The sequence below is a fragment of the candidate division KSB1 bacterium genome, from assembly GCA_034506395.1.
In the GTDB taxonomy this organism is placed as follows: domain Bacteria; phylum Zhuqueibacterota; class Zhuqueibacteria; order Thermofontimicrobiales; family Thermofontimicrobiaceae; genus Thermofontimicrobium.
The window spans coordinates 57,672-173,014 of sequence record JAPDPQ010000006.1 but is presented as its reverse complement, the minus strand read 5'-3'; the positions used below and the strand labels follow the sequence as shown (position 1 = coordinate 173,014).

General features: G+C 47.1%; 83 protein-coding genes and 1 tRNA gene (2 of these 84 cut by a window edge). 66 read left to right on the top strand and 18 right to left on the bottom strand.

The window, feature by feature from the left end; all coding sequences use genetic code 11:
• The 11 genes from ONB37_06185 to ONB37_06135 form a co-directional block, all read left to right on the top strand.
• Positions 1 to 11,665, top strand: partial view of a non-ribosomal peptide synthase/polyketide synthase gene (locus ONB37_06185; GenBank protein MDZ7399739.1) — the 3' portion only. Its footprint begins 1,988 nt before the window's first position; the window shows 11,665 of its 13,653 coding nt (coding positions 1,989–13,653); its start codon lies off the left edge, out of view; the stop codon is at positions 11,663 to 11,665.
• Positions 11,666 to 11,964: 299 nt separating this feature from the next.
• Entirely contained in the window at positions 11,965 to 13,272 is a 1,308-nt protein-coding gene (locus ONB37_06180; protein MDZ7399738.1) for an MFS transporter, read from the top strand.
• A 204-nt stretch (positions 13,273 to 13,476) separates the two neighbouring features.
• Positions 13,477 to 13,785: a hypothetical protein gene (locus tag ONB37_06175; protein MDZ7399737.1), complete on the top strand. Its 309-nt coding sequence runs from the start codon at positions 13,477 to 13,479 to the stop codon at positions 13,783 to 13,785.
• An 81-nt stretch (positions 13,786 to 13,866) separates the two neighbouring features.
• A complete protein-coding gene (locus ONB37_06170; protein MDZ7399736.1) occupies positions 13,867 to 14,106 on the top strand; it encodes an MbtH family protein in 240 nt (79 codons plus the stop codon).
• 255 nt (positions 14,107 to 14,361) lie between these two features.
• Complete coding sequence (locus ONB37_06165) at positions 14,362 to 16,188, top strand: choline/carnitine O-acyltransferase (GenBank protein ID MDZ7399735.1); 1,827 nt, start codon at positions 14,362 to 14,364, stop codon at positions 16,186 to 16,188.
• Complete coding sequence (locus ONB37_06160) at positions 16,175 to 17,959, top strand: choline/carnitine O-acyltransferase (GenBank protein ID MDZ7399734.1); 1,785 nt, start codon at positions 16,175 to 16,177, stop codon at positions 17,957 to 17,959. The genes ONB37_06165 and ONB37_06160 overlap by 14 nt, the downstream gene beginning before the upstream one ends.
• Before the next feature lie 10 nt (positions 17,960 to 17,969).
• Complete coding sequence (locus tag ONB37_06155) at positions 17,970 to 18,725, top strand: thioesterase II family protein (protein MDZ7399733.1); 756 nt, start codon at positions 17,970 to 17,972, stop codon at positions 18,723 to 18,725.
• Positions 18,726 to 18,734: 9 nt separating this feature from the next.
• Positions 18,735 to 19,484 carry a 4'-phosphopantetheinyl transferase superfamily protein gene (locus ONB37_06150; GenBank protein ID MDZ7399732.1) on the top strand — a complete coding sequence of 250 codons (750 nt, stop codon included), beginning with the start codon at positions 18,735 to 18,737 and terminating at the stop codon, positions 19,482 to 19,484.
• Positions 19,485 to 19,735: 251 nt separating this feature from the next.
• A complete protein-coding gene (locus ONB37_06145; GenBank protein ID MDZ7399731.1) occupies positions 19,736 to 20,821 on the top strand; it encodes a sulfotransferase in 1,086 nt (361 codons plus the stop codon).
• Between the two features lie 192 nt (positions 20,822 to 21,013).
• Positions 21,014 to 22,093, top strand: a complete 1,080-nt coding sequence (locus tag ONB37_06140; protein ID MDZ7399730.1) for a sulfotransferase — start codon at positions 21,014 to 21,016, stop codon at positions 22,091 to 22,093.
• A gap of 305 nt (positions 22,094 to 22,398) precedes the next feature.
• Positions 22,399 to 23,208, top strand: a complete 810-nt coding sequence (locus ONB37_06135) for a hypothetical protein (protein MDZ7399729.1) — start codon at positions 22,399 to 22,401, stop codon at positions 23,206 to 23,208.
• A 392-nt stretch (positions 23,209 to 23,600) separates the two neighbouring features.
• Here ONB37_06135 and ONB37_06130 read toward each other — a convergent pair whose 3' ends face one another.
• The 4 genes from ONB37_06130 to ONB37_06115 form a co-directional block, all read right to left on the bottom strand.
• A complete protein-coding gene (locus tag ONB37_06130; GenBank protein ID MDZ7399728.1) occupies positions 23,601 to 25,766 on the bottom strand; it encodes a TonB-dependent receptor in 2,166 nt (721 codons plus the stop codon).
• 148 nt (positions 25,767 to 25,914) lie between these two features.
• Positions 25,915 to 26,829 carry a hypothetical protein gene (locus ONB37_06125; protein ID MDZ7399727.1) on the bottom strand — a complete coding sequence of 305 codons (915 nt, stop codon included), beginning with the start codon at positions 26,827 to 26,829 and terminating at the stop codon, positions 25,915 to 25,917.
• Between the two features lie 25 nt (positions 26,830 to 26,854).
• Positions 26,855 to 28,513, bottom strand: a complete 1,659-nt coding sequence (locus tag ONB37_06120) for a T9SS type A sorting domain-containing protein (protein MDZ7399726.1) — start codon at positions 28,511 to 28,513, stop codon at positions 26,855 to 26,857.
• 163 nt (positions 28,514 to 28,676) lie between these two features.
• Positions 28,677 to 28,752 (bottom strand) — tRNA-Asn (locus tag ONB37_06115).
• Between the two features lie 221 nt (positions 28,753 to 28,973).
• Here ONB37_06115 and ONB37_06110 point away from each other — a divergent pair.
• Positions 28,974 to 30,563 (top strand): calcineurin-like phosphoesterase family protein, encoded by a 1,590-nt coding sequence (locus tag ONB37_06110; GenBank protein ID MDZ7399725.1) that lies wholly within the window; start codon positions 28,974 to 28,976, stop codon positions 30,561 to 30,563.
• A gap of 34 nt (positions 30,564 to 30,597) precedes the next feature.
• Entirely contained in the window at positions 30,598 to 32,760 is a 2,163-nt protein-coding gene (locus ONB37_06105; GenBank protein ID MDZ7399724.1) for a patatin-like phospholipase family protein, read from the top strand.
• 47 nt (positions 32,761 to 32,807) lie between these two features.
• Here the strand turns inward: ONB37_06105 and ONB37_06100 are convergent, their stop codons facing one another.
• Positions 32,808 to 33,767, bottom strand: a complete 960-nt coding sequence (locus ONB37_06100) for an L-lactate dehydrogenase (GenBank protein MDZ7399723.1) — start codon at positions 33,765 to 33,767, stop codon at positions 32,808 to 32,810.
• 295 nt (positions 33,768 to 34,062) lie between these two features.
• A complete protein-coding gene (locus ONB37_06095; GenBank protein MDZ7399722.1) occupies positions 34,063 to 34,485 on the bottom strand; it encodes a CoA-binding protein in 423 nt (140 codons plus the stop codon).
• A gap of 580 nt (positions 34,486 to 35,065) precedes the next feature.
• Between ONB37_06095 and ONB37_06090 the strand changes: the two genes are divergently transcribed.
• From ONB37_06090 to ONB37_06025, 14 genes are all read left to right on the top strand, one after another.
• Positions 35,066 to 35,893 carry a hypothetical protein gene (locus tag ONB37_06090; GenBank protein ID MDZ7399721.1) on the top strand — a complete coding sequence of 276 codons (828 nt, stop codon included), beginning with the start codon at positions 35,066 to 35,068 and terminating at the stop codon, positions 35,891 to 35,893.
• A gap of 134 nt (positions 35,894 to 36,027) precedes the next feature.
• Positions 36,028 to 36,900, top strand: a complete 873-nt coding sequence (locus ONB37_06085) for a DUF362 domain-containing protein (GenBank protein ID MDZ7399720.1) — start codon at positions 36,028 to 36,030, stop codon at positions 36,898 to 36,900.
• Positions 36,901 to 37,114: 214 nt separating this feature from the next.
• Positions 37,115 to 37,792 carry a response regulator transcription factor gene (locus ONB37_06080; GenBank protein MDZ7399719.1) on the top strand — a complete coding sequence of 226 codons (678 nt, stop codon included), beginning with the start codon at positions 37,115 to 37,117 and terminating at the stop codon, positions 37,790 to 37,792.
• A 153-nt stretch (positions 37,793 to 37,945) separates the two neighbouring features.
• Positions 37,946 to 39,043 carry a DUF2961 domain-containing protein gene (locus ONB37_06075; protein MDZ7399718.1) on the top strand — a complete coding sequence of 366 codons (1,098 nt, stop codon included), beginning with the start codon at positions 37,946 to 37,948 and terminating at the stop codon, positions 39,041 to 39,043.
• A 466-nt stretch (positions 39,044 to 39,509) separates the two neighbouring features.
• Positions 39,510 to 41,300 carry a long-chain fatty acid--CoA ligase gene (locus tag ONB37_06070; GenBank protein MDZ7399717.1) on the top strand — a complete coding sequence of 597 codons (1,791 nt, stop codon included), beginning with the start codon at positions 39,510 to 39,512 and terminating at the stop codon, positions 41,298 to 41,300.
• Between the two features lie 143 nt (positions 41,301 to 41,443).
• Positions 41,444 to 42,565, top strand: a complete 1,122-nt coding sequence (locus ONB37_06065; GenBank protein MDZ7399716.1) for a 2-hydroxyacyl-CoA dehydratase family protein — start codon at positions 41,444 to 41,446, stop codon at positions 42,563 to 42,565.
• 209 nt (positions 42,566 to 42,774) lie between these two features.
• A complete protein-coding gene (locus ONB37_06060) occupies positions 42,775 to 44,010 on the top strand; it encodes a 2-hydroxyacyl-CoA dehydratase family protein (GenBank protein MDZ7399715.1) in 1,236 nt (411 codons plus the stop codon).
• A 378-nt stretch (positions 44,011 to 44,388) separates the two neighbouring features.
• Positions 44,389 to 44,880 carry an N-acetyltransferase gene (locus tag ONB37_06055; GenBank protein ID MDZ7399714.1) on the top strand — a complete coding sequence of 164 codons (492 nt, stop codon included), beginning with the start codon at positions 44,389 to 44,391 and terminating at the stop codon, positions 44,878 to 44,880.
• Positions 44,877 to 45,995 carry a DegT/DnrJ/EryC1/StrS family aminotransferase gene (locus tag ONB37_06050; protein ID MDZ7399713.1) on the top strand — a complete coding sequence of 373 codons (1,119 nt, stop codon included), beginning with the start codon at positions 44,877 to 44,879 and terminating at the stop codon, positions 45,993 to 45,995. The genes ONB37_06055 and ONB37_06050 overlap by 4 nt, the downstream gene beginning before the upstream one ends.
• A 1,095-nt stretch (positions 45,996 to 47,090) precedes the next feature.
• On the top strand, positions 47,091 to 48,944 hold the full coding sequence (locus ONB37_06045) for a cohesin domain-containing protein (protein MDZ7399712.1): 1,854 nt from the start codon (positions 47,091 to 47,093) through the stop codon (positions 48,942 to 48,944).
• Positions 48,945 to 49,102: 158 nt separating this feature from the next.
• Positions 49,103 to 49,873: a hypothetical protein gene (locus ONB37_06040; GenBank protein MDZ7399711.1), complete on the top strand. Its 771-nt coding sequence runs from the start codon at positions 49,103 to 49,105 to the stop codon at positions 49,871 to 49,873.
• Between the two features lie 11 nt (positions 49,874 to 49,884).
• Positions 49,885 to 51,132 carry a 4Fe-4S dicluster domain-containing protein gene (locus tag ONB37_06035; GenBank protein ID MDZ7399710.1) on the top strand — a complete coding sequence of 416 codons (1,248 nt, stop codon included), beginning with the start codon at positions 49,885 to 49,887 and terminating at the stop codon, positions 51,130 to 51,132.
• 354 nt (positions 51,133 to 51,486) lie between these two features.
• Positions 51,487 to 53,319: an aldehyde ferredoxin oxidoreductase family protein gene (locus tag ONB37_06030; GenBank protein MDZ7399709.1), complete on the top strand. Its 1,833-nt coding sequence runs from the start codon at positions 51,487 to 51,489 to the stop codon at positions 53,317 to 53,319.
• A 139-nt stretch (positions 53,320 to 53,458) separates the two neighbouring features.
• Complete coding sequence (locus ONB37_06025; protein MDZ7399708.1) at positions 53,459 to 53,689, top strand: MoaD/ThiS family protein; 231 nt, start codon at positions 53,459 to 53,461, stop codon at positions 53,687 to 53,689.
• A gap of 108 nt (positions 53,690 to 53,797) precedes the next feature.
• Here the strand turns inward: ONB37_06025 and ONB37_06020 are convergent, their stop codons facing one another.
• Positions 53,798 to 54,520 (bottom strand): zinc-ribbon domain containing protein, encoded by a 723-nt coding sequence (locus ONB37_06020; GenBank protein MDZ7399707.1) that lies wholly within the window; start codon positions 54,518 to 54,520, stop codon positions 53,798 to 53,800.
• 592 nt (positions 54,521 to 55,112) lie between these two features.
• The gene (locus ONB37_06015) at positions 55,113 to 55,406 is read right to left on the bottom strand and encodes a hypothetical protein (protein MDZ7399706.1); all 294 of its coding nucleotides are present in this window, start codon (positions 55,404 to 55,406) and stop codon (positions 55,113 to 55,115) included.
• 803 nt (positions 55,407 to 56,209) lie between these two features.
• Here ONB37_06015 and ONB37_06010 point away from each other — a divergent pair.
• The 6 genes from ONB37_06010 to rmuC all read left to right on the top strand — a co-directional run bounded on the left by ONB37_06010 (position 56,210) and on the right by rmuC (position 65,210).
• The gene (locus tag ONB37_06010) at positions 56,210 to 58,027 is read left to right on the top strand and encodes a DUF2207 domain-containing protein (protein ID MDZ7399705.1); all 1,818 of its coding nucleotides are present in this window, start codon (positions 56,210 to 56,212) and stop codon (positions 58,025 to 58,027) included.
• Positions 58,028 to 58,164: 137 nt separating this feature from the next.
• On the top strand, positions 58,165 to 59,541 hold the full coding sequence (locus ONB37_06005) for an aldo/keto reductase (GenBank protein MDZ7399704.1): 1,377 nt from the start codon (positions 58,165 to 58,167) through the stop codon (positions 59,539 to 59,541).
• A 60-nt stretch (positions 59,542 to 59,601) separates the two neighbouring features.
• Entirely contained in the window at positions 59,602 to 60,435 is an 834-nt protein-coding gene (locus ONB37_06000) for a hypothetical protein (GenBank protein ID MDZ7399703.1), read from the top strand.
• Positions 60,436 to 60,572: 137 nt separating this feature from the next.
• Positions 60,573 to 61,475 carry an archaemetzincin gene (locus ONB37_05995; protein ID MDZ7399702.1) on the top strand — a complete coding sequence of 301 codons (903 nt, stop codon included), beginning with the start codon at positions 60,573 to 60,575 and terminating at the stop codon, positions 61,473 to 61,475.
• Between the two features lie 707 nt (positions 61,476 to 62,182).
• The gene (locus ONB37_05990; GenBank protein ID MDZ7399701.1) at positions 62,183 to 63,559 is read left to right on the top strand and encodes an 8-oxoguanine deaminase; all 1,377 of its coding nucleotides are present in this window, start codon (positions 62,183 to 62,185) and stop codon (positions 63,557 to 63,559) included.
• A gap of 460 nt (positions 63,560 to 64,019) precedes the next feature.
• Positions 64,020 to 65,210, top strand: a complete 1,191-nt coding sequence (gene rmuC / locus ONB37_05985; GenBank protein ID MDZ7399700.1) for a DNA recombination protein RmuC — start codon at positions 64,020 to 64,022, stop codon at positions 65,208 to 65,210.
• 199 nt (positions 65,211 to 65,409) lie between these two features.
• On the opposite strand, the gene ONB37_05980 is transcribed toward rmuC, so the two are convergent.
• The 4 genes from ONB37_05980 to ONB37_05965 all read right to left on the bottom strand — a co-directional run bounded on the left by ONB37_05980 (position 65,410) and on the right by ONB37_05965 (position 69,297).
• On the bottom strand, positions 65,410 to 66,045 hold the full coding sequence (locus ONB37_05980) for a hypothetical protein (protein ID MDZ7399699.1): 636 nt from the start codon (positions 66,043 to 66,045) through the stop codon (positions 65,410 to 65,412).
• A gap of 754 nt (positions 66,046 to 66,799) precedes the next feature.
• Positions 66,800 to 67,339 (bottom strand): Gx transporter family protein, encoded by a 540-nt coding sequence (locus ONB37_05975; protein ID MDZ7399698.1) that lies wholly within the window; start codon positions 67,337 to 67,339, stop codon positions 66,800 to 66,802.
• Positions 67,323 to 67,721 (bottom strand): NusG domain II-containing protein, encoded by a 399-nt coding sequence (locus ONB37_05970; GenBank protein MDZ7399697.1) that lies wholly within the window; start codon positions 67,719 to 67,721, stop codon positions 67,323 to 67,325. Before ONB37_05970 ends, ONB37_05975 begins: the two co-directional genes overlap by 17 nt.
• Before the next feature lie 4 nt (positions 67,722 to 67,725).
• The gene (locus tag ONB37_05965; protein MDZ7399696.1) at positions 67,726 to 69,297 is read right to left on the bottom strand and encodes a hypothetical protein; all 1,572 of its coding nucleotides are present in this window, start codon (positions 69,295 to 69,297) and stop codon (positions 67,726 to 67,728) included.
• 316 nt (positions 69,298 to 69,613) lie between these two features.
• Here ONB37_05965 and ONB37_05960 point away from each other — a divergent pair, with 316 nt between their 5' ends.
• From ONB37_05960 to ONB37_05800, 33 genes are all read left to right on the top strand, one after another.
• A complete protein-coding gene (locus ONB37_05960; GenBank protein MDZ7399695.1) occupies positions 69,614 to 69,919 on the top strand; it encodes a hypothetical protein in 306 nt (101 codons plus the stop codon).
• Between the two features lie 220 nt (positions 69,920 to 70,139).
• The gene (locus ONB37_05955) at positions 70,140 to 70,397 is read left to right on the top strand and encodes a hypothetical protein (protein ID MDZ7399694.1); all 258 of its coding nucleotides are present in this window, start codon (positions 70,140 to 70,142) and stop codon (positions 70,395 to 70,397) included.
• 132 nt (positions 70,398 to 70,529) lie between these two features.
• Positions 70,530 to 70,874, top strand: coding sequence for a CPBP family intramembrane metalloprotease (locus tag ONB37_05950; GenBank protein ID MDZ7399693.1), 345 nt, complete (start codon positions 70,530 to 70,532; stop codon positions 70,872 to 70,874).
• A 233-nt stretch (positions 70,875 to 71,107) separates the two neighbouring features.
• A complete protein-coding gene (locus ONB37_05945; GenBank protein ID MDZ7399692.1) occupies positions 71,108 to 71,983 on the top strand; it encodes a hypothetical protein in 876 nt (291 codons plus the stop codon).
• 115 nt (positions 71,984 to 72,098) lie between these two features.
• Positions 72,099 to 73,883: an AAA family ATPase gene (locus ONB37_05940; GenBank protein MDZ7399691.1), complete on the top strand. Its 1,785-nt coding sequence runs from the start codon at positions 72,099 to 72,101 to the stop codon at positions 73,881 to 73,883.
• A gap of 254 nt (positions 73,884 to 74,137) precedes the next feature.
• Positions 74,138 to 75,736: a hypothetical protein gene (locus tag ONB37_05935; GenBank protein MDZ7399690.1), complete on the top strand. Its 1,599-nt coding sequence runs from the start codon at positions 74,138 to 74,140 to the stop codon at positions 75,734 to 75,736.
• Complete coding sequence (locus ONB37_05930; GenBank protein MDZ7399689.1) at positions 75,723 to 76,265, top strand: hypothetical protein; 543 nt, start codon at positions 75,723 to 75,725, stop codon at positions 76,263 to 76,265. Before ONB37_05935 ends, ONB37_05930 begins: the two co-directional genes overlap by 14 nt.
• 1,303 nt (positions 76,266 to 77,568) lie before the next feature.
• Positions 77,569 to 77,946 (top strand): hypothetical protein, encoded by a 378-nt coding sequence (locus tag ONB37_05925; protein ID MDZ7399688.1) that lies wholly within the window; start codon positions 77,569 to 77,571, stop codon positions 77,944 to 77,946.
• 213 nt (positions 77,947 to 78,159) lie between these two features.
• Positions 78,160 to 79,437: an AAA family ATPase gene (locus ONB37_05920; protein ID MDZ7399687.1), complete on the top strand. Its 1,278-nt coding sequence runs from the start codon at positions 78,160 to 78,162 to the stop codon at positions 79,435 to 79,437.
• A gap of 3 nt (positions 79,438 to 79,440) precedes the next feature.
• A complete protein-coding gene (locus ONB37_05915; protein ID MDZ7399686.1) occupies positions 79,441 to 79,938 on the top strand; it encodes an HNH endonuclease in 498 nt (165 codons plus the stop codon).
• Positions 79,939 to 80,209: 271 nt separating this feature from the next.
• Positions 80,210 to 80,707, top strand: coding sequence for a hypothetical protein (locus ONB37_05910; protein ID MDZ7399685.1), 498 nt, complete (start codon positions 80,210 to 80,212; stop codon positions 80,705 to 80,707).
• 167 nt (positions 80,708 to 80,874) lie between these two features.
• Entirely contained in the window at positions 80,875 to 81,516 is a 642-nt protein-coding gene (locus ONB37_05905) for a hypothetical protein (GenBank protein MDZ7399684.1), read from the top strand.
• A gap of 93 nt (positions 81,517 to 81,609) precedes the next feature.
• A complete protein-coding gene (locus ONB37_05900) occupies positions 81,610 to 81,876 on the top strand; it encodes a hypothetical protein (GenBank protein ID MDZ7399683.1) in 267 nt (88 codons plus the stop codon).
• 130 nt (positions 81,877 to 82,006) lie between these two features.
• Positions 82,007 to 82,738, top strand: a complete 732-nt coding sequence (locus ONB37_05895) for a CPBP family intramembrane metalloprotease (GenBank protein MDZ7399682.1) — start codon at positions 82,007 to 82,009, stop codon at positions 82,736 to 82,738.
• Between the two features lie 373 nt (positions 82,739 to 83,111).
• Positions 83,112 to 83,432, top strand: coding sequence for a hypothetical protein (locus tag ONB37_05890; protein MDZ7399681.1), 321 nt, complete (start codon positions 83,112 to 83,114; stop codon positions 83,430 to 83,432).
• A 425-nt stretch (positions 83,433 to 83,857) separates the two neighbouring features.
• The gene (locus ONB37_05885; GenBank protein ID MDZ7399680.1) at positions 83,858 to 84,775 is read left to right on the top strand and encodes an HNH endonuclease; all 918 of its coding nucleotides are present in this window, start codon (positions 83,858 to 83,860) and stop codon (positions 84,773 to 84,775) included.
• Between the two features lie 373 nt (positions 84,776 to 85,148).
• Complete coding sequence (locus ONB37_05880) at positions 85,149 to 87,155, top strand: amidohydrolase family protein (protein MDZ7399679.1); 2,007 nt, start codon at positions 85,149 to 85,151, stop codon at positions 87,153 to 87,155.
• Between the two features lie 484 nt (positions 87,156 to 87,639).
• Complete coding sequence (locus ONB37_05875) at positions 87,640 to 88,263, top strand: hypothetical protein (protein ID MDZ7399678.1); 624 nt, start codon at positions 87,640 to 87,642, stop codon at positions 88,261 to 88,263.
• Between the two features lie 188 nt (positions 88,264 to 88,451).
• Positions 88,452 to 89,003, top strand: a complete 552-nt coding sequence (locus tag ONB37_05870) for an SgcJ/EcaC family oxidoreductase (protein ID MDZ7399677.1) — start codon at positions 88,452 to 88,454, stop codon at positions 89,001 to 89,003.
• A 444-nt stretch (positions 89,004 to 89,447) separates the two neighbouring features.
• On the top strand, positions 89,448 to 90,791 hold the full coding sequence (locus ONB37_05865) for a hypothetical protein (GenBank protein MDZ7399676.1): 1,344 nt from the start codon (positions 89,448 to 89,450) through the stop codon (positions 90,789 to 90,791).
• A gap of 481 nt (positions 90,792 to 91,272) precedes the next feature.
• Positions 91,273 to 92,046, top strand: a complete 774-nt coding sequence (locus ONB37_05860; GenBank protein ID MDZ7399675.1) for a hypothetical protein — start codon at positions 91,273 to 91,275, stop codon at positions 92,044 to 92,046.
• A 164-nt stretch (positions 92,047 to 92,210) separates the two neighbouring features.
• Complete coding sequence (locus ONB37_05855; protein ID MDZ7399674.1) at positions 92,211 to 93,050, top strand: S41 family peptidase; 840 nt, start codon at positions 92,211 to 92,213, stop codon at positions 93,048 to 93,050.
• A 91-nt stretch (positions 93,051 to 93,141) separates the two neighbouring features.
• A complete protein-coding gene (locus ONB37_05850) occupies positions 93,142 to 94,188 on the top strand; it encodes a hypothetical protein (GenBank protein ID MDZ7399673.1) in 1,047 nt (348 codons plus the stop codon).
• Between the two features lie 44 nt (positions 94,189 to 94,232).
• Positions 94,233 to 94,874 (top strand): hypothetical protein, encoded by a 642-nt coding sequence (locus ONB37_05845; GenBank protein ID MDZ7399672.1) that lies wholly within the window; start codon positions 94,233 to 94,235, stop codon positions 94,872 to 94,874.
• Positions 94,875 to 95,800: 926 nt separating this feature from the next.
• Positions 95,801 to 96,232 (top strand): VOC family protein, encoded by a 432-nt coding sequence (locus ONB37_05840; protein MDZ7399671.1) that lies wholly within the window; start codon positions 95,801 to 95,803, stop codon positions 96,230 to 96,232.
• 348 nt (positions 96,233 to 96,580) lie between these two features.
• Positions 96,581 to 97,450, top strand: coding sequence for a VOC family protein (locus ONB37_05835; protein MDZ7399670.1), 870 nt, complete (start codon positions 96,581 to 96,583; stop codon positions 97,448 to 97,450).
• A gap of 201 nt (positions 97,451 to 97,651) precedes the next feature.
• Complete coding sequence (locus ONB37_05830) at positions 97,652 to 97,783, top strand: hypothetical protein (protein MDZ7399669.1); 132 nt, start codon at positions 97,652 to 97,654, stop codon at positions 97,781 to 97,783.
• 3 nt (positions 97,784 to 97,786) lie between these two features.
• Positions 97,787 to 98,017 (top strand): nuclear transport factor 2 family protein, encoded by a 231-nt coding sequence (locus tag ONB37_05825; GenBank protein MDZ7399668.1) that lies wholly within the window; start codon positions 97,787 to 97,789, stop codon positions 98,015 to 98,017.
• 782 nt (positions 98,018 to 98,799) lie between these two features.
• Positions 98,800 to 99,360, top strand: a complete 561-nt coding sequence (locus tag ONB37_05820; GenBank protein ID MDZ7399667.1) for a dihydrofolate reductase family protein — start codon at positions 98,800 to 98,802, stop codon at positions 99,358 to 99,360.
• Between the two features lie 38 nt (positions 99,361 to 99,398).
• Entirely contained in the window at positions 99,399 to 100,178 is a 780-nt protein-coding gene (locus ONB37_05815) for a methyltransferase domain-containing protein (GenBank protein ID MDZ7399666.1), read from the top strand.
• A gap of 739 nt (positions 100,179 to 100,917) precedes the next feature.
• Positions 100,918 to 102,381: a glycosyl hydrolase gene (locus ONB37_05810; protein MDZ7399665.1), complete on the top strand. Its 1,464-nt coding sequence runs from the start codon at positions 100,918 to 100,920 to the stop codon at positions 102,379 to 102,381.
• Between the two features lie 130 nt (positions 102,382 to 102,511).
• Complete coding sequence (locus ONB37_05805; protein MDZ7399664.1) at positions 102,512 to 104,047, top strand: Gfo/Idh/MocA family oxidoreductase; 1,536 nt, start codon at positions 102,512 to 102,514, stop codon at positions 104,045 to 104,047.
• A 157-nt stretch (positions 104,048 to 104,204) separates the two neighbouring features.
• Complete coding sequence (locus ONB37_05800; protein ID MDZ7399663.1) at positions 104,205 to 105,101, top strand: sugar phosphate isomerase/epimerase; 897 nt, start codon at positions 104,205 to 104,207, stop codon at positions 105,099 to 105,101.
• Positions 105,102 to 105,551: 450 nt separating this feature from the next.
• Here ONB37_05800 and ONB37_05795 read toward each other — a convergent pair whose 3' ends face one another.
• The 6 genes from ONB37_05795 to ONB37_05770 form a co-directional block, all read right to left on the bottom strand.
• Positions 105,552 to 106,496: a bifunctional enoyl-CoA hydratase/phosphate acetyltransferase gene (locus ONB37_05795; GenBank protein MDZ7399662.1), complete on the bottom strand. Its 945-nt coding sequence runs from the start codon at positions 106,494 to 106,496 to the stop codon at positions 105,552 to 105,554.
• Between the two features lie 323 nt (positions 106,497 to 106,819).
• A complete protein-coding gene (locus ONB37_05790; GenBank protein MDZ7399661.1) occupies positions 106,820 to 107,431 on the bottom strand; it encodes an indolepyruvate oxidoreductase subunit beta in 612 nt (203 codons plus the stop codon).
• A gap of 98 nt (positions 107,432 to 107,529) precedes the next feature.
• Entirely contained in the window at positions 107,530 to 109,278 is a 1,749-nt protein-coding gene (gene iorA, locus ONB37_05785) for an indolepyruvate ferredoxin oxidoreductase subunit alpha (GenBank protein ID MDZ7399660.1), read from the bottom strand.
• 193 nt (positions 109,279 to 109,471) lie between these two features.
• Entirely contained in the window at positions 109,472 to 110,536 is a 1,065-nt protein-coding gene (gene buk / locus ONB37_05780) for a butyrate kinase (GenBank protein ID MDZ7399659.1), read from the bottom strand.
• A gap of 349 nt (positions 110,537 to 110,885) precedes the next feature.
• The gene (locus ONB37_05775) at positions 110,886 to 114,167 is read right to left on the bottom strand and encodes a S41 family peptidase (protein ID MDZ7399658.1); all 3,282 of its coding nucleotides are present in this window, start codon (positions 114,165 to 114,167) and stop codon (positions 110,886 to 110,888) included.
• Between the two features lie 167 nt (positions 114,168 to 114,334).
• Positions 114,335 to 115,343: the 3' portion of a hypothetical protein gene (locus tag ONB37_05770; protein MDZ7399657.1), read on the bottom strand. It continues 2 nt past the right edge of the window; only the last 1,009 of its 1,011 coding nucleotides appear in the window; the start codon is cut by the window's right edge — 1 of its three bases falls inside, at position 115,343; the stop codon is at positions 114,335 to 114,337.

Sequence of the window (115,343 nt, the reverse complement as noted above, 5' to 3'; positions counted from 1 at the left end):
GACCAGCCATTTGCAAATGGCCAGTTTCTCGTTCGATGTGTTTTCTGGAGACCTGGTCCGAGCACTTTGTTCTGGAGGCAAATTGGTGCTGGTGCCCAGAGATCTGCTTTTAGAGGCGGATAAATTGTATCAGCTAATGCTGAAAGAGCAGGTTGACATCGCTGAATTCGTTCCAGCAGTGTTGCGCAACCTGGTCCAATATTTGGACACCACTGGTCAAGACCTCAAATTCATGAAAGTCTTAATTGCGGGTTCCGATGTCTGGTATGTTGGCGAATACAAGAAATTTTTGAAATACTGCAGTCCCAGCACACGATTGCTCAACACATTTGGCCTAACCGAAGCAACCATCGATAGCTCCTATTTTGAGAGTAAAGATTTGAATCTATCGCTGGAGCGATTGGTCCCAATCGGTATTCCGTTCAATAATACCAAAATTTATATCGTCGACGAGCTTATCCAGCCATTGCCGATCGGCATTCCGGGCGAACTTTGTGTTGGAGGCGCAGGCCTGGCGCGGGGCTACCTCAATCGTCCTGACTTAACGGCAGAAAAGTTTATTCCGAATCCATTCAGCCAGGTTCCTGGCGATCGTTTATATCGAACTGGGGATCGCGCTCGCTTCTTGGCTGATGGGAACATTGAATTTTTGGGCCGGATCGACAATCAAGTCAAGATACGCGGTTATCGGATCGAATTGGGGGAGATCGAAAGTGCCTTAGAAAAACATCCGAGCGTCAAAGATGTGGTGGTATCCGCTCGGGAAGATGCCCCAGGCAGCAAGCGGCTGGTGGCTTACATCGTGACCAAAAATGGGGTACAACCCACCGTGGGCGAGTTCCATAGTTTTCTTAAGGAACAATTGCCCGAATATATGGTGCCATCCTATTTCATGTTTCTCGAAAAGATGCCGTTGACTCCAAATGGCAAGATCGACCGACGAGCTTTGCCTGCCCCAGATCAGCAATCTGCTGCGGTTTTGGCGACCGAATACGTTGCACCCCGAACACCAGTTGAGCAAAAGCTGGCTCAAATTTGGACTCAGCTTTTAGGAATTGAGAAGATCGGCGTCAATGACAATTTCTTCGAGTTAGGTGGTCATTCGCTATTGGCCACGCAACTGGTTTCGCGCATTCGGGCTGAGTTCCACATAGAATTGCCATTGCGCACTGTATTTGAAGTGCCCTTTATTGCTGAATTGGCCAAGAAGATCGACATTGCCTTGGTTTCGGAACGGGCATTTGAAGCGCCCCCCATTGTTCCCGTTCCTCGGGAGCAAGAATTGCCGCTATCTTTTGCTCAGCAGCGGTTGTGGTTCTTGGATCAATTAGAGCCCAATAGCCCATTCTACAACATTCCCGAAGCCGTTCGGCTCAGAGGTCATTTGGATGTCGAGGCCTTAGAGCAGAGCCTCAATGAAGTGGTCCGACGACACGAGTCGCTGAGAACAACTTTTCATTCCCATCGCGGCAAACCGTATCAGGTCATTCATCCCAATATGATCATCCCATTGCGAAAAGTCGATTTGCGCTCTGTACCGCTGGACGATCGTGAGCTGGAATTACAAGCTATTGCGAAACAGGAAGCTCAGCGCCCATTCGATCTCACCATTGGCCCGCTGTTGAGAGCAACTTTGGTCCAACTTGATGTCGATGATCATGTCGTGTTCTATACCATGCACCATATCATTGGGGATGATTGGTCCTCCGCAGTGCTGGTGCGGGAGATCACGCTTTGTTACGATGCTTTCACCCACAATCGTCCATCGCCATTGCCCGAGCTTCCGATCCAATACGCCGATTTCGCTTATTGGCAGCAACAATGGTTGCAAGGCGAGGTGTTAGAGGCGCAATTGAATTATTGGAAGCAACAATTGAGCGGCGCTCCAGCGCGATTAGAGCTTCCCACGGACCGGCCCAGACCTCCAGTGCAAACTTTCAATGGCGCCTACAAGACATTCGAATTTTCAGAGGAATTGAGCCAGGCCATTAAGGATCTCGGGAATAAAGAAGGGACCACGTTGTTCATGACGCTGTTGGCGGCGTTCCAGACCTTGCTTTATCGCTATTCTGGACAGCAGGATATTTTGGTAGGATCACCAATTGCCAACCGAACCAATGGGCAATTGGAGAACTTAATCGGCTTCTTTGTGAATACCCTGGTATTCCGCACTGACTTGTCGGGCAATCCAAACTTTAGGGAATTGTTGCACCGAGTACGAGAGGTCGCGCTTGGCGCTTATGCGCATCAAGATCTGCCATTTGAAAAATTAGTCGATGCGCTCCAGCCTCAGCGAGATCTGAGCCATTCGCCCCTGTTCCAGGTGATGTTCGTGATTCAGAACGTCCCACGACAGGCAAGCACCATTTCGGGACTGAGTGTGATCCCGATTGAAAACCACAGCGGCACCTCCAAATTCGACATGACGCTGTTCATGTTGGAGGAGGGAAATAAATTAGCTGGGGCGTTGGAATATAACACCGATCTCTTTGACGAAGCCACGATCGTGAGAATGCTCCAGCATTTTGAAAACTTGCTGAAGCAAATGGTCTCACAGCCTGAGCTCCGAATCGATGAGATTTCATTGCTGAGCCCCGAGGAACGCCATCGCGCGATCACGGTTTGGAACGACACCGATGTTGCTTATCCAGCGCATCGGTTTGTCCATCGGCTATTTGAGGCTCAAGTGGAGCGGACGCCCCACGCTCCAGCCGTGGTCTTTGGGACCGAACAAATGACCTATCTGGAGTTGAACCAGGCTGCGAATCAATTGGCTCACTTTCTCCAGAAAATGGGCATTGGACCTGAAAGGATGGTCGCCATCTTCATGGAGCGATCGTTGGAAGTCATGGTGGCCTTGCTGGGCGTATTGAAGGCAGGTGGCGCGTATTTGCCCATTGATCCTTCCTATCCCAAAGAGCGCGTCGCTTTTATGCTCGAAGATGCCAATGCCACCGTCGTGCTCACTCAGGAACGACTCGTTGCTAATTTGCCAGCGCAATCTACCAAGATGATGGAACCCCAGGCTGGTCGTCCACCTGTGATCATCTGTCTCGATTTCGAGTGGAGGAGAATTGCTTCCGAAAGCGACCAAAATCTTTCTGTCGAGTTGGATGACGATCATCTGGCTTATGTGATCTACACCTCAGGCTCGACCGGTAAGCCCAAAGGAACGCTCATTACGCATCGCGGATTCATGAATTATCTGTTTTGGTGTTTGGAGAACTATCCGCTCAAACAGGGGAGGGGATCGCTGGTCCATTCGTCTCTGGCGTTCGATGCCACTATCACTGGTCTTTATGCGCCACTGCTGGTGGGGCGTGCCGTTTATCTTGTCCCAGAAAGCAAGGATATCGAGATCGTAGCGCAATCCCTGCGCCAGTATCGAAATTTTAGCATCGTAAAAATTACTCCAGCGCATCTGCAATTGCTGGGCAATCAGTTGCCTGCCGAGGAAGCTGCAGATTTGGTCCATGCATTTATCATTGGCGGTGAAAATCTAACCAGCGATCATATCGCCTTCTGGTTGCAATACGCGCCAAATACGAAATTGATCAACGAATATGGTCCCACCGAGACCGTTGTGGGGTGCATGAACTACGACACTCCGCATGATTTTCGCAAGCGCGGATCGGTGCCAATCGGGTTTCCCATTGCCAATATGAAGGTCTACTTGCTGGATCAGAATCTTGAACCTGTTCCAATCGGCGTACCAGGCGAAATGTATATCGGCGGTGTCGCCGTAGCGCGCGGCTATTTGAATCGCCCAGATCTCACGGCAGAGAAATTTATTCCTGATCCATTTTCAGGAAAACCGGGCGCGCGACTGTATCGGACCGGCGATTTGGCCAAATATTTGCCCGATGGGAATATCGAATTCCTTGGTCGTATCGATCATCAAGTCAAAATCCGTGGCTTTCGCATCGAATTGGGAGAAATTCAAGCGACACTTGGCAAACATCCTGGCATCAAAGAGAATGTGGTGATCGATTGGAGGGTTGATGGCGATACCCGGCTGGTTGCCTATTATGTGCCGGGCCAGGAACCTGCACCTTCAATGGATGAATTGCGCGCGTTCCTCGAGGAGCAATTGCCCGAGTACATGATCCCAGCAGCGTTCATGAAGATCGACTCGATCCCATTGACTTCCAATGCCAAAGTTGATCGCAAGGCCTTACCTGCGCCACATCTGTCTCGATCAGATATCAAGAAGGAATTTGTAGCTCCACGGACTCGGACCGAATCTGAACTGGCGAAGCTGTGGACCGAGCTGATCAAAATCGATCGAGTCGGGATTTACGATAGCTTTTTTGAGTTGGGGGGGCATTCATTATTGGCGACCCAGTTACTGGCGCGGGTTCGAGAACAGTTCAAAGTTGATCTGCCTTTGATCACGATTTTCGAAGCCCCAACTTTATCTGCGATGGCAGAACGAATTGATCGGGCATTTGTCGAGCAAGGCTTTACAGACAGCACTCCAATTCAGCCAGTGCCGCGAGATGGATCAACAGATCTGGTCCTCTCTTTCTCCCAGCAGCGGTTGTGGTTTTTGGATCAATTGGATCCAGGTCAATCATTTTATAATATCCCCTCTTCGGTAAGGTTGCAAGGCAATTTGAATTTGCTGGCGCTCAAGAACGCCATCGCTGAAGTGATGCGGCGACACGAAATCTTGCGAACCAGCTTTGTTGAGAAGAAGGGCAAACCTATCATGGTGATCGACCAGCAGGCCCAAGTGCAATTGCCCATCGTCGATTTGACCGAATTGCCATTATGGCAACGAGAACAAGAGGTCAAACGTCTCGCTAATGAATCGGCCCGATTGCCATTCGATCTGGCGCATGGGCCATTGTTCCGAACCACCCTGCTGAAATTGAATGTTGAGGATCATGTGGTGTTATTCACCATGCATCACATCATCTCAGATGGTTGGTCGGTAAATATCTTAATGCGCGAGATGGCCGCGCTGTATGAAGCGTTCGTTCAAGGTCGGCCCTCGCCGCTCCCCGAATTGCCTATCCAGTTTGCCGATTATGCTCATTGGCAGCGAAGCTATTTGACTGGGGAGGTCTTGGAGAGACAATTGCTCTATTGGAAGAAGAAGCTCGCCAACGCCCCTGCTCTGTTGGAACTGCCCACAGATCGACCGCGGCCAGCGATGAAGACGTTCAATGGATCGTTGCGCGCGTTCGAAATTAATCGGGAACTCGCAGAGAGAATCGAACATCTCGGCCAGCAGCATGGCGCTACATTATTTATGACTCTGCTTGCAGCCTTCCAAACCTTGCTTTATCGCTACTCTGGGCAGAGCGACATTAGTATTGGTACACCCATCGCCAATCGCACGCGCAAGGAAGTGGAGGCACTCATTGGTTTCTTTGCTAACACGCTCGTATTGCGAACAGATCTTTCTGGGGATCCCAGCTTTGTGGAACTGTTTCGCCGCGTGAGAGGGGTTTGCCTGGGAGCTTATCAGAACCAGGACGTCCCATTCGAAAAATTGGTGGAACAGATCCAGCCAGAACGAAACTTGAGCCACACCCCACTATTTCAGGTGATGTTCATTTTGCAGAACAATCCTCGTTCGGCGATCCAGTCGTCTGGGCTCCAGATGATCCCAATCATGTCGGAGATTGGTACCACCCAATTCGACTTGACGTTGTCGCTCGAACCTGGACCAGATGGCATCGCTGGCGTTCTGGAATTTAATACGGATCTGTTCAATGGGGAGACCATCGACCAGATGGTGCGGCATTTCATGAATCTCTTAAACCAGATGGTGACAAATCCAGAGCAAAGTATCTCCAAAGTGCCGCTCCTATCACAACAAGAGTATGAACGTTATATTTATGATTGGAACGCGACCGCTGCGCCTTATCCAGATCGGCAGTGCGTTCATAAGCTATTTGAAGCTCAAGTGGAGCGAACGCCTGAGGCGATTGCGCTGGCGTTCGAAAATCAGCAATTGACATATCGTCAGTTGAACCAACGCGCCAATCAATTGGCCCACTTCTTACAGAAAATGGGTGTCGGGCCAGAGGTCGTAGTGGGCATTAGTGTCGATCGCTCGATCGAAATGGTGGTGGGTTTGCTCGGAATTATGAAAGCGGGCGGAGCATATCTGCCCATCGATCCAGCTTATCCATCGGAGCGGATCGTTTACATGTTAGCGGATGCGGAGCTCAAGGTGCTGCTCACCCAGCAGAAATTATTGCCGCGATTGCCGTTGAATGGCACCAAAGCGATCTGCCTGGATCGTGACTGGGATCTCATCGCCGCAGAGGATGATAGCAATCCAATCAGTGGCGCGACCATCGATAACTTGGCCTACATGATCTATACATCTGGTTCTACTGGCAAACCGAAAGGTGTAATGCTGCCGCATCGCGGCTTGTGCAATCTCACGCATTCGCAAATTCAGGACTTTTCGGTGACCTGCGATAGCCGCGTGCTGCAATTCGCTTCGTTCAGCTTCGACGCGTCGGTATCGGAGATTTTCATGGCGCTATTGACTGGTGCAACATTGTATTTAGCCAGCCGCGATACGCTATTGTCGACTCCGGACCTGATCGAATTATTCCAACGGGAGAGGATCACGACCGTAACCCTGCCACCGTCGCTGTTGAAGGTTCTGCCTACAGAGGGATTGGACCATCTCACGACCATCATTTCTGCCGGAGAAGCGTGCACAAAAGATATTGCGCTGCGGTGGTCCAAAGGACGGCGGTTGTTGAATGCCTATGGCCCCACAGAAACGACCATTGGTGTTACGAGCTATTTGGTCGAACAGATCCCAGACGAATGTACTACCATCCCCATTGGTCGACCGATTCAGAACATGCAGCTTTATATTCTTGATCAACATCTCAATCCAGTGCCTCGGGGTGTTAGAGGGGAACTGTTCATCGGAGGCATTGGCGTGGGACGTGGCTATCACCATCGTCCTGATCTGACGGCCGAAAAATTTATTCCAGATCCGTTCAGCAAAACGCCCGGTGCGCGATTGTACCGAACTGGCGATCTTGCTCGATTCTTGTCGGATGGTAATATCGAATTTCTGGGCCGTATCGATCACCAGGTGAAGGTCCGAGGATTTCGAATCGAATTAGGTGAAATTGAATCGGCATTGCTTGACCATCCGCTGATTTTGGATGCCGCAGTGGTAGCCAAGCCAATTCGGCCCAATAGTCCGGATCATCGATTAATCGCTTATTTCGTTCCGAAATCTCAAGAACCGCTGTCCACCAGCGATTTGATCGAATTCTTAAAGACAAAGCTGCCAGAATATAGCGTTCCTTCAGTATTCGTTAGGCTGGATTCGATGCCGCTGACGCCCAATGGCAAGGTCGATCGAAAGGCGCTCCCAGAACCAGATCTGATCAGCGGCGAACTGGGTGTTCCTTATGTCGCTCCCCAGACCGAAACCGAAAAACAATTGGCAGCGATCTGGCAGGAGTTGCTCGAAATCGATCAAATTGGAATTCGGCATAGTTTCTTCGAGCTCGGCGGCCACTCGTTGATCGCCACGCAATTGATGTCTCGAATCAGAGACCAGTTCCAGGTTGCATTGCCGATTCGCCGCTTGTTTGAATCACCGACAATTGAGGCATTGGCCCGAATCATCGACGAGACGACGCAAAACGCCCGACGGATCGATGAGCCGAAAATTACACCGGTGCCGAGGGATCGGGATCTGCCGCTTTCCTATGCCCAGAGGCGACTTTGGTTCTTAGATCAATTAGAACCAGACACGCCGTTCTACAATTTGCCAGCAGCATTCCGCGTAACCGGGCCACTGAATCTATCGGCATTGGAAGGAAGCTTGAATGAGATCATTCGTCGACACGAAATCTTGCGGACCAAATTTGCCAAAAAAGATGGCAGACCAATACAAATTATCACGCCAGAGCTGAAACTCTCTGTGCCGATAACCGACCTAACTCATTTACCACCAGCAGAGCAACAAAAAGAAGCGATGCATATTGCCGCTGAAGAGGCGCAGCAACCATTTGATCTGTCGGAATTGCCGCTAATTCGGATAAAGCTGTTGAAGCTGGGCCATCAAGATCATATCATTCTGTTGAATATGCATCATATCATTTCTGATGGCTGGTCAATGAATATATTCATTCGTGAGATGACCGCTCTGTACGAGGCTTTTACGCGCGGTCTGCCCTCGCCGTTGCCTGAACTTCCGATCCAATATGCGGATTTCGCATACTGGCAACAGCAATGGCTTTGCGAAGAAAGATTGCAAACGCAACTCGATTTTTGGAAGCAGCAATTAGCTGGCAGCCCGGCTTTATTGGAATTGCCAACCGATCGACCCCGACCACCGATCCAGACATTCGATGGAAATACGCTGGCATTTGAACTCCCTGAAGATCTATCCCAGCAAATCAGAATTTTCAGCCAGCAGCAGGGGACGACTTTGTTCACCACCCTTTTAGCGGCGTTCCAAGTCTTATTGCATCGCTATTCTGGACAGGATGACATCAATGTAGGCGTTCCGATCGCCAACCGCAATCGCGCTGAAATCGAAGGGCTGATCGGTTTCTTCGTCAACACGCTGGTGATGCGCGCGCGATTCGATGGCGTTCTGACTTTTAAAGCCCTGCTCGACCAGGTCAAACAAGTTACTTTAGAGGCCTATGCCAATCAGGACGTTCCGTTCGAACTAGTCGTCGATGCATTGCAACCTGTGCGGGACATGAGTTTTAGCCCGTTGTTCCAGGTGGTTTTCACTCTCCAAAATCACCGACCAGCCAGAGAACATTTGACTGATCTCGTTTTAACGCCAGTGGAGGCAGAAACTGGCATCGCCAAGTTCGATCTGACACTATCAATGATCGATGCTGGAGAGAAGATCACTGGCGCATTTGAATATAATACCAACTTATTCGATGCGTCCACCATTCAGCGGATGATTCGCCATTTTCGATTATTATTAACGGCGATGCTGGCCCAGCCAGAGCGCCCCATCAAAGATCTGCCAATTCTCACAGAATCAGAACGACAGATGATGGTGGTAGAATGGAACCAGACCTATTCGGCATTTCCATCTCAGCTTTGCGTGCATCAATGGTTTGAGATGGTGGCTCGCAAATTTCCATCTGCCATCGCGGTTTGTTTTGAGGACCAGAAGTTGAGCTATCGATCGCTAAATCGAAAGTCGAACCAATTGGCTCACCATTTGCGCCAACTTGGCGTTGGCCCAGAGACTTTGGTTGCGATTTGCCTCGAGCGATCGATCGAGATGATTATCGCACAATTGGCGGTGCTGAAAGCTGGTGGCGCATTCGTGCCATTAGATCCATCCTATCCGCCTGAACGGCTCGCTTTCATGTTGGCTGAGACCGAGACGCCCGTGTTGTTAACCCAGCGGATAATCGCCGATCGATTGCCATTGAACGGCATCCAGCCACTGATGTTGGATGAGCTATTGGTGGAACTCGACAGCGCCAGGGATGATAATCCGGATAATATCGTCATGCCAGAAAATTTGGCCTATATGATTTATACTTCCGGATCGACTGGCAAGCCAAAAGGTACACTCTTGCGACATCGAGGGCTATGCAATTTTATCAATTTCCACATTCAAAAAATGGGGATTCCTCCAGGCAATCGTGTGCTTCAGTTTGCGTCGTTCAGCTTCGATGCTTCACTGGCAGAAATTTATACGGCTCTCCTCTCAGGTTCAACGCTATACCTGGTACAGCGAGAAACATTGCTCTCAATCTCTAAATTGCATGGTTTGCTCCAACACCAGGAGATCTCTTTTGCAATTCTGCCGCCAGCCATTCTAAAAATCCTCTCGCCAGAGGGCCTGGATAACCTGAAGGTCTTGATCTCGGCGGGAGAAGCTTGTCCCAAAGAGCTGGCTCGAATTTGGGCGCAAGGCAGAAAATTCTACAACGGTTATGGGCCCACTGAGGCCACTATCGGTCCTGGCTGTTATCTGGTTCGAGAGGTCCCAGATAATGTCATCAACCTGCCGATTGGGAAACCGATCGACAATATCCAGATGTACATTTTAGATCGAAATCTCGAGCCAGTACCGATCGGTGTGATCGGCGAAGTTTATATCAGTGGAGTAGGGTTGGCGCGCGGCTATTATCGTCGTCCTGATCTGACGGCTGAGAAATTTATTCCAAATCCGTTCAGCGATGAACCTGGCGCGCGGATGTACCGAACCGGCGATTTGGGCCGATTTCTCGCGGATGGGAATATTGAGTTCTTAGGCCGTGCGGATCATCAGGTCAAAATCAGAAGTTTTCGGATCGAAACTGGAGAGATCGAGCAGGTGCTGCGCCAGTATCCTGGCATCCGCCAGGCAGTAGTGATTGCCCAGGAAATGGCGGACGGGGATAAGCGGCTTGTCGGCTATTTTGTGGCTGATCAGTCACTTGGGGAGATCGAAGTGAGTCAATTGCGGGCGTTTTTAAGCAAGCAATTGCCCGAATATATGATTCCCTCAGCATTAGTGAAGCTGGATGCGATTCCGATGACGCCCAATGGTAAGGTGGACCGCAAAGCGCTCCCAGCGCCGGAACTGAATGGCGTGGTTCGAACCAAAGAGCATGTGCCTGCCAGCGATCCGATTGAAGCAGATCTGGTCAAAATTTGGGAATCCGTGTTGAAGGTCAGTCCCATTGGGGTGACAGACAATTTCTTCGAATTGGGCGGTCATTCGCTGCTTGCGATCCATTTATTGGCAAAGATCCAAGCCCAATTTGAGATCGAGATCCCGCTGGTCTCGCTATTCAAACAGCCGACCATTCGTCATCTGGCTGAAATCATTCGTTCTCAGCGCGAACCAGAGCGAAAATTGGTCAGCCCTGAGGCGATGGGGGAGAGTGACGCTGCGGCTTCATTGGTAGTGTTTCAGGATAACCATTCTCGGCCACCGTTTTTTGTCGTGCATCCTTCTGGAGGGAGCGTCCATTGGTATGCTGACCTTGCTCGGCAATTGCCAGATCAACCGTTCTATGGGCTTCAAGCTCGCGGTGTCAATGGGGAGGCGGAGCCTCACTCCACGATAGAGGAGATGGCTGCTTATTATATTCGAGCCATCAAGACGCGTCAACCTCAAGGCCCGTATTTCATTGCAAGCTGGTCGATGGGCATGATTATTGCTTTTGAAATGGCTCAACAGCTTCATGCCCTGGGCGAAAAGGTGGCGTTATTGGCAATTTTCGATCAAGGTCCGTTCTTACCGAAAGCAGCACCGACTGATAATGCCGAATTCCTCCAGGGGATGTTCAATGGTCGAATCACTTTTCCAATGGAGCAGTTGAAGCAGCTCAGCGAAACAGAACAATACAAATTCGTCTTGAAGCGGCTGAAAAAGGAGAAGATGATCTCGCGCTTTGTACGGGTGAATCAATTCCGCAGCTATGTCAATATGCTGAAAAAGCAGATGGAAGCTTGGAATAATTATCAAGTGAAAAAATACCCAGGCAAAGTGACGCTATTCAAGGCTCTGGAGCGACATGGAGACGAGACCGAGGAGAGAGATCTGGGATGGAGCCGCGTCGCCATGGGAGGTGTGGAGCTGCATGAAGTCCCTGGAAATCATAACACCATGCTGCATGAACCGCACGTTAAAATCTTAGCAGAAAAACTGAGCCAATGCCTAGAAGCGGCATTGAAAGCAAATTTCTGATAAGATGGAACAAATGTCGAGAGGGTGATAATCGCGTGTTACAACACTCGGCTCTTAAATGAGTAGGTTTTTATTGGACTGAAATAGTTATCAGATTGAATCTGTGAAACTATTGCCAGTGCCTGGTGACCAAGTGGTTTTGATGACCTTTTAAATCGGTATTTCGCGCTTAAATGGATTCTGATTCTTCAATCAAACACTGATGAAGCAGCGAAAAAAGGGGGAGAGAGCTTGACCAAGAGCGATGGGCGTTTTAAAAGAACTTGGGTCCTTCGCCCCTGAAACATGAGGAGATATACTTGAATCAACCGACAAAGCTGTTCAATCAAAATTTCTTTCTATTATGGCAAGGGCAATTCATTAGCCGATTGGGGGTCAATATGTATGGGGTAGCGATGGCCCTGTTTTTGAAACACACCACTGGGTCAGCTACCTTAATGGGACTGATGTGGATGTTCTCGGGATTGCCGATCATTATTCTGGGACCGTTCGCTGGGATCGTGGCTGATCGATTTTCTCGGCGCAAAATTTTGATTATCAGCGATGTGATCAATGCGATTGCGGTGAGTAGCTTCAGCCTATATCTATTCAAGCTCGAACAAAAATCAGATTTTGCGATCATCGGCTTATTTGCCATCGGCATCATTCTGGGGATCACTGGTGCATTTTTTAATCCCGCTGTGACAGCGGCCATACCGGATATCGTGCCGCGCTCCAAGATCGCGGCAGCCAACTCGATGGGACAAATTTCGATGCAAGTGACCGCTTTTATGGGTCAAGCTTTGGGTTCGATGATGTACGCGATAACTGGCGCTCCGGCTGTCTGTTTGATCAATGGCCTTGGCTATGCCTATGGGGGGATTAGCAAAATGTTCATCCACATCCCCCAGGCTCTTCCATCACGAAAGAGCAATTTAAAAGAGAATCTGGTCGAATTTAAAAATGATTTGATTGAGGGGCTAAAATTTGTCTGGCATAACCGCGGGTTACGGACAATGATTTATATATCAGCCATCACCAATTTATTTACCACGCCAATCCTGCCCTTACTGCCGTTTTACGTGGAGGATTATCTGAAGATAGGGGCGCAGTGGTATGGATTCTTTTTAGGAATGACTGGCATTGGTGCTCTTTTTGGATTTGCTTTCGCGGGGCTGATTAAAATTCAGCCAAAGGCCAAGGGAAATATGATGATCCTATTCATTATTCTCATGTCATTGGGATATGGCCTTCTCGGCCTGGTGAGAGTCCCAACAATAGCGCTGGGTTTAGCATTTTTCGGTGGATTTATGGGCGGCTACGTTGCGGTCAACATCTCTGTGGTGCTGCAGCTCACCACACCAACTGAAATCCGGGGCCGCGTGATGGCGCTGCTCACCACGTTAATGGGGAGCCTTATGCCCATCGGTATGGGCCTCGGTGGTTATATCGGTGATCTGTTGAATAAGAATATACCCCTTATTTATGCCTCGTGTGGCGCCATCATGGCAAGTTTAACTATGCTTGTCGCTCTAAACAAACAATTTAGGGACTTTCTCGCTCACGAACAGGAAATCAAACCTATTTTGAACACTCAGAAAAACATCGCCACAGCCGATCTGGCTTAAGAACGATGATCGAGGAGGATGTGAATAGTGATGTGAGGAGCTTGTTCATCGGATTAATTAATTTTGAACCAGCACCCGCGATGGTGAAAGGCAATTTCCGAAGTTGTTTTAACCAATCGATTTGATCAAGGTGGCAAACTGATAATTGCTTTGAGAAGAGTAGATCAGAATCGAAATAAAATAATATGAATAGGAGCATCGCTGATGTCTTATTATTGCAAGGCCTATTGTCTCGCTAAATTTCGTCAGTATCCAAAATGGAAGGAGAAAAGCGAGAACGCGAGAAAAGAGGCAAAAACTGAAAATGGCAAGGTTGAGCAAGTGCCTCGTCAATTAACTGATAAAGATTATCTTTATCTTCACGATAATCTGGTGGTCACTGATGGCATTTGCGATGATCAAAACATCATTTTTGATGAGATTACTCCAGAATGGGAAGCGTTCTGCCGCGATGTTCTGAAATTCGAGGTGCCGAGCGCTTGCAAATCAACTGTTGAACCGAACCGTTCATAACAATGAAAATGAATGAATCTGTTGATGATGAACTCAATACTAATTGAACGAGATCATTTAATTTGAACGAAAGGAGTAACTATGGGTTGGGAAGACAAAGAAGATACCACGATCTACAAGGTGGTTGTAAATCATGAAGAACAATATTCGATTTGGCCAGCAGACCGCGAGAATCCATTGGGCTGGCGGGATGTTGGAAAAGTCGGCAAAAAAGCCGAGTGTCTGGAGTACATCAAAGAAGTATGGACCGATATGCGGCCGCTGAGCCTGAGAAAAAAAATGGAAGAAATGGCTCAGAAAACCAAGGCGCAGCAGAATTGAGCCTGCCGCAATAAACGCGGTTGTAGCTGCATCAATGTTAATGATTGCTGTCTATAGGATGGAGGATAGTGCTTATTAAGCTCGAAAGTCAGTTCCCCGTGGATGGCAAGATGGGCGAAGGATGGAGTCTTGTCATCTGCGGCAGAACCTGAGGAAAAGAATTTGGGAGTTGGGGCTGTTGAACTTTCGCCTTGCTCAATTGGGCTAAGGGAGATGTTTTAATGGTTAAAAAATGATACAAGAATAAGGGGATCAATGGGAACGACAAGTCAAGATCAAGAACGGACGCGAGAGGTTTATGAGCAGGTGGGAGGCTATCAAAAGCCACCACTCATTTCGCTTCCTCCAATAGAGGAGCTGCATCTGCCTGGATTAAACACCGATGCTTTGGCGCGGAAAGTGCTCAATATTGCGCTTTCTGTGTCTGGATTTCGTCGATTCTACCAGCAGTTACCCCAGCAATTTGAAAATATCTATCGCCATACAAATTTGCGGCTCCCAGGCTTGTATACGCCGCTGATCTCGGCCACCTTGGCGATGACCGATGATCCTCGCATCACGGATCCGTTACAACGAGCTGCAACGCTGCTATTAGGCACCCGCAGCCTATATCATGACCTCGTGAATGGCAAATTGCAGCCAGATACGGTTCAAGGACAGGTTTTGGAGATGGGACAATATCCCAATTTATTTTCAACCTGTTTGACGATTGAGGGCAAGGCTGCGCGGGTTTTCAAGAGCACTAATATCAGCCGCATTATCGTGATAGTCGCTCGCCGCTTCTACGAATTAGAGATCGGCAACTCAGAACAAATGCCAGAATTAGGGCAGCTCGTTTTGGCACTGACCGACATCGTGCAGCGAGCGAGGCAAAAGCGACTTCCGATTGATCAGCCGAGTCCTGCGCTGCTTACGGCAACATCGAACTCTCGACAAATTCGAACGTTTTATCGGCTGCAAAAAATTAAAGTCAATGCAGAGTCACTGGAGAAAATCAAACACAGTTTTGTCACGCTGTGTCTGGAACTGGACAGCAAACCTGAGTCTTACGCCGAAGCTGCATATTTGACGCACTGCACCAACTATGAGAATCGCTGGTTTCATTCCAGTCTTCAACTGGTGGTTTATGGCAATGCCCGCGCGTGTGCAATCTGCAATTTCACCACTTATCTGGACGGGAATACCATGATGCGGGCAGCAGCTGAGATCCAACGCCGAGCGGGCAATTGGCCAGTGAGTAATCATTTGTCCATCCAGAGCGTAGAAATCAAACCAGCTCGAGAGTTAAAATGGCAGGTGCCGCCAATGGCTCTGATGCAAGCGCAACGAGATCTGCGACCGATCATGGATCAGCAGCAGGCAACCTTTGAGATCGATACTATTGGTCGGAATTTTTTCAAAACATACAATGTATCGGCTGTGCCAGCCTTTATCCTGGCGCTGCAACTGACTGCCCGGCATTTTATCGGTCATCATGCCAAGATCACCCAATTTCTTTCCATGTCAAAATATCGTTGCATGGATTTGGTGACCACGGTGGTGACAACGCCACTTGTGGAACGATTTGTCGATTACGTAATGCAACCCCAATTTGATCCGCAGCAAGCAATGGCGTTTTTGCAACAGGCGATTGACTCTCAATCACAAGTGTGTCGGCTGGCACGGCGCTATAATTCACTCGATGATCTGTTGGCGCTATATATTCGAAGAAGCCGTGGGCTGAAGCGTGGATTGGTTATCTTTGTCGTGATCCTGATGAATTTTATTTTGAAACGTTTGGGACGATTAAAATCAGAAGGTCGAGAGATTTTGGTCTCTCACCCGGAGATCTACCCAGAAATTCCAGTGGTCGGTCGGCCGGGCATTCGATTGCCTTACGTTAAATATTTTGGTCTGCACTATCAGATCTATGATCAAAAAATCGTAATCACCATGATGCCATCGCTCACCTGGCGGGTTCCCAACGCCGAGTTGATCGCCGTGCTTGCCGACAGTCTGGAGCGGATCAAACAAATCATTATTGAAGCGAATTGGGGCAAAACAATTACCGGTGATGGGAAAAACACCCATGGAAGCAAATGAACGAACGCGAGCGATTTATGAACAATTGCCCGCATATCCAAAACCACCACTTGTGCCATTGCCTGGCGATGACGATATTGAGGCTTTTCTGGATGAGCTGGGATCCGAGGCGGGACCCATAGCAAAATGGGTCATGAAACACTCCATGGCTCTCATTAGATTTAGGCAGTTCTTGCGCGAACTTCCAGAGCAACTGGAAACCCTGCTGCGCTACGCTGACCTTCGAGGCGGCGGATTGTTTAGTCCGGTCATTTCGGCATCTTTAGCATTGAAGGATGATCCCAGACCGATCAGTCCCATCCAGCGGGCCGCTACATTGATCTTTGCTGCTCGGAGTCTTTATCGCGATCTAATGACGGGGGAGCTTCCCCCGGATCGATTCAAAGATCAAATCTTGGAGATGGGACAATATCCCAATTTGTTCTCCACTTGTCTCATTGTCGAGGGCAAGCGCGCTCGAATTTTTAAGAGCAAGCAGCGTTCGTACATCATCGTGATCCTTGCTGGGAGGTTTTATCGGTTTGATATCGGAGACCCCAGCGAGCCTTTAACATTTCAGCAGCTCGTTTCGGCGCTGGAGGAACTCTGTTTACGAGCCAAAGGAGAGCAAGCAAAGAATCCAATTTCCTCGCCGGGCATATTGACCGTGGCTTCTCATGGGACTCAGCTTCGAATTTTTCAACAGCTTCAGCAGCGACCAACTAACCATGAATCACTGGAGATCATGCGGCATAGCTTTTTCACGCTATGTCTGGATCTGGATCACAGCCCACGGGATGATGCCGAGTCTGCCCGGATCGCTCATGTGGGCAACAATGCCAATCGTTGGTTCCATGCAAGTTTGCAGATTGTGGTTTTCGGTAATTCGAGGGCTGCGGTGATCTGCAATTTTAGTACCTACTTAGATGGAAATCCAATGATGCGCGCTGCAGCCGAGCTGCAACGTCGGGCCAGTAATTGTCCTATTACACAATCCAATAGCCAAATGGCCCATCCCTTACCAGCTGCAGTCTCGTTGCGATGGGACCTCGAACCGCAATGGCTAAACCAAGCGGAGCGGGAGTTCAATCAAATTCTCGATGGTCAGCAAGCGACCTATGAAATCCATGGCTTCGGCAAACGCACTTTAGAACAACTTGGCTATCAACCTATTCCTTTATTTGTGGTGGCGCTATTGATGGCTCTGAAAAAGTTGGTGGGGAGGACCGTTCGGATCACGCAGTTTATGACCATGTCCCGATATCGGTGCATGGATCTGGTAACACCCAATGTCACTACGGCTGCTATGGCGCGCTTTGTGGACTACATGGAGCGGTCATCTGCCGATCAAAAGGAGGCGCTGAACTTATTGCATGACGCCATTCAATCGCAGCTCCAAGCAATGCGCCAGGCGCGAAAATGCTTGCCGATTCCTGATGCGCTGCGGTTACAGCTAATGTCAGCAAAAGGAAGACGCCGATTGTGGCTGATCCTCATGTTTTTTCTCCGAGTAATGATTTTCCGCCTCTTACAGGTGCAAAAACGGATGGGGAGAGAGGTATTGATTTCTCACCCTGAAATCTATCCCGAAGTACCAGTGGTCGGCCGTCCCGGCATTCGCTTTCCAAACGTCAAGTTATTGGGATTGCATTATCAAATCTGGGATGATAAAATTGTGATTACATTTATGCCTGGATTGAAATGGAACATATCTAATCAGGATTTCATTAAAGCACTTGACCAAAGTCTAAATTGTATTAAAGGAATATTTCAATCCGAACTGAAGCCGTGAGAGATAGCAGTTGAATCAAAATTGGTTTGCATATCGAAAATCAAATCCTGGGGCGGTGTTGCGATTGTTTTGCCTGCCATACGCTGGTGGTAGCGCGATGGTCTATCGCAATTGGTCCGATCTGTTGCCTCAAACAATCGAGGTTTGTCCGATCGAACTACCCGGGAGAGGGGCTCGCTTACAGCAGCCGGCGTTCCGAGAGATGATGCCATTGGTCGAAGCCTTAGGAGATGCGCTCATGCCTTATTTGGACAAGCCGTATGCCTTTTTCGGCCATAGCATGGGTGCGCTGATCGCTTTTGAACTGGCTCGGTGGTTTCGCCGCTTGAAGTTGCCTGCCGCGCAGGCGCTGTTCGCCTCTGGTCACACAGCTCCCCACCTTGGTTGCAGCCACGATCCGATTTACAATCTTCCAGACGAGGCGTTCAAGACTAAACTGCGCCAACTAAACGGTACGCCTGAGGCTGTAATCAAAAATGACGAGCTGATGACGCTGCTAATCCCAATGTTGCGAGCCGATTTCCAGGTTAATGAGACCTACCATTATGATACTGAGCCCCCTCTGGCTATTCCAATTATTGCATTTGGGGGGAACGAAGATCATGATGTATCGATTTCAAGTTTACAAGCCTGGCAACACCAAACATCCGCTGGGTTTTCTTTGCACATTTTCGAAGGGGGACACTTTTTCTTGCAATCCGCTCAAAGCCAGGTGCTTCAAACCCTGACCGAGCATTTGAAAAAAATATTGATGAAATTGATTTGAACTCAAGCCATGAATGAAAGCCGTGGTTTAAAAACTGTCGCGGAACCGCTGGCCATTCATCCAGATGAAGTTCATATTTGGAGTGCGCGATTGGAAGTCCCCCCAGCGCAACAGAAAATTTGGGAACTTTATTTGTCGCGGGATGAATTGCAGCGAGCGGCCCGATACCATTTCGATCGGGACAAAAACCATTTTATCGTTGCCCGAGGCGTGCTTCGCAAAATCCTGAGCTATTACACTCAGAGAAAACCGTATGAAATTCGGTTTGATTACAATAAATACGGCAAGCCATTACTGCCCCCGGAGTTGGGTGGCAGAGAATTGCATTTCAATCTCTCGCACTCGGGTGGCATCTGTGTTTATGCTGTGGCCTTCCAGCGCGAAGTAGGGATCGATATCGAATATATTCGACCAGATTTCTCGGCATTGGACATCGCCGATCAATTTTTCTCTCCAGACGAGGTGAAGATTCTGCGCAGTCTGCCCATCGCCGAGCAAAAAAATGCATTCTTTTTATGCTGGACCCGAAAGGAGGCGTTCATCAAAGCCAAGGGCCAAGGGCTTTCCATTCCCCTAGACCAATTCGATGTTTCCTTGATTCCTGGGCATCCAGCAAAGCTGCTGAAAACCCGATACGATCATTATGACGTGAATCGCTGGACCCTATTTGATATTGCCAGCTTCCCCAGTTACGCTGGAGCTGTTGCCGTCGAAGGACGCAATTGCCAATTGAAATTTCAGTATTCATCAGAGTTTTGAAACATGCTTATTTGGGGGTTTATGCATCTCTGGGAAATGGCAGTCTGATTTTAGCGCTTACCAACTTATTAAAGGCAAGAAGCGGGTATTCGACTCATCCTTTCGAGCACAGCGTGGATAAGCTTCAAACCAAGGGCAGACCTCATTATTATGGGCAATACATAAAAACGATTATGATGCCCCCTGGTTATCTTCGTTGACCAATAAGAATTCGGATTTGATTTATTATTAAAAATGATTGTGAGCAAACTATGGATAGCTTGATTGGGATTACCGCTAAAAATTGGTGGAAGTTGCTCGTCCAAAATAAATTTGCGATTGACCCAGTTCCATTGTATTGGCTCAAGGCGATTGTCATCACTTATAAAAGCCTTCGAAACTCAAAACGCTTCAAAGAGGAGCAACGCGTATATGAGAATGAGATCGCAAAGGTGAATATTGAGCATCCCCCCATATTTATTTTAGGCCATTGGCGCAGTGGCACAACCCTATTGCAAAATTTGATGTTGCTCGATCATCAATTTAGTTTTCCCGCGGTGTTTCAATGCAATTACCCTTATACATTTTTATCAATCGAACCTAAAATCAGGAAACTCTATGCCAATTCCGATTCACATGCGCGTCCCATGGACGATGTGAAAGTGACACCGTTCAGTCCTGGAGAGGAAGAGTTCGCTTTAGCGGTATTGACCCTGAAATCTCCGCTATTAGCATGGGTTTTTCCCCGTCGAGAGCTATTTTATGATCGCTACCTAAATTTTGATCAAGTGGATCAATCAGAAATCGATGAGTGGAAGTCCGCGTTCATGCTATTCATGCGAAAGCTCAGCTATCGCTACGGCCGGCAATTGCTCCTGAAATCTCCTCCCAATACTGGACGGATAAAAATATTATTAGAAATGTTTCCCGATGCAAAATTTATCCATATTCACCGCAATCCTTATGTGGTGTTTCAATCCACTCAGCGACTTTATCAGAAAGCGTTAGCCAATGCCATGCTGCAACGTTCTAACAATTCTAATTTGATCCCCGGCATTCTCAGGCGGTATCAGCAAATGTACCACGCTTATTTCGAGCAACGTGAGCTCATCCCGCCAAATAATTTCATGGAAGTCCAATTTGAAACGCTAGAGGCTGATAAAATCGGAACCATTGAGAGGATTTATTCCCAATTGAACATCCCCGGCTTTTTGAATATAAAACCGCTTTTAGAACAATATTTGAAATCGATTGCCGATTATCAAAAGAACAAGCATCCTGATTTGCCAGAATCGATTAGAAGTCAGATTGCTAATGCCTGGCGAACCAGTTTCGAAACCTGGGGATATGCGATTTAGCCGAATTTGATGCCAACGAGAAGAGACCGAGAAAACTTCTTACCCCCCCTTGGTTTCATCAATAAAATTTGAAGGCGCGGCCTCTACTTAGTATTGTGATATCTGGTCCAGTGCCAAAGCGCAAAAAAGCAGAGCTATTTCAGCTTCGCCCTGCCAATGACTGAACTATTTCTATAAAAAAATGGAGATTTTATGGAAAGCATCATTGGGATTACAGCGGGAGATTGGTTAAGGTTATTGAAAGAGAACAACTTTCGGATCGACTTGCCCTATTTGCACAAAGCTGCAATGCTCACGGTCAGAAGCTTGTTCAATTCGCTTCATCGTCGCAGAGAACTCACACTATTTGGTGCAGCGCTTCAACAGGCTAAACTGGATGCACCACCGTTGTTTATTTTGGGCCATTGGCGAAGTGGAACGACGCTCCTTCATAATTTAATGTGTCAAGACCCCCAATTTTGCTATCCTAATTTGTTCGAGGTCTACAATCCGCACGCCTTTTTGTACTTAGAACCCCTTATTGCGCCTAAAATGGCGGCTGTCCCAGCGATAAAGCGTCCCATGGACAATATGGAGGTCAAATTTGATAGTCCAGCCGAAGATGAATTTGCCCTGGCTATCCTCAGCTTGCGCTCGCCACTTTTAGCATGGCCCTTTCCTCGTCGCGAACAATACTATGATCGAGACTTAACTTTTCAGGACTCATCCCAGGATACAATCAAAAAATGGAAATCCTCGTTGCTTTTTTTATGTAAAAAGCTCACAATAAAATATCATCGGCCGATCATTTTCAAGTCCCCATCCCATACCGGGCGCATTAAGCTGCTTTTGGAACTCTTCCCCGATGCGAAATTTATTCATATTCACCGCAATCCTTATACAGTCTTTTTGTCCACTCGCAAGCTCTACGATACTGCTGTGCCCGGGTCTTATCTGCAACGGCCAAACCTGAATAGCATCAATGACGGGATAATAAGGCGCTACAAAATGATGTATCAGGCATTCTTCGATCAGCTCCACCTCATCCCACAGAACAATTATGCGGAAGTTTGCTTTGAAGAGTTTGAATCCAATATTGTCGCAACGATCGCCACCATTTATCAGCGACTTAATTTGCCAGGGTTTGATGCGCTCAAACCTAAGCTGCAAGCTTACGTCGATTCGATATGCGGGTATAAGAAAAATGTCCATCCTTCGCTCAACAGCCATCTGCGCGAAAAAATCATCCATGACTGGCGATTCTGTTTCGATGCTTGGGGATATGAAATTTGATGCCTCCCTTAATCATCCTTTTCGGTGTTTGATGTCCAAGCTTGGTCGATTTCTATTTAATATTTGAACGAAAAATCATCTTTTTGCCATTTCCATTGCAGGAAAAAATCCGGGCTCAAACAAGCTGAAACGTAACCAGATTCCGCACTTCGTTTGGAATGATCTTTTTAATTCAAATTTAAAGGTCTTCGTTCAGGTGCAATTGAAAACACCGAAATCTTCCTTGTTTTTTTCAATTTTTATCATTATATTTTTTCGATAATTTTTCTCATTGAACGGATTGAAACAATTGCATGGAGGATTTCATGCGAAGACTGGCAAGCGTTGTTCACTTGCTTTTGCTGGCTATCATCTCGATTCCGCTTTTGGCCCAGGATCAATCAGAAAAGAAGATCGAGCTATCTCGAAAGAATTTCGGCTTCCAGATCGGCAGTGGTTTATTTCAAAAAGTAACCCTCAGTTTGACCAATTTCGATCAGCAGGTGATAGCAAGCTCACCCGATTTATTGCCGTTGGATATTAAAGCCAATTTCTATTATTTTTTCACCCCAAATCTTGCCATTCGATTTACCTCGGGTTATGGCTTCAATCAGGAGATTACCAAAGATCAGATAGATTACAGCAAAGTCCATTTGAATCAGAAGCATTATGAATCAGAAACCCAATTTTCAGTAGCGGGCTTTCCTAATGAAATCACTCTAATTTTCCAGACGCCGATTGATGTTCGTGCCAACTCATTTCTGCATTTTGGATTTGGCCTGGGATATTATGTATATAATTATCAGGCCAAAGGAATGATCCAAGAATTGGATGCCAAGACGATGGTTTTATTGCGACAGGAGAAATATCGAAGTCCTGAGCTGACCCTTTCTGGGGCGGCACAATTTTTTGTTTTCGGTTTCGAAATCAAAGTAACTTCACGGATGGCGGCCATGCTCGAGCTGTCTAAACTTGGTTGGAGCGAAATGAAATTAACTCAAGATCATTTGAGCCAACAAGTCGAAAACGGAAAAATTATCTTTGAATCCCAATATGGCTTTTGGCAAAAAAATTATCGCACAAAGAATGGCTTCGATGATATCGCGATGTCTTTGGGCGTTCTATGGCAGCTTTAGGGTGTGAATATTCATGAAGGGATCAGCGAGAGCAGAAAAAGTCCCCTCCCAACACAGATCGTGAGGACGGCAAATTTTGAGCAAAGTGATGTAAATTTCACTGAGAACTGGATTTCAATTTTTATACTAAATGTCTCCCTCGATCAAACGGGGCTTTGTATTGCTTTGTAGTAACGACAGCTCAGAGATCACTATTGCTTGATCCTATGCCAAATAGAGTTCAGCCAGTTTATGGAATGAATCTAAATTGATCTTCGAAGACCAAATTTCGTTTTTGTGCCCTTCCTCTCTTTTGCACCACTTGAAATAAATCCCACTAAGAATTCATTTGTTGGTCGAATCTCAAAAGTCTGCCGCACGGCTGATGATCTAACATGCTCTTATCTCTGAGCTCACAGCTCATACATAAAGGTCAAAGAGATATTTCTGGGCTCTCGCAGATTGCGCTCGAGTTGAACATAAGCATAATTTGTTGCATTATTAATGGCGAGAATGGCAGTAAAAGGATTCAGCCGAAGGTAGGCACGAAACGTCCAGACCTTCTGAGCCACGCGCTGGTCATAACTATAAAGCATGACTGTATCGATCCTGCTGGCGTATCGATATTCTGCCTGAAATTCAAAGGGATCGATCTTGATCGATGGGACAGCGAAAGCCAGTACTTTGGGTCGATAGGTCAGTGGTTTGTGGGTCCTCAAATCCTGAGCATCCATATAGGTGAAATTTGCCTGAAAACCCAGGTGATTATGAAGCCAATTTCCCTTGGTGGAAATTTCAAAACCTCGGATTCTCGCCCGAACGACATTTTGGAATTGAACCTGCAAGCTGAAATCGTCCAAGATTTCTTCCACCGGCTCGATATAATTGTAGTAGTTGTTATTGAACACGGCGGCGTCGAACCACCAATTATTGGTGATCTCCTGATGGACCCCCAATTCCGATGACCATACTGTCTCAGCCTTGAGTTTCTCATTCGGGACGGCGGTGAACAGCTTGTATTTGAAATTGATGAACCTTTCGGTGATAGATGCGGCTCGAAATCCGCTACCCAGTGACAAGCGAATTTTAGTTCCTTCGAACGGATTATAATTCATGCCGAATTTCGGGTTCAAATGGCTCTCCCGATAGCTGGAGTTGATAACCCGATAGTCGTCGTACCGCAACCCCAATGTGGCGGTGATAGTCCTATGAATTTGCCACTGATCCTGAATAAAAGGAGCAATTGAAAAACCGCGATGATTGCCGATAAACTTGGTATGTCCCCCATCCAGTTTGTACTCTGCCCCAAACGTGAGGCTATGGCTTCGGTGGGGCAACCAATCCATTTTCAGTTCAGCGCCAATCCCTTCGGCTGGGAAATAGTCTGTGCCTCGATTGTACTGATCGCCCATTAGTGAACTTAAGAAAGAGGCCCGAAATTTCATTCCGAATTTGGAGCCAAACTGCTTTTGATAGAGGGCGTAAGTGTCGTAGAAGTTCATGCGCACTTTGGCACCATTATAGAACGGGGAGGAGATGAGCGAATTATGCTGATCTTGCCATTCGATGAATTCGCTGCGATTTTCATAGCTATAGCCGCCATAACAGGTCAGCTTTGAGGCATCGGGGAATTGGTAAATGATTTTTGCACTGGCATTGACGCGGTAGAAATCACCGTCCGTGCGATAGCCAGTCGATCGATGATAACCAAGCCCGAGATGAAACCCAAGGTCACCGAAACTTTTGCTATAGCTTAGGTCGTTCCGCGAAAAATTCAGCGTCCGATCGGTCCATTTCCATTGCGGGTATGGCGGATCCGTGTAATAGCCATTTACAGTTCGCAGTTTCAATCGGCCCTCGCGGGTTGGGGACTTTGTGATCACATTTACCACTCCGCCCAGCGCGTTGGAACCATACAGCGCCGATCCAGCCCCTTTGATGACCTCGATCTGTTCTGCATCTAATATGGGCAAGATATTCCAGTTGATTTCATTATTATCGCTGTGCATCATGGGGACTTCATCGATCACCAGGAGCACGCGCGATCCAACGCCTCGGGTATAACCAGATGATCCCCGAATGTTGATATGATTTTCGATGAAATGCACCCCAGGTACGCTCTCGAGCGCGTTGTCCAGCCGCAGCGGGACTCGATCGACTAATTCGATCTTTGGAACGACGGAAACGCTGTGAGGCACAACAGATAAATCTTGTTGTTGCTTGCTGGCAGTAACTACTATTGGATTCAGCCCCAAAACGGTCGGCTCTAACTCCACTGTAGGGACTTTGACCGTGGTTCCGAGCTCGAGCACAATCTCGGAAGACTGAAAAATCTTATAGCCGATCATTGAAAATCGAAGCGTGCAACTGGTGAGGGGGATCTTCTTCAGCACAAAGCTTCCATCTGGATTGGTGCTGGTGCCCAGATAGGTTCCCACCACCATCACATTCACTCCCGCCAGCGGCTGACGCGTCTCTTTATCGATCACTTTGCCCGTGATGGTAGCAAAAATATCTTGAGAATATGCCAAGCTAAGGGAAAATAGTGATAGCGTAACAGCGAGTAACAAGGTCTTCATATCGCACAATTTCCAATGTTAATATTCTCGAACACTCTCTTTATGGCGTTTAGGATTCGAGCTCTGATCTCCGATTCCTTTGATAAAAGAATGATTCATCGCGATCGAGCGTTATCCTCTGGAAAGCCAAGTTTATGATCGTGGTAGCTCATGGATAGGTCTTTGAAAAATCGGCTACAAGATGAATCCAGGTTGTGTCCCCAGTGGCTTTGTCGATCCAATATTCGAAGGTCTGACCTTTGTTGATCCGTTTCCCCTCGTATCGCAGCGTACCAATCTGAATGACAGGATCAATATTGGGAATTTCCAGGTCCGCAATCTTGCGGAAATCATAAGGATCGCCCTTTTCACCCTTCCAGAACAGGGCGATATATTTATGGTTGCCCGGTGATACATCCAGATTAAATTCATAATATGGCTTATAAGGGTTATTTTGAGGCGTTACCCGAGTTGGAAGGGTCAAATCCCAGCCCAATGCGAACAGATAATCGGACACCTTGCTCGGACGATTGGGGAAGGACGCCAAAATCATCATGGCAGTATTGGGATTGAATTCCCCAATATAGGAGATCTTGCCCTTGATGAACGCGCCAGATCGGACAAAGCCGAAATCAGCATAGATATCGATATTGGGAACAAATTGACTGCCGCGGGGAATGGTAACGGATTTAGGCTTGAACAGGTTCGGCTCTGTGTAAACACCCAGAATATTGGAGATCGTTTCAAAGGACCACTCTTCACCCTTTGGCTTCCAAAGCACGGCCACAACATCATAAGTGTTATAAGCCAATGGCATCATGTACTCGATCGTATCCGTTGCCACGTCCCTTCTGAAATACAGCGGTGGCGTTTTGATGATATCGGTCCATTTCTGAGGCGGGAAATCTGGAGCAACCACTACTACCATATCACCGCTTTTGGCTTCTTCCACTTTATCGATGGATTGAATGATGATCTTCCCCTGGATCCATGGCCCCGGTTCTAAGCCATGGTCCTTCTGGCATCTAAGAAAAACGATCGTTAGCACCAGGATCGTGCATAATTGGGCTGAACGTTTCCACATAAGGGATCGGCTCCAGTTTGTCATATCACTTGATCAAAGCAATTTTTTGAGAAGCAGTATTTCGGCTGCTTTTTGCCTTACATATAAAAATACCCGAGCTGACTGGTTGATCCATCTCATCGCGACCGTTCCAGGTCAAACGATGGACCCCAGGCTGATAGGATTCATTTGTCAGCGTGATCAACTTTCTGCCATGGACATCGTAGATTTCGACTTTTACCCAATCCGCTCGGTCCAGCTCGAATGCGATTGTGGTCTCTACGTTAAACGGGTTCGGATAATTCGGCAATAACTTGAAATGAATCGGGAGAAAATCCTCATCTCGATCTAGTACTTTTGCTGCATATTGCTGGGCCTCGGTATAAAGGATCACCGGTGAGTTAAAATTATAGAACATGTTCTCAGCCACAACTGTTGCTTGATTCGCTGGCAAAAAATAAGTCGCGCTATTGTATGTGATGACACCAGCTAAATTGTAACTCTCGAAAAACATACCATGATCACCATAAGAAAGGCTGTCTCCGGTATCATAGTCGCGGCTCATTGGCAAAGGATTATTGGATTTGTCATCCCAATAATACAGTGATTGGGAATATGGATCAGCCACGCTCGGATCTCTCTCAAAAATGACGGAATTGATGGTCAATAGCGTGCCGAAATTGCCAGTTACCATGGTCCAATTTGGCGAGTTTCCCTTGAGCAAGAGATTCATCTTGCTTGCATCGCTCGTCCCATCTACAACAATGTCTTGATTCTTTATCCCGCTGCTATCCCCGCTATAAAATTTTGCTCCGCTGATGCGAGGATCCAAATCATAAGACATGCGCAAAGCTTTGAACAGCCATTGCGCCTGCAACTCGACCTTGCCACTAAAGTTGCTAAAGTAGGGGAAGTATTTTCTAGTGAATGTTGCGGAGTATTCAAAATTTGGGATATCGAATTTAAGGGAGTCACGACGTTGAATTCTAATGGGACCGGCTTTGATATAAGCTGCTGATTTGATCAAAACCTTTGTTTCATCAAAGAACAAGTCTGCTCCTGGAAACGGGATCGCACGGATTCGCAGCTTGGTTCGATCATAAAAATCCTTACCATCTCCTTTTCCATCGCTGGTGATCAGTATTGTTTGCGGAAACCAATTGCGCCGATTGCCCATCACATAGTACTTGCCGATGACGCTATCCACATCAGCATCGTAATTCAGATATCTAATTGGGCTTTTGTTTTGCTCGGTCAAAGTTGCAGATCGATAAAGATAGCACCAGCCGCGCTTGGTTTTATCCCGACTGTCAACGACTTCGATCTCATACCTTTTATAGGATTTCGAGTCCGCATCGTCGATCCAATTGCCCGGGCTGACTTTATCGCCCAGATCCTGGGCTAAAAAAAGCAGTTCATCATTATCGTCAAACAATTGATCTGGAACATCTGCGATCGTTGGATCGAGCTCATCGATCTGAAAGGGGATCGGCTTCCATGCGGATTCATTCTGTGAATAGGCATAGAGGTAAAGTTGGTTGATTTGGGTATTATTAAAAATTGGGAAGAAACTGCCTTTGATGATTACAGTTTCATAGCCGCGTTCGGGTGGCAGATTCTTGGTTTGTAGCACCTGGCCGGTGGACGCAACAACGGCCAACAACAAAACAGTGCAGAGGATGATCAATCGGTAGTAGGTTTTCATGATGGTGTCCTCCTTGTAAATTGAAGAAGAAATATTGTCTGATTATCGGAGTGAAAGCTGCTAATGAAACGAACGGCATAAAAAAAGGGTTCCTTTTTACTTCTGCCCATGTATACATTTTGCAGATCCAATAGGAACCCTGATTTGTTAATTTGCTTTTGCCTGGCTCCGGCGGTAGGACTCGAACCTACAGCCTAGTGGTTAACAGCCACCCGCTCTGCCGATTGAGCTACGCCGGAATTTTTTGGCAAACTGCCAATAAAGATGGGTTAAAAATAAAAACCGCCTCTCATTCGAATAACTATGTCCAAAAAAATCGCCGCCAATATACAAATTTTTTTGCTCAATGTCAACAGTTTTTTTAGGTTAATTTTCGGCAGTATTGGGAACAAAACGAATTGGCTTGAATTCAATATCCGAAGCCAAATTCAATTTTTAAATGTATAACTCGGAGGGGAAAATGAGCTTGAGAATAAAATTATTGCTGATCGCCGCGACGATTCTGAGCGTTTCGATACTCCCAAACCTCAATTTGAGGGGGAAAGAAATTTCTGGAACCGTGTTCGAAGATGCAAACAAAAATCTCAAATATGATAAGGGAGAAAGAGGCCTTCCAGGGGTGAGGGTATCCAATCAGCAGGATGTGGTAGTAACCGATGCCCAAGGCCGCTATAGACTTCCGATAGATGATGAGACAATTATTTTCATCATTAAACCGATTGGATATACAATTCCTACCAATGAAAAGCAACTGCCCCAATTTTATTATATCCACCAACCCAAGGGCTCACCCGATGCTAATTTCAAGCACAAAGGTTTAGCTCCAACGGGTAAGCTTCCTGCGTCGCTCGATTTCCCGCTGTTCAAGACAGATGAACCGGATCGCTTTGAAGTGATCGTATTCTCTGATCCGCAACCGCGCAATCATCAAGAAATTGATTATATCCGAGATGATGTGGTCGCTGAGCTAATTGGGACGAATGCTCTATTCGGTATCACGCTCGGCGATATCACATTTGACGATCTCTCTCTTTATGATCGCTACAATCAAATTGTCGCTCAGATTGGAATTCCGTTCTACAATGTGCCTGGCAACCACGACATGAACTATGATGCCGCAGATGATCGTTATTCGTTAGAGACATTCAAGCGGCATTTCGGCCCCTCCTATTATTCATTTGATGTTGGAAAGGTCCATTTCATTGTTCTGGACGTCGTGGAATATTTAGGGAAAGATGCGGAAGGTCGCTCGCGCTACCAGGGCAAAATTGGGGACCGGCAGCTTCGATGGCTGAGCAATGACCTTAAATTCGTGCCGAAGGATCATCTCATCGTGTTGAACATGCACATTCCGATCTATACTTCCTATGGAGATGATGCTTCGATCAATGTAGTGGATCGCACTGCGCTATTTGAATTGTTAAAGGATCGAGATCGGGTGCTGGCGTTGGCTGGACACATGCACAATTTGGAACACAATTTCATCGGCGAACGATTGGGTTGGCAGGGAAAGCAACCAATGCATCAGGTGATTTGCGCCGCTGTATCTGGCACATGGTGGACCGGCCCTAAGGATGAGCGAGGTATTCCCATTGCAGATCAACGGGATGGGACGCCCAATGGCTATCACATCATCTGTTTCGAAGGAAATCGTTATTACGAGACTTTCAAGGCAGCCAAATTTGGCATCGATTTTCAATTGCGAATTTCCGATCCCGTTGGAAAAATCGGCGTACAAGAGCTCCAGCAGCGGAAAGTGGTGGTCAATGTATTTGATGGCAGTGAAAAATCAACTGTCGAATGGCAATTGGACGGTGGGATATTTCAGAAGATGGAGCAAACGGCCATAAAAGATCCTTATTACGAGCGCATCTATCATCAGGTTAAAGCTGACTTGCCGACATGGGTTGCGCCAGAGATCTCGACTCATATATGGACCGCGCCATTGCCACCGGATCTAAGTCGCGGCGTTCATAAAATTGTTGTCAAAACCGTGGATCAATTTGGAAGAGAATTTGAGGCAGCATCAATTTTTGAGGTAGCTGAATAGCTTTCGGACATGGCAATCACAAGGGGAGCAGGCGATGGCGAGGCACGCAGTTTGGGTTGCGATATTTACAACCTTGCTGATGGGAGGGACGATCGGAATGAGCCATGGTCAGGAACCGAAAGATCGTCCCAAAATTGGACTAGCGCTGAGCGGAGGGGGCGCTAAAGGTCTAGCGCATATCGGCGTCTTGAAGGTATTAGAGCAAGCTGGTTTTCCGATCGATTACATTGCTGGCACCAGCATGGGCAGCGTTGTCGGGGCGCTTTATGCCATCGGCTATCGCGCTGATGAACTGAAGCGGATCGCGCTCAGCACCAATTGGGAAGACCTGTTAACCGATGAAGTCTCCAGACGCTATGTAGCGATGGAGGAGAAGATCTGGGATGGTCGCTATATTGGATCGTTTCCGATCAGCAACCGCGGGCTCCAATTGCCATCGGGATTGATTGCTGGGCAAAAGATCTCCAAATATTTTGCTCGGCTTACTTGGTCGGCTCATCATATCAATGATTTCAGACAATTGCCCATCCCTTTCATCTGTGTTGCTACTGATATTGCAACGGGCGAAGCGGTTCCGATCGATAGCGGCTTTTTGCCAGATGCCATTCGTGCGAGTATGGCGATCCCTACTGTTTTCACACCTGTGAAATTGCATGATCGCCTCTTGGTAGACGGTGGATTAGTGCGAAACTTGCCAGCCGAGGACGTAAAACGATTGGGGGCGGACATCATTATAGGCGTTGATGTCAGTTTTACTTTGATCCCGGAAGATCAGATCAAATCGTTTTTGGATATTATCACCCAGTCATTGAGTTTCGTCGAGGCACAATCTCGGGAGCGACAGCGGGCACTATGTCACATTCTTATCCAGCCAGATATTTCAGAACTCTCGATGTTCAGCTTCAATAAAGCGGAAGAGATCATTCGCCGAGGAGAAGTGGCTGCCGAAGCAATGCTCCCTATAATTCGGGCATTGATGGACTCACTGAATATCCCCCCAAACCCACCGATTACGTTTCTGCCCCCTCAGGTGGATTCGATTTACATCAAAACCTTAAAGATCACTGGCCTGAAAGATGTCTCGCGGCGATTGGTTTTAGCCGAACTGAACTTCCAACCCCCCGGCTGGATTACAGCCCAAGGGCTGGATGAAGCGATCGACCGCTTGTATAGCTCCCGTTTTTTTGAGCGGGTCACATATAAACTGATCCCCAGCGACCAGGGGAACGATTTGGTGATCCGGGTGACCGAAAAAAGCACGCATCTATTTCGATTCGGACTGAGATACGATAGCTATTTCAAGGCCGCTTTGATATTAAACACCACTTTCCGCAACCTGGCTGAGCATGGATCAAATCTGATCCTTGACCTCAAGTTAGGCGATCAATCCATGATCGACATCCAATATTTTATCCACACTGGGCTACGACAACGCTTCGGCCTTCATGCGAACGCCAACCATTCCATTGAGGATTTTGACATCTATGAACAAAAGCAGCGGACGTCAAACATTCGGGCGACGACCGTTAAAGGCGAATTGGTCTTGGGAAGCATATTTTCAACTATTGCAATCGTAGGGTTCGGGATGAGAGGAGAGTATATTCATTTGACACCGCGAATCGGCAGCGAGGGTCTCGACTCAAGAGATTTTCGCCTGCTTTCGCTATATAGCCTCATCTGGATGGACACATTCAACCATGCGGTGTTTCCAACGCGCGGTCAATCGCTCAAACTTACAGGGTTGCTGGCCGATCGAAGGGCCGGTAGCAATGTCGACATGAACCGTTTGCACTTTGATTATAAATTAGTTCATCCTGTTCACCGTCGCGCTTCGCTGCTATTGAGATGCCAACTCGGAGCAGTGTTTGGAGAAAATATCCCATTGAACTACAAATTCTATCTCGGCGGCGCCGATTCCTTCGATGGACTCAAATATCAAGAACGCAGTGGGGATTATCTGCAAGCTATCCAGGCTGGTGTTCAATTCGAATTCATGCCAAAACGATTTCTCCAGCTTCGAGCAAGTCTTGGGAATACCTCAGACCGATGGAACAATCTACTTATTAACCGTTCCGCTATTGCTGGATTTGGAACCAGCATTGGAGCGATTACTCCCATCGGACCAATCGAATTGACGGTGATGGGCGGAAGCTGGCATCGATTGCTGGTCTATTTCAACCTTGGTTATAAATTTTAATCGATAATTTGGATATCGAATTCGTTCCTCAGATCTTCATTGTTCCCTCACCCTGATTTTAACGCGACTTGCCGCAATACTGAATTGATCACTTGAGCAGAGCGATGCAATCCATCCAGCTCTTCGCTGGACAATGGCAATTCGATCTGAGACACAACACCCTGGCGGCTGACGATTGTTGGCACACTGAGGCAAACGTCGGAGAGGCCAAGATAATTCTCCAAATAACTTGAGATGGTCAGGATACTTTTTTGATCTCTTACGATGCTTTCGACCATGGTTAGCGTCGCCAGCCCAATGGCGTGGTAGGTAGCTCCTTTTTTCTCGATCAGGTGATAGGCAGCCGTTCGAACTTCCTCAAAAATCCGCTGTTTCATCTCCATCGAACAACCGCGCGTACATTTCTTGCAGAACTGATCCAGTTGAACGCCGCTGATGTGTACGAGGCTCCAGACTGGTACCTCGCTATCGCCATGCTCCCCAATGATATAAGCATGAACATTGCGCGGGTCCACACCGCAGTGCTGGCTCAATAGAAATCGAAATCGCGCGCTGTCTAATGTGGTTCCCGTTCCGATAACACGGTTGGGCGCAAAGCCAGAAAATTTGATCGTCGCGTAGGTGAGCACATCGACTGGATTAGAGACAATGATAAAAATGGCGTGGCGGTTGTATTGTGCGATTTCAGGGATCATGCCTCGAAAAATTTCAACGTTCCGGTGGGTCAAATCCAGTCGGGATTCGCCTGGTTTCTGAGCCGCACCTGCGGTGATAACTACAATATCGGCATCAGCGCAATCTGCATAAGTGCCAGCATAAATCCGAGTCGGATGAACATACGGGAGACCATGACTTAAATCCTGTGCCTGTCCTTCAGCCAGATCCCGATTGATATCAATTAATACGATCTCCGATGCCAATCCCCTGATTAAAAGCGCGTACGCAAAAGTTGATCCTACCTGTCCCGCGCCAACGATACAAATCTTTAATGTTAATTTTTGCTCCATTATCAACCTCGCCAGTACATTAGACCAATCACTGCTCGGTATGCCTGCTCAAATTGAAATGCATTGCAAAAGAAAAATTATGACCGATATTTAAGGCGACCCGTAGCATCATTAACTAAATGTCACGATCAACATTCAGCAGAACGCTCAGCAAGACTTCCGAGGAAGATCAAAGCGCCGTAATAACTCTGCTTAAAACTCGTGCTCATCTCAAATTTCAGCTAATCGATCTGGGTCAATTTCATCACCTCCAACTGATAAAAGCTTGAGCGTTTCCGAGAGAAAGAATCAAACACTATGTAGCGCGCTGAATGGAGCTGGCGCTCCTCAACAGGTGCGGATTCATCAGAATACAGTTGTAAAAATAACTGAGCCCATTTTTATTCAAATATTCTCTGACCGCATCGTCCATGGTGTTTAATTGAAACCAGAATTCTTTTATGCCTCGTTGATGGCATTGCTTGACCACTTCGAGGGAAATAGTGGGATTAGTGATAATGATCGCTCCTTCCAACTCTTGGTGGATCTCATCCAACGAGCGATAGCATTTGATGGAGTCGATCTGATTAGCATTCGGATTGATGGGATAGATATGGTATCCGTTACTGATCAGCAAGTCATAGACTTGACGGCTCACACGGGCTGGATTTCGAGAAAAGCCAAACAGCGCCAAATGCCTTTTTTTCCAGAATTGCATCATTTTTTCGAGATCAGTCATAACTGTTCCCTTATCGGTTTAGAATCTAATTTGAAATGAGATAGATCCCTGCCAGATTAGAAAACCGCTCACTCCGACCCGCTGAAGGATGCCAATATAAAGGATCGGCGAGGACGAATTATAAACTAATTGGGTTGATGTGAAATTGTTAAAATCCCAAAAGGACCAAAAGTTTCATCAAGGCATTAAGAACATCGATCGACTGGGAATGATATTTATGGGCTGTAATTGTCAAAACAAACTCAAGTTGCTTCTCATGATTGCGATCACTAAGAGGCCTTGGCCGATCGATTTGGACAAATTTTAGCTTGCTTCTTACATTTTTTTTGATTATAATTTTCAGCAAAATTGGTTTATCAGTGCAACAAAAGATTTCGGTCAAATTAATCCAGCACAATTACCCAATTGAGTATCGGATCAAATGATAGTCGCGCTGCTTTATGATTGTTTGATTTGTAAAACTGACAAGAGGGGGTAAGAAGAGATCATTTTTTCGATAGCGGGTCCAAAGGAAATGCAAATGACAAACTCAGCGATACTTTTTTTCGCTTTTATGATGGCGGGAGCGAAAGGAATCCCAATGGATATGATCGAATCCCTCCCAAAGGAGATCCTCGGCTGGCAGGCGGTGCAGCCAGATGAAGCGTATGATCGAGAAACGCTGTATGATTACATTGATGGCGGTGCCGAGTTGTATTTAACATATGATTTTCGGGAGGCGATAGTGCGACGATTTAGCAAATCCGGGGCTCCCGACATCGAGTTGGGAATATATAACATGGGTTCAGCCCAGGATGCTTTCGGCATCTTTTCAGCAGAGCGTCAAGATGAGGATGTCGGAATTGGGCAGGATTCAGAGTACGGCGGAGGTCTTTTGCGCTTTTGGAAAGGCCAATATTTTGTATCGATCTTGGCGATCGGCGATGAGCAGGAAGCTCGGCCGGCAGTTCTGGCGCTTGCACAGAGCGTCGCAAATGCTATTCCCCAGATTGGCGAGCCACCGCCAATGTTAAAATTTTTGCCAAGAGAGAACTTAATCAAGAATCGAATCCGCTTCTTTCACAGCCATCAGGTGCTCAATCGGCAATATTTTCTCTCCACCGAAAATATTTTAAAACTGGATCAGAAGACCGATGCCATATTAGCTCCCTATCAGATCAATGCCACCAGAAGCCTTCTGCTTCTCATCCGCTACCCTGATCGTTCAAAAGCGAAGAAAGCTCATACCGCGTTTTTGACCGAATATCTCCCAGAAGCAATTTCCAATCCAGCCGCCCAGACAGAAGAGGGCAAATGGACATTGACCAAGGTCTGGGACAGATATGTGATGATCGTTTTTGATGCGCCAGATCAGATCTGGGCTGATGAGCTCTTGGAGCGGGTGATAACCTCTTTACGAGGGCAATAGTGGCGTGATCAAGACGAAAGGAAGTGCTCGGACGCCAGAAAGACAATCGCAATTCAATTTCTATGTCGTGTGACGAATCTGATCAACGTGCGGTGGGATTGTACATTGAAATTAAGGTCAGAAGGAGAACCGAGATGAGCGAGAAAATGACGCGCAGAGATTTCATGCGAGGGACAGCCGCGGCGGCGATGGGAATAGCGCTGGGAATTCCATTGAACCAGGCGAAAAAAGCCAGGGTTGTCCTAGTGCGCCACCAATTAGCTGTTGATGAAAATTCCCAGGTCAATAAAGAAATAATTGCCAAGATGCTGGATGATGCAGTCATGGCATTAACACAGCAAACCGACCCACTGGCCGGCTGGAAGAAACTGATCGATCCGAGCGATGTCGTCGGCATAAAGACCAATGTGTGGCGCTTTCTGCCCACGCCGGCGGAACTGGAAGCTGCCATCAAGCAAAGGTTGCAGGATGTGGGCGTGGCAGCGGAGAACATCGCATTTAATGATCGCGGGGTGAGAAACGATCCTGTATTTCAGCGGGCGACTGCCTTGATCAACACTCGGCCATTGCGAACCCATTATTGGGCGGGTATTGGTGGTTGCATTAAAAATCTGATCACTTTTGGGGAACGCTGGCCTGACTATCACCCTGATAGTTGCGCCGATCTCGGATTGCTGTTGAAATTGCCCCAGGTTCAGGGCAAAATCCGATTGAACATCTTATGCGCCCTCACCCCTCAGTTCCACGGTCGCGGCCCGCATCATTTCGATCAGAGGTACGTATGGCGCTACAATGGCCTAATCGTCAGCACCGATGCCGTTGCGGCCGATGCTGTTGGATTGAAATTGATCCAAGCGAAAAGATTGGAGCATTTCGGCCAAGAAATCGAGCTGGAAACCACTCCGAAGCACATCCGTCTCGCTGGCGAAAAGCATAAAGTTGGGGTGAGCGATTGGAACCAGATTGAGCTCATCAAGCTTGGCTGGAATGATGGGATCTTAATTTAGTCTTGTTACAAAAATCAGAATGATAGCATTATTGTCATTCCTGCAATGCAGGAATCTTTTTCCATGACGGTATCTAATTCAATTCAGGCTTTTCCCAATTTTTCAAGGCATCGAAGCAATGGTCCTTACGAGGAACTTCCCGCCAGTCTTTTGATGCAGCGGCAATAGATAAGCTCAAGAGGTCGACGAAAGTTAATTTATGGATTGCATAAGTATGAGTGCAAAAATATTTATCATCGAAGATGATTCAGATATCTGCGAGATCCTGAGTTACAATTTGAAGCAAGAGGACTTTGATGTTCAGGTTTTTAACGATGGCAAAAAAGGGGTGGAGGCCATTCTTGCTTCGCCGCCAGATTTGGTGTTGCTTGATTTAATGTTGCCAGGAAAAAGTGGCATGGAAGTGATGCGATCGATTCGCAATGAGGAGGCCACTGCCAATCTGCCGATCATTATGATCACCGCACGGTCTGAGGAGATGGACATCCTGCATGGCCTGGAACAAGGCGCTGATGATTATATCACCAAGCCATTTCGGATCAAAGAGGTCATCGCCCGGGTAAAAGCGCTATTGCGCCGGCATCTTCGCGATGAAGATAAAGTCTATCAATATGGCGATCTCGTGGTGAATTTTTCCAAGCATCAAGTGACAATTAACGATCAACTTGTCGACTTAACGCCCAAGGAGTTCCTCATGCTGAAGGCGCTCATCCAGGCCAATGGCCGGGTGCTGTCGCGAGATAAACTATTGGATCAGGTATGGGGATTCGACTATTACGGAGATCCCCGCACCGTGGATGTCCACGTGCGCCGGCTGCGCCAAAAATTGGGTCAATGGGCTGATTTTGTGGAGACTGTGAAGGGATTCGGATATCGGATCAAGGTGGATTAAATTAACTTAAAAAGCTCGCAAAGCATGAGTCGAGAAAATTGTTCGGGATTAGGAGAGGAGGGGGCGCGGAATTGTGGATTATTGGAATAAAGAAAGGCCAGAACAATCTGTTTTTGATTCAAGATATAGGATAAATAATTCGGAGGAGATATAATGCAATTCAATGGATTAAATTTGCATCTGGGTAATTTATCACGACTCTCGCACGCGCAGACGCGGTCTATCAGTGCAGAAAATTTTACTGGTGCGAAGGGAAAAGGCGGGATGGCGACCGTTGGTGCCCTAGCTCATGCGGCTCGCGATCTGGGACAGGGCTGGAAAGTTTCGCCTTGTATTAATCTGGAGCCCAATAGCACGGTTACGCTGGCGGACATCAAAGGTCCCGGTGCAATCCAACATATTTGGATGACGGTAAGCCCAAAAGAATGGCGGCGAATCGTGCTTCGATTTTACTGGGATGACGAGCCAACTCCTTCCATCGAGGTCCCGATTGGGGATTTCTTCTGCAACGGTTGGTGCTTGCCCTGTTTGGTCAATTCGTTGGCTGTCGCTGCGAATCCTGTGGGGGGATTTAATTGCTATTGGGAAATGCCGTTCCGAAAATCTGCCAAAATCACAGTTGAAAGCCTCAGCGAAGAAAAAATTGAAGGTTTCTTCTACCAAATTACATATACATTGACCGATGTCCCTGAAGATGTCGGCTATTTTCACGCCCAATGGCGGAGAAACAATCCACTGCCTTATAAGCAAGTGCATACATTGCTGGACGGCGTGAATGGTCAGGGTCATTATGTTGGCACCTATATGGCCTGGGGCGTTAATAATAATGGCTGGTGGGGCGAAGGAGAGATCAAATTCTATCTCGATGGGGATAAAGATTTCCCGACGATCTGCGGCACTGGCACAGAAGACTATTTTGGCGGGGCCTGGGGATTTGTCTTCCCTGAGGGACAATACTGTGAGTTTTCTGCTGCATATTCTGGCATGCCCCAGGTGATTCGTCCTGATGGCTTTACCCGTGCCAATACCCGTTTCGGTCTTTATCGCTGGCATATCATGGATCCCATCCGCTTTGAACAAGACCTTCGCGTAACAATCCAAGCTTTGGGTTGGCGGACTCAGATGGGTAAACAACCCGCGCGGTATCTCCCGCTGCAAGATGATATCTCCTCTGTCGCCTTCTGGTATCAAGCTGAACCTCATGCTCCATTTCCCAAGCTTCCAGATCGGGATTATTTGGAAGTCATCTAAAGCTCAAGGGTCTCACGCCTGTATTGGGTGGGCAGTGATCAGTGGGCAGTAATCAGTCATCAGTGATCAGTAATCAGTAATCAGTAATCGGTGATTCAGTGATGAGCATAATATCTCGTTGATCACTGAATCACCATTCAGAAATTTTGCTTGATTTTTTCAATGTGATTTTTATATTGAAAAGTAATTTAATTTTTCATCTTTGCGGTTGCCTACAATTGTTTTATCATGTCGATGTCCTTAAATCTTATCAAGCGGCTTTCAGAAGTGGATCGATGGTCTAAAGGATCTGTGCGTCGCAAAAAAGGCCTTGATCCGTTTCATCTCATGCAATTGGGCTTATGCGGTTTCGCCCGAATTTCATGCGAGCATTTCATCCGATCTAACAAAGTTAGAAGCGATCGAACGTGGCAATTTCTTACATTCAAAACAATTGTTCGTTATTCATCTTATTTTGGGAGGAGCAATGGAAGCAAAAAATTTGGTTGAGATGTTATGGGAGGTGGTGGCGAAACACGGGGCAAAAACTTCGTTGATGTATAAAGTGGCAGGAAAATATGAGGGCTTTTCCTACCAGGAACTCGGGGAGCGCGTAAAAAATTTTGCATTGGGATTAGCTTCTCTTGGGGTAACGGCAGGGGATCGGATCGCCGTCATGTCTGAAAACCGTCCCGAATGGGCAATCGCTGATTTTGGCATCTTATCCCTGGGCGCAACCAATGTCCCCATCTATCCTACCATTACACCGCAACAGGTGGAATATATCCTCAAGGATTCTGGTTCAAGAATGATCATAGTATCCACGGCAGAGCTGCAGCAAAAAGTCCTCACCATAGTTCACAATTTGCCAGCGCTGCAAAAGATCATTTACATGGACCAAAATAGCGCTCAGCATGAAATGATGATCCCGTTTCAGCAACTTTATCAACTGGGAAAGGAGTTTGAGGCAAAGCAACCTGGCTACTATGAAGCAGCGATCAAAAAAATTACCCCAGATGATCTTTGTGGCATTATTTATACATCAGGAACAACCGGGGCGCCTAAGGGTGTGATGTTGAGCCACAATAATTTGCTTTCTAATGTGAAAGCCGCTCTCGAAGTCATTAAGGCGGATGAGACCGATACTTTCCTGTCGTTCTTGCCGCTATGTCACTCCTTCGAACGAATGGCGGGCCATTTTACAGCGATCGGCGCTGGCGCTACAATCGCTTATGCCGAGAGTGTCGATACCGTCGCGCAAAATCTGATGGAGGTCAAGCCGACCCTGATGACCAGCGTGCCGAGGTTGTTCGAGAAGATTTATGCCCGCGTAATTGAAAATGCCGAAGCCGGCTCACCACTCAAAAAGAAGATCTTTTGGTGGGCGATCAAAACAGGTGAAAAGTTTGTCGAGGCCAAAGCCAAAGGCAAAGTATCTGGCTTGCTCCAATTCAAACATAATCTGGCCAATAAGCTGGTTTTCAGCAAATTGAAGGAGCGAGTAGGAGGGAGGCTGCGTTTCTTCGTTTCCGGAGGAGCCCCGCTTCCAAAAGAGATTGCAGAATTCTTTTATAAAGCTGGCATTCTGATCTTGGAAGGCTATGGTCTAACAGAAACCTCACCAGTCATTGCGGTCAACCGTGAGGACAATTTTAAATTTGGCTCCGTGGGTCCTGCAATCCCTGGAGTCGAAGTCAAGATCGCCGAGGATGGTGAGGTGCTTACCCGTGGTCCCCATGTCATGAAAGGCTATTATAAAAATCCCGAGGCCACGGCCGAAACCATCGATCCCGATGGCTGGCTCCACACCGGCGATATCGGCCTATTGGATGAAGACGGCTTCCTTTACATCACCGACCGCAAGAAGAACATCATCGTGACCTCGGGCGGCAAGAATATTACCCCTGCCACGATCGAAAATCTATTGGTCACCAGCCCTTATATCGAACAAGTGATGGTAGTGGGAGACCGACGCAATTACCTCACGGCGCTTATTGTTCCCAAATTCGAGGCGATCAAAAAGTACGCCGAGGTCAATGGGATCAGCTATTCGGACATCGAAGACTTGGTCAAGCATCCCAAAATTTATGCTCTGGTTGAGGCGGATGTTCAAAATCTCACTAAAGACCTGGCGCGGTTCGAACAGATCAAGAAGTTCACCCTTATGCCGAAAGAGTTCACCATCGCCGATGATGAATTGACACCGACATTGAAGATCAAGCGCAAGGTCGTGGCTCAGAAATACGCGGATATCATCGATAAAATGTATCAGGATTAGTCCTGCTGACGATCTTCGCGGGAATAAAGACAAATTTAGCTCAGGTATTTTAGCTTTTGAGCGAAGATCCACAGAACAATCATCAGTTTCAGGCTTCCTGGGGCAGCCCCCCAGGAAGCTTTTTATTCCAGAAGGAAAATTGGATGAAGCAACTCCAAATTTTTGAGCAGGTGATCGATAGACCTTCCGAATATTGTTGGCTACTGAAAACTCAAACCCACCGAAAAATCATCGGATATCTGTGCTCCTATACTCCAGAAGAGATCATTCACGCTTCAGGCGCATTGCCTTTCCGAATTTTCGGTCATGCTGATTCTACCATTCGCGCTGACGCCCACTTGCAAGCCTATTGTTGTTCATTGGCTCGCATGGCACTGGAACAAGTTCTATCCAGAGGATTGGATTTTCTTGATGGAACCGTATTTTCCCACACCTGCGATACCATGCAGCGGCTATCTGATATTTGGCGGCTCAATTCGGGATTGGCGCTGCATTTCGATGTCGTCCTGCCGTCGAAGTTGAATTCCGAGAGCGCGTTTCGCTACCTGGTCGATGTCTGTTATCAGTTTAAGAAAGATCTGGAAGCGGCATTCCGCCTCAAAATCACCGATGAACAGCTTAGCGAGAGTATCCATCTTTATAATTTGATTCGCCAAGGCCTGCAAGAACTGTATCACGTGAGAAGCCAGCATCCAGGGGCGATCAGTGGCAAGGAGATGGACCTAATCATGCGGGCTGCAATGCGCATGGATCGAGAGGAATTCTATCAGCGGATTATGGACGTTATGGATCATTTAAAGCGCGAAGCCTCGATGAAATGTGCTCAAAATTTTAAAAGGCTGATACTGGTTGGAGGTGTTTGCGATCAACCGAATCTTTATGGAGCTGTGGAGCAAGCTGGAGCTGCCGTCGTTTGGGATGATCTTTGCGTTGGCAGCCGATATTTTCAAGGCCTGATCGATGAGAATGCCGATCCTATTGAGGCGATCGCTAAACGATATTTCGAACGGGTCATTTGTCCCGCCAAATATCGCGACCCCAATTTTCGGGGGGAATATCTGGCGAGGATTGCCAGAGAAAAAAATATCCACGGGGCGATATTTGTTATGCTTAAATTCTGTGATCCTCACGCGTTCGATTATCCGTTTCTGAAGGATCATTTGGACCAGGTTGGTATACCCAGTTTGCGCCTTGAGATCGAAGACCCGCAGCTTGCGATTGGGCAGCTACAGACCAGGATAGAGGCATTCGTCGAGATGTTGTGATTCGAGAGATTTTAGTAAACTTCTGCAGAATTAGGCTTTCTCAGAATAAGCCCATCATGGTCATAAATGAAAACGCACCATGACATAATTTCTAAAACAGCATAGGATTCGTGGATTCATAGGCGCGATAAACTCAACAGTTCAGGGCAACGCCGATTGGCGTAGCAGCAGCGATTATTATTGAAATCTTCAACCAAATGGGATGATATATGGCAAATCAGAGAGCAGAAGACCATGCAGCACAGGAGCGGCTCAAGATCAAATCCACTGGTTTGATGAAAAAGATCATGAAGCGCTATTATTTCCAAGCCAAGATGGCGCACTGGCTAAGAAAGAAGGTCGCATGGATCACTAGCGGGGGACCGGTGGAGCCGTTGCTCGCGATGAATGTAATTCCAATATACCCTGAGAATCATGGCGCAATGATCGGTGCCACGAAGATGGGAGGAGCCCTGTGCGAAACATCCGAAGCCATGGGGTATTCGCGCGATCTATGTTCGTATGCGCGCGCAGACATCGCTTGCTCAATTGTAAAAGGTGGACCGATTGGTGGTCTGCCGCGACCAGACTTTCTGGTTTGCTGCAACAATATTTGCGGCACTGTGATCAAGTGGTATGAAATTCAAGCGCGCTTTTACCAAGTGCCGCTTTTCATTTTTGATACGCCATTCAATCATGCAGAGATGTCGCCAGCAGCAAAACGATATGTCCAGCGACAAATGCAAGAATATATCGAATTCTTGGAACGGGTATGTCGCAAGAAATTCAACGAGGCCAAGTTCCAGGAAGTGGGATTGCGATCCATCCAGGCGCAACGGCTTTGGCAGCAGGTTCTGGATTGTTGCGCCCACCAACCAGCGCCTATGAGCGCATTTGATGCCTTCTTTCATCTCGCCCTCATCGTCACCCTCAGGGGCACCAAAGTCGTTATCGACTATTATTCTCAACTCCTCGACGAGATGAGGCAACGGATCGAGCAAAACATCAGCGCGGTCCCTAATGAGAAGGTACGGCTGCTATGGGACAATATCCCCATCTGGTATCGGACGCGTTGGTTATCAGATAAATTTTCCCAGCATAATGCCTGTTTAGTGGCTGACACCTATACCTCGGCCTGGAGCGGCGTGGTTCATCTCATTGATGAAAATCATCTGCTGGATTCCATGGCCGTGGCCTATTCTAGCATTCACCTTAATGTTTCCATCGATCAAATGTTCCAAAAGATTGCCGCTTTAGCTCAGAAATACCATGTCGATGGAGTCGTAATGCACTCCAATCGAAGCTGCAAACCTTACTCCTTCGGACAATATGACCTCCAAAATATGATCACCCAGCGATTGAACTTGCCTGTACTCATCATTGAAGCAGATATGGCGGATGAACGGAATTTTAGCGAGAGTCAAATCGAAACCCGAATCGATGCCTTTATGGAGATTTTTGAATAGCTGATATTGGATTATAGCCTACTTGGCAGCCTATCGGCAGCAAACCAGCGATCCGTGTTCCGCAATATCCCTGCTTATCCAGTATTATATAGACAAAAAATCAGGGTCGTTAGCTACTGGCATTTTCAATTCAAGTCGCTGCGCCTCATCGGCCATCAATTTTAAATGTTGAGAGCAGATGAAGATGTCATCCCCGCGCGGGGAGGAATAACCTTTTTCAAATCCAATTTTTGCATGCGAGATAATTTAATCCACATAACCGAAGTTGGGATTCGCTATCGGCGCATATATAATTGCGCTGACGTCGATCCATGAATGAAGACAGTGTGATCAAATGGCTTCGGTTGCAACTTGTGAACTGGGATAGAGGAGGAGTTGATGGTGAAATTTCAGAATATCGCACCAGATGTGAAGCTGGGAACCAACGTTCGGATTTTTGATTTTACCAATTTGTATGGCTGCGAAATTGGCGACAATACCAAGATCGGTGCGTTCGTAGAAATTCAAAAGGGCGTCAAGATCGGTAAGAATTGCAAAATTTCCAGCCATACGTTTATTTGTGAAGGTGTGACCATTGAGGACAATGTTTTTATAGGCCACAATGTAACGTTCATCAACGACCTTTACCCGAGGGCGACCAATCGGGACGGGAGTATGCAGACTGAGAAGGATTGGGTTTGTATTCCGACCACGATTAAAAAGGGCGCATCGGTCGGATCCAGCACGACGCTTTTAGCTGGGATCACCGTAGGGGAGAACGCCATGATCGGGGCGGGCAGCGTGGTCACAAAGGATGTCCCACCTAATACCATTGTGGCAGGCAATCCTGCAAGAGTCATTCGAACCATTGTGGAGGAACCAACCCAATGAAAGTACCTTTCCTTGATCTCAAAGCACAATACATGTCGATCAGAGAAGAGATTCATCTTGCGCTCCAGAGCGTATTGAATGACACGGCGTTTGCTGGTGGCAAATATGTGGCGCAGTTCGAGGCAAAATTTGCCGATTATTGTAAAGCAGATTTTGCAATCGGCGTGAATAGTGGTACATCCGCGCTGTGGTTGGCTTTACTTGGGCTGGGAGTTGGACCTGGAGATGAAGTCATCACGGTTCCATCCACATTTATCGCTACTGCCGAGGCGATCAGCTATTGCGGCGCCAAGCCAGTGTTTGTTGACATTGATGAACAGACCTATAACTTGAATGCAGAGCTATTGGAAGCAGCGATTACGGAACGGACCCGGGCGATTATACCAGTGCATTTGTTCGGCCAAAGTGCCGATCTGGATCCGATTCTGACAATCGCCAGACGCCATGGTCTCTGGGTGATCGAAGACGCTTGCCAAGCCCATGGCGCTGAGTATAAAGGCCAGCGCGTCGGTGCCATCGGCGATGCCGGCTGTTTCAGCTTTTATCCCGGAAAAAACCTCGGCGCTTACGGCGAAGCTGGAGCCGTGGTGACCAATAACGCCAAATTGGCCGAAAAAATCCGGATGCTACGCGACCATGGCCAATCCAAAAAGTATTATCACCAAATGATCGGTTGGAACGCCCGCATGGAGGGATTCCAAGGCGCGATTCTGGAGGTGAAATTAAAATATCTCAATGCGTGGAACAATGCACGGCGACAGCACGCTCAGCTCTACCGCCAGCTTTTGGCTGAGATTCCAGGTGTGATTCCTCCAGTGGAAGCCGATTATGCTCGGCATATCTATCATGTCTATGCCATTCGCGTGTCACATCGCGACGAGCTAATTAAATTTTTGGCTGAAAAGGATGTGCAGACTGGTATCCACTACCCAGTGCCGGTCCACCTGCAACAGGCCTATGATTCTCTCGGACTCAGACCCGGCAGTTATCCAGTGGCGGAACGATGCGCTCGGGAATTCCTTTCATTGCCAATGTATCCAGAACTGACCGATGCCCAGATCGAATACACAGTTCAGCAAATTCGGCAGTTCATGGAGCAAAGGACGAATGGATGACACAATTCGAGTCGATGATTTCAATCTGCTCTGAGTTAGACTCCAATCTTTCGGTCGGTTCGAGCTAGCTATTTGTAAAATAATTCGACCAGAGAAGCTGGCTCGAATGAAAAAAATGAAATCTCATACTCCCATTCACATGCGCTGTCTGGTTTATCTATCCCCCTTGCCTGGCAGCGCAATTGCTAATTTTTGACTTGCATTTTGTTCACCGACCAATTCCTCCGCGACCTTCTCATGTTAGGGTACATCCCTGCTTATTTTCCACTCGGCCAATTTTTAGCTTGCTTTTTTAAAAATATTTTCTAATTTAAAAGTAGCTTCATCATGATTCTATCGGACTTCTTTTCAATGACAAATGGCCAATTTCTGCAAAATGAACAGAAATCGAACAAAGGCTGTCATCTCTGAGCATGCAGGACTCTGCTAATAGAACCAATCAATTCGTAAGGAGATGCCCGCCTTCTCAGACATGAAATGGGCATGGAAATTTCTTGAATTTTGCAGAATTCTAAAACAGACAGGATAACAATGCAGCAGATTCTTTGGGAGACGGATTTCAACCGGGAATTGGAGCAAATTTTGATTTCGCATGGCATCGATCCACATGATTCGGAAATAAGAGCAAAGCTATGTGAGCTTCTAAACCTGACACGCCGCGCCAGTTGCCGGTTAATGGTTGAGATTGATGAACATTGGAAGCAGAAGGTGAACCAGTTTTTGGAGGAAGGAAGTCGATGTTGTGAATAACCCGTTATCTTCAATAAACAGGGAAGCGCGAAATAGAGAAATTTGTCGTTTCGATCAACCTGCCTTTGGAGCTTAGCCTTCACCCAGGGCATCTTTTATTAAGCGCTAAATAGGATCCTGTTCAAGTTCTCGCGTTTCTCAGAAATCGATCTGTGCTCATTAAGATATTTGCTTCGAGGCTTAAGCAATGCGCTGGGAGCAATAGTAATTCGATCGCCTCGATGGCCTGAAAATGCAATGATCAGTTTCATTTGGCGCGAACAGTTCGATGAATGGGCAGCATTTCGTGACGACGCCTTTTTCTATTTCGAACGGCCCTGAAAACTTTATAAGGGAGGGAGAGCGATGAGACAGGAAAAGGCGAATTGGTTTGCAGGCTGTCGGCAAATGGCCGCCATATTGATGGTTTTGTTTGCCACGCCAGTGCTGCCACAAACAATAACTTTGAGTGTCCCAGATACAGCAGCCCCATCACGATCGTTGGTGAAGCTTCCCATCTGGGTGAGCGATGTCTCTGGGCTCGGCATCGTTTCTTTGAGCCTCAAATTAGTCTTCGATCCGAATGTTTTAGACGCTCTTGGCGCTAATTCAAAAGGGACGATCTCTCAGGCCTGGGGCAATCCCACCACTTCGGATAGCACTGGACAACTTACTCTGGTCATGGTTGGAGCGACACCGCTCTCAGGTCACGGAATTTTGACCTACATTTTTTTCGATGTGATTGGAGCAAAGAACGACACCACGAGCATCAAGTTTAAAATGGTGAGCGTGAATGACGGACAGATTTCCGCCGTTGTTTCTTCGAGCAAGTTTACGACATTGGAAGCAGAACCTTCGCCAAATGCCAGGTTCTCTATACCCGATACTTCGGGCGACAGCGGCAGTCTCATCGAACTTCCGATTCGCGTATCGGATCTTAGTAAATTTCATATCGACTCTCTGAGGATCGGGATCAGCTACAATAAATATGTGATGCAGGCACTCGAAGTGACGACCAACAAGACATTGGCGCAGAATTGGCAGGTTCGAATCGAAATGCAATTGCCAGGGAACTTAGCATTTGTGCTCAAAGGGAGCACTTCTTTCCCGGACTCAGGGGTGTTGTGCCGCATCCGCTGCGAGCTGAAGGGCAATCCCGGCATGGCCACTCCAGTCCATTTTCAGAACATCGCCTGTTATAACGACACAATGCGGATCGCCACTCACGATGGAAAGGTGAGCATCGCTGGCGGAAGTGCGGCACAAGCGTTGGTCTCCATCCCAGATATCTCGGCCGATTCTGCCAATACGGTGACCGTTCCAATTTTCGTATCCCCGCTCTCCCAGCAGGATGCGGTCAGCGCTGTTTCTATCGCCTTGACGTTTGACCCGCAGGTCATCGCATATAAAAGCTACTCGGTGACCAATACCTTGCTGGACGGCTGGTTCTGTTCCGCCAATGTACCCAGTCCCGGCTTGTTGAGGTTCGGGGCGTTTAGCGCCTCATATGCCATGGGACAGGGCGTATTAGTGGAATTCGTCTTCCAAGTGGTTGGCCGACCAGCCATGCAAACGCCACTCGCTTTTTCAGAGATGGTGTTCAATGAAGGCTCTCCCTCTGTTACGGCATTCAACGGCGTGTTCACTGTAAACTATGTCATCCCAGTCGAGCTCATCGGATTCAAAGCGGAACAGGTTGGCAACGCAGTTTTGCTCATCTGGTCTACGGCTACGGAATCCAATAATTATGGCTTTGAGATCGAACGCTCGGTCGATGGTTCGCCGTGGAGGGTGATCGGGTTTGTGCCCGGTCATGGCTCCACTGCCATGCCCCATCACTACGAATTTCGGGACCCAGCAATAGTCGTGGGAATTCATCAGTATCAACTCAAGCAGATCGATTATGATGGTCATTTTGTGCGCACAGCTCCGATTCAGATTTTGATTGCGCCGCCGAAACGATATTCATTAGGGCAAAATTATCCGAATCCGTTCAATTCATCAACGTCAATTCCATTCGATTTGCCCGAACCAGCCCAGATCAAATTGACGCTTTACGATCTGCTCGGCAAACAAGTGGGACTGATCGCGACCGAACGATTGGATGCTGGACACCATTACATTAACTTTCAATCTGATCGACTTGCTGCTGGGCTGTATTTCTATGAGTTGCGAGCGAACGACTTCGTCGCTGCGAAAAAGCTTTTGATCGTTAAATAAATTTGTCGACCATCGCTACATTTTTATAGCGCTTGACCTATCAGTCATTCGAGAATAAATTGAATTTCCTTTCGAAACCTACTTCAGGAAAGGACCGCTCATTAACCAGGTCGCTCTGAGAGACCTGGTTTGTTTATGCACAAAAATCAGGAAAGAATATGCAGACCAACATCGGGAAATCCATTCGCATCAACGACATTCTTGACTCAAAATCATTCTTGCTGGACACGACAATTGCTTCTTGCCTTGGCGCCACGCCCCAATTAGAGGACCTCAAAAGCGTCCTGCAAACCAGTGTCAGAATCTTCGATGGGATCATCCTCAATCCTGGACAGATGGAGCATCTGGCTTTGGAAGTAGCTGGCAAAAATCGAGCGGCACCTTTGATTCGGGTCGATTGGACCAATGCCTATCGGGATCAGGATTTCTGCCTGCCAGTGCAACAGGTGCAACGCGTGGAAATTTCTTCGGCAGAAGATGTGATGATTCTGGGAGGATCAGCCGCAGTAGCAACGCTGTTGATGGGCTTTGGCGATGAATTCGAAGCCGAGAACATCCGCTCCATCTCCCGATTGCTCCGCGACGCCTATGAGCTCTCGCTGCCAGTCTTTGTCGATATCCGTCCCATTGGCTCTGGGGTGAGCACGTTCAATTTCGAAGACGTCATCAAACTCGGGGTCTCGTTCATGATGGAGGCTGGCGCCGATGCGCTGATCATTCCTGACGGCGCTCAAGAAACGTTGAAGCTGATTGCAAATTGGGCCACCGTTCCAGTCATTATACGATCCGAGCGACTGTTGAAACAGGACGAAGCGATGGCAATCTTTGAATTGGGAGTAAAAGGCATTTTATTTAACGAGAAAATATTGGAAGATCCAAAAGGGCTGATTCCATCGCTCAAAACGATGGAATCAGTTCTTCCAAAATAAGGAAACAACGCATGTATTCAAGCCCTGGCAAAACTGCGCGATTGAATCGACTGTTTAATCCCAAAGATGGCAAAGCCGTGTGCGTAGCTGCGGACCACGGCTGGATGTCCGATCCCACTGAAAATGTGATTCAGTTAAAAAGAATCTTAGAGCAAGTTGTGGCAGGCGGTGCCGATGGCGTGCTGATGTCGTTCGGCACTGCGCTGCGTCTGGGTTATTTGTTTCAAGGCAAGGACAAACCCGCCATCCTGATTCGTGCTGATTGGATGAATCTGCCCCGATTGGGCGGGGCCAATGTGAGCAATGTCCTGCCGGTCATCAAATTTCGGAAGATGGCCACCTCTCGCGCCAAAGATGCACTGCAAATGGGCGCGTCGGCCATCACCATCTACTATTTCATCGGCTATAGTGATGAATTTGAAGCGATCAATATCGAGCAGGCGGCGATCTTTGCCCAGGAATGCCGCAAAGTCGGCCTCCCGTTAATCATCGAACCCATGGCCGTTGGCGGCATGGTGACTGGCGTTAACATCGCCGAGATTTTAATCGCCTCGGCCCGGATTGCGGTCGAGATCGGCGCAGATGCGCTGAAAATTCCGTATACCGGGGATGTGATGACCTTCAAACAATTGGTCGATCAAGCGAAGGTGCCGGTGCTGGTTTTGGGCGGCGCCAAATCTGATGTGCCTCGCGATGCGCTGGAGCTGGTGGACGAGGCATTGCGCGCTGGGGCCAGCGGTACGGTATTTGGTCGTAACGTGACCAAAGCTAAGGACCCCAAAAAAATGGTCGAGGATCTGGTCGCGCTGGTGCATGGTTTCAAAACCATCGACGAGATCTTCGAGCCGCAGCGCGACAAGAAGATCAGATTGCGTGCGGTCTCTCAAAATTGTGTCGGCTGCCTGATCTGTGAGACAGTCTGCACCCAATGGCATCATCAGATCTTTGGCACTGCACGAGCGCGACTCTGGATCGAGTCCAAACCGGTTGAGCAGATGCCGCCATTGAACAAAGTTCATATTTGCACGTTGTGCGAAGCCTGTATTCGGGCATGTGAACCAGGCGCGCTATCGCTCACCGATCGCGGGATCATCCAGTTGAACAAGCAATTATGCACTCATTGTGGCGCCTGCGCCGAGGCCTGCCCTTCAGAAGTCATCTGGTTCGACGAGGAAAATTATCCTGTCATCTGTGATCTGTGCGGTGGTAATCCACAATGCGCCCGCTGGTGCAAGTACGATGCGATTGTTATAAAATAGGGCCAAAATGGAAGAATCCTTTTTCAACGAATTGGTCGATTTTAGCAGATAAGCGATCGGTCAGCTTTTTCACTTTTCAGATAGGCTTTGAATTCGAGCGGTTATGGCTATTTCGCTATCAAACGAATTCCCCCCCAATCTTTCGAACGAACAGCCGCTTTGCATTAAGAATTTGACTATGAGCGCCTGCAAGGGAGAAAGTCATTGCTGAAAAAGCCGGCAGAGGGAGATAGGGAGGACCATTTTGTACATTCTGACCATGAAACCGAATATCAAATAATAGATTTCATTACTCCGATAATCCACAGTTCTCTCATTCTTTGTAAAACCTATGACGACCCAAGGAGAATCAAAATGTCCCTTCTCGAACGCGGGTATATGAATAAAATTCTGAGAGTGGATCTGACAACTGGAAAATTTCAGACAGAGAAATTGGATGAAAAAATTATGCCGTTGGTTCTGGGCGGAAAGGGTCTTGCCAGTTTGATGCTGTACAATGAAGTTGCTCCGCACATCAATGCCTTGGCTCCAGAGGTGCCATTAATATTTGCTGTTGGCCCTCTGACAGGAACAACCGCACCAACCGCTGGAAGATTAGGCGTGTTCACCAAAAGCCCAGCGACTGGCACGATCCTCGATTCCTATGCAGGAGGGTTCTTCGGCCAGACCATGAAATGGGCGGGATACGATGCCATCATTATGACCGGCAAGGCTGATCGGCCCAAAGTTCTGGTTATCGACAACGATCAAGTGCGGCTGGAAGATGCAGATGGCATCTGGGGCCTGGGGACCATGGCTGCCACTGATAAGCTCAGGGCAAAATACGGCACGGATTTCAAAACCGCGGTGATTGGACCGGCTGGAGAACGTCTGGCGCCCATTGCCGGCATTTTCTGCGATCTGCGAACTGCTGGAAGAGGCGGCGCTGGTGCGGTCATGGGATCGAAAAATTTGAAAGGCGTAGCGGTCCGCGGAACCGGCTCTGTGGCTGTGCATGATCCAGCTCTGTTCCAGGAGATGGTCTGGGTCGCCAATCGCATGTTGCGCATGAGCTCCCAGATCAAACGGATGCGCGATCACGGCACCGCCAACATCGTGGAACTAATCAATGCAGCCGGAGGGCTGCCCACGCGGAATTTTCAAAGCGGTCAATTTGAGGGGCATAAAGAACTTTGGGGCGAGACCTGGAGCCAGGAATATTGGAATGAATCGGCTGCCTGTTTCGGCTGCGGCATCGGCTGCACCAAGATCGCCCAGCACAAAAAATATGGCTTCCGCATCGATGGCCCAGAGTACGAGACCATCTTCGCCGTGGGTAGCAATTGCGGCGTGGCGGATCGCGAGGCCATCATCGAAGTCAATTACCTGTGTGATGATTACGGCATCGATACCATCAGCACCGGGGTGATCATCAGCTTTGTGATGGAGCTGTATCAACGCGGCATGGTGGGCGCATCCGATCTGGATGGCATTGAGGCTAACTTTGGCAGCGGCGAGGCGCTGGTGGCATTGACCAAAAAAATCTGCACTGGGGAGGGCATCGGCCAGAAATTGCAGCGCGGCGTTCGCGAGTTCAGCAGAAATTTCCCCGGCAGTGAGGCGTTCGCCATGCACGTCAAGGGATTAGAGATGCCAGGCTACCTGCCGCGGGGCGCCAAGGGCGTGGGATTGAGCTACGCCATTTCTGAGCGCGGCGCCTGCCATTTGCACGGTTCGCCATTGAGCGAACTAATGGGCGGCGCCGATCCGTTGACCATCGCCGGAAAAGCCGCCCTGTTCAAAATGAACCAGTTGGACATCGCTGTGATCGATTCCGCCATCCTCTGCTATTTTACCAAATTTGGCTTCACTCTGAAAGAGGTCTGGCAGATGGTTACTGCCTGCACCGGGTTCGGCTATCGTAACCCCCGCGAGCTGGAAAAGGTCGGCGAGCGCGCCACCACGCTGGCGCGGCTGTTCAATGTCCGAGAGGGCTTTACGAAAAAGGACGATACCCTGCCGAGCCGCTGCTTGAACGAGCCGCTGCCCTCAGGACCGGCCAAAGGCCATGTGGTGGAATTAGACGCCATGCGTTCCGAATACTACCAGTTAATGGGATGGGATGAAAATGGCGTGCCAACCCCGGAGCGGATCAAGGAATTGGGGTTGAGTGAGATTTGTCAGGGAGCAGGGGGTAGTAATCAGTGATCAGTGGTCAGTAATCAGTAATCAGTGGTCATTGGTCAGTAAGGAGTAAGAGGAATGTCATTCCTGCGCATGCAGGAATTATTGTCATTCCTGCGCATGCAGGAATCCTTTTGTTGTTAGCATTTGAGAATTTGAATTGATGAAGGCAAAACTGATATTCCACGCTGGATTGAAAAAATATAATAACGATCTCCCAGAGGCGATGATAGTGGTGCCAGAGGGCAGCACGGTTGGCGACCTCATGAGACGGCTGAAGGTCCCAATGGATCAAGTCGCTTTTGTGGCCGTGAACGGCTCCCGCGCGCCCTTCTCTCAGCCGCTTGCAGATGGGGATGAGGTGAAACTATTTCAACCAGTCGGTGGCGGATAGCTGTGGGAAATTGGAAGTTAAGGTGTCAACCTTTTATTTTAGCAGTTGTGGGACAGGTTACCAACCTGGGCTACAAAGCCAGGTTACCAACCTGGGCTATAAGTCAACTTAAGGAGTTTCAAATCGGGCCGTTTCATCGTAGTCATATAGGCCGATCTCGAGCATCTTTTTCCGCTCGCGGCACGGTTCACAGCGTTTGGGTTGCTCCAGACCATGCTGCTTGAAAAATTTTTGTTCTCCAGCGCTAAAGGTGAACAAAGTCCCGCATTCCATGCACTCCAAGACGACATCCTCAAATTGCTCGAAACTGCGATCTTCTTCGATACCGAATTGCTCCCGCTGCTGGACGAACTGGCTGAATGGATGGCGATTGAACAGGGTTTCGAACGGGGAGGAATAGAAATTTTCTGGAATGAATTTGAAGCCGCGGATGTGCTGGATGAAGGGGATGTCCCCGCAGCCAATGCACTTGACCAATCCAGAGGGGCATTCGCGGCGATGGCAAAGTCGCCCCACATAGTTGAGGTGAGAGTCGAACACGAGTACGTCCCAATTATGAAAGTGGGAACTCATTTTGCGCGCGGCACGGGCCAGCGCAGGGATCTGATCCAATTTGGTGAGGATGACGGCCAGATCAAGGTCCCTGGGAAAGGGATCGCCTTTGGCTATTGAGCCGAATAGCGCCACCTCAGCGACGGGTTCGATATCCTTGACGCGTTGGGCAAATTCGGTGGCTGCTTGTCTCAGGCGACGAATTTTGTCCATGGCAGCTCCTGAAATTGATGGCTGGCGACTGGCTTTTCCTCCCACCCTGCTTGTTCTCTGTCGCATCAGACACATCCGCCAGCCGATCTGTTGTCATGATTAAATTCTTTTTTGTTTATTTTGATGGATCAAGTTTGCCTATGGCCCTCTGGCAATATAGCACGAACTGCGACAAAAAGCAACTGGTTTTTTGTTAGAGACTGCTGCGATTGGTGTTGAACTTTTTTCCTGATTGGGAGCGATTTAAGCTTTTTGGTTATGGAATAGGAATTTCTATGGGAAAAAAACTAATCAAATAAGTGAGATAGCAAATTGAGAAACCATAACAATCCCTTGCACGGTTTTAAAGCGGTGCAATGACAATTTTGAAAGCTATAGACGTCCTCGCCTTTAAAACTGGGGACGATAGATTTGAAATCTATTAACATCGCCCCTGATGCGCTGCCCTGGGGCTTTCCTCGGTTGATTCGGATGGGGGATGCGATCATAAGTAAAAGGACTGCCTTGCGAAGGGATTTGAAATGATCCTTTCATAATAATAACTGGTGATGATGGCTTCTGAAAAACACAACGCCCGAGAGAAATCCCGGGCGTTGGTCGACCGACAAGGAGTTGTTTAGAAGAACAACAAGGAAAGAGAAAGCATAACGCAAGGGTCCTAATTCAGACGATCTGCTCCAATGAGCAACAAATTTTCTCGGATCAAGCTCCAAATAATTTGCATCACATTTTGGCGATCGGCGGGCGATAGCCGTGATTTGCGATGATGTTGATGGTAGGAATCTTTATAGCTGCTGCCAGCAGGAGAGGGAATAAACCGATGCTTTGCAGCTAATTTTTCCACTTGCTTGATCGCTTTTTTCACCGGCGTATAAGGGTCCTCTGAAAAAACTTCGAGCACTAACCTTTTCAAAATTCCATAATCGATCATGGTCGCAACCTCGCTGTCCATAATTCACATTCAGAGTTTGGGGGAACTATCGTTTGGGTCAAAGTCAATCAGACTGTTCACATTCACTTGTCCATTTTTCTATCAAAAACTCGGCTGGCAGTTACGAATCGCGATGGAGGTTTCAATTCCGACTGCCTGCTTTTTCTCTGTGCAAAGCTTATGCCAGGGAGTGCTCTCCCATTGGAACATATCTGATAAGGTTACTAAGGGGCTATTTCTATTGGAGTGATTTAGAGCGATCGACGAGCCAAAATCCATGTCCTTGCTTTCTGAACGATTGGGAAGTTACAATTTTTGCTTCGCAATGACGATTTCGATATACGAATTTCGCTCAGGGAAGACGCTAATGGTGCAAAATGCACAATATGTGTGCAAAGCTTGCTCAATGGGGCAGCCTTACCAACTTCAAATTTTTGCTTGCATTCGATAGTTATTTTGACTATCTTGTGTTGCAAGCCAAAACAAGCAATTCAATTTTTAGGGACAAATATTCCGCCAAGAAACACCAAGAAGTCCGTGAAAATGAAAAAACTGACTGGTCGCTTACTTACTAAAAAGGTCATGCCTGCGAAAGCAGGCATCCTATGAGTAATGGGGCTCAATGCAGGGGTTCCTGCATGCGCAGGAATGACAGTGGGGGAAGGGTTCCTGCATACGCAGGAACGACAGTGGGGGAAGGGTTCTTGCATGCGCAGGAATGACAGTGGGGGAAGGTTGCCTGCATGCGCAGGAACGACAATTGGCGGGTGGTTATGAATAACCGATTTCATTTGACCATTTTCAGACAAAGGAGGCAATTTACCATGAAAGCCTTTTTCAGATTTATCGCACTGTTCCTGATTGGAACAGTCGCAATAGGAGTAGCTGAGATTTCAGCTAAAGGGAAACGGTATTCGATCGATCAGATCCGCATTCAGGCTGAGGTGTTAGCTGATGGCAGCCTCCGGATCGTTGAAGACCGCAGCTATCGGTTCTGGGGGAGCTTTCGGTGGGCGGATTATTCGTTGCCGCTGAAAAAATTGGGACGAGTCACGGATTTCGAGCTGAGCGAAAACCAGGAACGCTATCTTCCAGCCGCGGATCAATCACCAGGGAGCTACCAGATCTCGCAGGATAACGAGCGATTCTATGTAAAATGGTTTTATCGGGCTAAAGATGAAAAACGGACGTTTCGGCTTAGCTATCGGGTGACGGATGCAGTGACGGTATATGATGATGTGGCGGAGTTCTACTATAAATTTGTTTCGGAACGAAATGAGCAAAGCATCGGTGCAGTGGAAGTGACCGCGAAATTACCAGAGCCAGCGGATACCAGTCAAGTCCGTGCATGGGCCCATGGGCCGCTGCATGGGCAATTGGTCTTTGAAAATGGGGAGATACGTCTTTGGGCAATGCCACTGCCAGCGGGGACCTATTGGGAGGTTCGATGCATATTTCCGCGCGAGTGGGTGCCAGCAGCGGAGAAGCGCACCGAAGCACGAGCGCGCGAGCGGATCATGGCAGAAGAACGATTGCTGGCCGAGCAAGCGAATGCCTTGCGAGCGAAACAGCAGCAGCGAGCGGCATTTCGAGCCAAATATCAAGGCCAGGCGATGGAGCTCAGTATCATCCTGGCGCTGGCGGGCGTGTTGGCGCTGGTGGCGATCTATCATCGCTCTGGAAGGCCGTATGCGGTTCGGCGTTCAGGCAGGTATTCATCCGAAATTCCCAGAGATCTTCCACCAGCGGTTGCCAGCTACGTTTACTACAGCGGCCAGATCAACTCTGGCGCCATGGTTGCCACCTTATTGGACCTGGCGCGTCGCGGTTTCTTGAGCTTGGAGGAGTTCGTCCAGCCAAAGCAATCGCTATTTGGCAAGGCTCAGCGGATCAATTATCGGGTGCATTTGAACCAGGAATTTTTCGATCAGCATCGGGACGAGCTTGCAGCGCATGAACGAGACATGGTGGAATTCCTGTTCGAGGAGCTGGCTGGCGGGGCCCATCAGATCGATTTCGCTGCGATTCGGGATGCTCGGGGCAAGGTCATGCGCTGGTTCGCCCCCTGGAAAGGGGTGATCAAACAGGCATGGGGTGATTGGCCGCTGTACGACCGCGCCAGCGTCAAGGCCACAGTTTTGGCGGCGCTGATCGCGCTGGGCATTCTTGCAGCCGGAATTGTCATTGCGGCTCTGTTCGGCGTCCCTGGTGCTATCGCGACAATCACTGGGATTTTGCTAATACCGCTTTCGTTTGCGGTGCTTCGCTACACCCCAGAGGTGAAACAGCTCAGGACAAAATTGGATGAGTTGAAGAGTTATTTATCGCGCTATCATTTCAAGATGGACTTGGCGCAGATGCTGGGTTCTCTGGAGCAATATGTGGTATATGGCATTGCCCTGGGAATAGGGAAGAAGGCATTGCAAGAGATGCTCTCGGCGGTTCCTTCTGGGCAAAGCGGCGGCTATTTCGCCTGGTATGCGGCAGCAGCGAGTCATGGTTCTCCTGGGAGTTTTGCCACAGCAGTAAGCACGATGATTTCGGCCATGAGCGCTACCATGAGCAGTGCCGCGGGCGTCGGTGGCGGTGCTGCTGCTGGTGGGGGAGCTGGAGCTGGAGGCGCCTCGGGCGGAGCTGGTTAATCCACCTCAAGTTCCGAACCAATTCGTAAGCTATCTGTCTGGTATAGTAACTAACACGCGATGAGGACGCTGAGATTATTTGAGTCTATGGATGCGTTCAAAGATGAAATGAAAATTCTAAAATGCAGGAGTGGGCTATGGCGAAAACTCGATCGAGACAAAATTTTCATCAAAAGATTTCGCGAAGACATTTCTTCAAATTTGGCGGGGCGATCGTTGCTGGTACGGGCTTGGGATTGCATCCGTCGAGCCCATGGGTTTCTGGCCAACAAGAAGAGTCCAAGAAGATCGTCCAATATCGTATATTGGGGAGAACTGGGTTCAAAGTCTCCGATATTGCCATGGGGGGCACGAGATCGACCGAGGCCAATGTGGTTCGCTATGCGTACGAGAAGGGTATTAATTATTTCGATACCGGTGAGACATACACGCGTGGGGCTTCGGAGCGAGCGATTGGCGATGCGCAACAGTTCATGGATCGCAAAAAAATCTTCATCACCACGAAATTGCATTTGAATCCCAATGAGAGCGCAGAATCGATCATCGGGCGATTGCGCCAGTGTTTGGAACGGCTGAAAACCGATTATGTCGATGCATTATATATGCACGGTGTAAATCGGGTCGCGGAACTAAACCATCCCGGCTATCATGCTGCAATTCAGCAATTGAAGGCTGATGGTCGGGTTCGATTCACTGGGCTATCGTGTCACGGGCCGCGATGGGGAAGCGAAGGGGATAGCATGGAACAGGTCTGTCTTGCCGCGGCTGAAGATGGTCGCTTCGATGTGATGCTGTTCATCTACAATTTTATGAACCGAGAATCTGGAGATAGGATTTTAAAGGCATGTTCGGAGAGGAAAATCGGTACCACTGCCATGAAGACCGCGCCTGGGGTATTGAAGGTCGATCCGTTTGATCCAGATCATCTCACCGAGCCACAGGAGGAAAATCTGAAGCGAATGATGAGCAGAGGCATGACGCGGGAACAGGCGATCCAGCGGATGCAGGAGCAATTCAAATCGCAACAGGAGAGCTATGAGAAGACGCGGCCGTTCATCGAAAAATATGGCCTCGCTACCGAAGAACAATTGCGATTATTCAGCATTCAGTGGGTGCTGCAAAATCCCCTGATGCACACGGTATGCGTGTCATTCGCTGATTATGAATTGATTGATAAAGTGGTCCCGCTCTCTGGCACCAAATTGTCCGATGCGGGAAAGCAGTTTCTCAAGGATTTTCAGATGGCTTATTATAGCCAATATTGTCGCCATGGCTGCATGCGCTGTGCGGATGTCTGTCCGCATCATTTGCCAGTGAGCTCGATCATGCGCTATGCGTATTACTATGCATGCCAGGGCCGCGAGAAGGAGGCGATGCTCAAATATGCCAGCCTCGCGGGCAACACCGCAGAGCATTGTTTGGGATGCGAAGCACCTTGTATCAAAGCATGTCCTTATGGCGTTTCAGTAGCCGCCAATTTGATCCAGGCGCATGCTTTATTAAGTTTCGCATAAAAAATTCTGATTTAGGGTTTGAGTTGATCTGATGGAATTCAAATTGATCGAGGAAAGAATATGCGAATAGTGGTCGTATTGCCATGGATGTTTTTGCTTGCCGTTAGCTCGCTCCAAGCGTTCGATTTTCCGGACATCTCAGGCTGGCAACCGATCAGCGACGTGATGAGCTACACCCCGGAAAATCTCTATGAGTACATCGATGGTGCAGCCGATCAGTTCATCGCTTACGGTTTTGTGGAATTGTTATCGCGTGATTTGGCGAGCGATAGTTTACAGGTGACAGTGGACATCTACGATATGGGTGAGCTGTTGAACGCCTACGGGATTTATAGAAATGAGCGGCCGAGAAATGTGGCCACGATGGCCATCGGAACTGAGGCGTATATCGCACCGCCCTATCAGGCGCTGATGTTCAAAGCGAATTATTATGTGAAGATCAATGCGTTCGAGGGCGAGATCAACTCGGAGAATGTGCTGGGGCTGCTGAAAGCGCTCGCCGCAGCTTTGCCTGGGGAAACGAAATTTCCCGAGCAACTGAGTCAACTTCCAGCGACTGGCAGAATCCAAGATTCCGAAGGCTACACGCGGCAGGCATTTATCGGATTACCCGAGCTGAACCGTTGCCTTTACGCTTTCTATCAAGCCGATAGCAAGCAATTTCGACATTTTGTTCTCCTGCCCGATGAGAACATCAATCAAACTGAGATCTGGCAGGAATTGAGTCAAAAATGGCGACGAATTCAGCATAACAATCGTTTTGTGCTGTTCCGTAGTGTCCCATATGTGGGTTTGATCGGGGTCATTCAAGTTGGGCAGAAAATTGTCGGAGTGACCGATTGTGAGGACCAAGCGGAGCTGCTTGCTCGCCTTTCAGCGGTGGAAAAACCATAATTACGATCCACCTCTAATGAAATAAATAATAGTCGGTCCCCAGGATTAACCTTTGCGAAGGTTTGGCACTTCCACTTGGATTATTTCGATCACATAAAAATGATTTGGATTTCCAAGGTCCTAAAAAGATGCGATGCATGATTTTCATCCTCATGTTGATTGGGATCATGGTGTGGCATCCCATGGCTGAGCAATTGCGGGGTCAGAGCGCAATGAATAGTTTGGATGAAAAAATCGAGAAATTGAGACCACTGCATCGACCCAAACGTCCACCAGAACCAGGCGATTGGCTGGCGGTTCATAAAGAGCCGGAACAAACATTCGAGCAATATATCGCCAGTCATCCGCTCAGGCCTTCGGCAAAACTGAACACGATATATGTCCAGCCTATTGGAAATCTAACACCCGGTCAACAAAACGTGGTCAATTTGGCCGTGGAATATATTGGCAGCTACTTTAATCTTCCTGTCCAACTTTTGCCGCCATTACCATTGGAGAAAATCCCAACACGCGCCCGGCGTCGTCATCCAGAATGGGGTATGGAGCAGTTGCTGACCACTTATATTTTGGATGAGGTGCTGGTCCCTCACCGGCCCAAAAACGCGCTGGCGCTGCTGGGTCTCACTGCTGTGGATCTCTGGCCTGGAATGGGATGGAATTTCGTGTTTGGACAGGCGTCTCTGAGCGATCGCGTGGGCGTTTGGTCGATCTATCGCAACGGCGATCCAGATGCTTCGGAGCAAGAATTTACCATTTGTCTGGAGCGGACCATCAAAACAGCAGTCCATGAAATCGGGCATATCTTGGGCATGATGCACTGCATCGCTTATGAATGCGTCATGAACGGCAGCAACCATCGGGAGGAGTCGGATCGTCGGCCGCTCTATTTATGTCCTGAATGCCTTAAAAAATTGTGCTGGAATTTACAGGTCGATCCACTGGCCCGATATGAGAAATTAGTGGTGTTCTGTCAGCAACATCATCTGAACAATTACGCTAAATTTTTCCACGATTCCATTCAGCGGTTGAGAGATCAATAGCTCTATTTCGGTAATCCGAAGAAATGGGTTGAAGCCATTTCTATCCAGTAGCTGATGGGCGGGGATCTTTCTCGGAATTGAAAGAACCAGTGTCATTCCTGCGAATGCAGGAATCTCATCGTCCACCAAGTTTTGTGTGAAAAAAATAAAGAGATGCCTGCCTGCGCAGGCATGACAGTTTGGCCTGTTTTGAGGATCTTGAGACAGATGCGAGGCTGTTTCTATCACAAAATTCGGAATTGAAAGGAACAGTGTCATTCCTGCGAATGCAGGAATCTCATCGTCCACCAAGTTTTGTGTGAAAAAAATAAAGAGATGCCTGCCTGCGCAGGCATGACAATTTTGCCTGTTTTGAGAAATTGACAATAGAAACTGACTAAACAGAGCAACGAGTACCAAAGAAAAAGTTCAGTTCCTCCTTTCAGCCTGAAGTTTCGCCTCCCATATAGCTATTTGCTGCAAAAATGAAAGAGGACGAACGAGGTGTTTGGGGATCAAAATATCAGACGAATGATGGGTCAGTTTCTCTGCAAAAATATCAAAAGAATCCAATTGATAAAGCTTTCCAATATCATGCAAAAAGATACCATCGAGCATGCATCTGCTGATCAGTCTATAAACTGTTCCGAATTTCCCAGGAATGACATCGGTTCGATCCGATTTAGAGTTTTTAATCAAAAGGAAGCAGAAGGGCAGCGGTGATTGCTATGTCAAAAATTTTGTTGAAAAATTGTTTTCATCTGGTGACCATGAACGCCGAGCGTCAGCGCTTTTCGGGCTATGACCTGCTCATTGTGGAAAATCGGATTGAGCAGATCGCGAAAGGTATCTCGGCGAAGGAGGCTGAGGTAATCGATTGTTCCACCAAGTTGGTGATTCCGGGTCTGGTGAATTCGCATCATCATTTGTGTCAAACCCTCACGCGTAATCTGCCGCAGGTGCAGAACAAGCCGCTGTTCGATTGGCTGGTGACGCTTTATGAGATCTGGAAATATCTCGATGAGGATTGTATTTATTATTCAACGCTGATGGGATGTGGTGAATTGCTAAAGACTGGGTGTACCACTACCACGGATCATCATTACCTCTACCCGAGGCATTTACAAATGGACATTCCCGCGATTCAGTTCGAGGCGGCTGAAAGAGTTGGCATCCGTTTTTGTCCCACGCGTGGTTCTATGTCGCGGAGTCGAAAGGACGGGGGCTTGCCGCCCGAAAGCGTGGTGCAGGACGAAGACGAGATTTTGAGGCATAGCGAAGAAGTGGTACAAAAATATCATGACCCGCGGCCATTAGCGATGCGGCAGATTCATCTTGGGCCCTGCGCGCCGTTCAACGTCACTCCTCACCTGATGCGAGAGACGGCTGCCTTGGCACGCCAACACGGTGTGCGATTGCATACCCATCTGGCTGAGACCCGCGATGAGGATGCCTATTGCCAGCAGGTCTATGGCAAACGACCACTTCAATTAATGGAAGAGCTGGATTGGCTGGGTCCAGATGTGTGGTATGCCCATGGGATCCATTTCACCGATGCCGAGCTCAAATTATTGGCTGAAACCGGAACTGGCGTTGCCCATTGCCCGGCATCTAACATGCGATTGGGTTCTGGGATCGCTCGGATTCCTGAGATGCTGAAATTGGGCATTCCAGTAGGGTTGGCGGTAGATGGCTCTGCCTCCAACGATAGCTCAGATATGGTAGGGGAGATGCGCCAAGCGCTGTTGCTGCACCGCGTCCATGCCGGTCCTAATGCAATGACTGCCGAGCAGGTGCTGGAAATGGCCACCTTAGGCTCTGCCAGATTATTGGGGCGATCCGATATCGGCTCATTGGAGGCGGGCAAAGCCGCTGATATCGCCGTTTTTGAATTGAATAAACTGGAATACACTGGCTCCTTGGCCGATCCGTTGGCAGCTCTGATCTTCTCTGGCATCAATCATGAAGCCGATTTCACCATCGTCAATGGCAAAATTGTGGTCGAACATGGCAGGCTCGTGGGGGTCGATGAAAAGGAGATCATCGCCAATGGCAATCGATTGGCTTTTGGGCTATTGCAACGTGCAGCCCAGGAAAGCAAATAGCGAGCATTAATCTCAGTGCCTTTCTCCTGTCGATAAGTTCATTCATTATCAAGTTTGAAATTTGATCTCTAAAATTTCTCAAAGGTCAAAATTTGTAAATCATTTTGGAAGGATTCGTCCGGCAGTCGCAAATGCGCATCAGCTTAAGAATGAAGGGTTTTTTGAGCGCATAAACCTATTGGTCCAGGGAAGGAGAACGAAGGGTTTCTTGCTTGGTATTTGGGATGGTTGAAAGCATCCCTGTCCGTCAACTGATTGCGCCATAAAGTGTGTCGTATAGCAAAAATCTCGGTGGATCACAATAACTTCGTTTCGCGATCTATTCGTTTGAAGTTGATGGGCGTGCTCAACAGTGGGCAAAAATGGCAAGCAAGCCCTTCTTTTTCCTGAAATCGAATTCGATCCAAAAGAAGGGTCGGCTACTTAACAGAGACGAGATGCATTTATGAATTGGGCCTGGATGATAATTTCTTTTGTCGCTGGATTTTTTCTGGCGCTGGTGGCTGCATTAGTTTTAAGAATAATTCAGGGGCGCACGGCTCAAGAATTGGCGGCAGAATTGTTCCGCGAAAGCGAGATGCAACGACGCGCAAATATCGAGCTGATCATTGAGAATTTGAAAGCCAATTTCGGAAACCTATCGCTGGAGGCACTGTCCCGCTCCACCGAAGAATTCCTGAAACTGGCCAGAGCCAGGTTGGAATCTGAGCGGGAAGTGAGCATCAAAGAGCTCGATAAGAAGAGAGCGCTCATCGATCTGCAATTGAGCCGCATGACGACCGAGCTGGATAATGTGGCGAAATTGATCAAGGAATTGGAGCAGGATCGCATCGAGAAATTCGGTCAATTGAGCGTCCAGTTGAAAAACACCAGCGAGCAAACTGCGGCGCTGATCCAAACGACCAACCAATTGCGTCAGGCATTGGCCAGTTCTCGAGCACGAGGTCAATGGGGCGAACGCATGGCTGAGGACGTGCTCCGATTGGCTGGCTTTATTGAAAATGTGAATTATCTCAAACAGAAATCTATCGAGGGTTCTCGTTCCCGTCCAGATTTCACTTTTCTCTTGCCCAAAAACCTCAGGCTCAACATGGACGTCAAATTTCCCATGGACAATTACATGAAGTTTCTCTCGGCGGAGAACGAGCTCGAAAAGGCTCGATATCGGAATGATTTCTTGCGAGATGTCCGGGCGAAAATCTCGGAACTCACCAGCCGCGATTATATCGATCCAAGTCAAAATACTGTGGATTATGTGCTCCTATTCATCCCCAACGAGCAGATCTATGCCTTCATTCATGAACAAGATAGCTCGATTCTGGACGAGGGGCTCAAGCATCGGGTGGTTTTCTGTTCGCCGCTGACGTTGTATGCGATCCTCGCGGTGATCCGGCAAGCGGTCGATAATTTTGCGCTGGAGCGGACCTCCAATGAAATTCTATCTTTATTCGGCGCCTTCAAAAAACAATGGAACGAGTTTATCTCGCGATTGGAGATCCTTGGCAAGAAAATTTCGGAAGCCCAGAAAGAATATGAGCAATTGGTTGCTACGCGCCGCCGACAGTTGGAAAAGCCGCTCAACCAAATCGATGCCTTGAGAGCACAACGGGGTTTGCCACCAGCGGACGATCAGGGGGCAATTGGCGTATAAGAACGCTTTACCATAAAAGACTTGAGAAGGAATTGAACTGTCAGGATCTCTCTTTTTGCCAGGCAAATAGGTTGCCGACTTAGTTCCCTGGCTAAACCGGCACTCGCGGTCCAACCATTGCGCCAGTCCTGAGACTCCAAAGTTGTAGCATGATGCGCGTAATGGAAGACTCACTTTTAAATGGTATATAGAGATCTGCCTAAATCCATCTCAATAGAGCGCCAAATACAACAAGGCTCACAATATTGATGGCGTAAATAATTCCCACCACGATGGCTTTTTTATTCAGCCCTTTCATATCGTAAATCCAGAATGAGACGACGAAAAAGTAGAAATATCCGATCAAAAAGATGAGCCAAGGCGCGCCGGCATTCCACCAAGAATATTCCCAGGTGAGCACGCCGATGGAATTCAGCAACACCTCTACGAGCACCATGAAGACTGAACCAGAAATGGCGATAAACAATCGATTGGGGATGCCAAACACTTTGATCTGTCTGTCCCGCGGAAGCAGTTTGGCAAAAACGATCCCGGCCACGGCAAACATCAGGCAGATCTCGATGTTCAAGCCGATCAGGATCGTATAGGCCGATCTTCCTGGCGTTCCCCACACTGGTGCGTACTGCGTAAAATGAAATACCAAGGCGTTCCAGATCTCATTGAACCAGTCTAGTCCCCAATAGGCAAGTCCAGCAAACACCATGCTCCAGTTCTTCTTCTCGATCTCTGATGCATACACATAGACCACAAAGGCCAAGAGTGGGATGACATACCATTGAAAAGTGCTCCCATCCCGAAGATGGTTCAATGCTGCTTGGGCTGATTCAGTTGGCATGGGCATTCTTCCCTTGTTGGTTTATCATTGGTAGGCCAATTTGAGAACGGCAATTATAAGCATTTCTTTACAAATTTTCAAGCAAAATTTTTATGATCGACATTCCTTCTGCAAAAGGAACGTTTGGAGGCGCTGGAAAACGCGGCTGTAAATGAACATGAATTGAATTATTGATTCAAAGAAAAGATGCTCGAATCGAACAAGGGGGGCAGAGCTCTGCAGATTTGAAAAATTATAGAAATTTTGCTCATAGAATAAATGTGTCATTTCGAGCTTAATGAGAAATCTTTTTTGGTATTATCAATATTTATCGGAAAAGATTCCTCCTCGCCGATTGGCTATTGGCGTCAACTTAAGAATTCAATATTATTCTGAGGAATCTTCCCATTGGTTATTAGCGTCCATGTAGGATATTTGCTTTCAGAGACCGCCGAAACGGTCCGCAAGATTTGCTAATTTGTCATTAATGCCCGAATTAATTCGGTCGCTAATCACAAACTCGTATCGCAATCAAAAACCGTTTTGGTGGTTTTAACATTTTCTGATGGATTGGGCGGTTAAATTCTGGCAAGAGATTATGTATCGATTTTGTCATTCATGGGTTACAGGAATCCTTTTTGCCCCGTTAATCAAAAAATTCAAGATGCCCGCATTCTCAGGCATGACATCGGTTCACTATCACCAAGTTTGTATTTCGCGGACGGCTAAGTTGCAGCAAAAGAAGGAAAATGTTCATGGAAATCGAGCAGCGATTTTATCGGGTTGGGAAAATCATCGCAGCTTGCTGAATCAGCAGATGTGCCAACAATGCCACGACGAATCCAGTGAACAGCGAGGATAAAATCATCATCGGCGCCAGATAAAAAATTTCGGCTTGCTTGACGATTAAAATTTGAACCAACCATAATTGGGCGAAATTGTGAACCGCTGCACCCAAAATGCTAATCCCGAAGATGCTGAAAACTTTCGGACCAAAGCGAGAGGCCAATCCCATCGCCAAAGTGGCAGCAATTCCTCCTCCCAGAGATAGGATAAATGCTGGATTGAGGAGGCTTCCTAATAACAGCGAACCCATGATGACGCGCAGAACAACGACGACCAGGGCTTCTGGGATCCCCATCAGATAAAGTGCTATCAGCGTGGCGACGTGGGCCAAGCCTGGCTTGAGCCAAGGCAATGGGCGCGGGATCAACGATTCGAAAAGAAACAGAACCAACCCCATAGCGGTGAGCAATGCCAGTCGGGTCAACCGAGCGTTGCGCATCGCAAGATTTTTGTTATTGAGTGATGACATCGAACGGATTTTTCTGAATTCCTTCAATTTTCACGACGACTTTATTGGGAACGCAGATGATCATTTCGCCAGCGCGGCGAATTGGGCCCGTTTTCACACAAATTTTCTCTGGGCAATCCGAATGGATGACGCGCGCCGAGCCCTGGTGAATATGCACGATCGTCTTTCCGATCGGCCCAGTGAGCACGATCTCCTGAGTCGCCCCCAAATCCTTTTGGGCCACAACCCTGCCGCTCACTTCGATGATCACCCGACCACCAGGCGATCGCAGATGCTGCAATGCGACCAAGCTCAGCATTCCCACAGCGATCAACACGACCACCAAGATCTTATCCCCAAGGGTGATCATTTTTAATATGGCTAAATTCGAATTGGTTTTCATCTCGCTACGGTTTCAAAGTTATGTCGAAGAATCGGTATTGCTCATAGACCGTTGCCCAGGAATTGCTGATCTCTGGATCGGGCGAGGTGAAATAGATGCGCCAACCGATCTTTTTGCCCGGCTCCAGTTTAAACGGGATCCGCTCGTTATTGGGAATTTTGATCCGAATTTGGTAGCGGTCCTCGCTGATCCTGGTTCTGAGCGCAACAGAAGATTCTAACAAGATGCGGCCGAAATGGGCGATATAGGATGGTTCATCATCCCACATCTCGTGATCCCCTTTGCCCAGTGTATCGCGATACCCGCGGACCGAAGGGGAGGTATCCATTACTCGAATTTCCTCGAACCGATGCGAAAATGGATCAACCACCAGCCGATAATTGTCCTTGCCATGCCACCAACCATCATTGAGCAGATCGATATCCAAATGCAGCTTGGCCGGGGCATTCATCTCGCAGCCGAAATAAAGGTAATTTTCATCCCAGTTCAGATAAATTTTGGCATTCAGTGGCTGACTCATGAGAAATTTAGTCGATGAGAAATCCAACTCTTTCGTCAGCAGATACCAGGTGTTCCAATCGTCCTCCCATTGCGGAGTGAAGAGCGGGATCTCATGGCTCATGCGATGCAGCGGAAAGGGATCGACCTTGTCCGGAATCCCATCATCGTCGGAATCGGCTTTGTTCGGATCGCTACCGCGATAAATACCAACCATGAACTCAGCCAGATCATCGAGGCCATCGCCATCGCTATCCGCGCGAGTCGTATCGCTGCCGAACCGAACCTCGTCCAGCGGCAGACGGGGATCGTTATCCGGAAAATGATCGCCATCGGCATCTGCGGCCTGTTCTAATCGGCCCCAAGGGGATTTGATCTTCAGATATCCCTTGAAATGCCGCAAAATCTCAGCCTGATAACTGAACTCCTCACCAGCTTGAATGGCGAAATCCAATGGCTTATCGCCGTGCCACATCTCAGCGGCTCCGCTCTTGTCATAACAAACCAGATCGATGGAATGCTGCAGTTCGTGGGTGAACAGCCAGGTGGCCAGGTAATCCACGTTCGGGTCTTCGCCGGGATAACGCACCGATGATCGGCACGGATAGCGGAAAAAGGAATAGCCACTTTTGCCGAGGATCTGCATCCCGCCGTAATTGCCGCCGCCCCGAGGCGGACCATAAATCGCTACCACTGCCCCGTATTGATTGTCCTGAATCCCATGCTGACGGAGTTCCGGTTCGACATATTTCGACCAGAGCAATCCGTCATCTGGGAAAAATTTTTTAGGCTTGAAATCGGGAATTTCCAAATAAGAAATATTGAGATGAAGCTGACAACCCGAATTGCGCCAGTAGAACAGTCGTGCCAGTTCGATCCCATTTTTCAGCCTGAGAATTTCATCTGGCGAGATTTGAGCGCCAGCCGTGTTGGTATAAACAACCACCAGCACATCGATGGCAGCGAATTGCATAACCGACGGCAACTGCCCTGGTTCAGTCGCTCTCGCTTGATAGAATAAGCTAATGAAACACAGGATAAAGATCAAATATGATTTGAGCAGAATTTTATTCAGCATGAGACATCTCCGTAGTTCAACGATTGACACCCGATTGATGCATGTCTTGGCATTGAGTGAGGCTAATATAGCCAATCGATCATTAAAAATCAAGCGAAATACCTTGAGATGCATGAAATGGACTGGGATCAATTGAGCGGCAGAAAATAGATGAACAAATTGATAACTGAAATTTTAACCATTAAAACTTTTTCTTGACAGGTTCGCAAGAATATATTATATTTGAACTGGTTGATTGGGACTCCCGCCGATATTTTTTGAAAACTTCAGCCCAAGATCCAACGCCTTTCATCATGAACGATTTGATGGAGCGAACATGTCTCAAGACCGCTACAATCCTGCTATTGACACGAGACTAAAATTATTGGATCAGGTAAAGAATGCCCTCAATACCAAGCATTACAGCATGAAGACGGAAGAAGCCTACGCTCATTGGATGAAGCTAATTATTTTATTACTTGATAAAATAATCAGGCTAAGGATAATATATCGTGAGCTTCATTTCGGTGAGTTCTTTCGAGCAGCATGTGGAAAATGGAATCCCAATACTAAGCTCTGGGAATTGCTTTATAAAGAATCGGTAGTTTTGGTATTGGAGAATATAATTGCAAAGGAAAAATAAAAATGTATAGTAAATAGGAAAATAAATAACAAGGATCCCTCCTAAAAAAATGGCTAGAAATAGGAAAATATATTTCCTATTGGTAGGAAAATTTGAGATTTTTGGATAAATATAGACATTTTTCCCTGAATATAGCCATATCAAATTAAAAGATATTGGCAGCTAATCATTATTTTGGGCGGCTACGCCAAGTAGTCCGCTGACAGAAGGAAGGCACATTATGGCTAACAGCATGTCAACTTGGTCGAAACGACATTCGCTTGTTGCGTATTTCATTCTCGCCTATGCGATTTCATGGGCAGTGCAGATTCCTTTGGCATTCAAAGCAGAGGGCTTGAGCCAAGCACCCATTCCATTTTCCATCAACTATCTGGCTGGCTATGGGCCAATATTGTCAGCAGTCATCATGACTTGGCTTACAGGCGGTGTCGGTGGACTAAGGGAACTCTTTGGACGAATATTGAAGTGGCGTGTGTAACCAATGTGGTGGCTTGTGGCTATCTCGCCGCTTGCGCTGTACGTGATTGTTGCCCTTGTGCTTCGTCTCATACAAGGACAGTTGCTGGACTTAAGCCTACTAGGTCAGGTTGATTTTCTTCCCAACCTCGGTTTGGGCTCTTCGTTCTTATGGCTATTGACCTATGGTATTGGCGAAGAGACTGGTTGGCGTGGGTATGCGCTCCCCAGGTTGCAGAAGAATCACAGTGCACTTTCCGCCACTGTTATTCTGTGGGTGTTTTGGGCACTCTGGCATCTGTCTGCCTTTTTCTACCTCTACGACCCCACAATTGTCATCGGATTCTTGCTGGGGGTTCTTGCAGGAGCCATTGTATTTACTTGGCTGTACAATAGCACTGGCGGCAGTATTTTGATGGTGACTTTACTTCATGGTGTATTCAATTTCCACCACTGGGTGCACGGCGTGCAAAGTAGGGATGGTTTCGGCTATCATTAGCACGCTGATCATGGTGTGGGCAGTCGTAGTGGTAATTCTGTTCAAGCCGACCAATCTATCCCGTGCAGAAAAGCACGTTATTTGACCTAAACAGGATGTAAGTTGTATTCGCACGCTGGGAGAGCCGCCCAACAACGGGTTGCAGCCGACGTTGCTCCGATGCGCTCCGCGACGTGGCTGAGCCCTGGCCGTTAGGCGGTAGGCTATAGAAAGCTATGCAGAGATCAGTAGCTATGACAAAGCCAAATACATCTAAAACAAAGTCCATCGAAGAATATGTATTTTATGTAGCGGCGGGTTTGAGTGGGCTCGTCTCACTTCTGGACTTGTTAGGATTCCTAGACGCTATTCCTTGGCTTGCGGCACATATACCCACTTTAACTCTCCTTTTGGTGAGTATCTTGTTAGGATATATGACTTCTGGCATTGTAAATAAACTTGGAGTCTTGGAATCGGCTGTGCTTGATTTACGCTCTTATGTCCACCAAGAGACAACAGAAAAGATTGCAAGTTTGAGAAGTCAACTTGATCCGAACCTTGATGTGATTTTTGGCGAACATATTTCAGATCTACTCACCAGCGTTGAACGCGCTATAACAAGGCGAACTTTCGAGTTTCATGACATAGATCTGTTTCGTTATTTCTACAAGAGAACACTTGAAGCGTATCCGCGCGCAACGTTTCTAGCTACCAGCCTTCCTTATCAAAGGTATTTCTGGAAAAACCAGCCAATGGAGCAAGCAATGGCAAGGTTCATCGCTGGTGGTGGCAAGATAAAAAGAGTGTTTTTTATTAGTCGTCCAGAAGAATTAGATAATGACGAAGTCAAAGAGATACTTTCAACACAAGTTAAATTGGGCGTTGAGACATATGTTGCTGACGCACGAGTAACACCTGCTCACCTGAGAAGATTTTTTGTAGTTGAAACCAAAGGTAGAATAGCATGGGAAGTTTTTATTGGACCTGACAATCGCATAGTGAGTGTCGTAGCAACATCTGAGCCTACAGAAACAGAGAAGTACGCACGGATGTACAAAGAATTGCTAGAACTAGATGGTACACGTCGTTATTTTATCGAGAGTGCGCCTGTTAAAGGAAAAGCCGCCTAACCACTCGCTCCAGCCGACCGTGCTCCGCTCGCTTCGCTCGCTCGAGGCGGCTGAAGCGCGAGCCGTTAGCCCGCGATCTTGCTAAACTGTGGGACATTGGAGATTTGTACTTACTATGATGAAGCTATCGAGTTTTCGAGTTGAGGGGTTTCGCTCTCTAGCCAACATCGAGATACCGCTCTACGATTACACCATCTTGATTGGTAGGAACAATTCAGGAAAATCTGCTGTGCTACTGGCTCTAAAATTGCTGCTCGAGGGAACTGCACGCGATTTGTCTGACAGTGATTTTTACACGCACGAAACACAAAAGGCCGAACAGATTGTTCTTGAAGCGGTTTTCGAGGGTGTAGGCGAATATTTGCCTTTGTGCGATGAAAGACATCGAACCAAGATAGCTAACTGTGTTATTGATGATAGATTGCGAATTAGACGCTTGGCTTCTCGTTCGCCATTGGGTCTTGGGAAGTTGGAGCTATGGCAACCGGCTGGAAATGCTTTTGGTTTACCTACTGGCATTGAAAACGCCCTCAAACAGCTTTTGCCTGAACCTATCTTTATTGAGGCATTCAAAGATCCGAATGAGGAAGCTCAGGCCAAAAGTTCAGCTACATTAGGGAAGCTTCTAAAGCAAATCGTAGAGCAGGTATCAGCACAGTTGGAATCGGAGGTAAAAAACACCCTTGATAAGGCAGCGCGGCGGTTCAATGTTATTGAAACGGAAGGCAAAATTGTTGATGAAAGACCCGAAGAGCTTAGGCGCATTGAGCAGAGAATAAGACAGCATATGCAAGCAGTCTTTGAAGATGCAGATGTTCGTCTGAGATTCCGTCTGCCTGAGATAGACGATCTTATGGCATCGGCTACAGTTGAACTTAGAGACAGGGGTCCTTGGACACCGCTTGAGGGAAAAGGGCAAGGTTTTCAGCGTGCGCTTTACTTGGCTCTTCTGCGAGCGCTTGCCGAGGAACTTCGTGCAACAGGTGGCGACATCCATAGACCATTTCTCCTGCTCTTCGAGGAACCAGAAGCATTCCTTCACCCGGCTCTACAACGAGAGATGGGAAATATATTGGAGAGCATATCAGAGAGTAACCAGGTGATAGTTGCTACACATTCGCCGCTTCTTGTGACATCTCAGCGCATTCAGAACGTCTTGATTCTTCGACAAACAGTGTCGCCTGATACAAAACTGCAAGCTACGTGTTGTCTTGTCCCGGACCCTAATTTGCTTCCCGACCCCGAAGACAAGCAACTGGTTAATCTCCTTAGGTTCTCGAGTAGTGCCGAGTTTCTTTTTGCTGACTGCGTACTTGTTGTTGAGGGACCATCTGATCGAGCATTGTTGGAGGCTAGTTGGCATTTTGGGGGAAAGTCTTGGCATCCTGAAGGACAGCCATTAGCTCTTGCCGTTGTGGAAGCGGGTAGTAAAGTAGTTGTTCCCGTTTGGGCCAATTACCTGCGAGCTATAGGGCTTTCTGCTTGTGGAGTGGTTGACCTGGATTTCCTATGGGATGGAGCAGGTAAATGCCTAGGGGCTGACCCCTGTCTTAGCCAGTTTGCCGCCGATTTCTGGCGGCTTGCGGACCAGAGAGGGATTTCCGAGATAGTTGACGGGAAACACCATATATCGCCTAATAAGAAAGCGGATGCCTTTGCCCTGATTTTGCAGGAGTTGAACCAACAAGCCCAACCGTTGCGTGAGCGACTCCAGAGTGAGGCCAAGATTTGGGTGCTTGCTGAAGGGGAAATAGAGAATTACTTCGGTTTGTCATCCAGTTCCAAGGGACAATATGCGGCTGTAAGTCAAAAAGTCCGCAATGGTGAAGTGCAAATACACTCAGAAATCGAGACGATATTAAAATGGGCAACAAGCCCTCAAAAGAGCGGCGCGGGCTAACTCGCCGCTGTAACTGACGCCGCTTCTGCGGCGAGGCTGAGCGGCATGATGTTGGAAATGAATATTTCAGCTAACACTGCTTGCACCCGACGCGAAGGCGGTTCAGCATAAATTCAAATGTTTGCTGCGACGGCAAATGTTTCGTGCAAATCCAACGTGCTGTGGTTCTAAGCCCTCGCGCAGGTGAAGCTTGCGTTATGCCTTTTTAAAGAATAAAATTGGAGAAAATTCTTCTCCGAGGAGGTGTTGCAATCATGACTGCCTTGAAAAACTCGAAGTTTACGATAAACCCGTCATATCGTATTATTATGATAATGGCACTGTCGCTTATTGTAATCTTGCTTGGATGCTCAGCCTTCAAGAAAATTAATCGTAAGATTACAGAACCTGAGTCATTTAAGAAATTTAGTGAAGGTCGTCTAAAGCTGATGCGAGACTCTTCCCCGTTTTTGAAGGTACACATGAAAAATGGCAACGTTTATGTCTTGCAAAATTGGTCATTGGATGAGCAGCGGCACCATGTGCTCGGAGACGGTATGCTGTACAATGCCGTTCGTGAAATATTGCAGCAGGGGCAATTTAAAATCGGTCTGGATTCCGTGGCCATTTTTGAAACCAATGTTCTCGAAGCCTCAGATGCGGTAGCAGGATTGATGGTGTTCACAGGAATCACGGCGGCGATAACGATTTATTGTATAACAAATTCGAAGGCCTGCTTTGGATCCTGCCCGACCTTCTATACGTCAGATGGAGATAGCTTCCGTCTGGAAGCCGAGGGTTTCTCGGCGAGCATTGCACCTTCTTTAGAAGCAACGGATGTTGATGCTTTATTTCACGCTTCAGCAAGCGGTGAAGAGTTCGCTCTCCAGATGAGAAACGAAGCGCTGGAGACCCACGTGGTCCGTCGTGTCAATCTTCTTGCTGTTCCCAGGACAAGCGGTCACCGTATTTTTGCAGATCTTAATGGACAGTTTTGGGAATGCACCTCCGTCATTCCTCCCATTTCTGCAACAGCCCCAGAAGGCAATTGTCTCAAGTTTCTTTTAGATGCCGATGGCAATGAACGTTATAGCAGAGCAGATTCGACATATTTGGGTGCTAAAGAAGTCATTGAACTAGAATTTGAAAATATCCCCCAGCAAACCTGTGGTTTAATTATTGGATGCAGACAGACTCTTTTAACTACCTATCTTTTGTATCAAACTTACGCCTACATGGGAAACAACGTTGGCTATTGGATTGCGCAGATCGAGCGCAAGAAAATTAAACAAAATCAAAATTCTATTCAAAAAATCTTGAGCGGTATTGAGGTTTTAATACAAGATGATGTAGGAAATTGGAAAATATTAAACCAGGTCAATGAATACGGCCCTCTGGCGACTGATTTTCATCTCGTGCCATTGGGTCAACTTGTTGGGCGATCCGCAAAAATCCGCTTAAGGATGACCAAAGGAAATTGGCGGATCGACTACGTTGGTCTGGCTGTAATATCTCAAGCAGTTCAAGCGATTCGCTTACAGCCTCTCAAGGTTCTTAAAGATGGCCTTGAAGATGATCAAGCACTTGCCACACTCTGTGATTCTACAAAAGTATTAATATCCCTTCCAGGAGATACCTACACGCTGAAATATCACATGCCAAATGCTACTGGTAATTACGAATTCTTTCTCGAAAGCCAGGGATATTATCTTGAATGGATTCGTAAGGAGTGGATCGAAGAGGAAAATCCATTCTTTCTTGCGCAGATGCTCTTCGATCCTCAGACCGCTTTAAAACGTTTAGCTCCTGAATTCAAGCGAGTGGAAAAAGAAATAGAATATTGTTTTTGGAGGAGCCGCTATGCGAGACCTTAATAAAACCCACAGCGTTTTTGTGCTGTTTTTATCTTTTCTTGTTAGCAGTTGTGCTGTCACCCATGCGCCTCGAATTTGGCTTGCAACTCCCCTCAATATGCAAATTGAAAGCTATGGTGGATGGTTAGAAGTGAAATATTATTCCAACTCAAAAGCGAAGGCACAGCTTTCTGGCGAGCTCATTGCAATTGGTGCAGACTCTATTTTCATTGCAAACGTAACATTTCATGCGATCGCTGTATCCAGTATCAAGTCGGCACGACTGGTGACTTACAAATCAGATGCGGAACGAATGGGAGTTTTGGTTGTTTGCGGTACGCTGTCAACATTTTCGAATGGTTTCCTTTTGTTGATCACGGCACCTATTTGGATAATCGGCGGCAGCATAGCTGTTAGTACTCGATCATTTGAACCGATTTTAGATTATCCAAAACAGCCTTTGAGTCGTTTTGCGCCATTTGCGCGCTACCCTCAAGGATTGCCTCCAGGCATAAATCGAAATCAAATTAAAATGAAGGCTATTACTTAGCGATGGCCTAACAATAGGTAGAGCGGACGGTGGGGTCAATGGTATTAATTTCATATGGTTGTAGTTCGAATGCCTCGATTTTTATCAAATATTTTCTCTGATCCGCTGCCGCTTACGTCAGCGTAAGCCCATTCGGTCGCATACTACGGTAAAAAAGAATTGACACAGAGAAAATTAAATCAATGAAACCTGTTCTTTTTTGAATACTTGCCCAAATTTGAGGTGCGAAAATTTTCCTTGGTCTTCCATTATTGGACTGGGGAATTATTGAAATTCCGATTTTTTTGATAATTCTGCTCGATTAACTTATGCAAACGTGATTTTGTTACTGCAAGTTTTTGGTGTATCTTACAATCCCCAAACGGGGTAAAATGAATGATCGTAAAATCGAAGTTGAGCAACACAAAGTTGATTTTATTTTAATTGAGATTCTCAGCTTCTCACTTGTTTTTTTTGCTCCATTTTCAGATAGCTGCTCAATTGCCATGCTCAACTTCAGAGATGCAGTTGTATTCTTGGGATTTTTTTATTGTCCCAGGTTTTATCTATATGCAACTTGCAGAAAAATATCTTGGCAAGCAACTTAGCATTGAAGTAACGATCCGAAAAAATTCACAAGATTATAAGTTGATATTTCACATATTCTACTTCGGTATTCTTGAGTTCTTTGCAGATATTTCAATCGTTTTTTGGTCGTTACATTCGATTTTCTTCATCATTGCTTTTTCAGGCATTTTAATATGGCGATTTTATACCGAGGAATTCCTGATGCACCTAGAATTTGGTGAGCAATAGTAAGACTATTGCAAGAAAACATGGCTAATAATTCCATTCGTGTTTTAAAAAGCGAGCTAACAAAGCCTGAACCTGAAGCGTGCGATTCCGCGGCATTTACAGGCATTTCTCTGGCTTCGGGTTTTTCTGCTCTCGAACAGAAACCACGCCCGGCCATACGCAGGTAACGTTTACCTTTAGACAACTGAAGAGAACTTCAGGCCTTTAGAATAATGCGCGATTCGTCCTATTGAAGCCGAGCTCGCAGACCTTTTCTTAGAATTCAATAAGCAAGGAGGTGATGCTTGACAAAACGATTTACGTTTCTCGTTCTAATAACCATTTTAGTTCATTTTCAATAGCCTTCTGCAAAATTACGATTTTAATGTCATTCCGAACGGAGCGCAGTGGAGTGAGGAATCTGAATTTCTCATGCAATCAATTGATTAACAAGATTCCTCGCTTCGGTCGGAATGTTGAGTTTGCATATTTTGTAGAAGTCTACATTTTCAAATGAAGGGAGAAAGATATGAAGATCAAAGGCTGGTTCATCTATTGTGCCATAGTACTGGCTGTTTTTGGCGTTCCCTTTCTGTTGATTCCAAAACCTGCACTATCGTTGTTTGCCGTCACGCTGACAGAAGCTGAGGCTATCATGATGGTCAGGGTTTTTGGCGCAGCGCTGATAGGTCTGGCACTGATTGCCTGGATGACGAGAAACGAGCCTTCTTCCAAAGCACGCCAGGCGATCGTTTTGGGACAATGTGTTGAATCAGCCATAGCTTTCGTAGTGCTTCTGGCAGGAAAACTCAGCGGCATAGGGAGCGCTCTTGGGTGGCTACCGGTATTAATCCATCTATCCATGGCCTTGGGTTTTGGCTATTTCTTGCTGAAAAAGAGCAACTAAGATCAGAAGGAAAATCATTTCCTCTCTGGGACAAGTTCCAGGATTCGAGAAGATTTCCTAATATGCTCGTATAGTGGGCTAGCACTGCTCTCACCAAGGCTAAGTCCTAGGGCGTGCCAATCTGTTCTTGCCCAATATGCGCTTGCAGTCGATGTCTCGTTCCACTGCGCGGCGCAGATGAAGAGCATATAGTCGCAAGTATGGAGGATAGATATGCCGAAGATTGACGACATCACGGGCAAGGGACACGATGTTATCGAGCTGGTTTCCTTGTCCTGGCTTGAAAAGGCGATCACGCCAGGATTCATTCGGGGTGGCGTTTACCTTGTTGCCGGAGAACCTGGAATCGGAAAGACCACGCTCGCGATCCAGGTACTTGGTGAACTGGCAATGCAGGGAGTAAAGGTTCTGTACCTTACCACCGAACAAGGGCTCGGAGATCTTAAACGCGCCGTTATTCGCATTCACGGTGATAGCGCGGGCCAACTCCCAAAGCCCATTCGTGATAACTTCTATCTCGATGACACTATTGAAGACATCGATGCGTTGCCACGTTTTCTTGCGAGACGAATTCTCACGGAAGGAGAGGAATACCATGGTATTCAGGCTCTCGTTGTAGACTCCGTTCAGGGCCGAGGGCTATCGTCATCTGCTACTCAGAAGTATCGTGCATTGTATGAGTTCGCAGAAAACGCCAAGGCACAAGGCCTCGTTTTGATCCTCATCGGCCACGTCACCAAGAAAGGACAGATTGCTGGCCCAAAAGATCTTGAGCACAACGTAGATTGTGTCATGTATATTCGACGGGCGTTCCGTCTGCGACCTTTTTTTGTTCCCAAAAATCGCTTTGGTCCTGCTATGCTCGACCCGCTAGTTCTCATGATGGACGACAGAGGACGGCTAAAAAAATCGCCCCACATGGCAGCGAAGAGTAGTGCCGTGCTTGGTTATGCTGGAATTGGAGAAGAGCTTGCGGAAGGACAAGCTTCCGTCACCCTACCTCGCTATGGGTCTCGGCCCGAACTGAACGCCCCCTTCTTACCTGCTAAGAAGATAAAGCAGCTTCTAAGCATCTTGAGCGCGATCAAGGAGGTGGATCTGACAGATCTTTCCTACGAAATTAACTGTTACGTGCCACGCCAGCAACGCTATCGAGAGGAACTGGATCTGCCTATTGCTATTGCGCTTTTGAGTTCCTATCTCCAGCGCCCAGTCCCCGATAGAGCACTTTTCGTAGGAGAGTTAGATTTGACTCGTCGTATCCGCAGTCCCGAAGATACATACCTAGCGGCGTTGGCCTCGCTTCTCACCGGAGCTCAGAGGGGAAAAATTAAACGTCTCTATATCTCCGATGAATGTGCAAATTCCTTGGGCAGAATGCGTCCCGAGAGCCATGGGCAATCTGTCAAGGAAGTTGTTGAGATCATCGGTGCGAGCGAGCTTGAGCATCTTCTGAAGCAGCTTTGGCCTGACTTATATTTGGAGGTTTAAATCATGCCATCAAAAGCAGTGCCTAGAACAGTGGGCGATTTTATCCTGTATTATTATGCCAAATTGGTGATTGCTCCGTCAGCAGGCGAGACTGGAAATTACCGCTTCATTATGGATCGCTACAAGCGGCTCAAAAGCGGAGAGATTCAAATATCAAGCTACGACCGTGAAATCGAGAAACTCGCTCAACAACCAGGTGTTTGCGTGTTCTGCGGAAAGCAAGGTAAGACTGTTCTTACAGAAGTTGTCCCACGAAAGCTTGGCGGTCCCGTGGGCATCCACAACCTTGTCCATGCATGCCAACGATGCGCTGACTCAAAGGGCGATAAGAACCTTTTAGATTGGTGGTGCAACATTTTAGGGCGCGATATAGAGGACCTGCCGCGCATTCCTGCTGGCCTGTTTCTAAAACTTGCTTATGAAAAGCACTGTGTCGGTTTCGGACTGAGAAGACGCTGTGAGGATATTTGTCATATTTGGCATGGAGACCAGGGAAGTTAGCAGTACCATATCATGATGCCTAATACCAGCAAGCAGGTGAGGGCGCTAAGCGTCGCTACCTATGGAGAGCTTTAGGCCGCTCTCAGAGGTAAATCCGGAGAATGTTGTCAGTTATCGAAATTTATTAGTGTCTCTCTCTCGGATGCAACAGAAATGAAAGAACTTTTGCTTGATCGGCTTAAAGAAATCAAGTCATTGCGCAGCGAAGCCCTTCCCTGACATTCCTTGAAACTTTTGCTATTTTTCAAAAAAAGGATAGATCGATGCCGAAATGAAAAAATATGACAAATCAGAGCAAAAGCAATTTGCAATTTGGGCAGCAGAATGTGCCGAAAGAGTGCTTCCACTATTTGAACGGGCGTACCCCAGAGACGATCGGCCCCGCATTGCCATTGAGGTATGCCGAACTTGGGTTTGCACGGGAATATTCAAGATGGATGAGATACGCACGGCCTCGCTTGCGGCTCACGCCGCTGCCCGCCAAGCTCAGCATGACGGTAACCATGCTGCTTGTTTTGCTGCACGCGCGGCGGGTCAAGCGGTGGCTACATCACACGTCGCTCAACACGCCTTTGGTGCCGCTCTTTACGCTCTTAAGGCGATTGCAGCGGCTCACCCTGATCGAGCTAAGACCAAAGTCGTTGAGGAACATGATTGGCAGGCCAAGAACATCGCTCCAAGTTTAAAGCCAGAGTTTTTAAAAAGGATTATTATCCAAGAACGCAAGAATGGTATTTTTGTTCAGATACTAAAAGATGCTTATTTTTAGAAAATGATTATAGAAAAACGTCAGAAGAATCCGCTCTTGTTAATTTGCCGTTCTACCCGCTTTCGTACTTGACTTGCTCCGCTGCGCTACGGCGAATTAGGTGAAGCACATCTCGCTAGCATGCCTTTGCCGAATAGCACCATGCCAACCAATTTAGGAGATCAAAAATGTCCATACTTAACAAACTCTCTTCACAGGTCGGGGATCGTTCGGAGTACTCTAATCGTAAGGTCGTCATTCAATGCTTGGATGACCCAGATCTACTCGCTGAGGTTGCTGAGGGTCTCAAAAGTAAAGATGCCGCTCTTGTCGGTGATTGCGCTGAAGTGTTGACCCAAGTTGCAGAGCAACATCCCGAGTGGGTAGCACCTTACGCTGAGGCGTTGGCAGCCCTGTTGAACCATAGAGCGACCCGCGTACGCTGGGAGGCCATGCATGCGCTGGCGTTTGTTGCAGCATGTGTTCCCACGCGAATCGCCTCGTTGCTCCCGACACTGGCTGAAAAGGTTCGCGGAGATTCAAGCGTCATCGTCCGCGATTACGCCACAGATGCTATTGCGAACTTTGCAGCAACAGGCAAATCAGCGGCAGAGACAGCCTATCCCTTGCTGAAAGAAGCGCTAACCGTGTGGAATGGCAAACATGCTGGGCATGCCCTGAAAGGATTACTCAATGTAGCCAGACAAATACCTGCGTTGCGCGCTGAACTCATTGCAATAGGCGAAGAGTATTCTCACAGTGTTAAAGGTGTTGTGCGGAAAGCTGCCAAAGATTTGCTCAGGGCTACCGGGCCAGAGATTTTAGGCTAGTAAGATAACCGCTTGCAATCAATATCGCTCAGGTCGCATCCATGGCACCAATGAACGGCAAGTGGCTTGAACTCTTAGACCAAGGAGGAAATTATGAACAAAAGATTCCCAATTCTATCGATGGTTTCGATTTTGCTGAAGGTCTTCGGATGGGTGGTCGTAGTTGCTGGAATTCTCTATGCGGTTTATGAAGGAGTTATCGAGCCGATTCAACCAGGCCATCGTTTCTTTAATGAAGACGCCCTCCAATTAATTTCGGGAGTGATTCTTAGTCTCATTGGACTTTTGACAGTGGCATTTTCAGAAGTGATTGGCGTACTGATTGCGATTGAGGAGAATACGCGGACCACTCGTCAATGACATTTGTCCAACTGTAGTTAACGCTCTCCAATAGCAGTAGCCAGGGGATATCGCTGGGCGTCATCGCTGAATCGCAGCGTTAGCCAAACAATCCGTCTTGTAAATTCATCGCAGATGCAGATAATGATCTATGATAAAACGAATCTTGGTCATCTGGGCAATCGCCAATTTTGCCATCGTGGCTATAGTGTCATGGCTGGTCGGAGGGTGGTATTTGGGCTGGCACATGTCACCTGTGAGTCGGATGGTGGCAGAATTGGTGCTGATTATGGTGCCTAACCTGCTTTTGCCCGGCCTTGTATTGCGGTATTGGTGGCCTGAGCCAGTCAGGAATATCAGGGAATCCTTAGGATGGCGGTGCAATGGTTGGCGTAGCCTGGTAGCAGGTGTTATTGGATTTACGTTTTTCTTTGTGTTGCTAAAAGTGATCGTTCGGTTGGTTGGGGATAGCATTCCATATCACCCGCCTGGATCTACTGGAGAAGGGATTTCCATAATCGAGCCTTCGGATCTTCTAAGAGTCTTGGGCATGCTGCTGGTGCTGCTGGCTTTTCTGATAATCACCGTGGCGGGAGAAGAAACGATGTTTCGGGGCTGGATCCAAACTCAGCTTGCGGGACGCTATGGAGCTTGGATAGGATTGTCGGTGAGCGCTGTGTTATTTGGATTGCGCCACTTACCAGCCGACATATTCTACGCGCAAATATGGCAGGCCACGCCGAATATGTGGTTATCGCGTCAGCTTCAGCTATATATTGGGGCGATTTGTTTAGGATTGGCTCGCCTTTATGGCAAAAGCACTTATGCTTCAGCGATGATGCACGCATTGATTTTTCTTGTGGCACTTTTGGGATTGGGATAGCGAGACCCCTATCGCAACTGAAATGCTGCCAATTCAGTCAGGCTTAGAAGCGAGTGTGGTGGATTGGTGGGTGGTCTCATTGTGGTATAGGTCTAATGAGGGCCGTAGGATTGCTAATCTGGCTTGTTTGTTGTGAGAAGAAATTTGCAATCGAAGTTTCGGAATCAAATTCAACGAATGAGAAAGTCCCAAAATTGGACACAAGGACTGGCTGATTAGGAAAGGTTGCTCTGTTATGACATTCCTTCTCGAATTTTATCGTCACCTCTGCAAGGCCTTAGAATGTTTGCCCTATGAGTATAAATCACAAAAAAAATTCTTGGGCATACCGTTGCTATCTATCAATCTGGGTTTTGATAATCCCGAGGGAGTCATGCGTCATGCGCGAGGGATTGTTTCGATCGGGAATAAAGCCACGGGTGTCTTTGCGCTTGGTATTTTTGTCGCTCGCGGGGTTGTGATACTCGCTCCCCTCGCATTAGGGATTGCATCCGTTAGCATGGTCAGTTTCGCTCTGATTTCAGTGAGCGTTATCGGAATTGGCCTCGTATCGGTATCCGTTTTTGCATTCGGATATTTGGCAGTTGGAATTATAGCAATAGGATACAAGAGCATCGGCATTCTTGCTTTTGGGAAGGATGCGGTCGGAATTATTGCAATAGGGCAGAAGGTTCGATCATTTTTTTCAATTTAAGGTCTAATGGAACGGAAGGGCACTTTCATGATGGGCGCTATTGCTCCTAAAATCGCAATTTTTGCACAGCCAAGCTTCGTATTTTCTGTTCAGACCAAGTGTAGATATTCAGAATTTCACGGGAGATTTTTACGCTGTCCGTTCGATCAAGAGAAGATTATACTCAAGCCTTCTTTGCAGCTTTCATTAATTTTGACAATTATGCCCGATCGCTTAGAACGCATAGTGTTTGTTTGAGCTGTCCACCCATAATCAGTAGTTTTTTGGCAGAATGGATCACCAGAATGAAAATGATGGAAAAACCAGCTTCATCGCAAGCAATGATAAAGTAAGGTCTACGAGGTATACCACTGCTTTGATTCAGCACCAAATCATCTCTATTGCGTTAACTCGAAAAATTGAGGACAACCAGATGAGGGGGACGTTTGGCTATTCAATCAACTAAAAGCAAACAAGGAGGGAAAATAATGACTTGCCATTGCTGGTGGTTCGGCATTAATAATGCGGACAAACCAAAACGCAATGCTCATATTATTTTTAAAGACATCCAAAAGTTGTTTACTGGTGAGATCGATGAGTTTGAATGGCCTTATCATAAAAATGCAAAGAAATGTTATGAATTGATGCGAATGAATGACAAGGTTCTGTTTTGGATGGGAGACGGTGGCCCGTACAAAGAATGGGGTATATTAGGAACTGGATTCATAAGCGAAATTAGAGGCGGAGACACGTCTTGCCGCAGTTATATTCTTAAAATGAGTTTCGTTCCTGAACAGCCGCTGAGACCCTATCCGAGCAAAGAATGTCAAGAAACTGAGGAAACTAACTTTCTAAAAGAAGTTTTTGGCGTATCGTTTCCTCCTCTGGGGAAGACATTTAATAATTTAGGGTATAATACAACCCGCCAGGTAATCACTATTGCGGAAATTAGCATTGAACAATATGAACAGGTATTAAAACGGCTTCAGGGATTTTCTACCCAGAACCCTGAGCCCTTATTACCAGAGGAAATACCAGAAAGTGACTCGGCAATTTATGAAGGAGCAAAGCAGAAGATCACGGTGAATGGTTATGAGCGCGATCCTAAAGCACGTCGGATTTGCATTGCTCATTATGGCGATTCTTGTACAGTGTGTGGCTTTAGTTTTTACAAAAATTATGGCGAGGTCGGACGTGGTTTTATCGAAGTTCATCATGTAACACCATTATCAAAAATCGGGCAGAATTACCAAATTGATCCCATTCAAGATCTGCGTCCAGTATGTCCAAATTGTCACGCGATGTTGCATCGCCGCAACCCACCTTTTAGCATAGAAGAAATCAGGCAATTTTTAAACAAGTGAAATTATCAGACATTCTTCAATTTTATCTTTTGTTCCGATCTAATGATGTTGTTGTTCACGGCAATAGATGGTAAGCAAAAATGTTATGGTTTTGAGATGCTCCACTATAAAAATAGCATGGAGGCTCGAAAGAAGATCTTTGTCATTCATGACATTCATCTCCCTTCTAACCTCAATTGCTGATGCTTGCTGCGATTTGATCTGAAGAAAAAATCATCCCGAGCTGTAATTCGTTTAGGGGATCCCAAAATAAGAGGATATCGATGCCAGTTCGGCTCAATGCTACGCAGGATCCGGACTCACAAACCTGATAACTCCACTTCCCTAAGTCATAAGGAAGCTGAATACGAACACAATTTGAAGGGAGAGAACGATGAAAACAAAAGCAATGTGGCTCATGGGATTGATTCTCCTGGCCGCCGCGATACTATCATCTGCCCAGGACAAAGCCGATTTGATCCTGTTCAATGGCAAAGTCATTACCGTCGATGCTCAGGATAATATTTTCCAGGCGGTGGCGATTAAAGGCGATAAAATTCTGGCTGTGGGGACTGATCTTGAGATCAAGCCACTGGCCGGATCGCCATGCAAAATGATCGATCTAAAAGGCAAAACCGTAACGCCAGGGTTGATCGATTCGCATTATCATTTGATGTATTATGGCGCGCAGTTCTGGCCCGGTTTTCTGAATATCCGTCATCCAGTAGTCACCTGCAAGGCGGATTTGCTGCGGGTTGTGGGCGATTATGCCCGGCAATTAAATCCGGGGGATTGGATTTCCGCCAATCAGGGATTTACGTTGAAAGCATTTGAAACGATCGATCGCTGGGATATTGATTCCGTGGCTCCACTCAATCCCGCCTACCTTCGCCATAGCAGTGGACAGTATGCGGTGGTGAACTCTTTGGCGCTGCAGATTGCCGGGATCGATAGCAGCACCGCGAACCCGCCCTGCAGTCGAATCGTGAAGGATGAGAACGGTCAACCCACCGGGATTTTGTCTCACTACCCAGCAGAAAATTTGGTTGCCGAGCATGCCCCGGGCTATGGCGATCGCAGCGAAACGCAAAAGTTTGAAGATATCGAACTGGCGCAACAGCTTTGCTTTCAAGCTGGATATACAGCTATTCAAGATGTCATCGTTGGTAGCATTAAGGATATCATGGCTTACAAGCACTTTGCCGAGGATGGTCGGCTCAAAGCTCGCGTTTATGCGCTGTTGTACGTGGACTACGAACAGGAAGCCGATACGCTGGCCAAATCGCTCCAACCCATTCGGTCAGGTCGCTTTCGGTTCGGCGGCTGGAAACTGGCCATGGATGGCGGGGTTGCGGCACGTTCGACGTTGTTCTATGACAAAACCCTATATGCTGCGACCAACTCCTATCCGTATCACCCGCAAGATGAGCTGAATCGAATGGTAAAGCGATTGCACGACACCGGATTGCAGGTAGCGGTTCATGTGCTGGGGGATGAGGGCATTGACATGACGCTCACCGCATTTGAACAGGCCATGCAAGCCAATCCCAGATCCGATCCGCGCCATCGGATCGAGCATGGCTTGTTCCCAACAACCGCAGCACTCCAGCGCATTAGCAACGATGGCATCATCATCTCGACACAGCCGCAATGGATCACCTGGTATGCTGATGGCTGGACGCAGGCCACCAACCAGACGATCATGAATCAAATGTTGCCGTTCAAGACGATGCTCGATATGGGGATTCATCTGGCCTTTGGCTGCGATGTGCCCGCTTCGCCCTATCAAGAGCCCAAATGGGCTTTCAAAGGCGCGGTATTGCGACGCACCAATACAGGTGTTACGTTGAGCCAGAGCGAGCGACTGACAACCAGGGAGGCGTTGCGCGCTCACACCATGGGATCAGCTTATGCCAGTTTCTCTGAAGATTCCACCGGCTCCCTGGAAGTGGGCAAATATGCTGACCTAGTGATCTGGTCCCATGATCTATACACCATGACCGGCGAGCAAACCAACGACCTGGCCGCGGAAATGACCATTGTCGGCGGCGAGATTGTCTGGGATGATGGCAAAAATCCGGTCATTGTTGTCTCAGTTGATGATCATGACAATCGCATCCCGATGGATTTGCAGCTCGCCCAGAATTATCCCAATCCATTCAATCCAGGGACGACCATTCAATTCCAGATACCAGCAGCCGCAGAGGTTGAATTGAGGATTTACAACATGCTGGGTGAAAACGTCAGGATTTTGCTGAAGGAAAGCTGTGGTGCTGGTCTCCATTCGATCCAGTGGGATGGTTGTGACGATGCTGGCAAGCCGCTTGCGAGCGGGGTTTATTGGTACTTGATTAAATATCAGGATCATGTCCAGGCCAAGAAGCTTCTCTTGCTTAAATAATACCTGATGATCTCGCTTTGCCATATAATGTACCAATGCATGGTGCTGGCTCGGCGGGTGGAATATGAATTTTTGGATGCTATTTCTTGTCGAAAAATTTTATTTTTACCTGCCGAGCCGAATAGGCTATGGGTAGGCTGTTGCAGAACATCGAATTTTAGGGCAATTTTATGAATTCATGAATATTTTGCCATTGGGCAATAAGCAGGAAACATTGTGGCAAATAACTAAACTGGGAAACAAATTCTCATCTCAATCGTTAAAGCCGAAAAGCATTTGTTTTTAAAATTGCAACATTAGCTTGAAGTAGGGCCAAAGAAGCGCTGCCTCTAAAAATATAAGCACCCAATCTGCCCAAGAATAGTTATTCAACTTGGGTTTTATGGCCTGGGTTGTATTAAGCTCGGATGAGTTCGCTGGCCCGCAAGCAGATGATACGCGGCCATAAGCCAGATAGAAAAAAATAAGCAATCGAGGTCCACGGATGCAGCGATATTTGAGCAAAATCAATCACAAAAAAATATTTGACTACCTCATTCAATTGCTGATCGTTTTCGCAGGCGTATATGCTGCATTTTTGTTGGATGATGTAAAAACTCAACAACGGAATCAACGAAAGAGGATTCAAATTTATCAAAGCCTGCTGAAGCAGGCAGAGCAAGATTCGATAGAAATGTCCGAAGCCTTTTCGATGCTGGATAGTGTCGTTATTACACCATATTTGACCGCGCATGAGAAAGGCTTGATGCCTACGTTGAAGCCAATATTCCTTGGGAGTGCTTCGTATAGTACCAGAACCTGGGAAGCTATTTTGGCAACTGGGGGATTGGATGTATTGGATTTGAAATTAATTGAGGATATGGAAGCCTATTATCTTCAGGTTCATAATTTGATTGATCGAATGAAGAAGATGGAAATGTTATGTATTCAACAATTGCTTCCAAATTTCAATAAGGAAAAAATCGAGTTCTATGATTTGAAAACCAAAAAATTGAATGAAAAATACAAGTGGTACATGCAATCGCTAGAGTTAATACAGGAAATATCCAAAGCCCTTTTGGAGGAAAATGATAAATTATTGAGAAGTTTAAGATCCCAATTAAAATAGGAAAGTTATTAAGAGTCATGGCAGACCAACCACAGGCTGCGCCAGGTGGCGAATATGCCATGCAAATTTAAAATAAGAATACTGCCTGAGGCAGTTCGGTTCAGCGATGTTCTATGCTTCAAATCGTGGTTCCAAAATGGTAGGAACTTTGGACCGACATAACATTTCTAATCTATTGGAGGAATCGAATGATGACTGCTTTAATAAAATTACCATCCCTGCGGGCCTTTGCTGCCCACGTTGCTGTGACCTGCTCCATTTTGGGGCTTATGCTATTGACCACCACTGTTAAAAGTTACGCCGGTGTGCCGACGTCTGCGATGAGCGACTCATCCGATGAAGCTAGTATTCGTTCTATCATCGCCAGTCAGGTTGTCGCGTGGAATGCTGGCGATGCTAAAGCCTTTTCTGCAAGCTTTGCCGAGGACGGCAGCTTTACGAATATCCGTGGCACCGTCGCCTATGGACGCCGTGCGTTCGAAAACCGACATGCCGAGATCTTCCAGACGATCTTCAAAGGAAGCAAACTCACGATGTCACCGACCAGGATCCGCTTCGTGCGGCCAGATGTTGCCATCGTCGATATCGACACTGAACTGAGAGACATCGCTGGTGTCCCGCCAGGCGTTAAGGTTATGGCTGATGGTCGCATCCGCACCCGGCTGCAGGAGGTCTTAGTCAAAAACAATGGCACGTGGCTAATTGAGTCTTATCACAATGTCGATGTCAAGGAACCTTAAGCACAAATTGCCGGCGCATTTTTCAGGAGACGACCCAACGCTGCTTCGGGCTTGTTGGGTTCGGCTTCATTTCGACATGGAGAGCGCAGAAGACGAGTGCCCAGCCAAAAAACTCTTGCTCCATTGTTGATCTAATTGTTGTCGTTATAGCAATGGTGCTGTTTCTATTCGACAGCGGGAACTACTTTGCGGTCAGTAGGATTGGTGTTCCTGGGCTGGTGAGCTTCTCGATTTCAATATGAAAATCGCTGACCCACTCTGCTCTGCCTGATCACCGGTTGCCGTCGAGAAGCTAACGATGTTTTTTGCCGATAAATTTAACGGTTAGGGCCATCATTAATTGAGGCTTGCATGGTGACAATTAATTCTAAATCTATTCTGTCGCTGCCCGCATTTTTTGAAGACCGAAATATGCTGCTTTGAATTTTGTCATAGGAGCTATTGATGAACCTGAAAAATCAGATCAACAAAGCAGGTGATAATGCAGCAGCGCTGGAGCAGATTTATCGGCAAGCTCTTGCGGCTGGGAACGAGGCCAGCTTCAAAGAAGCGATCGGGCAATGTGCCACTGAACATCCGGAGAACGTGCTATTCCAGGCTTTGGCTTATCGACTGGATATTCTGCCACTGCCGCCTCTGGTGAGTGGAGTGGAGTCACAACATGCAAGCCACGGTCCTGCGCAACGCTGGTGGATCGCCGTTGCCACGAGTATGATTTTGGGCGTCCTTTTTGCAATATTTGCCGGCAATCGGCCACCAGTTCCAATTCCAGGTCAGGCAAATCCGCTGTTCTGGATTGGTTGGAGCCCATTGACCGCACTGGGCATCCTTTTTTATCTGGCTTTGGTCGATCGAATAAAATGGCGGCCCTATGGATATGCAGCTCTGGTAATCATTCCGCTCGCACTTTACATTGCAGCGACGGTCTGGGGCAGAACGGACGACATCGCAAGTTTAAATGCACTCCATCTTCCATTTGTGGTATGGGCAATCGTAGGATTTGCCCTGGCCCTGCGCTATCCTGATCCCGCCAGGCAATACTACGCCTATTTGGTAAAATCCGTGGAGACCGTTCTGGTCGGCGGCATCTATTTCGGTACTGGCGCCATCTTTTTGGTCTTGACCTATGGCATCTTTGCTGCGTTGGGAATTCATCTTGCTGAAGATAAGCTTCAAGTCGTTGCGGCTTGGGGCATTGGGGCCATTCCGATGCTGGCGTTAGCTAGCGTCTATGACCCGAAGGTTGCGCCAGTAGCGCAAGATTGGGCCTCAGGTCTCACCCGGATCCTCAGAATTGTCACGCACTTTATCCTACCGCTGGCGATTGCCGTTCTATCCATTTATGTCTTCTGGTTTGTTCCCGCTTACTTCTGGAGACCGTTTCAGGAGCGAGAGGTCTTGATCGTTTATAACGCAACCATCCTAGCCATTCTGGTTCTCTTGACCATCGTCGTATCAGCCCCAATGGATGAACGATCTCCGCGCCAGAATATCATCTTGCGCTATGGCCTGCTTGCATTGCTGGGATTAAGTTTGCTTCTCAATGTCTATGCGCTGGCGGCGATGGTGAGCCGTACCTTTCAGTTCGGTCTAACGCCGAACCGTTACGCGGTCCTCGGCTGGAACCTAGTGACTTTGCTCATGCTAACAGTGATCGGGATCCGGCAGTGGCGATGTCGATCGCAGCAATGGATTTTCATCATCCGCGAATCCATTGCCGGTGTCTCCATCATGGCGGTTCTTTGGGCAGTGTGGGTGCTAATTGGGCTGCCGCTATCGTTCAAATAACGGCGATCGAATTGTTGTAATAGCCGCCAGTTGAGAGCTATATTGAACTATGCGGATGCGTAAATCGAATGCAGGCAGGAATTGCAGCTTGTTTTCATTTTATAATTTGGTTAATTGAGTGTCTTAATAGCTTAGTGCTAAATGACGGCGGTCATATTTAGTTTCCGCTGCAAAAAAGGAAATCAAAAGAAACGATGTCATTCCTGCGAATGCAGGGATCTTTTTAACTGATGCTTAAGTCAACCAAAAAATGAGATGCCTGCATTCGCAGGCATGACAATTTATCCTGTTTTAAAAATTTTGCAATACAAACTAGTTATAGCGTACCAGATAGCGCTATTAAGAGCGACCTCGATTTAGGGGAGGCGCTTGGAAGCCTTTTACGGATCACCAGAAGCGGTAAGATGCCCAGTTATCTGTGCATTTGGCACTATAAGATTTTTATGTTTTGAGCATTTTCGGTAGTTATTATGAAATGATAATGTGGAAGAAAGTCGACATATTCTTGCTAATCCTATTGCTCAGCAACATTGCCAAAGCACAAAATAATCCCGGACTCGATTATTTCAGTCAGGGCATATCAGTGAAATTCGGCTATGGTTATCATGCGGTTCAGGATGAATTCATTTCTAAAGAAAAATATTCAGGAAATTCATCCTGGCTCAGCATTGACTGGTCTAAAATCCATGGCGCAACAGGATTTCATTTATGGCTCGACGTTGTGAACTCTGCCAACATTACCAATTATAGCATCTCGGCCCAATTGACTACGTTTGAAATGAGCGTGGCGTATCTTTATCAGATTGGCAAGGTGACTTTATTCGATAAGCCATTCAATATCTTAGCAGGTCCGGCACCAGAATTCTTTTGTTATTATCGAGCACAAAATATCGCGCGCGGAGGGGCCGCAATTCTAGATGCGTTTTCGCTGGCTGGCTTGCTTTCCTTATCGCTTCGTCTCAATTTCATCTATCCTATTCAAAACCGTCTTCGCTTGGAATCTTCCATACAATCCAATGTGATTTCATTAGCAGGAAAGTTTATCGATCCCAGGGACAAGGACGATTCATTTTTGAAGGTTTTAACTTTGTTGAAAGCATTGAATGTGGCAAACGATATATCTGTTAGTTATTGCTTATCCCATCGACTGGCGTTTGAAGGCGGCTACAAATTTACTTTATTGAGAATTAAAGCATGGGATGATTTGCTTGCTGCAAGCGATATCGTCTATTTTGGCGTCATGCTTCGACTATGAACACAAAAGGTGAGACATTTTTTGCTTTATTGATAATTGCTTTGTTTGTTATGGGCTGCAGTGACCTCGTAGTAAACGAGCCAAATGTTGCTCAGAATGTGAGGGAGTTCGAGTCAGCCTGGATAATTGCCAAAAAGTACTATCCATTTTTCGAATTTAAAAGAATGAATTGGGATAGCCTTTATTTTGTTTTTCAGCCAGCCGCATCCCAGGCGAGAGGTGATGAGATCTACTTCGTTTTATATGATCTATTTGCAATGTTAAAAGATGGTCACGTAGAGATTCATACCGAAGGGGGATTTCCTATTCCAACTTATCTTCCTCCAAGATTTCGTGATCAGGAAAGCTATAGTCCCGAAGTGGTGAGACGATATTTTCATCATCCATTGAAAATTGTCGGCGAAAACAAGATCGAGTATGAATTGATCGATCATACAATTGGCTATATTCGTATCACGACCTTTGTCGAGGGCGATTGGATAAGGGATGTCGATCGAGTGTTGCGGTATTTCGAGCATACCACTGGCCTGATTATCGATATCAGAAACAATAATGGAGGCAGCAGCTTAACGTATGAGTACGTACTCGCCCGCTTGATCACAGAACCAGTCTTGGAGACCTGGTATTTTCAAAATGGGACCAAGCAGTCATGGTCGATTCAACCAGCCAGAGATTTCAATTATCGAGAAAGAATAATGATTTTGATCAATGGGGCCAGCTTTAGTGCTGCAGAGATATTCGTTGAATTGATACGGCAATCGCCCAATGTGACCGTTGTTGGGGATACCTCTGGCGGCGGCGGAGGAAGCAGTGAGGTTTTTCATTTGCCAAGTGGAAAAAGATTGAAGCTTCCCATCAAATATTTCAAAAGAGTGGACGGTGAAATGGTGGAATGGAACGGTGTCATTCCCGACATAGTTGTAGAGCAAACTGAAACAGAAAGAGAGCAGAATCGCGACAAACAATTGGAACGCGCAATCCAATTGCTTAAAAATAATCCCTAAGATCGATGAATTGAGAGGCAACGATTCGAAATCGATATCATCTTTCACCTTGCGATTGTTCATATGAGTAGAAATCCCCTGGGGCAAAAGCATGGAACACCAAAAGATCCATGGCAGCCTGATTTTGCTCTTGGTCATGTACATTTTGGGCATTGGAATATGTGATGGCCCGAGTGTACCAGAACCATTTAGTCCAATAGATGCTCTCCCAGTACCAGAAAGAGGATTTTATATGGGATTGCTGCCAACCCCCGCTCAGGATCAATCTTTTGACCAGGCATATTCCCAGGCAGCATTGTATTCGGAGTTTGTTCCTGTTTGGGGACGGCCTACGCCATTTTATGATTTGGCGAAAGATTTAAAAGGAGATTGGGGACAAATGTTCGTCAAGCAGCTCATTCGCGATAAGAATATGTTCCCCATCATTCATCTTTCATTTATTGGACCTGGATTGACGCTCGTAAGACCCCCAGGCATGGAAAGTGCAACTTTAAATGATCCAGTTTGGAGAGCATCTTACAAGCAGGCAGCCATAGATATTGTTAAAGCTTCACGCCCACTCTATCTTTCGCTTGGGAATGAAGTGAACAAGTGGTATGAGCGATATGGTACGGATGAGAATAACCCTAACGGATTTCAGCATTATGTGACTCTCTATGAAGAAGTATACGCGGAGGTAAAACGACTCTCACCAAAGATCATTGTGTTCTGCACTTTTGCCCGCGAGATCGTCGCCGAAAATAGAGAGGCGAAACTGGATGTACTTACGATGTTCAATCCTGATAAACTCGACATACTCGTTTTTACAAGCTATCCTTATGTCGTGCGTGGCATCAATAACCCTTCAAACATTCCCGACGATTACTATTCTAAAATTTTCCAATATGTGCCCACTAAGGTTTTAGCATTCAGTGAGATCGGATGGCCATCGTTGGATGCCTTTGGAGGTGAACAAGCCCAAGCCGATTTTTTGGAACATGCAATTGGTCGACTTACCCGACATCGCGGTATAGAGCTGCTCTTGTTCGGTTGGCCCTGGCTTCATGATCTAAATCAAAATGATGCGATAGGGCTGATTAAAATTGATGGCACTGAGAAAATCGGATACAAAAAATGGATAGAGATCTCCGGAAGATAGCAGCATACAGGCTAATTTAACAAATCAAAAATTGGGAGAGACAAATGAAAACATTCGTCCCATATATAATCGCAAATCTGGTCTTTATTGCATTTGCGATTTGGGTAGGCTGCGTTCCTTCGGGCTATCAGTCCCCGCGCGTACTTCGGCCTGGCCAGGCCTCGGTCGGGGCGGGAGTTGCGGTGCCAATCACCTATGGAGATTTCTCGCTCTGCCTGCGGTGCGGTGTGATAAAGAATTTAGATGTGGGGATCAAATATGGAGGCTCGAAAGACGGTTATGGCGTTTTTTCCGATATCAAATATTGTTTTCTCAAACAGCCCCTTTTGGTCGCCGCAGATGTGGGATTTATATATTATAAAGGTGAATTCATGAACGAGTATGAGCCGCGAACGCAGGGCGTGCATCCCACGATTCTGTTAGGTAGTGATCGCTTCTATGGGGGGATTGGCTGGAATTATTTAATTAAACGAGAAACACATGATTCTATGAGTCCTCCTTATACTTGGGATATTACCACCCGCTCTTCAGGGCCAAGAATTATGCTCGGTTCTTCCTGGGGGCAACGCTGGAAATTCAATCCCGAAATCATTTTCAACTTTGATCCTTTATTGCGGCAGCATGCTGCTGGGGTAATGATCGGCTGTGGGATTTATCGTATCTTTGGTAAGAAATTTAAGAAATAACACCATTAAAAAATAGCCTCAATTTTTCTGTTTTTGGGAAATTTTCCTTTAAATTTTCGAATAGTATAAAAAAATATTTATTGAAGAATTTCATATTTTGCCGAATTTCCTCTTATAAAATTTATTTAATTTTGTATATTCCTGAGGCAAAGCAAATTTAAAGGATTCGCTCTCAGTGGGAAAATTTTTCAAGCTGTACTAATATGTGGCTTGGTTACTCATTTGAGGAGCTGACAGATAGAAAAGCCAGCATTTAACTCTGATATGAAAAAAATTAAAATTTCATAGCGATCACCATTCGTGAAAAGACATCAATGGGCTTGGGTTTTACCAGAAATACAGATTGGCAAATCAACCAATTTGGAATAACGAAAATGGCATTCAAATAAAAACCGTGCGGAGTGGGATTAATGGATGAGCGGGCTTTTTGGATTGCAACAAATAAATGATAGAAGGCGAAAAAGGGCGTCTTAGAGGTTGCCTCTTTAATTTTTATCATTGGATATGAGAATATAAATCCAAAGTTGTAATAATTTAAGCAGCTATCGATACACCTGATGAAAAAGTCTAGCAGTCTCACTTTGCATAATGTACATCACACCATTGAACGATGCTTCCGATATCTGGCATACACCGAGAGCAGAAAGCGATTTAAAGATGTGGGATAAATATCTTGACTATTTGCGAGCAGAGGAGCGGTGGTTTCGGATGTGCCTTCTGGGAAGCTTATGAGAAAATGATAATTAACCGATTGATTGTTTCAATCTCTGTGACTTCAAAAAAGTGATGGTTATTATTTTTGAAAAGAAGAATGAAACGACTTTGCAATCAAGTTTAAGACAGAGAGCGGGCATTTCATTGAAATGAAGCACAGTAAATGAGAAACAATTTAGATAATTTTAAAATGCATGTAAAGGAAAAACACAATGACAAAATTAAACCCTTACCTCAATTTTCCAGGCAACACGGAAGAAGCATTCAATTTTTATAAATCCGTCTTTGGGGGCGAGTTTGCCTCGGTGGTCCGATTCAAGGATCTGCCGATGGAGGGGGTGAACATTCCCGAAGAGGACGCTAATAAAATCATGCACATCGCTCTGCCCATTGGCAAAGATCAAATGTTGATGGCAACTGATGCGCTGGAGTCGCTGGGGTACAAATTGATTCAGGGCAATAACGTCCATATTTCAATTCACCCCGATAGCAAGGAGGAGGCCGACCGACTGTTCACGGCGCTTTCAGATGGCGGAACGATCGAGATGCCGATCTCCGACCAGCCATGGGGCGATTATTATGGCAGCTTTAAAGATAAATTTGGCGTGCACTGGATGATCAATTATAGACTTCAGCAAAATTAAGATGTTGGTGTCATTTTGAACGGAACGGAGTGGAGTGAGAAATCTGTATATCTCATAAGTTCAATTCGTTAAACAGATTTCTCCCCGCCAAATGGCAATTGGCGTCAACTTAAGAGTACGAAGTCATTCTGAACGATCCGCCAACTGGCGGAGAGCGAAGAATCTCTTAATTTAACGAAATTAGGTAAGTTTATTGAAGAGATTCTTCGTCGCTTCGCTCCTCAGAATGACAGCGTCTCACCATGTATTCGCTTAAGTTGACGCTTATGGCCAAATTGCGGGTCGAAATGAGATTTTTTCCTATTTTGCAGAATTCTATAATCAATTATCACAAGGAGCAATAACCCCATGCAAAAAATCATCCCCCATTTATGGTTCGATAAAGAAGCCAGAGCGGCGGCGGAGTTTTATACTTCCGTATTTGAAAATTCAAAAATCAACTTTATAAATCTCATCCCTGATACCCCGTCTGGCGATGCCGAACTGGTTGGCTTTCAGATTATGGATTATGAATTCATGGCCATCAGCGCTGGGCCGTTGTTCAAGATCAATCCTTCCATTTCATTCCACGCCCGATGCAGGACGGTTGCAGAAGTGAATCAACTCTGGGAAAAACTCTATCCAGGCGGAATGGTCATGATGGAGCTGGGAGAATATCCTTTCAGCAAGAGATATGGCTGGATTCAGGATAAATTTGGCGTGTCCTGGCAGGTCATTTACACCGAGGGAGATTTCCAGCAGCGGATCATGCCCGCGCTGATGTTCGTCGGCGATGTGTGCGGCAAGGCGGAAGAAGCGATCCGTTTCTACACATCGGTCTTTCCAAATGCCACAGCAGAAGTGCTGGCTCGCTACGAGAAAGGCGAAGAACCCGATCAGGCAGGAACCGTGAAGTATGCGCAATTCACTCTCGAAGGCCAGGAATTCGCCGCCATGGACTCGGCCTGGCCGCATGATTTTGGCTTCAATGAGGGTGTTTCTTTAATTGTCAACTGCAAAGATCAAAAAGAGATCGACTATTTCTGGGAGAAACTTTCCGCCGTGCCTGAGGCGGAACAATGCGGTTGGATCAAAGACAAGTTCGGTGTCTCCTGGCAAATCGTTCCAGCGAATATGGGCGAGCTGATTGGAAGGAATCCGAAAAAGACCATCCCCGTCATGCTCAAGATGAAGAGAATTATCATCGCCGATCTGCAGCAGGCAGAGGCAGCAAGATGAATGAGAAACCAAGAATTGCAAGAATTTCGCTAATGAGTCCTGAGCGAAAATACCAAATTTCCTATCTCACTGTCATTGCGAGCGGAGTGAAACGGAGCGAAGCAATCCCTTTTGCCATTTGAGATTGCTTTGGCAAAAAACGCCTCGCAATGACTGCTGCTAACATTATTTTATAATTTTCCACCTTTTTAGAGTGGATTAATGAATAAAAAAGACATCGCTGTTTCATTTTTGCGCCTGGCCTCTGCTGGCAAAGTTCGCAAGGCTTATGAGCAATTTATCCATCCCCAATTTCGGTATCACAGCGCCTATTTCAAAGGCGATCGGGAATAATATATGAAGGCGATGGAAGAAAACGCCGAGCAATTTCCCAATAAAACTTATGAAGCGTTGCGTGTGCTTGAAGACGGAGACATGGTGGCGGTTCATGGCAAAGTCACACTCTCACCAGACTCCCAATGGTCCGTCATCCATATTTTTCGCTTCGACAATGATCAGATCATCGAAGCCTGGGAAGCTTCTCAGGAGGTGCTAAAAGATTCTCCAAATGAAAATGGATTGTTTTAAAGGAATTGCTCTCAAAGGTTTTCAACCTTTGAAGCGGTGTTTTATGTTCATGATAAAGAAATGGGATGTCCTTAACAAATCTATAAACTTCATTTCGTGTCCCTTCAATTGCCTGTCCAAGTTTTGGTTTTGAATTTGACAAAATCACCGTTACCACTTCGTTTAGAATGACCAGTTTGGATTCAGTTTTATCATCTCTTATTACTTTCTCCTTGACAAATATAATTTTTTGTGTATATTCATTTGAGCGAAGCAATTGCTAAAAACTAAATAAGGTTAGCCGCAGGTGGGAAGGATTTTCGGCCCGAGCTGGTCGCTGAATAACCTTCTCCTCCAACGACCTGACTGACATTACCCCCGACGCTGGACTTAAGGATGAAGAATTTGTTGTTTCATTTTTATCATCCTCGAGCAGCAAGAGGTAAAAAAACTTCAACTGAATTAGATTTTAGCAGAAATCCCGATAGACCAATGAATCCGTGCAGCAAGCGGAATCGGAATTCCAATAAGAATTGAAAGAATTTGCTTATTAAGAAACAGTTGTTCTGGAATTGAAAGATCGAATTGCAAAGGAATAATAAAAAATATCCAGTAATAGGAAAACAAATCACATAAATCCAATCTAAAAAATGGCTACCAATAGGAAAACGTATTTCCTATTGGTAGGAAAATTTGAAATTTTTGGATAAATAGAGACCTTTTTTCCAGAATATAGCTATATATCTAATTAATGGATATTAGCAGCAAATCATTAAGTTAGCCGCTACGAGGTATTCGCCGCCATGGGACTCTTGGTTTTTAGCATCAACATTACTCTCGATGGTTGTGTCGACCACCGGGAGGGAATCGCCGACGACGAGACACATGCTTTCTTCACCCGCCTCATGGATGAGGCCGGGGCGATACTGTGGGGCCGTGTCACCTACGAGATGATGGAGAGCTACTGGCCAGCGGTTGCCCGCGGCGACGTGGAGGCACCACCGGCGATCCGCGAGTGGGCGGTCAAGCTGGAGGCCAAGCCAAAGTACGTAGTGTCGTCAACGCGAAGGTACTTTCCGTGGACCAACAGTCACCACATCGTGGGCGACCTGCGCACGGGCGTGCAGAAGCTGAAGGACGCGACACCGGCCGGTGTGCTCCTGGGCAGCGGCAAGCTCGCAACCGAGCTGGATCGGCTGGATCTGATCGACGAGTATAAGTTCCTCGTCCATCCCAGGATTGCTGGCCACGGCCCGACCCTGTACCAAAGCGGACTGCCTAGCACACGACGGCTCGAGTTAGTTTCGGCAAAGCCACTACGCAACGGCGCGGTCGCCATGCACTACCGGCGCGTGTGCGGCTAATCATAAGGTTAGGCGCACCAATGGATTGAGAATAGGTAATGGAAGAAGCCAAATGCTCAATTGAGCAATGTGACATCTTTGATTTTATGGCATACCACGTTGGTATGACTGTGCTCCATCCTGGCGGTCTATGGGCTACGGAAAGGCTTGCAGAGAAATGCCGTATTGCCCAAGATAGCAAGGTATTGGACATTGGCTGTGGAAAAGGAACGAGCGCGATCTATCTGGCGAAGAAATATCACTGCAAAGTGACAGGTGTAGATATTGAAGATAGGCTCATAGAGCAAGCCAACGATCTGGTTCATAAGCGGGGAGTATCAAGACAAGTTCAATTTCAAACGGGTGATGCGCTGAGTTTGCCATTCCCTGCTGATGAATTTGATGTTGCTCTATCGCAAGCATTTCTCATCCTTGTACCTGATAAAAAGCAAGCGGTTCGTGAGGCGCTCAGGGTGACCAAAGCTGGTGGTTTTATTGGCTGGTTGGAATTGAGTTTCTACCAGCATCCCCCTGATAGTCTCTTTCGCGAGGCGGAATCTTCGGCTTGTGCTTTTTGCATTCGCAACACGCTTACCTTTGACGAATGGCAAGAGTTGTTTGAAGGGTGTGGGATGAGGGATGTGGAAGTTATTCGCGGCGAGATGGGAATGCGACAACGCCGTATGTTCAGGGATGAAGGGTTTTGGAATGCAACGCGGATTATGTGGAAGTGGATGTTCAACCCAAGAATACGAAGGCGAATGAATGCCGTATTTGAGTTTTTCCGAGAGCATAGCGAGTATATCGGGTATGGAATCTACGTGGGTAGAAAACCGTAGGTGCGCCTAACCCGCGCATCAAGCCGACACGCTCCGCTCGCTGCGCTCGCTCCGCGTGCGGCTTATGCGCCAGCCGTTAGCCCGCCATTCGAGATACTCATATAGGAGCATAAAGCATGAATAACAACCTCATAACGCCTCCAACGTTGCTAAAACGCTTGTTGACAGGCTGGAACCTTCTGGCATTTTGTGGGTTCGGATACGTTCCTAGTGGTTTACTACTTGTGATCTGGACGTGGAAACCCACTTCTGGTCCCTATGTTATAGGGGAACGCCATCCCTATGGCGGCTACGTCGAAGCTTGGAAGGTATCTCTTGCTTCGCGTTTCTTGCGTTTGGACTCCTTTTTGGTGTGACATCATTATTAGTTGGTTCGCAGCTGCGTCGCAAGTGGCTTTGGTTTGCGCTCTTGGCAAGCTTTGTCCTTATGTGGTTTCCACATATGTGGATAGGGATACTTTTCATCATCGAGGATCCATCTCTGAGCACATTGGGCGAATGGACGAAATCCCTACCCTTTATCCTGACATGGATGCTCATTGCGGCCCTAGGGTTCTATTTATTCTGGCAAGACCTAGAGAAACAGTTGGGATAGATGTTGCTTACAGTCGCCCTTCATAAACAGAAAGTGAGAGGGAAGGAATTAGGAACCGTTATTGCGTGATAATGCGGCTACCTTGACCGTTATGCCCCCTAAATGAAGATCAATTTACCAAATAGCTAATATGGAGTATATAACATGGCCAAAAAAGAAATCATGATTTTAGCTTTAATGCTTATTTTTTTAAAATGTTCTGAGCGAATAGAAAATCATTCCATTAACCAAGAATTTTCCGTAGCAGGCAAAGAAGTTCTAATTTATACCACTGCCCAAAACACCGACTTTCGATTAAGTCTTACTGATAAGAAAATTTTTGAGCCTGCTCAACAACCATTAGAGACCGAAGTTTCCGTTTTTGTCAATCCACATAAAACCTTCCAGACTTTATTAGGCATTGGCGGCGCGATTACGGATGCGGCTGCCGAAGTGTTTGCCAAATTGCCAGCGGAAAAGCAGGATGAATTACTAAAAGCTTATTATGATCGAAAGGAAGGCATTGGCTATACCTTAGCGCGAACAAACATCCATAGCTGTGATTTCAGCAGCGCAAGCTACACCTATGTGTCCGATGAGGATAAAGATCTAAAAACTTTCAGCATTGATCATGATAGACAATTTCGCATACCTTTAATAAAAAAAGCGATTGAGGCAACTGGAGGCGAACTGTTGATATTCGCCAGTCCCTGGAGCCCGCCAGCATTTATGAAAGACAATAAGGATATGCTGCACGGTGGCAAATTGTTGCCCGAATATTTTCGATCATGGGCGCTTTATTATACAAAGTTTATCAAGGCGTACGAAAAAGAGGGTATACCGATCTGGGGCATTACGATTCAGAACGAGCCGATGGCAACCCAGACGTGGGAATCATGTATTTATACGGCCACTGAAGAGCGAGACTTTTTGAAGAATTATTTAGGTCCCATCATGAAGCAGGAAGGGCTTGGAGATAAAAAAATAATTGTCTGGGATCACAATCGAGATCTGATCTGCCAGAGGGTCAATACAATTTTTGAGGATCCTGAGGCAGCTAAATATGCCTGGGGAATTGGCTTTCACTGGTATGAGGATTGGGCCGGCGGTGAACCCATGTATGATAATTTGAGGAATGTCGCTGAATCATATCCAGAGAAAAAATTGTTGTTCACCGAAGGGTGCGTCGGAGGTTTTGATCCGCAGAAATATTACTATTGGCCCAATGCCGAGCGATATGGGAAATCGATGATCAATGATTTTAATCGTGGAGCTGTCGGATGGACCGATTGGAATATTTTGCTCGATGAAACTGGTGGGCCCAATCATGTCAAGAATTTCTGTTTTGCCCCAATCCATGCCGATACTCGAGAAGGAACATTGATATATACACCTACCTATTATTACATCGGTCACTTTTCAAAATTCATTCGTCCGGATGCCAAACGGGTGAGCACTGCAAGCAGCCGAAGTCATTTGTTATGTACTTCATTCATGAATGTGGATGGGAAAATCGCCACAATCGTAATGAATCAAAGTGATCAACAGATCTTTTATAAATTATATATCGGCTTAAATGCGGTATCTTCGACTATTTTGCCGCACGCGATTCAAACGTTCGTCTATTAACCGAGACCACTAATGGAGAATCTAAAACAGGTTCTTCTAAAAATTAGTTGACGGTTGATTGTGCAATTTTCAGGCGCCTTTTGCGTTTATTCATTCATAAAGATAGCGAACCAAAAATGAGGAGCCACCAATGAAATCCAATTTGACCAATCCTCCATCAACAAACGTGATGACCCGCAGAAAATTCATCTCTTCCGCTGTAGCCACGGCAGCTTCTCTTTCTATTGTCCCAAGGCATGTTTTGGGAGGTCCTGGATATGTTCCGCCATCAGATAAAATCACCATTGCCAACATCGGCTGCGGCACTCAAGGGTTGAGAGAGATGGTGCGGTTATTGGAGAGGCCAGAAGTTCAGATCATGGCGGTGTGTGATCCAAATAAATTCAGCACCGATTATCTCGACTGGTCTCCGAACGAGATCCGAGATCTGATTCGCACAGCATTGGGTGAGCCAAATTGGGGGGCGAACTATCGGGGGATTCCTGGCGGTAGAGATATTGGCAAAGAATTGGTAAAGAAATATTATGGCAAACACAAACCTTCTGGCAACTATAAAGGCTGCAAAGCTTACGAGGACTATCGGGAATTGCTCGAAAAAGAAAAGGATCTCGATGCCATAAAAATCATGACACCGGATCATCATCACGCCTACTTGGCTATAATCGCCATGAAAAAAGGCAAACATGTTATCTCTCATAAACCGATTGCCAACCGAATGTCAGAAGGGAAACTGGCCATTGAATTAGCAAAAAAGTCACCAGTTAAGACTCATCTTTTGGCCTGGAGCGAACGCCCAGAATATGATCTGATCCTGAGGTGGATCAACGATGGCGTGATCGGCAAGCTAAAAGAGATCCATAATTGGTCATATCGACCGGTGTGGGAACAATGGCCGGCTAGACCCAAAGACACGCCACCTATTCCCCCAGGATTGAATTGGGAATTATGGTTGGGGCCAGTTCCTGATATCCCCTACCATCCGCATTATACCCATAATGTATTTCGCGGGTGGTATGATTTCGGCGGTGGCAGCATTGCTGATATGGGACATTACAGTTTATTTCCCTTGTTCCGGACTTTTGGGATTGATACTCCGCCAGTCAGTGCCAAAGCCTATGGTACAACGCATCGCTATGTTGACGGCAATACCTACTATTGGCTTGAAAATGACGTCTCCTTTCCATTGTCCTGCATGGTTCAATTGAGCTTTCCTGAGCAAAAGAACTTGCCAGCGTTCGATCTATTCTGGTACGATGGTGGCATGAAACCGTTTATCCCGGAAGAGCTCAAAGAGGACAATCGTGATATGCCAGAAGAAGGATTGATGTTTGTCGGCGATAAAGGAAAAATCCTGGCTGGGTTCCGCGGCGAGAATCCCGAGATTATCCCTTCGCGGCTTATGAAAAGCTACCAAGGCGAAAAAGAGTTGCCAGAGCGGGAACGCGCCACCTCTACGGATATATGGGTGGCTGCCATTAAGAATAATCACGAGTCGCCCGGCAGTTTTATCTATGCCGGTCCGGTGACCGAGACGATCAACCTCGCTGCGGTGGCGTTGCGCGCCAAGAAGAAAATCGACTATGATTCGATCAATATGAAAATCACCAACGACGAAGCAGCCAATAAATACCTTACACGGGTATATCGAACTGGCTGGGAACTATAAGACACCTGCACAACAGAGAAGTCTGTCATTTCGAGTGGAGCGACAAATCTGAGCAATGAACTGCTAACGTCAGATATTCAATTTTTCATTTCCACTCCGTTACGATCGAAATGACACTAAATTTTGTAGAAGATTTTGGGCAATAAGGAGGCATAAAATGGATAAAGTGAACAACCGCTCTTCAAGAAGAGATTTTATAAAAAAATCACTCATGCTAACCGCTGCAAGTTTAGCGGCACCTGCTTTGCTGAACAATCAAAATGCTATGGCAACCCCCCGCATGACATGCGATGATATCTCATTGGCCGAATGGGCGCTGGTGGACGAAATCCGAGCTGGAAAATGGAAAAACTTGGACTTCCCTCGCATCGCACGAGAGGACTTTGGAATTAACGGTATTGAGTTTGTCAATACGCTCTTTGAGGTGCCGACAGTAGAATATCTCAAACAACTGAAGAAAAATGCTGCCGATCATGGGGTGACCATGGTGTTGATCATGGTGGATGACGAAGGCGATGGGTGCGAGCCAACAAAAGAATTGAGAAAGCAGTTTGTGATCAATCATAAAAAATGGATCGACATTGCACACTATCTCGGTTGTTGCGCGATCCGAACCAATTGCCGCGGCCCCAAAGACGTAGATAAAAAAGAAGCGCTTAAGTGGGCGGCAGAATCGTATAACATGCTTCTGGAATATGCCATGCCAGCAAAGATCAGTGTTTGCATTGAAAATCATGGCGGACTTTCGAATGACGCCGATTGGATGGTGGCATTGATGAAAGAGGTAGATAACCTTTATTTCGGAACATATCCCGACTGGCGTCGTCCAAGCGATGAGTTTGATAATTATAGCTATCTCGAAAAAACCTTGCCCTGGGCAGTGGGCATGTCATATCGCAACCAGCCGACTGAAGAACTGTCTGCCAAGATGATAGAATTGTGCCGAAAATCAGGCTATCGAGGTTGGTATGGAATTGAATCCCCCGGTCGAGAGGCGGTACACGAGGGGAAAAGAATCCTCCAAAAATATTTGTTGTCGAGTCCTTCAAAATGAGCAAATGGCGAATGGGTGCCTGTCGCTTCTGATGATATCTGCGTCTTCCTGACCTGACGAAACGGCACGCGAATAGATGCCCGGATGCGCAGGCATGAGACCAACATTTCAATCTATTTGAATTTTGCAGAAACCCGATTCTTTGAATGAGGGATATCTGCCGCTATTCTTATCCGAGTACAAAAAATAAGGGTGAATTGATCAGTCATTTTTTTGAACCAATTTTATTCATTCGATCAGTTTATTTTGATGTCGCGTCAATCTGATGCTGCTCAAAACAACAGTTTTATCCTTCCCGGAACCAAAATACGCTTTTCTATTTTTTCGTCAAATGCGCTATTCGGGGGATGGAGAACGATGCGCTCTTTATTCTAAGATAGTCATTATTCAGTGACTCATTTTTACAGATAAAGCGGACCAATAATCCGAGCGCAATCGATCGAACATTATTTAGCCAGCTTCGTTCGCCCGTCTGCAAAGAATGACATTCAGCGCCAATGTGAGCAGCTTTGCATCCGATGTATCAGCACGGGATGGGATTAGCACTGGTGCCTTGGCGCCCATGGTGGCATGAGCGAGCCGCAATTTGGCGAAATAGGTAGTGCCTTTGGCCGTGAGGTTGGCGGATTCGATATTAGGAAAAAGCAGAATATCTGCCTTGCCAGCGACGGGTGATTGAATGCCCTTTTGTTGAGCTGCTTCAGGAGAGATGGCATTATCCAGAGCTAACGGGCCATCCACAATGCAGCCTTTGATCTGACCCCGCTCGTTCATTTTAGCTAGAATCGCAGCATCAACAGTAGATTGCAGTGAAGGATTTACAGTTTCAACTGCGGAGACGACCGCCACTCGAGGATTCGGATGACCCAGGGCATGCATTACCTGAACCGCATTCTCCAAAATCTGAATTTTCTGATTCAAATCTGGCGCCAGATTGAACCCTCCATCAGTGATGATCATCAATTTATTTGGATCCTGACGCTCGGGCCACTCGAATAGGAACGCGTCGCTGATCAATCGACCGGTGCGAAGGCCGTGCTCAGCATCCATGACTGCTCTTAACAAAGTGGCAGTTTTCACTTTTCCCTTCAAGATCAGCTCGGCTTCGCCGTTGTGAATGGCCTGCACCGTCCGGCGACAGATCGCGGACTCCTCATCCGCTTCGATGATCTCAAATTCATCGTGCCCAATGTTCAGCTCATCCAGCGCTTTGATGATTTGCTTTCTATTTCCGATGAGTAGCCCATCGGCCAATTTCATTTTTTTTGCATCCTGAATGGCTTCCAGAGCAGCCTGATCATTGGCCGCAGCAATGGCAACCCTCACTGGCCGCTCGGATTTTTCACTGATCTGTTTCGCTTGCTCCAATAATTGATCGAAATTGTTGATCGTCATACTCGATTTCCTTAACTTTATATCTTTTAGGTCCAATAGCTATTTTGAGGGAAAAAGGAAAATATGCAAAATTGGAATGACGGAAATTTATATTTCCAAGATCCTCGCATAAAGTTGATTAGCAATCCATGAGTCACAAGATCAAATCGCCCAGTTGCCTGATTAGTTCTTGTTGCAAAATTATCGAAACAGGATAAATTGTCATGCCTGCTCATGCGGGCATCTCATTTTTCGGTTGACTTAAGCATCAGTCAAAAAAGAGATTCCTGCATTCGCAGGAATGACATCGTTTCTTTTGATTTTCATTTTGCAAAAGAAACTCATTACCCTATTACCTGTTTCCCAGCCTCAAAAGCTTTTCGATTTAATTCTAATGTTTTAGCAGGAACTCTCTGCCCGATCGCTTTCATCCACAATGCTTCGTCAAATTGGAGAAAATTTGAGAGAGCACCCAGCATGATCGAATTGATGGTGCGCGGATTGCCCACTCGCTCAGCGAGCTGAACGCCGTCGATCATAATAATGTGATTAGTCTTTCTTTTGCAAATGGCAAAGACGTTTTCGGGGTAAGGCGTATTGGTGAAGAACACCGATAAGGGAGTGATCTGTTGATCGTTCACGATCACAACGCCTCCTGGCTTCAAATAATCTAGATAGCGCACCGCTTCTAATTTTTCGAATGCCAAAATTATGTCCGCATCCCCAGTCGCAATCAGCGGCGAATAGATCTTCTCTCCGTATCGCACTTGACTGACCACGCTGCCGCCGCGCTGGGCCATGCCATGGATCTCACTTTTCTTTGCATCCAGTCCTGCTTCCATTGCCACCATTACCAAAATGTCGCTCGCAACCAAAACCCCTTGTCCGCCAACGCCAGACATCAGAACGTTAACAATTGGCTTTTTTTCTGTGACCACATACTTTAAATTTTCCATATCACTGTTCCATTAATTTCGATTTCCCATGAGAAAAGCGAACCACGATTCATGAATCATCTTTAGCGCTTTGCACATTATTCCAATTAGGCAATGATTTAGTCATCAACTGGTTTCTGAATTGCTAGAGGTTTGCAGACTTGTCGGCATATATCACATCCAATACAAAGCAGATCATTAATTTTGGTTTTGCCGTTTTCATCTTTTTCGATTGCTGGACAACCAACTTTGTGGCACATGCCGCACATGATGCATTTCTCTGGATCGACAAAATATGGCTTGTTGAAAACCTTCCGCGCTCGAATCACGCAGGGTGCATCAGCAATGATAACTGACGGCTCGTCCGCAGCCAGCTCCCGTCTCAACACGGCAACGGTCTCTTCTATTTTGTACGGATCGACCCGCGTCACGCGCTGGATTCCCACCGCGCGGCAGATAGCCTCGATGTCCACTTTATGCGTCGGCTGGCCTTTGAGCGTCACACCCGAGCCGGGATGCTCTTGATGCCCAGTCATCGCCGTGATGTGATTATCGAGGATGCAGATCTTGGTTTTGCCCTGATTGTAGACAATATCCAACAAGCCAGTAATGCCGGAATGGAAAAACGTCGAATCGCCGATAACGCCGATCAGTTTGCCTTTGATCTTATCCCCAACCGCCTTTTCCATCCCCTCGGCATAGCCGATACTCGCTCCCATGCAGAGACAGGTGTCCATGATTTCTAACGGGGGAATGGCGGCGAGCGTATAACAGCCGATATCGCCAGTTACGGTGAGTCGAAGCTTCTTCATCGCGTAAAAAATGCCGCGGTGGGAACAACCAGGACAGAGCACCGGCGGCCGTGCTGGAATAGGTACATCCGTTAAAACTGTTTCACTCGATGCAGGTTTTAATCCAAATGCAGTGGCGATAATCTCCTGATTGAGCTCGCCAAGCACTGGCAGGCGATTTTTGCCTTCCACCACAATACCCATGGCCGCGATCTGTTCTTCCAAAAATGGATCGAGCTCTTCGATGACGTAGATTTTATCGACCTGCGCCGCAAACTCCTGAACCAGTTTTTTTGGTAAGGGATGGGTCAACCCCAATTTCAAAATCGATGCCGTGGGGAAGACCTCTTTGGCATAGTGATAGGAGATGCCACTTGTAATGATCCCGATGCCTCTGTCCCCCCATTCAATGCGATTGCAGGAGCAATGATTTCCATATTCTTCCAATGCTTTAGTTCGCTGTTCAACCAGGACATGTTTTTTGCGCGCGTTGCTTGGCAGGAGCACGTTTTTTGAGAAATCCTTCTTATAATCTTTTTCTGGAGCGGCAATTCGCTCGCCCAATGCCACAACGCTTTTGGAATGATTTACCCTCGTCGTCGTACGCAGCAAGACCGGTGTATCGTATTGTTCGCTCAATTGCAAAGCGAGGATAGTGAAATCCTTAGCCTCTTGGCTGTCTGATGGTTCCAGCATGGGAATTTTTGCAGCTCGGGCGTACCAGCGATTGTCCTGCTCATTTTGTGATGAATGCATCGACGGATCATCCGCCGAGACAATGACAATGCCAGCATTGGTCCCCTGATAAGAGAGGGAGAATAACGGATCAGCAGCCACATTCAGCCCTACATGCTTCATCGCGGCTAATGATCGAGCGCCTCCCAGTGCCGCACCGGCTGCTACTTCCACAGCCACTTTTTCATTGGGCGCCCACTGGGCCTGAATTTCATCATACTGTCCGATATTTTCCAAAATTTCTGTACTAGGTGTCCCAGGATATGCCGAAGCAAATCGCCCGCCTGCTTCGTAAAAACCACGGGCGATCGCCTCATTGCCAGATAATATTGTTCGCTTCATAAGTAACCTTAGCTGCCTTTGTTATTTGATGATTAAAGTAGTGAATCTAAAATCAAACTTTCAGATTAAAAATATAATGCGTCAAAAGCTTATGGAGATCAGCAAAGTTGGTGTTTGTACTAATACCCAAGTGGATGCCTTGCATTTCGCATTTGATTGATGATTTCGCTTCATTTTAGCCAGTGCATATTGTTCAATAAATTTTTGCTTCTTCTTTTCCCTCCAATACTCGCAATGCTCCTTCAGCCAGCGCCTCCATCTCAAATTCACCAGGCAAGAGAATCACCTGGGCAATGAATTCAACTCGCTCGGTAATCCAATCGGTGAGCATTTGCGATTTGGCAAGTCCACCTGACAACACGATAGCTCGAACATTGCCCTTTACAACGGTCGCCATAGCGCCGATCTCTTTGGCAATTTGATAGGCCATAGCTTCATAAACTTCTTTGGCGTATGTATCTCCTTGAGCAATTCGCTTCTCCACTTCTTCGGCGCTATTGGTGCCCAAGTAAGCGACCAGCCCGCCTTGGCCCATGACCAATTTGCTCATTTGTTCTTTGGTGTATTTTCCAGAATAGCAGAGCTCGATGAATGGTTGCAATGGCAATTCACCAGTTCTCTCTGGAGAAAAAGGACCAGAACTGGATGCGTCATTGACATCAATGATCCGACCACCCTTTAGCGGACAGATTGAAATCCCACCACCAAGGTGCGCGATGATGAAGTTGGTCTGAAAATAATCAACATTCAGCCTTTTCGCCGCCATTCTCCCGACGGCATGAATATTCAAAGTGTGCGCCAACGACCGGCGTTGAATCAGCGGATGTCCAGAATACCGAGCCAGTGGCTCGAATTCATCGACCGATACTGGATCTACCGTAAATGCTGGGATCCCAGCCATATCGGCAATGCTTTTGGCCAGCGCGCACCCCAAATTGGACGGATGTTGACCCTGAATCCCTGCTCGCGCATCAGCCACCATGGCATCGTTAACCAAGTATACGCCTCCGGGGATCGATCTCAACAATCCACCGCGCCCCACAACAGCATCTAATTGCTGAACCGAAACACCATGGCGATCCAGAAATGCTAAAATCTCATTTTTGCGATGCTCAAATTGATCCCATAGGTTGGGAAATTTTCTCATTTGATCAATCGAATGGACAATCTTTTCTTCGAGGATGGCGGCATGATTTTCAAACAACGCAAGCTTAGATGAGGTAGAACCCGGGTTGATAACCAAAATTTTATGTCCCACAAAAAGAGAGACTCCCCTTATTTAGTCCTTAGATTTTTGGTCGAATACTTGAATATCGATCCTTTTTTAATTACAAAACGTTCATCTCATTTGTATGATAGCAAAATTTGTCATCAAAATCAACAAAAAAGTTTTTTGGGTAATTGGGTTCAGGAATAAAAAAGGTCAGATAATCTGCGGATTACCTGACCCTTTTGGTCAAGAATGAAAAAATGAACCTCTAATTCGAGTCTGTCAGAAAATATCGGTTTTTCTTAAAAGCGGTCATTCTGAACGAAGTGAGGCATCTAGAAATCTCAAGCTTTCAATCACTGTTAGAATCCTCGCTCCGTTCGGAATGACGTTTTTCTTATTTCACAGGATAAGCTGGCCTTTCAGGAAACACAAACGGCTCATCTTTAATTTTTTTCATTAGCACCTCCATCGCGGTCTCCAACTGCTTATCATGTCCTGCCATGACCGAAGCAGGATCGTTTTCGACGAGGATATCGGGATCGGCGCCGTGGTTTTCCACCAACCATTTGCCTTCTCGACCGTAAAATGCATTGTTCGATTGATGAACTGTCCCATTATCAATCGTGGTCTGGCCGTTCACTATGCCTACCAATCCGCCCCAAGACGGCACGCCGATCACAGTACCCAGCTTGCGGGCCTTGAAATGCTCGATAAATGCCTCGCCATCTGAGCCATTGTATTCATTGGTCACCACAGCCAGATGGGCATTGGACACGCTACCAGGGTAGCGGAACGGCACCATGTTTTTCAGCACATTGTAAGCGACCATTTTTCGCTCCAATTTGTCGATGAGGAAATATTCGGTCCAGCCACCTCCATTGCCACGGACGTCGATGATCAATCCTTTTTTGTAGCGAAACGCCCGCCAGAACTTGTCGAACTGCGCTACGTTAGCAGAACTCATGGCCGTGATGTGCATATAACCGATGTCGCCGTTGCTTGCCTTAAGCACCTTTTGAATATTATCCGCCAGCCAGCGATTATATCGCAAATTATACTCGGACCTGATCGGCTCGATCTGATAAGTTTTAGCGCCAATAGCCGTAGGCTTATTATTGACCGAGATAGAGACCTTTTCGCCTTGGGTGATCTGCAAATACTTGTATGGATTCTCGGGAGATTTGATCTCTTTGCCATTGATGGCGATCAGATAATCGCCCTCTTTCAAGTCGATGTCAGGGCGAACGAGTGGCGCTTTCAAATCTCGATCATAATCCGTCGGCCCGTAAATGATCTCGAACTGGTAATAGCCGCTGGACGAGGCTTTCAAATCTGCGCCCAACAAACCAGTGAAGGTGGGATTATCGGGCATCTTTTTGGGACCATTATCCCCGCCGCTAATATAAGTATGCGATACGCATAACTCGCCGACCATCTGCGACAGTAGCCAGTTCAAATCCTGGCGAGACGTGAGTTGCGGGAGATAGGTGCGATAAGTCTCGCCCATCTTCTGCCAGTCCCGACCATGCATGTTAGGAGCGTAAAAGAAATCCCGATACCAGCGCCAGGTGTCGTTGAAAATCTGCGCCCATTCTTCTTTGGGCTGAACCACATAGTTCATCTTGCTCAGATTGAGCTTGTCGCCCAACGACTTGGATGAATAAACCTTCTCGACTTTGCTGACGAAATAATCGGATTCTTTTTTGACGATCATGTGCTCCCGATTGGCCGAGAGCTTCCAATCGGTGATCTTGCCTTCCAGCTTGACCTCTTTTTCATCCTCCATGTTGAAGACGTGCAATGTCCATTTATTTCGTCCGCCTGGCTTGAAGATCTCCTCATATTCATCATCACCAAAATCATCAATCGACGCCCAGGTGACCAAGCCCTTGCCCGCTTTCAGGAAGAAATAATTTCCAGGCTCAACAGGCAAAGAGAAGATGCGATTCTGAATCCCATCCAGATCGATGCGGAACGGCTCGCCCGTGGTCTTTTTCTCAGCCTTGAATGCCTTATCGAACAGCGGCTTCTGTCCCGCCTTGAGCTGCACCACCATCACCTTCACGGGATTGGGGATGATGTGATTATCCTCGAATACATCCATCTGCACATCATAGTTGCGATAGGAGAGGAAATAGAGATATTCGCCATTGGAGTCGAAACTGGGATTGAGATTGTCATAAAAATCATCCGTGAGCGGATAGATTTTATTTTGATCCAGACTATACAGAAAAATCTTGCTATTGCGATTGAACTGTACGAACGAATAGACGACCCATTTGCTATCGGGCGACCAACTGTAGTCGCTGATCTCCCAATAAAATTCATCGTTCTTCAATTGATTGGAGGAGTCGATCTTGATCAACTTCTTGGTGTCGATATCCACATAAAAGATCGAGAAATCCTTGTTGCCGAACAGAATCTTCTTGCTATCGGGCGACCACTCGAGATGATAAACAGTATTTTTGTTGCCTTTGGTCAGTTGAACCCAATCGCCCTCGGTCTCCAGGCTTTTCAAGTACAATTCATACTCGCCGCTTTTATCTGAGAAAAAGGCAACCCATTTGCCATCGGGCGAAATCTGCGGATAGCGCTCCCGACTGTCTGGGCTGCGAGTCAGATTTTTGGTGTCTTTGTTCTCATCCTTCGGCACCAAAAAGGCATCACCCCGAGCCTCGAACACAGCCCTCTCGCCGTCGTTGGAAACCGACATCGAATGAATGTAATCTTTGGGATTGATCGTCCTTTCTGCCAGTTGCCAGTTGTCCGTGGGAATCTGCACCGTGATCTTCTGCGGCTTGCCGACGGCTGGATCCAGCACATACAAATAACCCGAATGCAAATAGATGATCTTCTTCCCATCGGTCGAGGGCATCTGCACATCGAAATCATCGTACTGAGTCACCTGCTCGATCTTTTTGGTGGTGAAATCATAGCGATAGATATTGGCAATGCCGTTGTTACCCTGATCCGAGACATAGTACATTTTGTCGCCGATCCACATCGGGTAACTGTTCTTGCCCACGTAGTCGGTCAGCTTCTGAAAATTTTTGCTCTCGAAATCGTACAGCCAGATGTCCTGGTACTGTCCGCCTTTGTAACGCTTCCAATAATATTCCTCCCGACCACGGGTGTTGTAAACCATTTTCTTCCCATCAGGCGAAAAGGTGCACAGCACGCCCCGAGGCACAGGCAGTTTCTCAGGCATCGCCCCCTCTGGCGTGACGGCAAACAGCTTCACAATGGGACGAAAGGTATTTTCAAATCCCGACCGAAAGATGATCTTTTTGCCATCGGGCGTCCAGGTCACCACCTGCCCGCCGATGTGATAGGTCAATCGCTGCGGCTCGCCGCCATCGATAGGCATGAGATACACATTCTCGCCACTGTGATAATTGCCCGTAAAGGCGATCCACTTGCCATCAGGCGAAATCTTGGCAGCATATTCAGTTCCAGGATGCGTTGTCAGCCGAATCGCAAGCCCACAGTTCTGCCCGATGGTCCACAGATCGCCCTCATAAGTGAACACAATCTTCTCGCCTCGAATGTCGGGGTATTGCATGAATCGGCCTTCAATTGCTGCTATAAGGTGATTAGGCATTAGGGTAATTAGGAAAATGGAGAATAAGATGGTTAGGTAAATGGGCAATTGGGTAATTGGGATGTATTTCTTCATGGATCGAAGCTCCTGGTTTATGATTAGGGCTTTGAATTGATTAGTTGGGTGGATTATTGTACGGAATTTGAGGGAAAAAGGCAAGGGAAATTATTAAAAGGCGAGATAAAAATGTCTATTTGAAGATCAAAGCATGAATGTTTTTTAAGACTAAAAAGACAGAAATTTTAAAATTCCACCGCTCCGCTAATCCGATGGCTATTGCCCAATTCGCTATTGAGGAACGCGTAATCCAGTCTCAAGAAGTACAATCGGAATCCAGCGCCCGCGGTCCATCGGTCGTTTTCCAGGCCAGCCCTGAGTGCCACCATATCATTGAAGGTCAGTTCTGCGCCAAGCCGATTAAAGCTCTGGTAGCTATCATCACGCTCCAGCGAGATGGTCAGCCGGCTCGAGACGAAAGGAATTCGTTCAGCATAGGCGACGCCTATCATCAAATTGATGGGAAGTTGATCCTTACTTCGTTGCCCAGTATTCCAAACCACTGGGGTTCCGGCCAAGTCCTGAATGCTGAAGCCAAAGGAGAGGCAGCGTTGCTGGATGTCGTTTTCGCCCTCGAACCCGATCAGGCTGAGCTTCAAGCCAAGGTCGATGCCTTGCCCCTTTCCTTCGAAGCGATCCAATTTTTGGGAGATAAATTTGTAACTAACTCCAAGACCGAGCCTTAATGGTATGATGGCAGGATTCAGGCCTGTTCCAATTATTAGATCGAAATCAAATGCTCTGGCAAATGACAAAATAACGGCATCTTCAACATCGCCGAAATAGCCCTCAGGCGTGCCAGTGGAGCGCAGGTTGGGATCAATAAATCGATCGTAGCGTGTACCAATAAGCTCACTGTAGCGGGGGATATCATCCACCGCCAATCGAATCCAACTGGCGGCCAGAGCGGTAGCTGAGCCCAAGCGAATAGAGCAATTCGCGAAATGGTGATCGGCCAGATTTTGGAACATCTGGGCATGGCTGAACAGGAGTTGATGCTTGTTCAGGTCCGTTAATCCGGCTGGATTCCAGTAGCTGGCAGAGCCATCATCGGCCATGGCCACATAGGCGCCAGCCAACCCTAACGCTCGCGCCCCGACGCCGATCCGAAGAAACTCCGCCGCATACTTTCCCGCAAAGGCTTGACCGCAAGTGCCGAGCAAAAAGAGGACAATTATCTGCTTCATCTGTTTC

Coding starts and splice junctions, on each gene's coding strand:
- ONB37_05900 (MDZ7399683.1), top strand. CDS start 81,610: ATGAACAAAAGATTCCCAATTCTATCGATGGTTTCGATTTTGCTGAAG.
- ONB37_06090 (MDZ7399721.1), top strand. CDS start 35,066: ATGGATATGATCGAATCCCTCCCAAAGGAGATCCTCGGCTGGCAGGCG.
- ONB37_06165 (MDZ7399735.1), top strand. CDS start 14,362: ATGGGAACGACAAGTCAAGATCAAGAACGGACGCGAGAGGTTTATGAG.
- ONB37_06045 (MDZ7399712.1), top strand. CDS start 47,091: ATGAGACAGGAAAAGGCGAATTGGTTTGCAGGCTGTCGGCAAATGGCC.
- ONB37_06005 (MDZ7399704.1), top strand. CDS start 58,165: ATGGCGAAAACTCGATCGAGACAAAATTTTCATCAAAAGATTTCGCGA.
- ONB37_06130 (MDZ7399728.1), bottom strand. CDS start 25,766: ATGAAGACCTTGTTACTCGCTGTTACGCTATCACTATTTTCCCTTAGC.
- ONB37_06015 (MDZ7399706.1), bottom strand. CDS start 55,406: ATGGACAGCGAGGTTGCGACCATGATCGATTATGGAATTTTGAAAAGG.
- ONB37_06035 (MDZ7399710.1), top strand. CDS start 49,885: ATGTATTCAAGCCCTGGCAAAACTGCGCGATTGAATCGACTGTTTAAT.
- ONB37_05970 (MDZ7399697.1), bottom strand. CDS start 67,721: ATGAAAACCAATTCGAATTTAGCCATATTAAAAATGATCACCCTTGGG.
- ONB37_05845 (MDZ7399672.1), top strand. CDS start 94,233: ATGAAAACATTCGTCCCATATATAATCGCAAATCTGGTCTTTATTGCA.
- ONB37_06145 (MDZ7399731.1), top strand. CDS start 19,736: ATGGATAGCTTGATTGGGATTACCGCTAAAAATTGGTGGAAGTTGCTC.
- ONB37_05895 (MDZ7399682.1), top strand. CDS start 82,007: ATGATAAAACGAATCTTGGTCATCTGGGCAATCGCCAATTTTGCCATC.
- ONB37_05920 (MDZ7399687.1), top strand. CDS start 78,160: ATGCCGAAGATTGACGACATCACGGGCAAGGGACACGATGTTATCGAG.
- rmuC (MDZ7399700.1), top strand. CDS start 64,020: ATGATAATTTCTTTTGTCGCTGGATTTTTTCTGGCGCTGGTGGCTGCA.
- ONB37_05815 (MDZ7399666.1), top strand. CDS start 99,399: ATGGAAGAAGCCAAATGCTCAATTGAGCAATGTGACATCTTTGATTTT.
- ONB37_05870 (MDZ7399677.1), top strand. CDS start 88,452: ATGATGACTGCTTTAATAAAATTACCATCCCTGCGGGCCTTTGCTGCC.
- ONB37_06080 (MDZ7399719.1), top strand. CDS start 37,115: ATGAGTGCAAAAATATTTATCATCGAAGATGATTCAGATATCTGCGAG.
- ONB37_05775 (MDZ7399658.1), bottom strand. CDS start 114,167: ATGAAGAAATACATCCCAATTACCCAATTGCCCATTTACCTAACCATC.
- ONB37_06025 (MDZ7399708.1), top strand. CDS start 53,459: ATGAAGGCAAAACTGATATTCCACGCTGGATTGAAAAAATATAATAAC.
- ONB37_06150 (MDZ7399732.1), top strand. CDS start 18,735: ATGAATGAAAGCCGTGGTTTAAAAACTGTCGCGGAACCGCTGGCCATT.
- ONB37_05790 (MDZ7399661.1), bottom strand. CDS start 107,431: ATGGAAAATTTAAAGTATGTGGTCACAGAAAAAAAGCCAATTGTTAAC.
- ONB37_06030 (MDZ7399709.1), top strand. CDS start 51,487: ATGTCCCTTCTCGAACGCGGGTATATGAATAAAATTCTGAGAGTGGAT.
- ONB37_05875 (MDZ7399678.1), top strand. CDS start 87,640: ATGCAGCGATATTTGAGCAAAATCAATCACAAAAAAATATTTGACTAC.
- ONB37_05930 (MDZ7399689.1), top strand. CDS start 75,723: ATGCGAGACCTTAATAAAACCCACAGCGTTTTTGTGCTGTTTTTATCT.
- ONB37_06160 (MDZ7399734.1), top strand. CDS start 16,175: ATGGAAGCAAATGAACGAACGCGAGCGATTTATGAACAATTGCCCGCA.
- ONB37_06060 (MDZ7399715.1), top strand. CDS start 42,775: ATGGCAAATCAGAGAGCAGAAGACCATGCAGCACAGGAGCGGCTCAAG.
- ONB37_06095 (MDZ7399722.1), bottom strand. CDS start 34,485: ATGACTGATCTCGAAAAAATGATGCAATTCTGGAAAAAAAGGCATTTG.
- ONB37_05995 (MDZ7399702.1), top strand. CDS start 60,573: ATGATTTTCATCCTCATGTTGATTGGGATCATGGTGTGGCATCCCATG.
- ONB37_05810 (MDZ7399665.1), top strand. CDS start 100,918: ATGGCCAAAAAAGAAATCATGATTTTAGCTTTAATGCTTATTTTTTTA.
- ONB37_06120 (MDZ7399726.1), bottom strand. CDS start 28,513: ATGAAAACCTACTACCGATTGATCATCCTCTGCACTGTTTTGTTGTTG.
- ONB37_05805 (MDZ7399664.1), top strand. CDS start 102,512: ATGAAATCCAATTTGACCAATCCTCCATCAACAAACGTGATGACCCGC.
- ONB37_05935 (MDZ7399690.1), top strand. CDS start 74,138: ATGACTGCCTTGAAAAACTCGAAGTTTACGATAAACCCGTCATATCGT.
- ONB37_05860 (MDZ7399675.1), top strand. CDS start 91,273: ATGTGGAAGAAAGTCGACATATTCTTGCTAATCCTATTGCTCAGCAAC.
- ONB37_05960 (MDZ7399695.1), top strand. CDS start 69,614: ATGTCTCAAGACCGCTACAATCCTGCTATTGACACGAGACTAAAATTA.
- ONB37_06140 (MDZ7399730.1), top strand. CDS start 21,014: ATGGAAAGCATCATTGGGATTACAGCGGGAGATTGGTTAAGGTTATTG.
- ONB37_06170 (MDZ7399736.1), top strand. CDS start 13,867: ATGGGTTGGGAAGACAAAGAAGATACCACGATCTACAAGGTGGTTGTA.
- ONB37_06020 (MDZ7399707.1), bottom strand. CDS start 54,520: ATGCGACAGAGAACAAGCAGGGTGGGAGGAAAAGCCAGTCGCCAGCCA.
- ONB37_05795 (MDZ7399662.1), bottom strand. CDS start 106,496: ATGACGATCAACAATTTCGATCAATTATTGGAGCAAGCGAAACAGATC.
- ONB37_05925 (MDZ7399688.1), top strand. CDS start 77,569: ATGAAGATCAAAGGCTGGTTCATCTATTGTGCCATAGTACTGGCTGTT.
- ONB37_05850 (MDZ7399673.1), top strand. CDS start 93,142: ATGGAACACCAAAAGATCCATGGCAGCCTGATTTTGCTCTTGGTCATG.
- ONB37_06135 (MDZ7399729.1), top strand. CDS start 22,399: ATGCGAAGACTGGCAAGCGTTGTTCACTTGCTTTTGCTGGCTATCATC.
- ONB37_05975 (MDZ7399698.1), bottom strand. CDS start 67,339: ATGTCATCACTCAATAACAAAAATCTTGCGATGCGCAACGCTCGGTTG.
- ONB37_06000 (MDZ7399703.1), top strand. CDS start 59,602: ATGCGAATAGTGGTCGTATTGCCATGGATGTTTTTGCTTGCCGTTAGC.
- ONB37_06040 (MDZ7399711.1), top strand. CDS start 49,103: ATGCAGACCAACATCGGGAAATCCATTCGCATCAACGACATTCTTGAC.
- ONB37_05880 (MDZ7399679.1), top strand. CDS start 85,149: ATGAAAACAAAAGCAATGTGGCTCATGGGATTGATTCTCCTGGCCGCC.
- ONB37_05990 (MDZ7399701.1), top strand. CDS start 62,183: ATGTCAAAAATTTTGTTGAAAAATTGTTTTCATCTGGTGACCATGAAC.
- ONB37_06010 (MDZ7399705.1), top strand. CDS start 56,210: ATGAAAGCCTTTTTCAGATTTATCGCACTGTTCCTGATTGGAACAGTC.
- ONB37_06085 (MDZ7399720.1), top strand. CDS start 36,028: ATGAGCGAGAAAATGACGCGCAGAGATTTCATGCGAGGGACAGCCGCG.
- ONB37_05955 (MDZ7399694.1), top strand. CDS start 70,140: ATGGCTAACAGCATGTCAACTTGGTCGAAACGACATTCGCTTGTTGCG.
- ONB37_06065 (MDZ7399716.1), top strand. CDS start 41,444: ATGAAGCAACTCCAAATTTTTGAGCAGGTGATCGATAGACCTTCCGAA.
- ONB37_05840 (MDZ7399671.1), top strand. CDS start 95,801: ATGACAAAATTAAACCCTTACCTCAATTTTCCAGGCAACACGGAAGAA.
- ONB37_05800 (MDZ7399663.1), top strand. CDS start 104,205: ATGGATAAAGTGAACAACCGCTCTTCAAGAAGAGATTTTATAAAAAAA.
- ONB37_05905 (MDZ7399684.1), top strand. CDS start 80,875: ATGTCCATACTTAACAAACTCTCTTCACAGGTCGGGGATCGTTCGGAG.
- ONB37_05825 (MDZ7399668.1), top strand. CDS start 97,787: ATGAAGGCGATGGAAGAAAACGCCGAGCAATTTCCCAATAAAACTTAT.
- ONB37_05965 (MDZ7399696.1), bottom strand. CDS start 69,297: ATGCTGAATAAAATTCTGCTCAAATCATATTTGATCTTTATCCTGTGT.
- ONB37_05945 (MDZ7399692.1), top strand. CDS start 71,108: ATGACAAAGCCAAATACATCTAAAACAAAGTCCATCGAAGAATATGTA.
- ONB37_05910 (MDZ7399685.1), top strand. CDS start 80,210: ATGAAAAAATATGACAAATCAGAGCAAAAGCAATTTGCAATTTGGGCA.
- ONB37_06110 (MDZ7399725.1), top strand. CDS start 28,974: ATGAGCTTGAGAATAAAATTATTGCTGATCGCCGCGACGATTCTGAGC.
- ONB37_06070 (MDZ7399717.1), top strand. CDS start 39,510: ATGGAAGCAAAAAATTTGGTTGAGATGTTATGGGAGGTGGTGGCGAAA.
- ONB37_06050 (MDZ7399713.1), top strand. CDS start 44,877: ATGAAAGTACCTTTCCTTGATCTCAAAGCACAATACATGTCGATCAGA.
- ONB37_06125 (MDZ7399727.1), bottom strand. CDS start 26,829: ATGTGGAAACGTTCAGCCCAATTATGCACGATCCTGGTGCTAACGATC.
- ONB37_05915 (MDZ7399686.1), top strand. CDS start 79,441: ATGCCATCAAAAGCAGTGCCTAGAACAGTGGGCGATTTTATCCTGTAT.
- ONB37_05865 (MDZ7399676.1), top strand. CDS start 89,448: ATGAACCTGAAAAATCAGATCAACAAAGCAGGTGATAATGCAGCAGCG.
- ONB37_05940 (MDZ7399691.1), top strand. CDS start 72,099: ATGATGAAGCTATCGAGTTTTCGAGTTGAGGGGTTTCGCTCTCTAGCC.
- ONB37_06175 (MDZ7399737.1), top strand. CDS start 13,477: ATGTCTTATTATTGCAAGGCCTATTGTCTCGCTAAATTTCGTCAGTAT.
- ONB37_05835 (MDZ7399670.1), top strand. CDS start 96,581: ATGCAAAAAATCATCCCCCATTTATGGTTCGATAAAGAAGCCAGAGCG.
- ONB37_05855 (MDZ7399674.1), top strand. CDS start 92,211: ATGAATTGGGATAGCCTTTATTTTGTTTTTCAGCCAGCCGCATCCCAG.
- iorA (MDZ7399660.1), bottom strand. CDS start 109,278: ATGAAGCGAACAATATTATCTGGCAATGAGGCGATCGCCCGTGGTTTT.
- ONB37_06075 (MDZ7399718.1), top strand. CDS start 37,946: ATGCAATTCAATGGATTAAATTTGCATCTGGGTAATTTATCACGACTC.
- ONB37_05890 (MDZ7399681.1), top strand. CDS start 83,112: ATGCGTCATGCGCGAGGGATTGTTTCGATCGGGAATAAAGCCACGGGT.
- ONB37_05820 (MDZ7399667.1), top strand. CDS start 98,800: ATGGGACTCTTGGTTTTTAGCATCAACATTACTCTCGATGGTTGTGTC.
- ONB37_06105 (MDZ7399724.1), top strand. CDS start 30,598: ATGGCGAGGCACGCAGTTTGGGTTGCGATATTTACAACCTTGCTGATG.
- ONB37_06100 (MDZ7399723.1), bottom strand. CDS start 33,767: ATGGAGCAAAAATTAACATTAAAGATTTGTATCGTTGGCGCGGGACAG.
- ONB37_05980 (MDZ7399699.1), bottom strand. CDS start 66,045: ATGCCAACTGAATCAGCCCAAGCAGCATTGAACCATCTTCGGGATGGG.
- ONB37_06055 (MDZ7399714.1), top strand. CDS start 44,389: ATGGTGAAATTTCAGAATATCGCACCAGATGTGAAGCTGGGAACCAAC.
- ONB37_05830 (MDZ7399669.1), top strand. CDS start 97,652: ATGAATAAAAAAGACATCGCTGTTTCATTTTTGCGCCTGGCCTCTGCT.